This window comes from Prevotella sp. E13-27, assembly GCF_023217965.1.
Lineage (GTDB): Bacteria > Bacteroidota > Bacteroidia > Bacteroidales > Bacteroidaceae > Prevotella.
On record NZ_JALPSC010000001.1, the window covers coordinates 1,787,819 to 1,903,161 of the forward strand.

85 protein-coding genes (2 of these 85 running past the window's edge) are annotated in these 115,343 nt (G+C 47.2%); 45 read left to right on the top strand and 40 right to left on the bottom strand.

Going from position 1 to position 115,343, the window contains the following annotated elements; translation table 11 throughout:
* Together M1L52_RS07070 and thrA are read right to left on the bottom strand one after the other, a co-directional pair.
* Window positions 1-921, bottom strand: the 5' portion of a protein-coding gene (locus tag M1L52_RS07070; protein ID WP_248614229.1) for a cofactor-independent phosphoglycerate mutase. It extends 327 nt beyond the left edge of the window; the window shows 921 of its 1,248 coding nt (coding positions 1-921); its start codon is at window positions 919-921; its stop codon lies beyond the left edge, outside the window.
* A gap of 1 nt (window position 922) precedes the next feature.
* Complete coding sequence (gene thrA / locus M1L52_RS07075) at window positions 923-3,385, bottom strand: bifunctional aspartate kinase/homoserine dehydrogenase I (RefSeq protein ID WP_248614230.1); 2,463 nt, start codon at window positions 3,383-3,385, stop codon at window positions 923-925.
* A gap of 292 nt (window positions 3,386-3,677) precedes the next feature.
* Between thrA and M1L52_RS07080 the strand changes: the two genes are divergently transcribed.
* The 5 genes from M1L52_RS07080 (at window position 3,678) to rpe (ending at window position 8,769) form a co-directional block, all read left to right on the top strand.
* Window positions 3,678-4,250, top strand: coding sequence for an L-threonylcarbamoyladenylate synthase (locus tag M1L52_RS07080; RefSeq protein ID WP_248614231.1), 573 nt, complete (start codon window positions 3,678-3,680; stop codon window positions 4,248-4,250).
* A 28-nt stretch (window positions 4,251-4,278) separates the two neighbouring features.
* Window positions 4,279-5,073 carry a Cof-type HAD-IIB family hydrolase gene (locus M1L52_RS07085; protein ID WP_248614232.1) on the top strand — a complete coding sequence of 265 codons (795 nt, stop codon included), beginning with the start codon at window positions 4,279-4,281 and terminating at the stop codon, window positions 5,071-5,073.
* Between the two features lie 12 nt (window positions 5,074-5,085).
* Window positions 5,086-6,894, top strand: a complete 1,809-nt coding sequence (locus tag M1L52_RS07090) for a chloride channel protein (protein WP_248614233.1) — start codon at window positions 5,086-5,088, stop codon at window positions 6,892-6,894.
* Window positions 6,895-6,921: 27 nt separating this feature from the next.
* Window positions 6,922-7,893: a methionyl-tRNA formyltransferase gene (gene fmt / locus M1L52_RS07095; RefSeq protein ID WP_248614234.1), complete on the top strand. Its 972-nt coding sequence runs from the start codon at window positions 6,922-6,924 to the stop codon at window positions 7,891-7,893.
* 228 nt (window positions 7,894-8,121) lie between these two features.
* On the top strand, window positions 8,122-8,769 hold the full coding sequence (gene rpe, locus M1L52_RS07100; protein WP_262917950.1) for a ribulose-phosphate 3-epimerase: 648 nt from the start codon (window positions 8,122-8,124) through the stop codon (window positions 8,767-8,769).
* On the opposite strand, the gene M1L52_RS07105 is transcribed toward rpe, so the two are convergent.
* The 7 genes from M1L52_RS07105 to nusB all read right to left on the bottom strand — a co-directional run bounded on the left by M1L52_RS07105 (window position 8,766) and on the right by nusB (window position 13,931).
* Window positions 8,766-9,365 carry an RNA polymerase sigma factor gene (locus M1L52_RS07105; RefSeq protein ID WP_248614235.1) on the bottom strand — a complete coding sequence of 200 codons (600 nt, stop codon included), beginning with the start codon at window positions 9,363-9,365 and terminating at the stop codon, window positions 8,766-8,768. The two genes, rpe and M1L52_RS07105, sit on opposite strands and share 4 nt — an antisense overlap.
* Before the next feature lie 199 nt (window positions 9,366-9,564).
* Window positions 9,565-10,611, bottom strand: a complete 1,047-nt coding sequence (locus tag M1L52_RS07110; RefSeq protein ID WP_248614236.1) for a LacI family DNA-binding transcriptional regulator — start codon at window positions 10,609-10,611, stop codon at window positions 9,565-9,567.
* 18 nt (window positions 10,612-10,629) lie between these two features.
* A complete protein-coding gene (locus M1L52_RS07115; protein ID WP_248614237.1) occupies window positions 10,630-11,067 on the bottom strand; it encodes a DUF5606 domain-containing protein in 438 nt (145 codons plus the stop codon).
* Window positions 11,049-11,636: a dephospho-CoA kinase gene (gene coaE / locus M1L52_RS07120; protein ID WP_248614238.1), complete on the bottom strand. Its 588-nt coding sequence runs from the start codon at window positions 11,634-11,636 to the stop codon at window positions 11,049-11,051. Before coaE ends, M1L52_RS07115 begins: the two co-directional genes overlap by 19 nt.
* The gene (locus M1L52_RS07125) at window positions 11,633-12,616 is read right to left on the bottom strand and encodes a CdaR family protein (RefSeq protein ID WP_248614239.1); all 984 of its coding nucleotides are present in this window, start codon (window positions 12,614-12,616) and stop codon (window positions 11,633-11,635) included. Before M1L52_RS07125 ends, coaE begins: the two co-directional genes overlap by 4 nt.
* Before the next feature lie 21 nt (window positions 12,617-12,637).
* Window positions 12,638-12,955 (bottom strand): preprotein translocase subunit YajC, encoded by a 318-nt coding sequence (gene yajC / locus M1L52_RS07130; RefSeq protein WP_248614240.1) that lies wholly within the window; start codon window positions 12,953-12,955, stop codon window positions 12,638-12,640.
* Window positions 12,956-13,004: 49 nt separating this feature from the next.
* Window positions 13,005-13,931, bottom strand: a complete 927-nt coding sequence (gene nusB, locus M1L52_RS07135; protein ID WP_248614241.1) for a transcription antitermination factor NusB — start codon at window positions 13,929-13,931, stop codon at window positions 13,005-13,007.
* A 224-nt stretch (window positions 13,932-14,155) separates the two neighbouring features.
* On the opposite strand from nusB, the gene M1L52_RS07140 reads away from it, so the two are divergent.
* From M1L52_RS07140 to queF, 4 genes are all read left to right on the top strand, one after another.
* Entirely contained in the window at window positions 14,156-14,749 is a 594-nt protein-coding gene (locus M1L52_RS07140) for a 50S ribosomal protein L25 (RefSeq protein WP_248614242.1), read from the top strand.
* Window positions 14,750-14,765: 16 nt separating this feature from the next.
* On the top strand, window positions 14,766-15,338 hold the full coding sequence (pth, locus tag M1L52_RS07145) for an aminoacyl-tRNA hydrolase (protein ID WP_248614243.1): 573 nt from the start codon (window positions 14,766-14,768) through the stop codon (window positions 15,336-15,338).
* Complete coding sequence (locus M1L52_RS07150; protein WP_248614244.1) at window positions 15,335-15,772, top strand: RNA-binding S4 domain-containing protein; 438 nt, start codon at window positions 15,335-15,337, stop codon at window positions 15,770-15,772. Before pth ends, M1L52_RS07150 begins: the two co-directional genes overlap by 4 nt.
* A 68-nt stretch (window positions 15,773-15,840) precedes the next feature.
* Window positions 15,841-16,308 carry a preQ(1) synthase gene (gene queF, locus M1L52_RS07155; RefSeq protein ID WP_248614245.1) on the top strand — a complete coding sequence of 156 codons (468 nt, stop codon included), beginning with the start codon at window positions 15,841-15,843 and terminating at the stop codon, window positions 16,306-16,308.
* A gap of 65 nt (window positions 16,309-16,373) precedes the next feature.
* Here the strand turns inward: queF and M1L52_RS07160 are convergent, their stop codons facing one another.
* Complete coding sequence (locus tag M1L52_RS07160) at window positions 16,374-17,162, bottom strand: hypothetical protein (protein ID WP_248614246.1); 789 nt, start codon at window positions 17,160-17,162, stop codon at window positions 16,374-16,376.
* Window positions 17,163-17,327: 165 nt separating this feature from the next.
* Here M1L52_RS07160 and M1L52_RS07165 point away from each other — a divergent pair, with 165 nt between their 5' ends.
* From M1L52_RS07165 to M1L52_RS07220, 12 genes are all read left to right on the top strand, one after another.
* Window positions 17,328-19,106, top strand: coding sequence for an oxaloacetate decarboxylase (locus tag M1L52_RS07165; protein WP_248614247.1), 1,779 nt, complete (start codon window positions 17,328-17,330; stop codon window positions 19,104-19,106).
* A gap of 5 nt (window positions 19,107-19,111) precedes the next feature.
* Complete coding sequence (locus M1L52_RS07170; RefSeq protein WP_248614248.1) at window positions 19,112-19,651, top strand: phosphohydrolase; 540 nt, start codon at window positions 19,112-19,114, stop codon at window positions 19,649-19,651.
* 94 nt (window positions 19,652-19,745) lie between these two features.
* Window positions 19,746-22,700: a putative LPS assembly protein LptD gene (locus M1L52_RS07175; RefSeq protein WP_410896769.1), complete on the top strand. Its 2,955-nt coding sequence runs from the start codon at window positions 19,746-19,748 to the stop codon at window positions 22,698-22,700.
* A 25-nt stretch (window positions 22,701-22,725) separates the two neighbouring features.
* The gene (hflX, locus tag M1L52_RS07180) at window positions 22,726-24,036 is read left to right on the top strand and encodes a GTPase HflX (protein WP_248614249.1); all 1,311 of its coding nucleotides are present in this window, start codon (window positions 22,726-22,728) and stop codon (window positions 24,034-24,036) included.
* 2 nt (window positions 24,037-24,038) lie between these two features.
* Window positions 24,039-25,889, top strand: a complete 1,851-nt coding sequence (locus M1L52_RS07185; protein ID WP_248614250.1) for a DUF4954 family protein — start codon at window positions 24,039-24,041, stop codon at window positions 25,887-25,889.
* A 50-nt stretch (window positions 25,890-25,939) separates the two neighbouring features.
* Complete coding sequence (locus M1L52_RS07190) at window positions 25,940-26,839, top strand: diaminopimelate dehydrogenase (protein WP_248614251.1); 900 nt, start codon at window positions 25,940-25,942, stop codon at window positions 26,837-26,839.
* A gap of 7 nt (window positions 26,840-26,846) precedes the next feature.
* The gene (locus M1L52_RS07195) at window positions 26,847-27,743 is read left to right on the top strand and encodes a hypothetical protein (RefSeq protein WP_248614252.1); all 897 of its coding nucleotides are present in this window, start codon (window positions 26,847-26,849) and stop codon (window positions 27,741-27,743) included.
* 79 nt (window positions 27,744-27,822) lie between these two features.
* Window positions 27,823-29,223: a glycoside hydrolase family 28 protein gene (locus tag M1L52_RS07200; RefSeq protein ID WP_248614253.1), complete on the top strand. Its 1,401-nt coding sequence runs from the start codon at window positions 27,823-27,825 to the stop codon at window positions 29,221-29,223.
* A gap of 54 nt (window positions 29,224-29,277) precedes the next feature.
* Window positions 29,278-32,607: a hypothetical protein gene (locus M1L52_RS07205; protein ID WP_248614254.1), complete on the top strand. Its 3,330-nt coding sequence runs from the start codon at window positions 29,278-29,280 to the stop codon at window positions 32,605-32,607.
* Window positions 32,608-33,437: 830 nt separating this feature from the next.
* Entirely contained in the window at window positions 33,438-34,169 is a 732-nt protein-coding gene (locus M1L52_RS07210; protein ID WP_248614255.1) for a DUF4417 domain-containing protein, read from the top strand.
* Window positions 34,162-34,572: a hypothetical protein gene (locus tag M1L52_RS07215; protein ID WP_248614256.1), complete on the top strand. Its 411-nt coding sequence runs from the start codon at window positions 34,162-34,164 to the stop codon at window positions 34,570-34,572. The genes M1L52_RS07210 and M1L52_RS07215 overlap by 8 nt, the downstream gene beginning before the upstream one ends.
* Entirely contained in the window at window positions 34,556-34,996 is a 441-nt protein-coding gene (locus M1L52_RS07220) for a hypothetical protein (protein ID WP_248614257.1), read from the top strand. The genes M1L52_RS07215 and M1L52_RS07220 overlap by 17 nt, the downstream gene beginning before the upstream one ends.
* A 36-nt stretch (window positions 34,997-35,032) precedes the next feature.
* On the opposite strand, the gene M1L52_RS07225 is transcribed toward M1L52_RS07220, so the two are convergent.
* From M1L52_RS07225 to M1L52_RS07280, 12 genes are all read right to left on the bottom strand, one after another.
* Window positions 35,033-36,553: a DUF4268 domain-containing protein gene (locus tag M1L52_RS07225; protein WP_248614258.1), complete on the bottom strand. Its 1,521-nt coding sequence runs from the start codon at window positions 36,551-36,553 to the stop codon at window positions 35,033-35,035.
* 13 nt (window positions 36,554-36,566) lie between these two features.
* Window positions 36,567-37,691 (bottom strand): HNH endonuclease family protein, encoded by a 1,125-nt coding sequence (locus tag M1L52_RS07230; RefSeq protein ID WP_248614259.1) that lies wholly within the window; start codon window positions 37,689-37,691, stop codon window positions 36,567-36,569.
* Window positions 37,688-38,767, bottom strand: a complete 1,080-nt coding sequence (locus M1L52_RS07235) for an adenine-specific methyltransferase EcoRI family protein (RefSeq protein WP_248614260.1) — start codon at window positions 38,765-38,767, stop codon at window positions 37,688-37,690. Before M1L52_RS07235 ends, M1L52_RS07230 begins: the two co-directional genes overlap by 4 nt.
* A gap of 404 nt (window positions 38,768-39,171) precedes the next feature.
* Window positions 39,172-39,975: a TatD family hydrolase gene (locus M1L52_RS07240; protein WP_248614590.1), complete on the bottom strand. Its 804-nt coding sequence runs from the start codon at window positions 39,973-39,975 to the stop codon at window positions 39,172-39,174.
* 34 nt (window positions 39,976-40,009) lie between these two features.
* Window positions 40,010-40,579 carry a DUF6621 family protein gene (locus M1L52_RS07245; RefSeq protein ID WP_248614261.1) on the bottom strand — a complete coding sequence of 190 codons (570 nt, stop codon included), beginning with the start codon at window positions 40,577-40,579 and terminating at the stop codon, window positions 40,010-40,012.
* A gap of 6 nt (window positions 40,580-40,585) precedes the next feature.
* Entirely contained in the window at window positions 40,586-41,458 is an 873-nt protein-coding gene (locus tag M1L52_RS07250) for an AraC family transcriptional regulator (RefSeq protein ID WP_248614262.1), read from the bottom strand.
* A 59-nt stretch (window positions 41,459-41,517) separates the two neighbouring features.
* Entirely contained in the window at window positions 41,518-44,316 is a 2,799-nt protein-coding gene (locus M1L52_RS07255) for an ATP-binding protein (protein WP_248614263.1), read from the bottom strand.
* A gap of 2 nt (window positions 44,317-44,318) precedes the next feature.
* A complete protein-coding gene (locus tag M1L52_RS07260) occupies window positions 44,319-47,141 on the bottom strand; it encodes an ATP-binding protein (RefSeq protein WP_248614264.1) in 2,823 nt (940 codons plus the stop codon).
* 114 nt (window positions 47,142-47,255) lie between these two features.
* On the bottom strand, window positions 47,256-48,113 hold the full coding sequence (locus M1L52_RS07265; protein WP_248614265.1) for a 4-hydroxy-3-methylbut-2-enyl diphosphate reductase: 858 nt from the start codon (window positions 48,111-48,113) through the stop codon (window positions 47,256-47,258).
* Between the two features lie 12 nt (window positions 48,114-48,125).
* Window positions 48,126-49,226, bottom strand: a complete 1,101-nt coding sequence (gene meaB, locus M1L52_RS07270) for a methylmalonyl Co-A mutase-associated GTPase MeaB (RefSeq protein ID WP_248614266.1) — start codon at window positions 49,224-49,226, stop codon at window positions 48,126-48,128.
* 26 nt (window positions 49,227-49,252) lie between these two features.
* Window positions 49,253-50,347, bottom strand: coding sequence for a DUF1573 domain-containing protein (locus tag M1L52_RS07275; protein WP_248614267.1), 1,095 nt, complete (start codon window positions 50,345-50,347; stop codon window positions 49,253-49,255).
* A gap of 7 nt (window positions 50,348-50,354) precedes the next feature.
* Window positions 50,355-55,979 carry an alpha-2-macroglobulin family protein gene (locus tag M1L52_RS07280; protein WP_248614268.1) on the bottom strand — a complete coding sequence of 1,875 codons (5,625 nt, stop codon included), beginning with the start codon at window positions 55,977-55,979 and terminating at the stop codon, window positions 50,355-50,357.
* 210 nt (window positions 55,980-56,189) lie between these two features.
* On the opposite strand from M1L52_RS07280, the gene M1L52_RS07285 reads away from it, so the two are divergent.
* The 3 genes from M1L52_RS07285 (at window position 56,190) to M1L52_RS07295 (ending at window position 60,917) form a co-directional block, all read left to right on the top strand.
* Complete coding sequence (locus M1L52_RS07285) at window positions 56,190-57,980, top strand: Ig-like domain-containing protein (protein ID WP_248614269.1); 1,791 nt, start codon at window positions 56,190-56,192, stop codon at window positions 57,978-57,980.
* Window positions 57,981-58,099: 119 nt separating this feature from the next.
* Window positions 58,100-59,620 carry a rhamnulokinase gene (locus M1L52_RS07290; protein WP_248614270.1) on the top strand — a complete coding sequence of 507 codons (1,521 nt, stop codon included), beginning with the start codon at window positions 58,100-58,102 and terminating at the stop codon, window positions 59,618-59,620.
* A 46-nt stretch (window positions 59,621-59,666) separates the two neighbouring features.
* Window positions 59,667-60,917 carry an L-rhamnose isomerase gene (locus M1L52_RS07295; RefSeq protein ID WP_248614271.1) on the top strand — a complete coding sequence of 417 codons (1,251 nt, stop codon included), beginning with the start codon at window positions 59,667-59,669 and terminating at the stop codon, window positions 60,915-60,917.
* Window positions 60,918-61,428: 511 nt separating this feature from the next.
* Here the strand turns inward: M1L52_RS07295 and M1L52_RS07300 are convergent.
* Window positions 61,429-62,781 (bottom strand): aldo/keto reductase, encoded by a 1,353-nt coding sequence (locus M1L52_RS07300; protein WP_248614272.1) that lies wholly within the window; start codon window positions 62,779-62,781, stop codon window positions 61,429-61,431.
* Between the two features lie 189 nt (window positions 62,782-62,970).
* Here M1L52_RS07300 and M1L52_RS07305 point away from each other — a divergent pair, with 189 nt between their 5' ends.
* From M1L52_RS07305 to M1L52_RS07320, 4 genes are all read left to right on the top strand, one after another.
* Complete coding sequence (locus tag M1L52_RS07305) at window positions 62,971-63,984, top strand: glycosyltransferase (RefSeq protein WP_248614273.1); 1,014 nt, start codon at window positions 62,971-62,973, stop codon at window positions 63,982-63,984.
* 170 nt (window positions 63,985-64,154) lie between these two features.
* Complete coding sequence (locus M1L52_RS07310; RefSeq protein WP_248614274.1) at window positions 64,155-64,553, top strand: DUF2147 domain-containing protein; 399 nt, start codon at window positions 64,155-64,157, stop codon at window positions 64,551-64,553.
* Window positions 64,554-64,841: 288 nt separating this feature from the next.
* Window positions 64,842-65,876, top strand: a complete 1,035-nt coding sequence (locus tag M1L52_RS07315; protein ID WP_248614275.1) for an L-rhamnose/proton symporter RhaT — start codon at window positions 64,842-64,844, stop codon at window positions 65,874-65,876.
* A 313-nt stretch (window positions 65,877-66,189) separates the two neighbouring features.
* A complete protein-coding gene (locus M1L52_RS07320) occupies window positions 66,190-69,078 on the top strand; it encodes an AAA family ATPase (protein ID WP_248614276.1) in 2,889 nt (962 codons plus the stop codon).
* A gap of 12 nt (window positions 69,079-69,090) precedes the next feature.
* On the opposite strand, the gene M1L52_RS07325 is transcribed toward M1L52_RS07320, so the two are convergent.
* Entirely contained in the window at window positions 69,091-71,166 is a 2,076-nt protein-coding gene (locus M1L52_RS07325; protein ID WP_248614277.1) for an acetate--CoA ligase family protein, read from the bottom strand.
* Window positions 71,167-71,288: 122 nt separating this feature from the next.
* Here M1L52_RS07325 and M1L52_RS07330 point away from each other — a divergent pair, with 122 nt between their 5' ends.
* From M1L52_RS07330 to M1L52_RS07340, 3 genes are all read left to right on the top strand, one after another.
* The gene (locus M1L52_RS07330) at window positions 71,289-73,193 is read left to right on the top strand and encodes a hypothetical protein (RefSeq protein ID WP_248614278.1); all 1,905 of its coding nucleotides are present in this window, start codon (window positions 71,289-71,291) and stop codon (window positions 73,191-73,193) included.
* Between the two features lie 226 nt (window positions 73,194-73,419).
* Entirely contained in the window at window positions 73,420-75,327 is a 1,908-nt protein-coding gene (dnaK, locus tag M1L52_RS07335; protein WP_248614279.1) for a molecular chaperone DnaK, read from the top strand.
* Between the two features lie 202 nt (window positions 75,328-75,529).
* Entirely contained in the window at window positions 75,530-75,997 is a 468-nt protein-coding gene (locus tag M1L52_RS07340) for a hypothetical protein (protein ID WP_248614280.1), read from the top strand.
* A 40-nt stretch (window positions 75,998-76,037) separates the two neighbouring features.
* Here M1L52_RS07340 and M1L52_RS07345 read toward each other — a convergent pair whose 3' ends face one another.
* Window positions 76,038-76,823 carry a biotin--[acetyl-CoA-carboxylase] ligase gene (locus M1L52_RS07345; RefSeq protein WP_248614281.1) on the bottom strand — a complete coding sequence of 262 codons (786 nt, stop codon included), beginning with the start codon at window positions 76,821-76,823 and terminating at the stop codon, window positions 76,038-76,040.
* A gap of 150 nt (window positions 76,824-76,973) precedes the next feature.
* Here M1L52_RS07345 and M1L52_RS07350 point away from each other — a divergent pair, with 150 nt between their 5' ends.
* Window positions 76,974-77,405 (top strand): nucleoside deaminase, encoded by a 432-nt coding sequence (locus M1L52_RS07350; RefSeq protein ID WP_248614282.1) that lies wholly within the window; start codon window positions 76,974-76,976, stop codon window positions 77,403-77,405.
* A gap of 55 nt (window positions 77,406-77,460) precedes the next feature.
* Here M1L52_RS07350 and M1L52_RS07355 read toward each other — a convergent pair whose 3' ends face one another.
* Both M1L52_RS07355 and M1L52_RS07360 read right to left on the bottom strand, forming a co-directional pair.
* The gene (locus M1L52_RS07355; RefSeq protein WP_248614283.1) at window positions 77,461-78,459 is read right to left on the bottom strand and encodes a class II fructose-bisphosphate aldolase; all 999 of its coding nucleotides are present in this window, start codon (window positions 78,457-78,459) and stop codon (window positions 77,461-77,463) included.
* 189 nt (window positions 78,460-78,648) lie between these two features.
* Entirely contained in the window at window positions 78,649-79,320 is a 672-nt protein-coding gene (locus tag M1L52_RS07360; RefSeq protein ID WP_248614284.1) for an MIP family channel protein, read from the bottom strand.
* 556 nt (window positions 79,321-79,876) lie between these two features.
* Between M1L52_RS07360 and purL the strand changes: the two genes are divergently transcribed.
* Genes purL through M1L52_RS07375 form a run of 3 tightly spaced genes read left to right on the top strand, consistent with a single transcriptional unit; the run spans window position 79,877 to window position 84,782 of the window.
* The gene (gene purL / locus M1L52_RS07365) at window positions 79,877-83,626 is read left to right on the top strand and encodes a phosphoribosylformylglycinamidine synthase (protein ID WP_248614285.1); all 3,750 of its coding nucleotides are present in this window, start codon (window positions 79,877-79,879) and stop codon (window positions 83,624-83,626) included.
* Window positions 83,627-83,667: 41 nt separating this feature from the next.
* Window positions 83,668-84,210, top strand: a complete 543-nt coding sequence (locus M1L52_RS07370) for a chromate transporter (RefSeq protein ID WP_248614286.1) — start codon at window positions 83,668-83,670, stop codon at window positions 84,208-84,210.
* Window positions 84,207-84,782 carry a chromate transporter gene (locus M1L52_RS07375; protein ID WP_248614287.1) on the top strand — a complete coding sequence of 192 codons (576 nt, stop codon included), beginning with the start codon at window positions 84,207-84,209 and terminating at the stop codon, window positions 84,780-84,782. The genes M1L52_RS07370 and M1L52_RS07375 overlap by 4 nt, the downstream gene beginning before the upstream one ends.
* Before the next feature lie 3 nt (window positions 84,783-84,785).
* Here M1L52_RS07375 and M1L52_RS07380 read toward each other — a convergent pair whose 3' ends face one another.
* Entirely contained in the window at window positions 84,786-85,421 is a 636-nt protein-coding gene (locus M1L52_RS07380; RefSeq protein ID WP_248614288.1) for a SprT-like domain-containing protein, read from the bottom strand.
* A gap of 235 nt (window positions 85,422-85,656) precedes the next feature.
* On the opposite strand from M1L52_RS07380, the gene gdhA reads away from it, so the two are divergent.
* On the top strand, window positions 85,657-86,997 hold the full coding sequence (gene gdhA / locus M1L52_RS07385) for an NADP-specific glutamate dehydrogenase (protein ID WP_248614289.1): 1,341 nt from the start codon (window positions 85,657-85,659) through the stop codon (window positions 86,995-86,997).
* 4 nt (window positions 86,998-87,001) lie between these two features.
* Window positions 87,002-87,535: a septal ring lytic transglycosylase RlpA family protein gene (locus tag M1L52_RS07390; protein WP_248614290.1), complete on the top strand. Its 534-nt coding sequence runs from the start codon at window positions 87,002-87,004 to the stop codon at window positions 87,533-87,535.
* A 40-nt stretch (window positions 87,536-87,575) separates the two neighbouring features.
* On the opposite strand, the gene M1L52_RS07395 is transcribed toward M1L52_RS07390, so the two are convergent.
* Window positions 87,576-88,343 carry a hypothetical protein gene (locus M1L52_RS07395; protein ID WP_248614291.1) on the bottom strand — a complete coding sequence of 256 codons (768 nt, stop codon included), beginning with the start codon at window positions 88,341-88,343 and terminating at the stop codon, window positions 87,576-87,578.
* 264 nt (window positions 88,344-88,607) lie between these two features.
* On the opposite strand from M1L52_RS07395, the gene M1L52_RS07400 reads away from it, so the two are divergent.
* The 7 genes from M1L52_RS07400 to M1L52_RS07430 all read left to right on the top strand — a co-directional run bounded on the left by M1L52_RS07400 (window position 88,608) and on the right by M1L52_RS07430 (window position 100,165).
* Window positions 88,608-89,447 carry a helix-turn-helix domain-containing protein gene (locus M1L52_RS07400; RefSeq protein WP_248614292.1) on the top strand — a complete coding sequence of 280 codons (840 nt, stop codon included), beginning with the start codon at window positions 88,608-88,610 and terminating at the stop codon, window positions 89,445-89,447.
* 133 nt (window positions 89,448-89,580) lie between these two features.
* Window positions 89,581-92,589, top strand: coding sequence for a PEP/pyruvate-binding domain-containing protein (locus M1L52_RS07405; protein ID WP_248614293.1), 3,009 nt, complete (start codon window positions 89,581-89,583; stop codon window positions 92,587-92,589).
* A 48-nt stretch (window positions 92,590-92,637) separates the two neighbouring features.
* Window positions 92,638-96,069, top strand: a complete 3,432-nt coding sequence (locus tag M1L52_RS07410) for an autotransporter-associated beta strand repeat-containing protein (protein WP_248614294.1) — start codon at window positions 92,638-92,640, stop codon at window positions 96,067-96,069.
* A 15-nt stretch (window positions 96,070-96,084) separates the two neighbouring features.
* Complete coding sequence (locus M1L52_RS07415; protein WP_248614295.1) at window positions 96,085-97,425, top strand: hypothetical protein; 1,341 nt, start codon at window positions 96,085-96,087, stop codon at window positions 97,423-97,425.
* Window positions 97,426-97,674: 249 nt separating this feature from the next.
* Complete coding sequence (locus tag M1L52_RS07420; RefSeq protein ID WP_248614296.1) at window positions 97,675-98,619, top strand: hypothetical protein; 945 nt, start codon at window positions 97,675-97,677, stop codon at window positions 98,617-98,619.
* Window positions 98,620-98,639: 20 nt separating this feature from the next.
* On the top strand, window positions 98,640-99,464 hold the full coding sequence (locus M1L52_RS07425; RefSeq protein ID WP_248614297.1) for a hypothetical protein: 825 nt from the start codon (window positions 98,640-98,642) through the stop codon (window positions 99,462-99,464).
* A gap of 110 nt (window positions 99,465-99,574) precedes the next feature.
* Complete coding sequence (locus M1L52_RS07430; RefSeq protein WP_248614298.1) at window positions 99,575-100,165, top strand: hypothetical protein; 591 nt, start codon at window positions 99,575-99,577, stop codon at window positions 100,163-100,165.
* Here M1L52_RS07430 and M1L52_RS07435 read toward each other — a convergent pair.
* On the bottom strand, window positions 100,154-101,014 hold the full coding sequence (locus tag M1L52_RS07435) for a DNA/RNA non-specific endonuclease (protein WP_248614299.1): 861 nt from the start codon (window positions 101,012-101,014) through the stop codon (window positions 100,154-100,156). The two genes, M1L52_RS07430 and M1L52_RS07435, sit on opposite strands and share 12 nt — an antisense overlap.
* 697 nt (window positions 101,015-101,711) lie before the next feature.
* On the opposite strand from M1L52_RS07435, the gene M1L52_RS07440 reads away from it, so the two are divergent.
* Window positions 101,712-102,050: a hypothetical protein gene (locus M1L52_RS07440; RefSeq protein WP_248614300.1), complete on the top strand. Its 339-nt coding sequence runs from the start codon at window positions 101,712-101,714 to the stop codon at window positions 102,048-102,050.
* Between the two features lie 417 nt (window positions 102,051-102,467).
* Here M1L52_RS07440 and M1L52_RS07445 read toward each other — a convergent pair whose 3' ends face one another.
* From M1L52_RS07445 to M1L52_RS07490, 10 genes are all read right to left on the bottom strand, one after another.
* Window positions 102,468-104,306 carry a clostripain-related cysteine peptidase gene (locus M1L52_RS07445; RefSeq protein WP_248614301.1) on the bottom strand — a complete coding sequence of 613 codons (1,839 nt, stop codon included), beginning with the start codon at window positions 104,304-104,306 and terminating at the stop codon, window positions 102,468-102,470.
* A gap of 70 nt (window positions 104,307-104,376) precedes the next feature.
* On the bottom strand, window positions 104,377-105,927 hold the full coding sequence (locus M1L52_RS07450) for a clostripain-related cysteine peptidase (RefSeq protein ID WP_248614302.1): 1,551 nt from the start codon (window positions 105,925-105,927) through the stop codon (window positions 104,377-104,379).
* Between the two features lie 31 nt (window positions 105,928-105,958).
* Complete coding sequence (locus M1L52_RS07455; protein WP_317231476.1) at window positions 105,959-107,086, bottom strand: DHH family phosphoesterase; 1,128 nt, start codon at window positions 107,084-107,086, stop codon at window positions 105,959-105,961.
* A gap of 20 nt (window positions 107,087-107,106) precedes the next feature.
* Window positions 107,107-107,319: a hypothetical protein gene (locus tag M1L52_RS07460; RefSeq protein WP_248614304.1), complete on the bottom strand. Its 213-nt coding sequence runs from the start codon at window positions 107,317-107,319 to the stop codon at window positions 107,107-107,109.
* A 226-nt stretch (window positions 107,320-107,545) separates the two neighbouring features.
* Window positions 107,546-109,105: a helix-turn-helix domain-containing protein gene (locus M1L52_RS07465; protein WP_248614305.1), complete on the bottom strand. Its 1,560-nt coding sequence runs from the start codon at window positions 109,103-109,105 to the stop codon at window positions 107,546-107,548.
* Window positions 109,106-109,905: 800 nt separating this feature from the next.
* On the bottom strand, window positions 109,906-110,970 hold the full coding sequence (locus M1L52_RS07470) for an IS110 family transposase (protein ID WP_248613919.1): 1,065 nt from the start codon (window positions 110,968-110,970) through the stop codon (window positions 109,906-109,908).
* A gap of 283 nt (window positions 110,971-111,253) precedes the next feature.
* Complete coding sequence (locus tag M1L52_RS07475) at window positions 111,254-111,538, bottom strand: helix-turn-helix domain-containing protein (RefSeq protein ID WP_248614306.1); 285 nt, start codon at window positions 111,536-111,538, stop codon at window positions 111,254-111,256.
* The gene (locus M1L52_RS07480) at window positions 111,525-112,013 is read right to left on the bottom strand and encodes a hypothetical protein (RefSeq protein WP_248614307.1); all 489 of its coding nucleotides are present in this window, start codon (window positions 112,011-112,013) and stop codon (window positions 111,525-111,527) included. The genes M1L52_RS07475 and M1L52_RS07480 overlap by 14 nt, the downstream gene beginning before the upstream one ends.
* A 519-nt stretch (window positions 112,014-112,532) precedes the next feature.
* Window positions 112,533-113,645 carry an IS110 family transposase gene (locus M1L52_RS07485; protein WP_248614308.1) on the bottom strand — a complete coding sequence of 371 codons (1,113 nt, stop codon included), beginning with the start codon at window positions 113,643-113,645 and terminating at the stop codon, window positions 112,533-112,535.
* Between the two features lie 584 nt (window positions 113,646-114,229).
* A protein-coding gene (locus M1L52_RS07490) for a phosphoethanolamine transferase (RefSeq protein WP_248614309.1) crosses the window boundary here: on the bottom strand, window positions 114,230-115,343 show its 3' portion. The gene runs 602 nt beyond the window's last position; only the last 1,114 of its 1,716 coding nucleotides appear in the window; the start codon falls outside the window, past its right edge — the gene reads right to left on this strand; it ends in the stop codon at window positions 114,230-114,232.

Sequence of the window (115,343 nt, forward strand, 5' to 3'; positions counted from 1 at the left end):
TACAAAGACGAAGTCGTCCTTTTTCAGTGCCTCAATAGCTGCCTGTGCCTTACCTTCATAGTTGGTGTCGGCAAGACCGGTAGCACCGGGAACTTTGATGATGCGCAGACCTGCGTATTTACCTATGCCCTGGATGAGGTCCACGGCAGAGATGACAGCACCTGTCTTTACCTGTGGGTATTGTTCCATCAGTGTTTTCATCGAAGGACGATAGCCGCCAGACCATGGCCAGATGCTGTTTGCCTGGCGTTCACACTGGGCTGCTTTCTCCAGGTTGTAAGCGTGGCGTGGGAGCAGTTCCTGAGAACGCAGAATGAGTTTGTTGATCAGCTCTACGGTTTCTTCAGCTTCGTGCTCATAGCCTTTCTCAGCAGTGACGAGAAGAGGTTTCCATTCTTCGTTTGGATGGTCGTGAGGAGGATTGCAGACAATGTGTTTCGATCCGCCCTTGATGATGAGCAGGTGTCGGTACTGTATGCCGCAGATGAACTTCACACGTTCGAAGCCCGCCTCTTCGTTTATGGGGCGCGCCAGCGTTTCGTTAAGATAGTCGATGAGTTTGCGGGCATCTTCGGTCTGAAGGTTACCACCGTTGTGGGTTATGATTTTTCCATCCTCAAGGGTTATGATGTTACAGCGTATAGCGAAGTCGTCAGGCTGCATGTCATAGCCTATGGATGCTGCCTCCAGCGGACCGCGTCCTTCATATACCTTGTTAAGGTCATAGCCGAGTATGGCTGTGTTTGCCACTTCGCTGCCAGGGGGAAAGCCTTCGGGCACGGTGATGAGGCGACCTGTGCGTCCGTTCTTTGCCAACATGTCCATCACAGGCTTGTCGGCATACTGCAGAAGTGTCTTACCACCCAGTCGCTCCACGGCGTGATCGGCCATTCCGTCACCAAGTATTATAATATGTTTCATATTAAATATTTGCTATTGACATGATGTTTGCAAAAACTCCTGCAGCGGTGACGCCGGCACCGGCACCATAGCCTTGGATGAGCATCGGGTATTCCTTATAGCGCTCGGTGGTGAGTAATACGATGTTGTTTGAACCTTCCAGTCCATAGAACGGATGACGCTGATCCACAGCTTCGAGGGATACGGAGGTCTTGCCACCATCCATCTTCGCTACGAAACGCCAGCGCTTGCCTTCCTCCTCCAGTACCTTGCGACGGGCTTCGAAGTCGGCATCAAGTGATGGAAGAGCCTTCCAGAAGTCATCTTGAGAACCGTTGAAGAAACTGTCGGGGAGGAATAGATGCTTTTCTACATCTTCCTGTTCCACCTGATAGCCAGCCTCGCGAGTGAGGATGACCAGCTTGCGTATAACGTCCTTACCGCAGAGGTCTATACGTGGGTCGGGCTCGCTATAGCCTTTTTCTTTTGCCTGTCTAACGGTCTCGGAGAGCGGAATGTCCTTGGAGATGGTGTTGAAGATGAAGTTCAATGTTCCGCTCAGCACAGCCTCGATGCGAAGAATCTTGTCGCCTGAGTTGCGTAGGTCGTTGATGGTGCCGATGATGGGCAGACCCGCTCCTACGTTAGTCTCAAAGAGAAACTTGACACCACGCTGCAAAGCAGTCTTCTTCAGTCGGTGATAAGCATCGTAAGGACCGCTTGCGGCAATCTTGTTAGCCGTAACCACGGAGATGTTGTGGTCGAGGAAGTCCTGATAGAGTGCTGCTACGTCAGCTGAAGCAGTGCAGTCCACGAATACAGAGTTGAAGATGTTCATGTTGATGATAGCATCTCCCAGCTTCTCTGTAGGAAGCGGTGCCTCATCCATCAGTTCCTTATAATGGCGGAGGTCTATTCCGTCGCGGTTTAAGATGTATTTCTTACTGCTGGCTATGCCCACAACTTTGAGCTTCAGCCTGCGTTCCTCCTTCAGCTGCTTGTACTGTGAGTTTATTTGCTCCAAGAGGTTGCCGCCAACGGTGCCTATACCGCAGACAAACAGGTTCAGTACCTTGTATTCAGAAAGGAAGAATGAGTCGTGGAGTACGTTGAGTGACTTACGCAGAAATTTAGAGTCAACAACGAACGAGATGTTTGTCTCAGATGCGCCCTGTGCGCAGGCGATAACACTGATGCCGCTTCGTCCCAGCGTGCCGAACAGCTTACCTGCGATGCCGGGCGTGTGTTTCATGTTCTCGCCTACGATAGCTATTGTTGCCAGTCCGCTTTCTGCATGCATTGGGAACATGGCACCTGTAACAATCTCTTTCGAGAACTCCATGTTCAGCACCTCTACTGCACGCTGTGCATCCTCATCACGCACACCGATAGATGTAGAGTTCTCTGATGATGCCTGACTGACCATGAATACCGAAATACCGTTCTCTGCCAGTGTGGAGAAGATGCGGCGGTTCACGCCGATGACACCTACCATTGACAGACCTGTTACCGTTATGAGCGTAGTACCATTGATGCTGGAAATACCCTTAATCATGCGGTGGTCATTCTCAATCTTCTGTTTGATGAGAGTGCCTGGATGTTCGGGGTTGAAAGTGTTCTTAACCTTTATGGGGATGTTCTTTACACAGACAGGGTATATGGTTGGCGGATATACTACTTTGGCACCGAAGTTACAAAGTTCCATTGCCTCGACATATGACAACTCGTTGATGGTATAGGCGGTCTTGATGACGCGTGGGTCGGCAGTCATGAATCCGTCAACATCAGTCCATATCTCGAGTACGTCTGCATCAAGGGCGGCAGCAATGATGGCTGCAGTATAGTCAGAACCGCCGCGTCCAAGGTTCGTTGTCTCGCCCGTGTCACGGTCTTTCGAAATAAAACCTGGCACGACAGGCACTGTTCTGCCTCCTTCTTCTTTTGTAGCTGTGGCACAGCTGCATACTGAGCTGAAGGCTTCGCGCACTAAATCTGCTGTCATCTCTGCATCGAGCACATGCTTGCCCTGCTTGCGTACGGTCTTTATGAAGTGGCGACTGTTGAAACGCTCACCACCATTGATGAGGGTCGCTACGATGTGCGAACTGAGACGCTCGCCATAGCTGACGATGGTTGCCTGAGTCTTTGGGCTGAGATCGTGTATGAGATATACACCATAGTATATAGAGCGCAACTGCTCGAAAAGATCGTCGAGCGTGTGTAGCAGTGCTGTTTGTCTCGTTTTATCGGTTATGATGGCATCAACCATGTCATGGTGGCGTTTCTGCATGCTTTCGAACTCCGCTTTCCATGCGTCGTCACCGCGTAATGCCATTTGGGAGGTAGCTATAAGTTTGTCGGTGATACCTCCCAGAGCGCTCACTACGACAATCACTTGTTCCTGTTCGGCCTCTACAATTTTCTTAAGGCTCAGGATACTTTCTACGGAACCTACGGATGTTCCGCCGAATTTCATTACTTTCATTTTTGTGTCTTTTTTGTTGTTATAATAACCCCTTAACGGACGGGGCGATGACTTTACAATCGGCAAAGGTACTATTAAGTGAGCAAAAAGCAAAATTTTTTTTACTTTTTCGAACGCAAGCATGCTTTTCGCTCTACTTTTTGCGCCTTTGTAGGTAAAAGAGTCTTGATGAAAGATAAGAAGATTGTAAAATGATACTACCTAATAAAGCAAATGTGGGAACTTTCGGGACATTTCTTTTGCTGTGTGGGAAAAAAATAGTATTTTTGCGTCGCAAAATGAAAATAGAGTTATGACAAAGGAGCAAGATATAAAGAATGCTATTGATGTGATGCGTAAGGGCGGTGTCATTCTGTATCCTACAGATACCGTCTGGGGAATAGGCTGTGATGCTACAAATGCGGAGGCAGTCAAGCGTGTTTATGAGATAAAGCAGCGAGATGACTCGAAGGCGCTTATTTGTCTGGTGGACTCTGATGCACGCATGCAGCGTTATGTTAGGAATGTACCCGATGTGGCTTGGCAATTGATTGATTGCGCCCCGGAAAAGCCCACTACGCTGATTCTTGACGGAGCTGTGAATCTGGCGCCGAACCTCATTGCTGAGGACGGATCTATCGGAATTCGAATCACTAATGAGGAATTTTCGAAAGAATTGTGCTATCGTTTCCAGAAGGCTATCGTTTCAACATCGGCAAACATAAGTGGAGAACCTGCCGCACAGAACTATCGTGATATTGACCCACGTATCATAGAGGCTGTCGATTATGTATGTTGGACCCGTAGGCAAGAACATCAGCCACATAAGCCGTCAAGCATAATACGTCTGCGTCCGGATGGACAGGTAGAGATTATAAGGAAGTGATAAGCTGATAATGAGCGAATTATAGGGAATGAGGAACGATAAGTACGCATTGTTTTTTGATATCGACGGAACCTTGGTGAGTTTTAAGACTCACAAGATTCCTCCTTCTACTATCTTTGCTCTTACGCAGGCAAAGGCAAACGGACATAAGGTGTTCATTGCCACAGGCCGGCCCATACAGATAATAACGAATCTTGGCGCCATAGAGCATCTCATTGACGGATATATCACAACCAATGGTGCCTATTGTTATGTGGGTGACGAAGTGGTGAGCTGTCATGCCATAGCAAATGAAGATGTTGAGACGATGCTTGAAGATGCCCGCCGATATGATTATTCATGTGTGGTGGCAAGCGAGACGCAGTTTGCTGTTTATAATCCTCATCCGGATTTCGACGAGATATTCATAAAACAGCTGTCTGTTGAAGGACTCGACGCTTCGAATATGAATGTTGACGTGGCATTGTCGGAGCGTATTCTCCAGTTTTCACCGTTCTTCGATGTGGAGCATGAGAAAAAACTTATGCAGCGTCTCACCGGCTGTATCTCAGGTCGTTGGCATCCGGCTTTCACCGATATTACGGCTCGCGGTACTGACAAAGGAAGCGCTCTGCATGAGATGGCGCAATTCTTGGGCTTGCAGATGAATCGTATGGTTGCTTTTGGCGACGGCGGAAACGACCTGACGATGATACGCGAGGCAGGTATAGGCATCGCCATGGGCAATGCAAACGATGTGTTGAAACAGGCGGCAGATTATATAACGACTACCGTCGATGATGACGGTGTGCTTAACGCATTGCGCCATTATGGCGTGGTATAGGAAATAATTAACATGGATATAACAGTAGAAAGCGAACAACATGTTTTCTGGTTTACAAGACTGAACCAGTGGCGAAAGGAGCATATCAGTGAGAAGATGTTCGTGCTGATATTAGCTTTCTTCGTGGGATTGCTTTCAGCGGTGGCTGCGTTCATACTACACTGGATAATTAATGAAATAGTATATCTCCTGACAAGTCAGTTCAATGCCGACTCATCAAACTGGCTTTATCTCGTATATCCTGTGGTCGGTATTTATCTTACGTCGCTTTTTGTGAGATATGTAGTAAAAGACAATATCTCTCATGGTATAACGCGAATACTATATGCAATATCTTCGAACAAGTCGAGACTGAAGTCACATAACACATGGTCGAGCGTAATAGCATCTGCCATAACAATCGGCTTCGGTGGTAGTGTGGGTGCTGAGGCTCCTATAGTTTTGACTGGTTCTGCCATAGGCTCAAATCTTGGACGCCTGTTCAGAATGGATAGCCGCACGCTGATGTTGCTTGTGGGATGTGGAGCGGCAGGTGCCATAGCAGGCATCTTTAAAGCCCCGATAGCAGGACTGGTGTTTACGCTTGAGGTACTCATGATTGACATGACCATGACCTCACTGCTGCCTATACTCGTATCGTGCGTTACGGCGACCTGTTTTACCTATATCTTCAGTGGCGATTCGGCGCTCTTTACGTTTCATCTTGATAACGATTGGACAGTGGAGCGTGTGCCCGCATGTGTGTTGCTTGGTGTGTTCTGCGGATTGGTGAGCCTTTACTTCATACGCACCATGACATTTGCAGAAGGAATTTTCGCACGCTTCAAGGATAAGCCATATGTGAAATTACTTATAGGAGGCTCAGTACTTAGTCTTCTAATCTTTGTGTTCCCATCATTGTATGGTGAGGGATATAACTCTATCAACCTGTTGTTGAACGGAAAGACCGAAGCTGACTGGAACCAGATACTTAATAACTCGCTTTTCTCGGGCAATCCCAATGCGCTCATATTCTATATTGCTATGGTGCTGCTGTTGAAGGTATTTGCCACATCGGCTACCAATGGAGGCGGTGGTTGTGGCGGTACGTTCGCTCCATCGCTGTTCATAGGCTGTTTTGCAGGTTTCCTGTTCTCGCGTCTGTGGAACATGCATGAGATAGGTGTTTATGTGCCGGAGAAGAACTTCGCACTGATGGGTATGGCAGGTGTGATGTCTGGAGTGATGCACGCACCGCTTACCGGCATATTCCTTATTGCTGAGCTGACAGGCGGCTATAGCCTGTTTCTTCCACTGATGATAGTATCTGTAAGTAGCTATCTCACAATAAACATATTTGAGCCTCATAGTATATACAGCTCCCGTCTCGCAAAAGAAGGTAAGCTGATAACCCATCATACTGATAATGCTGTGCTCACGCTGATGCAGCTCGATTCTGTAATAGAACGCGACTACCTTTCAGTGGCACCTGACATGGAACTTGGACAGATAGTGCACAAGATAAGCCGTTCGCGTAACAGCGTGCTACCTGTCCTTGACGCAGCTGGCACTCTGTTAGGTGAGGTGGATATCACTAAGATACGTCATGTGGTGTTTCGTATAGAGCTATACCATCATTTCACGGCTTCGCAGCTGATGCAGGAACCGCCAGCCAAACTCACTGACAGTATGCCTATGGTGAGGGTGATGAAAGCATTCGACCGTACACATGCCGACTGGCTGCCGGTGGTTGACAGAGACGGAAGACTTATAGGATACATATCGCGTCAACGTATCTATATGCAGTATAGAAAGATGGTCGCAGATATGAGTGAGGAGTAGTCGTTTGTAATTATTAGTTGATATTTAATGCAGAAAGAAGATTTGCGTATAGTGTTCATGGGAACACCAGAGTTTGCCGTTGAGACCTTGAAGGCATTAGTGGAAAACGGTTATAATGTAGTGGCAGTGGTCACTCAGCCAGATAAGCCTGTAGGACGTCATGGCTCTGTGTTACAGCCATCTGCTGTAAAGGTATATGCCTTGGAGCATAACCTGCCAGTACTTCAACCAGAGAAGATGAAAGATGCTGCTTTTGTTGAGGAGCTGCACTCTTACAACGCTAATCTGCAGGTCGTTGTTGCATTCAGGATGCTACCCGAGGTCGTGTGGGCAATGCCTGAGTATGGCACCTTCAATGTTCATGCAGCCTTGCTGCCTCAGTATCGTGGAGCTGCGCCTATCAACTGGGCGATAATTAACGGTGAGACGCAGACGGGAGTAACGACTTTCTTCCTTGACCACGACATTGATACGGGTCGAATCATAATGCAGTTGCCTTTCGACATACCGGACACGGCTGACGTGGAGTATGTCTATGACGGACTGATGTACCTTGGTGCAGAGATATGTCTGCAGACCCTTAGCCGTATTATCGAGGCAGACGGACATCCGGAAAGTGTCCCACAGGAAGACGATTCACAAATTTCATTGAAATCTGCTCCTAAGATTTTTAAGGAGACATGTCAGATTGACTGGAATAAGTCATCGAAACAGGTGTATGACTTCATTAGGGGATTAAGCCCTGTGCCCGGAGCATGGACTATACTGCGGTCTGCCGATGGACATGACACAGTGCTGAAGATTTTCAAGGCGACAAAAACGGAAAAACCTTCAGATAATAGGGTGGGGCAGATTATAGCTGACAAGCGCCACTTGTTTATTGCTTGTGCCGACTGCCTCCTACAGATTGATGAGCTACAGCTTGCTGGCAAGAAGCGCATGGACGCCCAGTCGTTCGTTAACGGAATGAAAGATCTTAGCAGTTGTTCAGTCATCTGAAAAATCTAAAAAAAATATTCTTTTTTATATAATAAATTCATAGGCTGTTGCGTTTCAATTATGAAACTCATTCATTAAACAACTAAATGCAATAGCCTATGAAATTTTTTACTCAAGAAGAAACAACACCGAGCAAAAAGACGTTGAACTTCATTCGGCAGTTGGCGTATACCTATCGTGTGGTGAATAATCAAGTTGTGTGTTTAAACTGATTATCAGATAGAAACTATGGTAAAACTCTCACCATCATTACTCGCGGCCGATTTTCTACATCTCGACCGCGATATTGAAATGATTAATCGCAGCGAGGCCGATTGGCTGCACTGCGATGTTATGGATGGCTCCTTCGTACCAAATATATCGTTTGGCTTCCCTGTGCTTGAGGCTGTAGCCTCTATGTGTAAGAAACCACTCGATGTGCATTTTATGATTGTCAATCCGGAGCGTTATATTGCCCAGACTGCTAAACTCGGTGCAATGATGATGAATGTTCATCTTGAGGCTTGTACTCATTTGCATCGTACAGTGCAGGAAATACATAACGCAGGCATGAAGGCTGCCGTCACACTGAATCCCTCTACACCTGTCAGCTTGCTTGAAGACATCATCTGTGATGTTGATATGGTGCTGCTGATGAGCGTCAATCCTGGATTCGGTGGACAGAAGTTCATTGAGAATACACTGAAGAAGGTACGTCAGCTAAAGGCGCTGATTAATGCAAGCGGAAGCCATGCACTGATAGAAGTTGACGGTGGCGTGCAGGGTGAGACGGCTCCACGTCTTGTTGAGGCTGGCGTTGATGTATTAGTATCTGGAAGCTATGTCTTCAAGAGTCAAGATCCCATAAAGACTATCCACGAGCTTCGATCACTTTAATCTTGTAGTGCAAGTTCTATGTTATGCTCCTTAGCCATGCGTCGCATGTTCATAAGGGCATAGCGCATGCGGCCAAGGGAAGTGTTGATGCTTACGCCTGTCATCTCAGCAATCTCCTTGAACGAGAGTTGCTGGAAGAAACGCATATATACAACTTCGCGCTGAGGAGCTGGCAGGGCATTCATTATCTTTTTTACGTCACATAAAACCTGCTCGTTGAAAAGTTCAGTCTCACGGTATGTGTCAAGAACCGACAGGCAACGCAGGTTTGTAAGGTCATTGTCCTCTGTCGGCTCAATGATGTGTTCGCTCTTATGAGAACGATACCAGTCCATAATAACATTGTGGGCAATGCGTGTTACCCAGAACTGAAATTTGCCTGAGTCGGTATATTGTCCGTGCTGAAGCTTTGTAATCACCTTAACGAATGTCTCCTGGAAGATATCGTCTGCCGTTTCATGGTCATGAACCACGAACATGATATACGTAAACAACTTCGTTTGGGTTCTTTCTAATAGCTCGTCAAACGCTTTATTGTCTCCTTTAACGTAGAGTAATGCCAACTGCTCGTCGGTTACTCCTTCGAATTTCTTCATATCTTTTATTCTTATTGTTATGAAGTAAATGTCTCGTCTATAGGCAATAAAGTTTTAAATTTTGAGTTATTAAATTGTTTTATCGTGTGCAAAAGTAGGTAAAATGAACGTAACATCCAAACTTTTTTGCAAGAAATGTGCGTTTCAATCCTAATTATTAGAAGAAAAGTGCATAAAAATGTAGAAAATGATGATCTTTCTATTTTTTGCGACTACTTTCCCTTATCCGTTGGATTGTAGGTATTATGCGGTGTACAGGCTCTTTCTGTCCTCTTATATGGTCAAGAAGCAGCTTGCATGCCGTTTGTCCCATCAGGTGGCTCTGGTCTTCTATGGTGGAGAGCGTGGGAGTAACATCTTCCACATATTCTACATCGCTGAACCCTATCAGCGCAAGATCCTCAGGTATGCGTAATCCATAGAGTTTGGCTGCTTTCATTGCTGCAAACAGTAGGGTGTCGTTGAGAGCAATGATGGCATCAGGACGTTCCGGAAGATCAAGAAGCGTGTTTGTCGCGTCAATGGCTGAGGCTGTGTCAATGTCGCTATATACCACATATTCGTGGCGCACGGGCAGTCCGTTGTCGTGTAATGCTTCTATGTATCCATGCTTGCGTTCTTGTACCATCTTCAGTCGTGAAGGTCCGCAGAGAATGGCTATGCGTCGGCATCCTTGCTCTACAAGATGGTCTGTAGCATGGTGTGCAGCCTCTATGCTGTCGGCGGTCACGCTTGAGAAGGGATGGTTAGGCATACCTTGCGAACTTGGGGACTCAGATCCTTTGTGTGGTATGTCTCGAGCTACGAAAACTACTGGTATGTGGTCTTCTGACAGTGCGGCAAAATGGTCAAACGTTTCTGTCTCCTGCGTGACGCTGGCTATGATGCCTGCTACATGTAACTGGCGAAGACTCTCCAGATTGTGACGCTCGTGTTCAAAGTTCTCATGAGAGTTCATGCTAATCACGGCGTAACCTGCCTTGCTTGCCTCCTGCTCAATGCCGTCGAGCACAGAGGAGTAGAAGAGGGTTACGCCGTGAGGCACTATGACGCCAATGACTGGCAGCTGTCCGCTGCGCAGCGAGTTGGCAATGAAGTTCTTTGAGTAGTGCATCTCACGTGCAGTATCCATAACCATCTTGCGCGTCTGTTTGCTGATGGCAGGATTGTCTTGTAATGCACGCGACACTGTGGCAACGCTCAGTCCGAGCTTTGCGGCAATGTCTTTAAGGGATGCTGGCTTCACGTCAGAGAATGTGTTTATTTATTCTGCTGCCTTCTCTTCAGTAGCAGTTTCAGCTTTTTCTTCATCCTTGAAATCGGTGATTCCGTTTTCAATGAGAATGTTGTACCACTGAATGAGCTTCTTGATGTCACTGTTATGTACGCGGTCGCGGTCGAAGTTAGGGAGAACCTTTGCGAAATAGTCGCGCAGATCGTCACCACTGGCTTTCTTGAAGTCTATGCTTGCCTTTTTGCCCCCTTCGAGTTCTTTTACCTTCTCGAAGACTTCCATCAGTGCTATGTCTTCATCATCAGTGAACATAGCTATGTCGCCGAGTGATGTGATGCGGTCTGTGCCAAAAGCAGGCTGACGGCGATGTGTGCTGTCGAGTGCTTCTACGATAAGGTTGTTGTTTCCACGAGAAACTAATTTGTAGAGTCCGGGCTTTCCGGAAATTGCTAAAATTGTCTGTTGCATTGTCTATATATATAATAATGTGTATTTAATAGCGTGTCTATCTGTTCATCAAGAGATTGAACACCATCATTCGTGATTTCGAAATCTGCACGTTTTACTATTTCGCTCTGTTGCCATTGGCGTCCTATCCATTCGCGTGCCTTGGCCTCACTGATGTTGTCGCGATTCATCACGCGCTCTATCCTTACATCTGTCGGTGCAGTGACAACGATTGTTTTGTCCACCAGTTGGTTGAATCCCGACTCAAACAGTATGGCACATTCCATCCAGTCATAGCCGCTTGACAGGAAATCCTCAGCAACTGCGGGATGAACAATGTTGTCAATGGCCTTGGCGTTTTCATCAGATCTGAGCAGGAACTGTGCTATCACAGCTTTGTTGAGATTGCCATTATCAGTATATGCCTCTTTGCCGATGAGACTTTCCAGTTCTGTCTTCAGCTTCTCTGAAGTGCGCATCAGACGTTTTGCTGCTGCATCGCAGTCATATACGTTTATTCCGCGTTCCTTCAGTAATTTGCAGACATAGCTTTTGCCGCTCCCTATGCCACCAGTTATTCCTACTTTCATTGGTCTATGTCTTCAATGAGGTAGTCCAACTGCTTTTTGCTTAGTGACGCCTTGCTTATACCGGCAGGAACCTTACGCAGATAGATGTTGCACTTCTGTGAAGGGTTGTCCTTTATCTCGTTGTAGTCTGCCACCACCTGAAAATCCTTTGCCGACAGTTTCTTGTATGTCTTTACACCTGCTACAAAGTTAACTGTGACTTTGGCAGGGAATAGGCGTAGCACCTTTCCCTCGGGCATGTTTATTCCTTCCACAGGAACACCTTCGATGCTTTCCTCGGTAAGGATGTCCGTCATGAACCTAATGTTTACAACATCTGGAACAATCTTTACCCCAGGGGCCTTTTGGATATTAGCTTTCACTGAGAGTGTGTCGCGGAAATTCGTGTAGTTCAACTCTTCAGTGCTTATATAAGTTATGCTGTCCAGTTTGCTGTGTGGGGCGTAGATGGTAACAGAGTCAGGGTCGTACGTGACGGCTGATATGTAGTAGAGAGCGTCTGGCTTTACGTGTCCTTTGTAGATAACAGGCACTCGTTTCTTTTCACCAAAGTTATAATAGAATGTAAGTCGCTCTGGCTTTACACTCACCAGTTTCGTTGAGGCGCTAAGCTTCGGTGTTATCAACTTTGAGATCTCTGTTGCTGTTATTTCACCCTTGCCTCCCTGTTTTGCATGTTGGGAGAAGTCTATGCTTATATTCTTAAGCACGTCACCATACAGATACGTCAGCAGGGTAATTCCCTTGTCACTAACTGTAATACGAATGGTATCGGTCTCCGGTGATGTGAGCATTGCGGTCTTTGGAACGTTGGCATAGTGTATTGGCACTCTTACCTCCTGCTCATATGTCTCGTTGAGGGTCATTAGCAGCCAGAAAATGCCAGCCACGGCAAAGAAAAACAAAAAAGTCAGCAACTCCCTGTTCACTTTGCTGAACAGGAAATTACCGACGGTCTTGATGATGCTCTGTAAACTCAAAGCCTGATAGTTTGATATTCGTTATTTCTGAAGTGGGGTGCTGTTCATGTCTTTAAAGACAGAATTCTTGTCAACAGTAACCACTACGTCGTGAGCTATCTTTACGTCAACGGTGTTCTTTGCGAGATCAATGCTCTTCACTGTGCCATAGATGCCGCCGCCAGTTACAACGGGCGTACCTGTGGTCAGTTCGTTCTGGAACTTCTGTATCTCTTTCTGACGCTTCTGCTGTGGGCGAATCATGAAGAAATACATTATTGCGAAGATAGCTACGAACATGAGAATCATGCTCCATCCTCCACCTTGTGCACCCTGTGCTTGAAGAAAAATACTTGTCATTGTTGGTCCTTTTATTTTAGTTTTATAATCTTTTTGTTTCTTGCGTATTTTACAATTGTTTCATCAGCTTGCCTGTGTTTATGAGATGATGGGCAATTGCGTCAAGCATACCGTTTATATAGCCTGCACTGCGTGGGGTGGAGTAGAACTTTGCCAGTTCCACATATTCGTTTATGGTCACGCTCAGTGGTATGCTTGGGAAGTTCATCATCTCCGCAATGGCAATCTGCATGATGATAACATCCATATATGCCAGTCGGCTGAAGTCCCAGTTCTGCGATGCTTCGCTCATCATGTGCTGATAGTCGTTGGCATTAAGTATGGTTGCACGGAACAACTTGCGTGCATAGTCCTTCTCTTCCTCGCTGTCATATTCTGGGAGAAGTTCCTGGTTCGCACCATTCTTCTCCTCAAAACGCTTGATGGTCTTCAGAACGAAGGTGTCAACCACGTCCTTGTCGTCGTTCCAGTAGAGACTCTGCTCTTCAAGCAGTGAGTCCAAGTCTTCATTTTCCTGGATGAGCGCACGATAAAGTTTCCGCCAAAGCTCACGGTCGGCAGCGTAATTGTCCTCGCTGTCATCCATATATTCTTTGTATATCTGACTTTGCTCTATCTGCTCGAACAGTCTGCCGATAAACTCTGGAGAGTCGTTCCATGTGCGTTTCTGAGTCTCCATGAATTCTGCCAGCTGGGTGTTCTCTTCCAGCTGAAGAGCAAAACGGTTGTATGCAAACTTCTGTGATGGCGCTTTGCTGCCCTCGCGAGCAGCTTTAGCCTGTGCTATCTCTAATCTGCGGCGTGACTCTTTTGTAATCGCTACAATAAGTGCGAGCAGATGGTTGTACAGGTCGTATGCTTTCGACATGCTGAAAAACAACTCCTTCTCTGCCGTGTCAATATTCTTGTTGCCGTTCTGATAGTACGCGTAGGTTAACTGAACAATTTTAATTCGTATGATTTCTCGATTAATCATCTCTTATATATTTATGTTGTCGGTTGCAAAATTAGCTATTTTTCCGCTATTTAGCAAGAAAAAGAATCTTTTTTAAGCATTTTCATGCGAAAACGTGTTGTATTTCAATTATAATTACTAACTTTGCACCCGCTTTTCGCGAAAGCACTACGAAAAATCGTGTCGTGTGATGGTGAATTAAGCAGATTTTTATTTACAAACTTAATTTAGAGTAACACAAAGTTATGAGAGAAATTACAATCAATGGTCAGAAGCGTGAGGCTATCGGCAAGAAGGCTTCTAAGCAGCAGCGCAAAGAGGGACTTGTTCCCTGCAATCTGTATGGTGAGGTAAAGGGTGCAAACGGTCAGCCTGAGGCACTCGCTTTCACAGCTCCAATGTCTGAGCTGCGTAAGGCAGTTTACAGCCCACATGTTTTCATTGTTAACCTTGTTATCGATGGTAAGGAGCGTAAGGCTATCATCAAGGAGCTCCAGTTCCACCCAACAACAGACGCTCTTCTGCACGCTGACTTCTATGAGGTAAATGATACAAAGGCAATCACTGTAGGTATTCCTGTTAAGCTCAACGGCTTGGCACAGGGCGTACGCGAGGGTGGTAAGCTGAACCTCTCTATCCGCAAGATTGATGTTACTGCTCCATACAAGCAGATTCCTGAGATTCTTAATATCGACGTTACAAACCTCGGTCTGGGCAAGGCTATCAAGGTTGGTCAGCTGAGCTTCGAAGGCTTGCAGCTTGCTACACCTGCTCAGGTTGTTGTATGCTCGGTTAAGGAGACACGTGCTTCTAAGGCCGCTGCTGCAGTTGCAGAGTAATAGGGTTCTGTAGGACATGGACAAGTACTTGATTGTCGGCTTGGGCAATGTCGGTGATGAATATGACATGACCCGCCACAATACAGGATTTATGGTATTGGATGCTTTTGCGAAGGCATCCAATATCGTTTTTCAAGATAAGCGTTACGGTTTCATTGCCGAGACTTCACTGAAGGGGCGTAAGGTGTTTCTTCTGAAGCCTTCCACATACATGAACCTTAGTGGTAATGCTGTTCGTTACTGGCTTAATCAGGAGAACATTGACCAAGAGCGTCTTCTCGTTATTTCTGATGACGTGGCTTTGCCACTTGGCGCTTTCCGTCTTAAGGCAAGTGGTTCAAATGGCGGGCATAACGGCTTGGGACATATCCAGCAGCTTATTGGCCAGAACTATGCCCGACTGCGAATGGGTATCGGCAATGACTTTGCACGTGGTCAGCAGGTTGACTGGGTGCTTGGACGCTATGATGAAGACGACTTGAAAACGCTGCAACCCAGTATTGATACTGCTGTGGAAATAATAAAAAGCTTCGTACTGGCAGGCATTGACATTACGATGAATCAGTTTAACAAACTTGGAAAGAAATGAGTGAGGCTCGTATTGACAAGTGGCTATGGGCTGCACGTATTTTTAAGACTCGTTCTATTGCTGCCGATGCGTGTAAGAATGGTAGGGTAATGGTGGGAGGCACCACGGTTAAACCATCACGTATGGTTAAGGAGGGTGAGACTGTCAGTGTAAGAAAGCCGCCTGTCACCTATTCGTTCAAGATACTCAAAACCATTGAGCAGCGTGTTGGTGCAAAACTGTTGCCGGAGATATACGAGAATGTTACCACAGCAGATCAGTATGAACTGCTCGAGATGAACCGCATCAGTGGATTTGTTAACCGCGCCCGCGGCACAGGACGTCCCACGAAAAAAGACCGGAGGGCAATGGACGCCTTCGTGCAGCCGTCGCTTGAAGGCTTTGGTGATTTCGACGATTTTGACTTCGGCGAAGACTGGGATGATGAAGCCTGATAATGATTATCTCATTTTTAAATTTCTTCAGGGGTACTTGCTAAACCCCCTTAAACAAAACAAGAATAATGGACACAAACAGAAGACAAGAAGGACTGCAGCTCCTTGGTAAGGAGACCGACTATGCTGCAACTTATGCTCCTGAGGTTTTGGAAACCTTTCAGAACCGTCATCCGGAGAATGATTACTGGGTTCAGTTCAACTGCCCTGAGTTTACAAGCCTTTGCCCTATTACAGGCCAGCCAGATTTCGCAGAGATAAAAATTTTGTATATGCCAGGTGAGCGAATGGTTGAGTCGAAGAGCTTAAAACTGTATCTCTTTTCATTCCGCAATCATGGTGATTTCCATGAAGACTGCGTTAATATCATTATGAAAGACCTCGTCAAGCTGATGCAGCCTAAGTATATTGAGGTGGTCGGACTTTTCATGCCTCGCGGCGGCATCAGTATATATCCCTATGCCAACTATGGGCGTCCGGGAACAAAATATGAGAAGATGGCTGAGCAGCGTATGCTACAGCATCATGCATTATAAAAAAACAGGACATGGATGCTTAGATTTCATGTCCTGTTTTTTTATAGAATAAAATATTTCGTGTTCTATTCTTCAGTCTTTTTCGTGTAGTAGCTGTGGATACTGCTTTCCTTCGTACCGTTGGATTCATCTGTAGTGAAGAATTTCAGGACGAGTGAGTCTTTCTCCAGCAGGACAAGCTCGCAGGTATCAGTGTTGGCAACGCGCATGTTGCCCAATGTGTCCATTGCCACTTCTGTCAGTAGCAACTTTCCATTATATATGTGCCATTGGCCATAGTGCTTTACCTTCGGATAGTCCACGGCTTCGTGGTCTTTAAATGATTCCCTGTTTATGGGGCGTAACCTTACGACATTGTCTTCTTTTATCTGCATGGAGTATTCGCGTGGGGTGTTGAGCATCTCCTTAATCGAATCTGGCAGGTTCTCTATCTTCTGCTTCTCTGTCCTGCCCTCCATGTCGGCTCTCATGTGCAGTGATGGCATGATATTATAGCACCATGTGTTACGCAGGACTTTCATGTTGATGACATAGTCTGCCACCGTAGAGTCCTTACTGTTGCGCACAACGGCAATGTTGTCTCCAATCTCCGGACGGCCGAAGACGTGTCTGTTGCGTGTCGCATTGAGGATGTTGAACGTGTCTGGGTCGGCCGCCACGTCGTTTAGTGGCAGGAATACGAGTATGGTATCCGTGCATCCGTCGCATGCCAACCCGTAAACGGTAGAGTCTCCTTCCAGGATTAGTGATAGTGAGTCACTGGTTGTTTCAGTCTCGTTCGTGGCTTCACTGTTTCCGCTGCATGATATGGTCAGCAGTGCTACCATAAATGATAAAAATGAAGTATGTCTCATTGAATTCTCGTTTATTTATGCCGCAAAATTACAAAAAAAATGTTTTACAACCACATTGCATAAGATTAATTAAGTTATATTTCGAAAAAGTCTTGCATAACCAATTATTTTGTGTATCTTTGCAGCATATTTCTTGTATTCTTATTTAATTGCAAACTATAAACTATGGCAAAGAAGAAGATTAAGTTTAGTCTTGTCTACCGCGATATGTGGCAGTCGAGTGGTAAGTTTCAGCCACGTAAAGACCAGTTGGAGCGCATAGCACCTGTGATTATTGATATGGGCTGCTTCGCCCGTGTTGAGACCAATGGTGGCGCTTTTGAGCAGGTAAACCTCATGGCAGGCGAGAATCCTAACGATGCAGTTCGTGCTTTCTGTAAACCGTTTAACGAGGTGGGCATCCAGACCCACATGCTCGATCGTGGCTTGAATGCATTGCGCATGTATCCTGTACCTGATGATGTTCGTGAGCTGATGTATAAGGTTAAGCATGCTCAAGGTGTGGACATTCCACGTATCTTCTGCGGTTTGAATGACACACGTAACATTATTCCTTCAATCAAATGGGCCAAGGCTGCCGGCATGATTCCACAGGCAACACTGTGTATTACCACATCTCCAGTACACACTGTAGACTACTATTCTAACATTGCTGATGAGGTTATTGCTGCTGGTGCCGAAGAAATCTGTCTTAAGGATATGGCAGGTATAGGTCAGCCAGCTATGCTCGGTGCTCTTACCAAGGCCATAAAGACAAAACATCCTGATATCCTTATCCAGTATCATGGTCATTCAGGTCCAGGTCTGAGCATGGCATCTATCCTTGAGGTGTGTAACAATGGTGCCGACATCATTGATACAGCCATTGAACCACTTTCTTGGGGTAAGGTTCATCCAGACATCATCTCTGTACAGTCAATGCTGAAGAACGAGGGCTTTGAGGTGGAGGATATCAACATGAATGCCTATATGCAGGCTCGTACCCTCACCCAGGAATTCATTGATGACTGGCTAGGCTACTTCATCAATCCTGCTAACAAGCACATGTCTTCACTGCTACTCGGCTGTGGTCTCCCTGGTGGTATGATGGGTTCAATGATGGCAGACCTTGGCGGCATTCAGACCATGATTAACAAGCTGCGTGAAAAGAAAGGCGAGCCAGTGCTCACCATGGACGACATGCTCGTTAAACTGTTCAATGAGGTAGAGTATGTATGGCCACGTGTGGGTTATCCCCCACTGGTGACACCATTCTCGCAATATACGAAGAACATCGCTCTTATGAACCTCCTCACCATGGAACAGGGTAAGGGACGCTATGCTATGATGGACGATGCCATCTGGGGTATGATTCTTGGCAAGAGCGGAAAGATTCCAGGCACTATTGCTCCAGAGCTTGTTGAGCTTGCTCAGCAGCAGAAGCGTGAGTTCACTGATGTTGATCCTCACACCCTCATTCCTAACGCTCTCGACGGTTTCAAGAAAGAGATGGACGAGAACGGATGGGACTATGGTAAGGACAATGAGGAGCTCTTTGAGCTCGCTATGCACCCAGAGCAGTACCGTCCGTTCAAAAGCGGTCAGGCTAAGAAGCAGTTCCTTGCTGACCTTCAGAAGGCCAAGGATGCTAAGCTCGGTGGTGGTAAGGTGTCTGCCGAAGAGATCGCGGCTCTGAAGCATGCTAAGGCTGATGCACTTGTATGTCCGTCTGCCGGTCAGATTTTCTATGAGTTCAATGGTGATGGCGAGTGCGCTCCGTGTGTAGAGCCGTTCATCGGACAGACTTATAAGGAAGGTCAGACATTCTGCTACCTCGTAGAGAAGTGGGGCGAGATTGTTCCCATCCCAGCAGCTCTCGGCGGTAAGCTCGTTGACGTGCAGGCTAAGCAGGGCGCAAAGGTGCGCAAAGGTGACACTCTCGCATGGATAGAGCGTGAAAAGTAATCCCAATGGATTTTCAGAAAATCATAGATAAGTATTATACAGGCGACGATTCACTTCGTCGCCTGTTAATGCTTCATTCCCGACAGGTGACAGACCGTTGTCTGTCAGTGTGTGACCGCCATCCTGAGCTGAAACTTGACCGTCAGTTTTTGGAGGAGGCAGCCATGCTACACGACATAGGCATTCGTTGGTGTCATGCGCCTAGCATCTTCTGTGAGGGAAGCGAACCGTATATCTGTCATGGTGTTATTGGTGGAAAACTGCTTCGCGACGAAGGCTTTGTGCGTCATGCACAGGTGTGTGAGCGTCACACAGGTACGGGGCTTACAAGAGAACAGATAGAACGTCAGCAATTGCCGCTGCCTGTTGATGGCTGTTATGAGCCGCAGGAACTCGAGGAAAAACTAATCTGCTATGCCGATAAGTTCTATTCCAAGTCGCGTCCAGACCGAGTGTTCACAGTCCTTGAGGCAGCGCAGAGCTTAGAGAAATTCGGTTCCGAAGGAGTAAAGAAATTCCTTGCATGGGCTGAAATGTTTGAATGACATTTCAGCCTTTTCTGTTAATTAATGTAGAGCAAAAGAAAAATATCCATTTCTGTTTATCCGTTCTTCATTAAAAAATCGTAATTTTGCAGTCGTGAAACGAAAATCGGTCATATTTTTGATGCTCTCTGCGTTCATCCTGTTGATGGCTCAGGGTTATCAGAATTCGCTATATATGAGTTCCAATGTTGGGATGCAGAAAGAATGGCATGGGGATAGTATCGATAATGACACTATTCTCGAGTCAAGTGATTCTGCTTCTCTTCGTACATATATGACGGATTCTGTTGCTGCCGATTCTCTTATATCTGATTCTCTTATTTCCGACACCCTCTTTGGTGATTCCCTTTCTACGGACTCATCTCGTATTTCGATGATACCTACGGACTCACTTGAGCGTGCCATCTGGGAACATAACAAAGCTGTTGATGACTCACTACGTGCCGACAGCCTTAACCGTCAGCGCAAGAACGGAATAGATTCTCCTGTGACATTCTCTGCCAATGACTCGCTTATCTATGAGGCAGGCTCTGGCATGGCTTTCCTCTATGGTTCTTCGAACGTGAAATATCAGAACATGGACCTCCAGAGTGACCGCATATATATGCAGCTTGACTCGTCGCTTGTCCATGCTACTGGCTCGCGCGATACGGCTACTAACGAGATGATAGGCATGCCGGTGTTCAAGATGGGTAGCGATACCTACGAGAGCGATACCATGGCGTTCAACTTCAAGACGAAGCGCGGACTTATCCAGCAAGTATATACCGAACAGCAAGATGGCTTCCTCACGAGTGAGTTGTCTAAGCGTGGTGCTAACGGTGAACTGTTCCTACGTCATGGACGCTATACCACTTGCGATGAACCTCATCCCGATTTCTATCTGGCGCTCTCGAGAGCGAAGGTGCGTCCTGGCAAGGACGTAATCTTCGGTCCTGCATATATGGTTGTTTGCGACGTGCCAGTGCCATTGGCGGTGCCTTATGGCTTCTTCCCTTTCACAAAGAGCTATAGCAGTGGCTTTATCATGCCAACCTATGGTGACGAGACTGAGCGTGGCTTCTATCTGCGCGATGGCGGCTATTATTTTGCTATCAGTGACCTTATGGATTTGAAGCTTCTTGGTGAGATCTATACAAAGGGCTCGTGGGGCGTGTCTGCTGCTACAAACTACAGGAAACGCTATAAGTATAGCGGATCGTTCTTTGGCAGTTTCCAGAACACCATCAACGGCGAGAAGAACATGCCTGACTATTCTAAGCAGACTAGCTTTAAGATTCAGTGGAGCCATCGTCAGGATGCTAAAGCCAATCCGTACTCGAACCTCTCGGCAAGCGTGAACTTCGCTACGACAAGCTATGAGCGTAATAACTTGAACTCGATGTATAACCCACAGGCGTTGACGCAGAGCACGCGAACTTCTTCCGTGTCCTACAGCACTGGCTTTTCGAGCATCGGACTGAACCTCTCTACAACGATGAACCTTTCGCAGAATATGCGTGACTCAACTATTTCTGTGACATTTCCTGATTTGAATATCAGTATCTCGCGTTTCTATCCGTTCAAACGCAAGAAACTTGTCGGAAAACAGAAGTGGTATGAGAAACTGTCGATGAGTTATACAGGACATTTCAGCAACTCCATATCAACAAAGGAAGATAAGCTTATGCACAGCAGTCTGGCGCGTGACTGGCAGAACGGCATGCAGCACAGCATTCCTATCAGTGGAAACTTCTCGCTGTTCAACTATATCAATATCAACCCATCGTTTAACTTCACCGACCGTACTTATTCACGCAAGGTGATGCGCAGTTGGGATACCTCTTCCCAGAAGGAGTTATGCGATACTGTTAGTGGCTTTTACAATGTTTATAACTGGAACTTGTCGCTCTCTGCATCGACAAAGCTCTACGGCTTTTATATTCCGTCGCGTAAACTCTTCGGTGATAAGATTCAGGCTATACGCCACGTGCTTACACCACAGATTAGCTTCAGCTATGCTCCAGACTTCAGCGCTTCACGTTATGGTTACTATGAGAGTTATCAGAAGACCGATTCGAAAGGTAATGTGAGCCTTGTTGAGTATTCACCTTACCAAGGACAGCTCTATGGAGTGCCAGGCAAAGGTAAGACGGGAAGCATCTCGTTTGATTTGTCAAACAATGTAGAGATGAAGATTAAGAGCGACAATGATTCTACAGGCTTCAAGAAAATAAGCATCCTTGATGAGCTTGGAGCTTCTATGTCCTATAATATGGCTGCTAAGGTCCGTCCGTGGAGTGATCTAAGCCTCCGTCTGCGACTGAAGCTGACTAAGAGCTACACATTCAACCTTAATGCCATCTTCGCGAGCTATGTATATGAAGCTGACTCAGTGGGTGCTACTCCTCGCATAAGTGAGCATACCACATATTGGGAACAGGGCAAGATAGGTCGTTTCCAGGGCATGTCGCAAAATCTGTCCTACACTATCAATAACGAGAAGGTGGCAAAACTCTTCAAGTGGCTGAAGGGCGACAGACCGAAGAAAAACGATGATGACGAGACGAAGATTGATGACCCGCTGGAGAACGAGACTGAGACAAACATCGACAAGGATCTCGATGCAGGTCGTCATGGCGCGAAGAAACGCGACGCAGGTATGGCTGAGACCGATGACGACGGATATATGAAGTTCTCGCTGCCTTGGTCTCTCAGCTTCGGTTATGGTATCACTATGCGTGAGAATACCGATGTGAAGAAGTTCAACTATTCAACTATGCGCTACCCATATAAGTTCACCCAGAACCTGAACGTTAGCGGTAATGTTAGAATCAGTGACGGATGGAATATATCGTTCTCGTCAGGCTACGACTTCGAGAACAAGAAGGTGTCTATGACCACAGCATCGCTGTCACGTGACCTCCATTGCTTCAATATGTCATGCTCGGTGGTGCTCACTCCATATACTAGCTATAACTTCTCGTTCCGATGCAACGCTGCTACACTGACAGATGCTCTGAAGTACGACAAACGCAGTAGCTATTCTAACTCTGTGCAGTGGTATTAAGTAATTGAGAATTGAAAAATAAGAGATGAAAGAATTTGTAATATCAGAGGCTAAGGCTGAAACGGCTGTTCTCGTGGCTCTTGTCACTAAGGAGCAGGACGAAGTGAAGACCAAGGAATATCTGGACGAACTGGAGTTCCTTGCCGATACAGCCGGTGCCCGTACTATAAAGCGTTTCACACAGAAGGTGGCAGGACCCAGTCAGGTCACTTATGTGGGCAGTGGTAAGCTACAGGAGATAAAAGAATTTATTAAGCAGTGCGATGATGCTTATGATGCTTGGCTCGATGAGCAAGATGCTTTCATAGCCGATGATGAGCGCGTGGGTGCGCCTGACCGTGTGGGTATGGTCATCTTTGATGATGAACTGTCGGCCAAGCAGATCCGTAACATTGAGAAGGAACTGCAGGTGAAGATTCTCGACCGCACCTCGCTCATTCTTGATATCTTCGCTATGCGCGCTCAGACGGCGGAGGCAAAGGCACAGGTAGAACTGGCTCAGCACCGTTATATGCTGCCTCGTCTGCAACGCCTGTGGACACACCTTGAACGACAGGGCGGTGGCTCTGGCTCAGGTGGCGGAAAGGGAAGTGTAGGTCTGCGCGGACCTGGTGAGACCCAGCTTGAGATGGACCGCCGTATCATCCTGCAGCGCATAACCCTGTTGAAACAGCGTCTTGCAGAGATTGACAAGCAGAAGACCACTCAGCGTAAGAACCGCGGCAGACTCATCCGCGTGGCACTCGTTGGCTATACCAACGTGGGTAAGTCAACAATGATGAACCTTCTTTCCAAGAGTGACGTGTTTGCAGAGAATAAGCTCTTCGCTACGCTCGACACTACAGTTCGTAAGATGACCATAGACAATTTGCCGTTCCTTTTGGCTGATACCGTTGGCTTCATCCGTAAGTTGCCCAGCGACCTTGTTGAGTCGTTCAAGTCAACACTTGATGAGGTGCGCGAGGCAGACATGCTTGTCCATGTCGTTGATATCTCTCATCCCGACTTCGAGGAACAGGTGCGTGTCGTTGACCAGACCCTTAGCGAGTTGGGTTGTGCAGAGACACCGCGCCTTATGGTCTTCAATAAGATTGATGCTTATCACTGGACACCGCAGGACGAGGACGACCTCACCCCGCCTAAGCGTGAGAATATCTCTCTTGCCGACCTTGAGAAGACATGGATGGCAAAGATGCAGGGCGATTGTCTGTTCATCTCGGCGCGTGAGAAACAGAATATCGACGTGCTTCGCACTGTACTATATAATAAGGTGCGTGAGCTCCATGTGCAGAAATATCCGTATAACGATTTTTTATATAACATTGAGGAGGCTTGATTATGAATTACAGACAGCTCACAGAAAATGAAATCAGCGTGCTTGAACAGAATGGATGTTGGGCAGAAGACTGGTCACGAGTAGAGGTTGCGGAGAACTTCCGTCCTTACAATTTCCACCGTGTAGTGCTATATGGGGACATACGCCTTGGCTATTTCGATAAAAGTATCGAAGTGAGCAAGGACTTCTTCAAACATTCTGGCATTAATGATGCCACGTTGCGTAACGTCACGGTTGGCAACAACTGTTTGATAGAGAAGGTCGGTAACTTCATCAATAACTATACCATCGGTGATGACTGCTATATATCCAACATCTCTACCATTGAGACTACCGAAGGTGCTACCTATGGCTCAGGCTCTTCCATATCAGTACTGAACGAGATGGGTGATGGTAATGTGACGCTCTTCCGTGAACTGAACTCTCAGCTGGCCGCCTTCATGGTGAAGCATACTACTGATAAGGAACTGACGCGTCGCCTCAATGAACTTATCGATGATGAGGTACGTGTGTCAACCCCCGACCGCGGCATCATCGGCAATAATGTTAAGATTATAAATACTAAGGAGATTACCAACACCGTCATCAAGGGCGACTGCGAGATCAGTGGTGCAGCCCGCCTGTCTGAGTGTACTATTCTTAGTAGCGAGGATGCCAGCGTTTATATCGGCACTGGCGTCATCTGTGAGAACAGCATCATCTGTGACGGCTGCTCTATCAATAACTCCGTTAAGATGCAGGACTGCTTCGTGGGCGAGGCATGTCAGATCACCAACGGATTCACTGCAGAGGCAAGTCTTTTCTTTGCAAACTCGTTCATGGCAAACGGTGAGGCATGTGCTGCATTCTGCGGACCGTTCTCTGCTTCTCACCACAAGTCAAGCCTGCTCATCGGTGGACAGTTCTCATTCTACAATGCTGGTTCAAACACCAATTTCTCTAACCATGCCTACAAGATGGGACCTATGCACTACGGCACTCTGGAGCGTGGCACAAAGACAGCCTCTGGTTCCTATGTGCTCATGCCTGCCACCATCGGAGCATTCTCCGTGTGCTTCGGCAAGCTGATGCACCATCCTGACACTCGTTGTCTGCCGTTCTCATACCTCATTGCCTACGGCGAGACCATGTATCTTGTACCTGGTCGTAACATCACTACCGTTGGACTCTACCGTGATATTAAGAAATGGCCTAAGCGTGACAAGCGCTCTAAGCAGTCGAAGAAGTCAATCATCAACTTCGACTGGCTGTCACCGTTTACCGTTGGCGAGATCCTTCAGGGAATAAAGATTCTGGAGAATCTGCGCAATGCATCAGGTGATAATGTTACCACCTATAATTTCCATGAATATGTTATCAACGCTTCTTCACTTAAGAAAGGACTGAAATACTATGACATAGCACTTCGCATCTATATGGGCGCTGTCTTGAAGCGTGCCCAGAAAGAAGGCTTCATCGGTGTTCCTCAGTCTGATGATGGTCAGGGACCATGGTGCGACCTCTCTGGCCTGCTGTTGCCAGAGAGCGAGGAACAGCGTCTTGTCAACGATATCAAGAATGGTAATATTGACAACATCGGTGAAGTACTCGACCGCTTCGAAGAAATCGACAGACGTTATAGTGACTTCCGATGGGCATGGAGCTATCAGCTCATCATGGACTACTATCATCTTAACTATCTCGATGAGGCTGCTTGCGAACGCATCCGCGAAGACTATGTACGTGCACGTCGTGCATGGATAGCCGAGATTCGCAAAGATGCAGAGAAGGAGTTCGCCATGGGCGATGTTGAGCAGGAGGTGTTCGACGACTTCATCTCGAAGCTCGATCATGAGATAGACTACGAGAATTGATGATTTGATTGTTTTCAAATAATTATTTTCAACACAAAAAACATTAGATTATGAAAAAGATTAGAGTAGCCGTAGTTGGTTACGGCAACATTGGACGCTATGCTCTCGAGGCTCTCGAGACAGCCCCCGACATGGAAGTGGCAGGCGTCGTGCGCCGTCAAGGTGCAGAGAACAAACCTCAGGAGCTGACAGACTATGAGGTAGTGAAGGACATCCGCGAACTGAAAGATGTTGATGTAGCGATTCTTGCCACACCGACACGCTCTTGCGAGGAGTACGCTAAGCAGATTCTGCCACTCGGCATTAACACCGTTGACTCTTTCGACATACATACCCTTATCCGCGACTATCGTCGTAACCTCACCGAACTGAACAAGAAGACTGGTACAGTAAGTGTAATCGCTGCTGGTTGGGACCCAGGCTCTGACTCAGTGGTACGTACACTCATGCAGAGTCTAGCACCTAAGGGACTTAGCTACACCAACTTCGGTCCAGGCATGTCAATGGGACACAGCGTTTGCGTGCGCTCCAAGGCAGGCGTTAAGAATGCTTTGTCAATGACCATACCTCTCGGCGAGGGCATCCATCGTCGCATGGTATATGTTGAGCTTGAGGATGGAGCAAGCCTCGATGAGGTTACGAAGGCTATCAAGGCAGACCCTTACTTTGCCAGCGACGAGACTCATGTGTTCCAGGTGGAGAGCGTTGACGATGTACGCGACATGGGCCATGGCGTAAACCTTGTTCGCAAGGGCGTTAGTGGTAAGACACAGAACCAACGTCTGGAGTTCAACATGTCTATCAACAACCCAGCTCTTACTGGTCAGGTGCTTGTCAACGTAGCACGCGCCTCTATGCGTCAGCAGCCAGGCTGCTACACCATGATCGAGATACCTGTCATAGATCTCCTTCCTGGTGACCGCGAAGAACTTATCTCTCATTTAGTATAATCTCGTTATGAAGAAAATCCTGTTTACCTCTGTGCTGCTTCTCTTCACTTTAGTGATGGGCGCACAGACCATTAAGGTCTCTCCAAAGCTGGAGAAAGGCACAAAGAAAACCTATGTGGCAGAGGTCGTCACAAACCTTCTCGGAATGTCAGAGATAAAGGCGAACACTGAAACGGACTATATCGTTACTGATGTCAAGCCTGACGGTTTTGTTATGGAGTGCGTTATGACCAAATTTGACAGTGATGCCAAGAAGGACGATGTAATGTCACGCGTTTTCTCTATCACTCAGGAGATGATAAAAGGAATCACTGTTCGTTTCGAGACCGATAAGGATGGAAAGCCCCTGCGTATTCTGAACTTCGATGAGTTGAAGAAAGGAATGGAGGCTGTGGTCGATAAATTGCTCACTGAGGTTCTGTCGCAGGCTCCTGAAGCAGCAGCTTTATCGAAGGATGACCTGAAGCAACAGGTTTTGAGCAGCATGACTGAGGATGTGCTTCTCCAGTCAATGTCTGTGAACACCAGTCCCATTGCTCTTAACGGAAAAACCATTTCTCTTGGTTTGCAGGATGAGTATCTGAATAGCAATGGCTTGAAGATGAAGCGCACATATATCCCGTCGGCTAACGGCACCATAACAACCACAGGTGTGTTGAGCATGACAAAGGACGATATGAAGCAGCTCGTCATGAAGACCGCAAAGGAAAGAGGTGGCGACATGGTTGATGACACCATGATTGAGAACATCCTGAACAGTGGTATGGTGAAGTTCGAGGCAAACGAGAAAGCCGTTTATACTCTCGATACCGACGGATGGGTGAAGTCTATCAAGGCTGATGTCAGCAGTGAGACAATGGGTATGAAAACCACTGCTAACTCTACTATCATTCTGAAAAAATAATTTCTTTTACCACGGGTTTCACAGATACGTCTGTGAAATTCGTGGCTTCTTTTATAAACCATAACTAATCCAACTAACAATGAAACGTTTTTCTTTTTCACTCTTCCTGTTCTTTAGCGCTCTCTGCGTTTGTGCGGGCGACTTTTCAAAGTTTTACGAGAATCTTCCGTGTAAGGTGAAGGCAGTAGAGCCATTCTCCATACCCGACAACGAAGTGTCTATTGCCGACTGTGGTGCTGTTGGTGACGGCGTTACCCTGTGTACCGATGCTTTCACAAAAGCCATATCTAAGCTGACAAAGCTCGGCGGAGGTCGTGTCATCGTGCCCGAAGGTGTGTGGCTCACAGGCCCCATCATGCTCAAGGACAACATTGAACTGCGTCTCGACAAGAATGCCATCATCACCTTCTCACCCGACAAACGTCTCTATCTCGACAAGAATGAAAGTGCCAGCCGTGTTTATCCATGCATACGCGCATCCAAACGTAAGAACATAGCTATCACTGGTTCTGGCATTATCGACGGTGGTGGACAGCAGTGGCGTCCTGTGAAGCGCTCAAAAATGAGTGATGTGGAATGGAAAAACTATCAGGAGATGGGAGGACAGGTTACTGAGAAGGGTGACCTGTGGTATCCCTGGCAGATGAAGAGTGGCTATCCCGACATTGCCGACACCCCTCAGTCACAGGAGTCCATGCGCAATGACCTTATTCGTGTCACCGACTGCGAGAATGTTCTTGTTCAAGGTGTCACCATTCAGAACTCGCCTCGCTTCCATCTGCATCCATGTTACTGTACAAACGTTATCATAGACGGTGTCACCGTGCGTTCAGAGTGGAACGTTCAGAACGGCGACGGCATCGACCTTAGCGACTGCCATCAGGCTATTATCGTCAACTCCACTGTTTCTGTTGGTGACGATGGTATCTGTATGAAGAGTGGCAAGCCGTCGAATAGCCATCCTATAAGCGGCTGTGAAGACATTGTTGTTGAGAACAACACCGTCTTCCATGCTCATGGTGGCTTTGTTTTTGGCAGCGAGACGGCAAGCGGCATGCGTCGCATGGTCGTTCGCCACAATCGTTTCTCTGGCACCGACGTAGGTCTGCGTTTCAAGAGCTCTATGGACCGCGGTGGCCGCTCGGAGCAGATCTTCATCAGCGATATCATGATGAACGACATAAGCGGTGAGGCTATCTCGTTCCAGTGTGACTATGTAAACAAACATGCAGGCAAGGCAGGTGAGACCTTCACTGAGGCACAGAAGAAATGGGCCCCTCAGTTCCAGGATATTCACATCAGCCGTGTCGTCTGCCGTGGTTGTAAGACTGGCATCAAGGCTGCTGGCGTGACAGGTCTTGAATGTGTGAAGAACATCACCATCAGCGATTGTTCCATTGTCTATAACAAGACCGACAAAGACATTGACGATGCAACGGCTCGTCTCACGTTGACAAACGTTAAGTTTGCAAAACCGTGATAAACAGCTAACTATTCAACTTTTTATACCGTAACTAATAAGCTAACTAATAATATGATGATTAAAAGCTATGTGAAATGCTGTGCGCTGTCACTTGCGTTGGCCATGCCGCTGACAGTAGAGGCACAGTCGGGTAGGGCACTGAGCAGTCCTACCGAAGGTGTGCTCACTCAGGCCTTCGTCAGTGAACCTGACATGCAGACCGATCTGCTGCAGATGCTGGCCAACTTTGCACAATATATTAAGTATGACTTCCAGGACTGCCAGTATCCCAATAGCGTTGATGAGGCGTGTGGATGCTTCAAGGGCGAGGCCACGATGAAGAGTAATGAGCAGGGCGTGCGTCCGAATGCAGACCTGTCCATGATTTGCGCCTTCCTCGTAAAATATGGTCAGCCAGCGGGGGTAACACTGCCTGCAGGAGTGACCTGGGACGATTTGAAGACCATGGCCATGAAGTCGCTCGTCTTTGCCTACAGCACCCATAAGGCCAACAAGCTTAAGATCTGTAATGGTGGCGACTACTGGGGCTCAACGGGTTCCAGCGACCATGTGTGGGAGTCGAGCCTCTGGGCTATGTCCGTGGCCTACAGCGCCTTCTTCCAGTGGGATGTTCTCTCTTCTGCACAGCGGGGCTACATCTATAACCTGCTGAAGGCAGAGTGTAACTATGAGCTTAATCGTGACATTCCAACAGGCTATGCCGGTGATACTAAAGCCGAAGAGAACGGTTGGGAGGTCGATGTGCTGGCTGTAGCACTGGGACTCTTCCCTGACGATGAGCTCGCTCCGAGATGGTTTGAGCGCATGCGTGAGTTTGCCATCAACAGCTACTCCCATCAGAACGACCAGTATAACACTACAGTCATTGATCCTGATTATGATAACAAGACAGTAGCCGACCTTTATCGCGGAGCCAATCTCTATAGCGATTACACTCTGCAGAACCACAACATGTTCCACACGTCCTATCAGAACGTTGTGATGCAGGAGTTGGGTGAGGCAGCACTGGCATTGAAGCTCTTCCAGCAGGGTGTGAAGGGAGAAGAAAAATGGAAGTCCAATGCCCTGATGCATAACAATCAGGAGGTTATGGACTCGGTGATGAACTACCTTGCTACAAGTGATGGTGAGCTCGCCATGCCTAACGGCAATGACTGGAGTCTCTTCCTCTTCGATCAGATAACGAGTTACACTACACAGGCCTGCTTCCAGCGTGATGCTAATGCTCTGCTATTGGAGAACCTGGCTTACAAGAATATCAAGGCTCGCCAGACCACCACGACTGACGGCTCGTGGCTGTTGCGTCCCGATGTGGGTGCACGCCGCATGGGTGTTGAAGCTCACCGCGTGATGATGACGTGGCTCATGCACCACGTGATGTCCACTGCTGATATGACAGCTCCCTCGTGGGAAGAGTTCCAGAAGGCTTTTGCCAAGACGAAGTATTTCAGCACTCAGAACATTGTGCGCAGCCTTACAAAAGACCGTTTCACCTGCTTCTCCTGGAACGACGGCATCAAGGACTACAGCGGAGTAATAGTGCCCAACGACATCTCGGCTGCTAAGATTATGGTGCCTTTCCGCACTCATAACACTGGTAATATCCTCGGCACCTATAGCCGTAGCGATAACACCGCCATCATAAAGGGACGCTACACGTTCTTCGATGACGGCTATGCCATGAATGGTAAGATTGGTGCGAACAACGGTCAGATTCCGCAGGCCTTCGCGCTCTATAGCACCAGTGGCAATGCCGTGATACTCATCGACGCTCTGAAAGCCAACGCTGCCACGACCGTAAGTGCTGAACAGGGAGGCATGATGGGCATCTCCATGGATGAGTTTACTAATCTCACACGTACCATCTATTACGAAGGAGGACAGCGCACTGTCGATGGTGCGACTATGGAAACATGGAACAGTCAGTGGGCAAACATTGACAATACCATAGGCTTCGTCTGCAAGAAAGCCAATAACCAGATGGGCTTTGGCGACCGTTCTAACAACAATTCCATCATGACGGCGAAGATCTATCCGTCGTTCTCAAACAGCAGCAGTAGCGTGGGTACTAATATGAACCACATCCGTAACTTCGTCTATTACTGCAACGTCAATGCCGAACAGACAAAGGCCCTTTGTGAAGGCGTTCAAGACCTGACACTTCTCGCCTCATGGCCTGAGGGATGGCATGGCGTGGTGGTGCCCGATCCTGATGGCACACACTACCTGCTGCTCTCCAATATGTTCGCCTCTGACAAAACCCCATGGAAGGACCTTGAGATAAGCTGTCCGAAGGGTGCTCCAGTGTTCGCACAGAACACACTTCTTATTGGTGACAAGGCTATGGCTACGTTTGCTTGCAAGCAAAACCAGCATATTGCCAACGAACTGAAGGTCTTCGTAAAGGATGCTGTGAGTTTGACTGCCGTGCAGGACCCTGCCGACAGCCGCAGCATCTATCTGCGTAATGATTCTACCATTTCACAGACCATCAGCGTCAGCATCATCGATCGTGACGGAAAGACCGTTGAGGGCATAGTGACACTGCCTGCAAAAACCTCTTGGAAGGTTGCCCTCAGTGAGGGTGCTGTCACAGCCGAGGAAGCCACTTTCCCAGAAGGTGACATTGAGGATGAGGGAACCGATGTCACCGCTGACTACCTGCTTAATCCCTCGTTCGAGGCCGACAATCTTAGTTCGCTTACTCCTGTCAACAACAGTTCCGATGGACTGCGCGGCTACTCGCTGACGGCACCTACGAACTGGTCACGCACTGGCTCCGATGTAGTGTCGCTCATCGTCACTGCCAACTGTTTTACTGATAATAATTTCGGTAAGGTTACCACGCTCGCCGATGGCAGTCAGGGCTACTATATGCGAATGGGGTGGAGCACAGGCACAACTACACTCACCAACACTACCGCTACGATGCCTGCCGGTAAGTATCGTCTGTCTATAGACTATCGCTCTGCCTATGCCAACAGTGCCGCCTCGTCGTTCACGATGCAAGTCAAGGGCGAGAAGATGGCAGCTGTGACAACCGACTCACAGACCTTCGCCACTGGTGCAACCTCGTTCTTTGAGTCAGATGAATGGAACACGTTAGACATAGACTTTACGCTTGCTGAGTCCCAGAAAGTTACTACTACTCTTAACTTAAACTGGCTCTCTGGTGGCAGCTGCATCATGTTTGACAACATGCGTCTGCTATTCTTCCCTGAGAAGACGCCTGTTGCTGTAGAGAACCTTCATAATAGTCCGTCAGACAGTGCTGTCAAGGCATGGTACACGCTCGATGGTCGTCGCGTCGCAAAACCTGTTAAGGGAGTTTATGTCGTCCGTACCGCTGATAATCATTCTAAAAAAGTGGTGTTGAAATAAAACTTTATGAGATATGAAAAAAGTCACCCTCAAAAGGTGACTTTTTTGAATAGATGTTTAGACAGAATTGTAATGTATGACTGTCCAAACAGTGATGTAGTTCTGACAATACCATTTTACAAACTCGTCGAGTTTGGTGACCAAAGTCGACGAGTTTGGTCACCAAAATCGACGACTTTGGTTTTCAAGGTAGTAAGAACTAGAATTCAAGGATGCCAAAACTATATTGTAGAACTGTCAGAATAAGAACACAAAAGGGTCGGTTCCGCTGTGCACTTCAAAGATACAACTTTATGTTGATAACAACAAGAATTGCAACATGTTTTCATGTTAAATCCACAGATCTTTCTATAAAAAACATTTATATAAGTCAGGATGTTTGCGAAATTACTAAAATAGTTTGAATTGATAAACTATTATTGAAAAACATTTGTTTCCCTCATAATATTTTTGTACTTTTGTAGGTGATAAGGGTAGACTCAATTTGATTGAGCTACTAATGTTTTACTTATGATGTTTTATATTATGATTACAAAAATATAACAGAGTAAGGCAACGAAAAAGTCCCGTACTATTCGCAGTAGTACGAGACCTTAGGATAGCTTTCCCGAAAGGCGTCTTAGTTGCCCACAATTTTGGGAATCTTCATAGTTCCTTAGTGCAAAATTAGGAAATAATTCTGAAAGTTGCACGAGATGATTCTCATATCGGGCGTTTTTTTAAAACATTTAACTAACGGCATAGGTGACATTATTATCAATGACCCACTATGTCAAGGTTTAACATAATTGGATTTGAAAAGGAAACCCAATACAAATAAAACAGCGGATATGACAACACCAACAACCCTTTTCGACAGAAAAGAGCTCTATAAAATGGAGCACACCTCAAAAGGTATGTCTATAAAGACTGCTTTGATTCCCAAGCACCAAAGGCGCAAGGTAATCTATGACAACATGCACCTCATGGAGGGTATGACTTTCACGGCGACACACTCTTTCCCTCAGATGCTTCCTTATAATGACAGCACTGACTTTGAACTCGTTTCGTTTACTGACAGGAAGAAACATACGGGCAAAGACGAGGCTCTATACTTCTTTCTTGACGACTACCGATTTAGGAATCAGTTATGGTGTGATTTGGAGCGCACAACCTTCAGCATCTCGCATTTCGACTACTTCTTCACTCCAGATTTCAGTCTGTGGCGAGACCTTCCCACGGAGTACTATAATCAACAAAATACTTTTCGTACAAGATTCGTAGGACTCTTCTGGCAACTCAGGGGCTTTAAAACTATTCCAACTTATAGCTTTGGAGGCCTTCAGTCCTTTTCTTATTGTCTCGAAGGCCTGCCTTCTCACAGCGTGATAGCAGTCTGCGGACTGAGCAATCGAAAGGATGAACAAGCCTACAAAATCTGGTGTTATGCCTTAAGGCGACTCGAAGCCGAGAAACGCCCTACTCTTATATTGGTCTATGGTCCGGAAATCGAAATTCCAGACCTTCATACACCTGTCAAATTCTTAGAAGATTTCATTTCAAAACGATTCAAACATGGATAATAGTAAAAATCAACTATGGGATGTGGACGCAAAGTTGTTTGCATCCATGAAGGAAGGAAGCCTCACGCCTAATGAAGCTAACTTCTTCAGCAACATGCAATTCAAGGAGGAGTACGAGTGTACTGCACTTAACGATGTGCTTATATCTGCATACGAGAATACGGATCAGATATACATGGTCAGAATGTATTATGAAGAATATGTCATCGGTCACGGAATAGGAACTGATGGTGCCGAAGAAGTTCATGTAATGAACCTATCAGAAGCGCTGAATGTTAACTTCAAGACAGAAGGCTTTCTTGACCGTGACATTACCCTCTGGCAATGGCTTCGTGAGAAGGACTATGCAATTGTAAATTATGGACGAAATTATGATATAATAGAAAATGGGAAACGGAGCTGATTTCTTTTCACGCGACTATAAGGGGCGGCGTTCTGAATATGTCTCTTTGGCACCTGCTGTCACAATCAACGGAGTAAAAGGGCATTTGATAAAACGAAAAGGAAACAAGGACACATATAGTAACTTGCCTTTATATGCCAACACTTCGGATGTCTATTTTAGGCAGAATGCGAAAGGTGTATGTCAAGCACGTGTATATATTGGTCAGAAGACTTATCTTGATTTCGATTGGAGTCACACTCACACAAACAAAGGTAATGGTCGTCATTTCCCTGTCGGAACAGTTCATGTCCAAATTTGGCAGGAGCAAAAAGATGGTACTTTTAAAAGATTATCCAACGAAGCTCGTTCCATGAGCAACCATGAGATGAAGAAGTACGGTCCAATCCTGAAATACTTCTGTCCCAGCGTAAAGTTCAGATAATCAAGGAAGCAGGGCTGTTCAAGTCCTGCTTCTTTTTTATTTGATGGCCTTTACCTCTTTCGAGAAAACAATATAGAAGATGACGGTCTGCTCTACTAGCCATTCCAAGGCTCCCTCCACTTTCTGCGGGTCTGACAGATCCGTTTTGTGGAACAGGGCGATTGTTTTATCCTTTGCTGAAGGGTTGGCATCCCATTTCGGCTCACATCCTAATGCTTGGTTTATCTCATTACGCCTAGCTTCCAAAGATGGATAATACTTGTCAACAACGGACTTTCTAATATACAACTTCACGCCCACGAAGTTCTTCTGCGTGTTGCAGACATTGTTTAGCAAGATGTTCGAGCGTCCTATCCTCACATCATACCAATTATGGGGCTGCGGTGTCTGTAAGGTAGGAATCTTACCTGTTGCCTCCAGCTTTGCTTTAAATATCGTCCAGAAATCCAATTGGAACCGACGTGGGTCTGTTACTCTTTTTGTATCGAAACTGCCTCCTGCCTTATGCGTACCATCGTTTACGCGATATACATTCAGCTCACGACCTTCTTCATCTTTCCATTCTTTCCATCCGTTTGCAGAACCACCTACACAGAAACAGGCAGCACCACTTGGAGTATCGAAGCACACATCCTCCTTAACGATTCTCTTGCCATCTTTCAGCTCTGTGTATTCTGTCAGCTGTTTATCACGTTTCTTTCTGTTCGAATCACTAATTTTAGGAACATGAATAGGATTAACAGTACTACCCTTTAGTACTATCAGCGACTGGTTTGTAGGATTAAAGAGACCTTGGGCAGCAGCATTTCTAGTTAGACAACACTTAATAAGATTACTCTTGGGTTTAGGCTGAGGCATGGGAACAACTTCCTTCGGTTCAGTTCGACTTCCACCTACAGAAGCTGTAAAACGCATAGTTGCCAACATTCCCTTGATTTCTTCTTCAGAGAAGCTACTGCCATATTTTTCCATCAGATAGGGGCACAGACTTTCTGCTATCTGTGTCTGGGCATCGGCAATCAGACTTTCCTTGATTTCATTCAAGCTGTTCTGACGTTGTATCTCTTGAATGCGTTCTTCGCAGAAGTCCACAATAGACTCATGGCTGAAGTTCTCTTTGTCGAACCTTTCAACAAACTTTGCACCCAACTTGTTATTGATTTCCATAGGAACCTTCAATACAGAAACAGCTTCTTTACTAGACGGCATATCGTAAAACATCTCGATATGCTCACCAATATAGATGCCTACACTAAGTTTCAATATACGCATATATGACAAGAGTTGATCCACGTCCTTTTTACTCTGCTTATGAGATGGACGTTTCACCTCTATCACGAATTCGTCTTCATTATCTCTCTTTACCAAGATGTCTGGCTCAATTCTATTGCTGTTACCAAGATGAATACTTTGCTTATGACATATTTCGCCCTTATATTTCGCCCATCCTAAAAGCTGTAGTTGGGTTTCAATGAGGGCGTGATAGTTATCTTCGTCAACATCTTTTTTCTTGGCCTCACAGAGGTCGAAAACGAAATAATTCCATTTTTCTTGCATATCGTTATTGGTTTTATTTGGCTCCCTTTCTTCTATTACATTCCCTACACAGCATCTGACAATTTTCTACGACGGTCCTGCCTCCTTCGCGCCAAGGAGTGATGTGGTCGCCCTCCATAAATTCGAAGTCGAATTCTTTGCCACAGATGGGACAGATGTGGCGTTGATTTTCCCATACTGCGAGTTTGATGTCGTCTGGGAAAGCACGAAGGTCAAGGTAATGCTCGTCACCTGTTAAAACGTATGGGATGATTCCTGCCTGTTTCTGTATCTCACTATCGCGCATTAATGTAGAGATTCGTTGTCCAAGAGCAGCCGTATCAAGTGTTTCAGAACCATACTTATCATACAACTCGGCCCAGTCAAGTCCCTTCATTATTTTCTTGAACTTCTTCATGTCGAAGTTCGTTATGGCCCAGTTGAGCACCGTTTGGAAGTATGACCACAGGTTATTTGCATTTGGGTCGTGCTGATGTTGAGCCATATATCCGACTACTGTTTGCCTATGCCCCTGGCGCGTCTCGTGGTCTGCCATCCATTCCAAGGCATTATGCAGGAAGTCCTGACGGATAGGTGTGCCATTCACCAAATCCTTGCCTAAACGATATGCGCCGCAGTTTGACTTAGAGAAATGTCGCTTTGCATCGCTCACAAAAGGACCTGCATAGATAGCGTTATTGATTTCCTGTTCATTCAGAGGTTTGCCAGCTATATTGATAGTCTTAAACCACTCCAATTTCTCTGATGGCTCACCCTCACAGACGTAAACAGTCAGTTTGTAGTCTAGGATGCGACGTCGTATATCTTCAGGCTGATTGAAGAAGTTCTTAAAGTCATACGAGAACTTACCATCTACGTACTCGCATAGCGACAGCGTGCGTTGCTGACCATCCATCACCTCGTAAGGACAATCAGCATCATCACTCCGCTTTACCCAATACATCACGTTTAGTGGATATCCATGAAGAACAGTCGTTATCACAGCCTGCTGTTCCTTTTCATTATAGATGAACTCACGCTGATAAGGAGGACGGATGTCCAACTTACCATCATACCCACGAACGCCTTGTTCGTCGTTGTTTACATAACCTTTGACAATGTCGCCAACTGTTACTTCTATCTGTTTAATTGTCATCATATCGTTTTAGGATTTTTGTTGCGGATTAAGATTCTTGCGTATTTCCTTATCCCATTAATATATGGCCTATCATATTTTGTATAGCCAGGAATTCGCAACTGACTAACGACATCTGCATTTAGATTATACTCTTCACTACGCTCAGTTAATCCTAATATTTCAAATTGCTCAGGATTGTATTTGTCTAGAAAAGTAACAGGAACGCCCATCACACCACTATAATCATATGGTATATCCTGAACATGACTTACTTCTATTGCATTGTAATTGTCATAATTAGGGTATTCTCCCTGTGAAAAACGACATACTAAGTCCAATTCTTCATGACGTTTATTATGATCTAAGTTGGTGAACCAACAAATATTCCCAAGACTTCTCCATTTTTGTCCAGTTTCATCTTGCCAGTATCTCGTTTCACGAGCCTCGTAATCTTCTGGAACTCTGAAAGCCATATCTCCTGATTTATACCCCAGCCAAACTTGGTTGTTCATCAGTAATGGGAAAACCTCTTTATAAGTAATATTGTTTTGATTACCGATGATTAGAAACTTCTTGCCGTACTCAATCAATTGCCCGATATATTCCCTAAACAACGAGAATGGCGGATTGGTAACGACAATATCAGCTTGTTTAAGCAACTCAATGCACTCTGGATCGCGGAAGTCACCAGTCTTCAGCGTACTGATAACATTTTTGTCGTTTTTCAATAGATATTGAACATCTGAAAGGTCTACAGCACCATCACCATTCAAATCCTTGACTTCAGTTATCTCAACCTTATAGGCAATCTTCTTTGGCTCATCAGTAAAGTTACCAAAGTCAATCATCAGTTCATTGCCTTGAACAGGCGAGCCATTATAGCACGTGCAAATCAACTTCTTCAAACCCAGTTGATTGAATCTTAAAGCAAAATACTTGAAGAAATTACTCTCATAAGGGTCATCGCAGTTGCACAGCACAACCTTATCACGAAAGTGCTGCCAGTAGTGCTGCAACTCTCGTTCTATGTCAGTCAACTGCGTGTAAAACTCATCTTTCTTAGCTGTTTTAGCTGCATTTAGGTTTTTATTGGCCATACGCTATGCATTATGCGTATTGCTTATCTTCGGAGGTAGGCAAAAGGGCATAAAAATGCATGGACGATCATCATCCATGCTTCAAAGGCCCTGAGAATTGCCTACCAAACCAGATAAGTCACGCCCATGCATAACACACGGACGTTTGCGACTTATTCTTCGGTTTGGACTTTTTGAATTTCTCAGGTTCTTGAAGCAATTCCGAATAACAGCAAACGCTTGTTAATAATTTCCTCAAAAATCATACCGGCACCTCCGCTGAGGCGATTTGCCGATACTTGTTGCAAAGATAGCATTTATTTCTATAACAACAAAACGATTCCTAGTTTTTCTACCAAAAGTAGGAAACTAGGAAACGACAAAAGACCAAATGGTAATAGCTGTAACCGTAACCAAATTTTTGTTTAGACCCCAAAGATTCGTTTTACTGTTTCGTTGGTGTGACGAGCCATTTCGTCTTTTGAGACACCGTAGGATTCTGCCATTTTATCGAGAACAAGGCTGACGTAGGCACTCTCGTTGCGCTCACCGCGATGAGGCGTGGGGGCCATGTAGGGCGAATCGGTCTCGATGACTATGCGGTCTAGGGGTACGGCAGAAGGCAGTACCTCGGGCAGATGGGACTTCTTGAACGTGAGGACACCGCCAACGCCGAGGACGAAACGCTCGAACTGTAGCAGTTCGGCTGCCTCCTTCTCGTTGCCAGTGAAACAATGGAACACGCCGCCTGGCAGCTCTTTCTCATAACGGCGGAGCAGATGAACCATCTCGTTCTGTGCCTTGCGGCAGTGGATCATCAATGGCAGACGTGTCTCAATGGACCATTCTACCTGTCGTTCGAAGGCTGCAAGCTGCTCTTTCTCAAACTCACGGCTCCAGTAATAGTCGAGACCTATCTCACCGATGGCTATCCAATGGTAGCTGTCAGCAGCGCCCTGGGCAGCGGGAATATCTTCTTTTAGCATGGCATAGAGCTCTGTAAGCTGCTGCTCATAGTCGGCGCGCACCTCCTCGGGGTGCAGTCCAACCATGGGGTAGGCATAGCCCGGGTACTGACGGCAGACGGATAGAATCTTGCGCGATGAAGCTACATCAATGGCAGGCAGGAACACAGCCTTTACGCCAGCATCCTTGGCACGCTGGACAACGGCGTCGCGGTCGGCATCGAACTCTGTGCCGTCAAGATGGGTATGAGTGTCAATGAACATGGAGAGGTGAGAGGTAAGAGGTAAGAGGTGAGAACTATTCGTGAATTTCATCAGAGCGTATGCCGAGGGCTGCCATGAGCGAGAATCCGAGAATCTCCTGACGGAAATTGCCTCCTTGGCGTGGCTCCATGGTGAAGACGGTGATATGCTTGTCGTTAGAGGCATCGAGCTTGCGCAGCGTGGATGCCACCTGCTGGTAGTGCTCGTCAGAGGGTATCACCATGACACGCTTTACCTCCTGCTGCTGGCATACCACCTGCAGCGTCTCAATGAGGAAGTCGGCTTTGGTGGTGAGCTCCTCAACAGGCAGGGCGCTGATGGTGAACTCGCCTAAATGGTCTTTGAATGCCTTGTCGTTAAGCTCTTCAGCGTAGTCGGATGGTGTGAAGTTCTTCAGTCCCTTCTTTCCTTTGTCGTGGATGAGCACCACCTGTGTCTGGTGCTCGCCTTCGCGCAGTCCGCCGTCGAGAGCTATGCAGTCTATCCATCGCGGCATGTCTGCCTGAGGGATGCGACGGCCAATCATACGTTCGAAGTTTACTATGAGGTCGAATGCCACCTTGTCTATGTGGTCGGCATCGGCAATAATTATGTTTTCTGACATTATGGTTTACTGGTTCCTTAGTTCGCTGGGACGGCGTCCGGTCTTTATCTTGAACTTCGCAGAGAAATAGTCGGGCGACTCGAAGTTGAGCTGATAGGCTATCTCCTTGATGCTCATGTCGGTTGTGGAGAGCAGCTCTTTGGCGCGCTGCAGGCGCAGGTCCTGCTGATAGACGGCAGGGGAGAAACCGGTGTATTCCTTGAAGAGCTTGCGGAAGTTGCTATAGCTGACTCCCAGCTCTTCTGCCACCTGCTGTATGGTGAGTGAGCTTTCCAGCGATTCACGTATGCGCAGACATGCTTTGTTTATCATGTTGACATGAGCCTGACTGCGGGATAGCAGCTCGTTGTTGCGCTCAAGCGAGTACATCATGCCTATGAGATGGTTCACAATGCCTGCCATGAGCTGCTGTGAATAGGCTGCCTCTTCCTGTGCTGCCTGATAAGCCTGCTTGTAGAGGCGCACTATGCTGTCAGAGAAGCCAATGTGATAGATAGGCTTCTGTGGCGACAGGAACCCTGCTTTTACACGCTCGTCCATGTTATGACCTTTGAAACCTATCCAATAGCTCTTCCAGCCGCGGTTGTTTAACGGATGGTAAGAATGCCACTCGCCAGGGAACAGCAGGAACATGTCTCCCTCGCGCAGGCGTGCCTCCCTGATGCTGGCGCTATGGAAGATGCCTTCACCCTCAGGATTATAGAGCAACTGGTATTCATTGAGTGTGCGTCCCTTGCTCAAATCAAAGTAATATCCGTCAGCATGGCCCTTAGTGGGGTAGGGGTCACCAGGTGCTATCTCTTCGTAGCCTATTGTCGTGACTGAAAGACCCCATTTAAGGTCGCGCTCATTGGCTAGCATGTATTTACTTGTCTGCATATCTTTTGGCTTTAGTTTATGTAGTTATATTATTTTTTTCTTTGTAAGCTTTGTAAAGATCAGGCAATCAGGTTAATATCGCATGGAATCCATATCCAGAATGTGCTTCCTTTTCCTTCACCTTCGCTATCGACACCAACCTTTCCGCCACAGCGCTCTGCTATGCTCTTACAGATGCTAAGGCCGAGTCCTGTGCCCTGAACAAAGTCGTTGAGCTTGACGAAGCGGTCGAACACCGTTGACTGCTTGTCTATTGGAATGCCTGAGCCTGTGTCCTCGCAGTACATGTAGATGCCAGACGACTTCTCTCCATTGTCGGTGCGTACATTTTCCTCCTTGCGGTAGCCCACCTTGATATGTCCTTGATGGGTGTATTTTACGGCATTGGTAGTGAAGTTGGTGATGACCTGCTGTAGTCGGCCCTTGTCAATACGGGTGACAAATGAGGCATATGGATTGTCTATGATGAATTCTACTCCAGGTTCCTCGATGCGCTGTGCCAGTATCTGACAAATGTCATTGAAGACTATGGCAAAGTCCACTTCCTCAGTTTCTATTGCGAGCGGACCCTGGTTCATGTTAGAGGCTTCGATGATGTCGTTGATAAGGCGCATGAGCATGTCGCAGTTGTTACGTATGATACGTATGAACTCCTTACGCTCATTGGGATCGTCAATAACCTGGAGCAAGTCGCTGAAGCCTACAATGGCATTCAGCGGAGTGCGAATCTCATGGGTCATGTTAGCGAGGAAGATGCTCTTGAGCTTGCCTGAGTCTTCAGAGTGCATGGTCTCGTTCTTCAGGCGATCCTGTGTCTCCATGAGTTTCGTGATATCTCGAACGATGCCAAAGTGTCCAGTCACTTTACCCTGTCCATCATGCATGGGTATGCCACTTATGGCTACCCACTGTGGCTCGGCGTTGACAGGAGACTTGCGGAAGTGAAGCGACACGTTGAAATTGATATCCTCGCCTGCCAATCCTCCTAAAGCTTTCATTGCTGTCTCTTTCTGGTCCTCATAGAGGTTAGAGACATATTCGCTGAATGATAGTGTGAACTCTTTCTTCTGGAGAGAGCGTGAGAAGCTGATGGTCTGGCTCGCAACGTCAGAGCTCCATACCCACATCTGGCTGTTCTCCAACAGGTAGTTAAGCTCGCTCTCGTATAGTTTAATCTGTTCGTTGGTGTTATGAAGTTCGGCTCTTTGCTGTTTTAGCTTGAAATACAGTTCACGTGCATAGGTGACATCACGGGCGGTGATGAGGTAATGGATGAGTTCACCTTTCTCATAGGCAGGAGTGATACTAAACTCAATATATTTATCTACTCCTCCTGGTTCAAGCACCAAGTGCTGGCATATGAAGAATCGCTCGTGGCTATCGGGGTCGAAGTCACCTTTAATCAGTGGCATGTCTTTGAGAAGGGTGCTGCGGAAGGCTTCTTCGACAACATCATTGATGTTACACAACTTACGCATGTTTGTGTTGAAGTCTATAAGATGACCATCCTTGTCATATAACGACATGGCTACGAGGGTGGAGTCAAACATCTTGACGAAACGATTGGCAAGCTCGTTGTCACGTCGTTCCTGCTCTACTTCATTGGTTATGTTCTTAACGGCCCCCACGATGTAGCGAATCTTGCCGTCCTCTCCTTTTTCTGATACAGCATTGCCTTGTATTGAAACATACTGATTGCTTACGTATGACTTCCATTGGGCATTGATGTCCCATTTGTCTGTATCACCACTCTTTATAGCAGTGAACTGTGACATTAGCCTGTTGCGGTCATCGGGATGGAAGTGCGAGAATAGTTCGTCTAAGCCAACACCTTTTTTAGGGAGCATGGTTCCGTACTTGTCGATAGTGATACCTGTGGTTAGATCATGCTCAATGATGGTGTACTCGTTCATGTCGAGCGCAGTTCGCATCATGTGCTCTATATCCTCTGCACGGTTATTTAGTTTCCTTTCGTTCACATGGATGCGCTTAATGGCAATCATGATGATGACGACTATGACAAGTGCAATGGCGATGTATGTGATAACGATGGTGGGCGTGTTACGGTTCAAACGCTCAGGGTTGAACCATTTGTCGCGTATCTGCTGAAGCTCTCCAGCCTGTTCCATGCGTGCAAAGGTGTCATCGAACTGATTGACAAGAGTTTCGTTTGTGCTAACCACACGGAATTCACCAACAGGTATGACAAGTTCGCTAACCTTGAGCACTTCTTCCATTCCGAGCTCTTTTATCTTCCATATCAGTGGCTGGCCGCCCCATAACATGTATTTTTCCTGCCCGTTTGCAATCCTTGACAATGCATATTTCACAGAGCTGTACCTTATTTGGGTTTCAGGCAGAAGCTCCTTTAATATTTTTACTGTTATGGAATCGTTGAAACGCACCTGTATGCCGTCGGCTGATTTCAGTTGACTGATGTCGGTGATGGTGGGGCTGTCCTTGTGTTGGGCAATGCGGAGGTTGTAGTCTGTCAGTACTATGCTGGAATAGTGGAAAATGCTGTCGTTAAATGTGTTGTAAGGATCAATGACCATATCAGCCTCACCTTTTCTGAACATCTCTTTTGCTTTAGTCCAGTCGCATGTTTCAATTGTATATTCTACAGACATGCGCTTGAGTACGGCTTCCAAGATATCTACGTCAAAGCCGGTAATCTCTCCATAGGTGTCATTGTACTCGTATGGAGGAAAGTCCCAGTCGATGACAATGGTCAGCGGCGACTCCTTGGTGTATATCTCTGAGAGGCTTTTCTGTGCTGTTGCTGTCTGTGGAAGACTAAGCAGTGACAGCATGAAGAAAAGCAGTCGTGTTCCGTATGTAATAAAACTCTTGTGCATAGTTAGAATATTTTTTTGCGCTCAATTGTTATTGCTTCGCAAGGAATGATGATGCATACAGTCGTTCCTTTTCCTTCCTTAGTGAAAATATAAATCTTTCCGTTCATTTGCTCGATAATCTCTTTGCAGATGGGAAGTCCCAGTCCTGTTCCGTTGTTGTTGCCTGATGCAAAACGTTCGTAGATGTGCTTCAGTACGTCGGGAGCTATTCCTGAACCAGTGTCTTCGATGACAATCATGAGCCTGTCGCCCACATAGTCATAGCGTGCCCTTACAAATCCGGAATCGGTATGTTTGGTCGCGTTTGCTATAACCTGCTCAATGACTCTTCCGATGTTTGTGTCGTCAATATTGACAATAATCTTGTCAAAGCGATTCTCTACAATATACTCAACGCCTTCTTTTTGCTGGTTTGCCCATCCTACGTAGCAGTGCCCCTCAAATGACAGAGCGAAGTCTGTTGGCTGCACGTTGTATTCAATCATGTGGGCATCAAGACGTGACAGGAACAGTATGTCGTTGATGAGGTCTAACAGGTAGGTAGAGCTTGACTTTATCTCGTTTATGAACAGAACCTCGTCTTCTGGAGAGTGGGGCTGCTCGAACAGTTCCGAGAAACCTACAACGGAGCTCAGTGGAGTACGTATCTCGTAGCTCATGTTCCTGAGGAACGAGTTCTTCAGCGTCTCTATCTCGTGTGCCTTGACAGTTTCTTTCTCAAGCATTGCCTCGGTGGCTTTTATGGTACTGATGTCGCGGCACATTCCGAAATAGGAGATGACGTTTCCTTCGCTGTCGAGTGTCGGTACGAAGCGCAGTAGTAGGTACAGTGGTTTGCCGCCTGCCCTAAGTGTGGTACATACCTCTGCTTCAATAGTTGTCTTCGAGCGGTTGTCCATGTTGTTCAATGCGCGCATGACAGCTTTTTGAGATATGTCTGCTGTGAGAGACATAACTCTGGTCTGTGTCAGTTCGTGCTGAACAATGTTATGAGACTTGTTTATGGACAGTATATGCGTATCAGGTGAGTAAGTCGCTATGCGCACACCGCCTACCTCCATCACATAGTTGATGTTGTCTATATAGTCGATAAGCTCTTTGTTCGCTTCCTTTTCTTTTCTGATGCCGCGTTGTATGTTACGATAAGTGTCAACAGTTTCTGTTATCTCCATACCTGTCTCATAGGCACACAAGAGATTACCATCTTTGTCTCGAACAGGTACAATCTGCAGATTATACACAATGGGTTTCGTCAGCTTGCGTGATATGATGCTGTTTTTAACTCCATTGTAGTTGATGAAGCGTGTAACATTATAGTAGTCAAAGGTGTCGTAGTTGAAATCTGGTATGTCAATAATCTGACGCAGGCTTACGCGGTTGCGTATTGTCTCGTCAAGTGACATCTGAAGTGTCTCCTGAGCACGCTCGTTCATGTTCACTATGTAGCCGTCGCGGTCGAAATAAATCATGTCAACAATGGCTGTGTTGAAGATTGAACGGTAGAGGATGAGACGTTCCTTCGTTTCGCGCAGGTTCTTGTTCTTTTCGGTTATGTCGTTGCATACAGCCATAATCACTATTGGCTTCCCCTCTTTTTCTCGTACTACGGACAATGTTATGGCATAGGTGTGTACACCTCCGGTAGGGTCGCTTTCAGCAAAGGTGTTTATGTCCAATGAGATGTTTTCGCTCTTTTTGCTTACGATGTCGTTAATGGAAGAGATGACTAAGTCGTGACTTTCCTTATCCAAACGACTGGTGAATTGTTCGAGCGTGTAATTGTGAGTGGGTATGCCCTCGTTATTTATCCAGATGAAGCATTGCTTGACTACATCGTAGAGCCATATGCTTGTGCCGCTTGCCCGCATGATAAGGGCGAGACGACTATTTCGCTGCTTGCTGCGGGCATTAGCTTTGTTCTCACGATAGCGAACGTAAAATATTATTGTGGTGAGGAAGATTGCCAAAACAACTAAGATGTTAAGAATATGCCATACCCATGTAGGTATTCCGCTATTCTGTTTTTCGGGATAGAACCATTTGTTCCTAATCGTGACGACACGTCCATCGTTGCGCAGCTTGGAGTATAGGCTGTCGAGCTTATGCAGCAGCAGCTGGTCGTTGGACATGAACTTGTATTCACCATCAGGCATGGTGACGGGCGCTATCTGTAGCTTGTTAAGGTGGTTGGCGCGTATTAGCCACTTCAGGGCAGCGGTGTTCCACAGTACTTGTCCTTTACCCTCACTGCCAACCTTCTTGACTGCAGACTCCATGTCTTCAAACGTGCGTATGCTGTTGCCCCATCCTTGCTTTTCTATGAGGTAATGGCTGAAACTACCGTAGTGTACGAATACCTGATGGTTCTCTATGTCTTCGAAGGTGGTAATGGGCTGCTGTTCTCCTTTCGGCCATACCACGCTGTGAGTGAACAATGAAACAACTTGTTTGCCAAAGATAGTGTATTCTTCATTAAATGGAGCTTGCATGCCAAGAGTCAGGTCAGCGCGCTTGTCTTTAATGTCTTTTAGCACGTCTGCCCTCACTTTCAGCTTAGTGACATGTGGTATACCGAGCTGGTTGAGCAGTATGTCAACAAGTTCAACATTGAATCCCATTGCTATGCCTTTGTCATCATTGAAGGCATAGGGCCAGATGTCAAAGGCATCTTCATAGACAAGTGGGTGCTCTTCAGTGTACTCCCTGGCGTATTCTTGAGGGATGGAGTCTGTTTCCACACTGTCAGTATCTGCTGCATACAGATGTGGTGACGCTAAAAGCGCGAGAAGTGTGAAAAATGATATGATGGTGAGATGTTTTCTCATGTTTTTGTGGATTAGTAGTGGCAAAAGTAAGCAAAAAACTATAATTATCAAAACTTTTCCTTTGTTTTTTGATTTTTCTCCGTTAAAATTGTCATTTTTGCTTCGTCTTGCCCACTAATCTCTCTCCAATATCCAGTCTCTGCATTGTTCCATTAACCATTTCGGGGTGGATGTTGCTCCACAGATGCCTATGGTCTTTACGTCTTTGAGCCATTCTGGTTTTATCTCGTCAGGCCCCTCGATTAGGTAGCTGTTTGGATTTACTCTCACACACTCATTGTAGAGCACCTTGCCGTTGGAACTCTTGCGTCCGCTTACGAAGAGTATGAGGTCGTGGCGTGTGGCAAACTGGGATATGTTAGGCATCCTGTTGGCCACTTGTCGGCAGATGGTGTCGAAGCTCTGGAAGCTGGCTTCAGGTGAGATATGCTCCTGAATATATTCAATGATGCGATGGAACTCGTCGAGTGATTTCGTGGTTTGTGAATAGAGGTAGATGTCACGTGTGAAGTCGAGGGATTTCACATCGTCGAACTTCTCTATGACAATGGCCTTCCCGTTGGTCTGTCCTACAAGTCCGAGCACCTCGGCATGTCCGTTCTTTCCAAAGATTACAACCTGGGCTTTGCTGTCGTTGGTCCATTTGTCCTTTATGCGCTTCTGTAGCTGTAGCACCACAGGACATGTGGCATCGATAATCTCAATGTTGTTGCGTCGGGCGGTCTCGTATGTTGCAGGTGGCTCGCCATGGGCCCTGAGCAGCACTTTCGCATTTTGTAGGTTTGCCAGCTCCTCGTGGTTGATGGTGATGAGACCCATCTGTCGCAGACGGTCACATTCCATACCGTTATGTACTATGTCTCCAAGACAGTAGAGGGTGTTGCCTTTCTGTAGTTCTTCCTCGGCTTTCTTTATCGCTGTGGTAACTCCGAAGCAGAAGCCGCTGCCATTATCTATTTCTATTTGAAACATAGATTAGTGATGTCACTTTTTAAGATGTTGATAATAATCGTCGAGCAGCTGTTGGGCGGCGACGAAAGATGTCTTCTGGCCTGCAAGGACTACTTTCTCTGCTTGCTCCAGCTGTTGTTGTATGAGAGGATTGTTATAGAAGTTCATGCGAAGATGCTCGTTGATGCTCTCATACATCCAGTATTTTGCCTGTTCGTTGCGACGATAGTCGAAATATCCGTTGTCCTTGACGAAGTCTATGTAACTGTATATCATGTCCCATATCTCCTTGATGCCTGTGCCGTAGAAGCCGCTGTAGCAGAGCACCTGTGGCAGCCAGCCGCTGTCAGGCTTAGGGAAGAAATGAAGGGCGTTGCGGAAGTTGGTGGCAGCCATGTGGCAACGGTCAACATTGTCGCCGTCGCACTTATTGATGACTATGCCGTCGCTTATCTCCATGATGCCGCGTTTGATGCCCTGTAATTCGTCGCCTGTTCCCGCAACCTGTATGAGCAGGAAGAAATCGACCATGGAGTGACAGGCTGTCTCACTCTGTCCTACACCCACGGTCTCTACGAAGATTTTGTCGTAGCCGGCAGCTTCGCAGAGGATTATTGTCTCACGCGTCTTGCGTGCCACGCCTCCGAGTGAGCCTGCTGATGGGCTGGGACGTATGAAGGAGTCGGGATGGAGGGCAAGCTTCTCCATGCGCGTCTTATCGCCGAGTATGCTTCCCTTGGTGCGTTCCGATGAGGGGTCGATGGCGAGAACGGCGAGCTTGCCTCCTTTCTCTTTGAGAACGTGCATTCCGAACTCATCGATGGATGTTGACTTGCCTGCTCCTGGCACGCCACTTATGCCTATGCGTATGCTGTTGCCGCTATAGGGGAGAAGTCGCTCAATGACTTCCTGGGCCTGCTTCTGATGGTCGGGGTTGACGCTTTCAACCAGTGTCACAGCCTGTGAGAGTATGGTGACATCGCCTTTGAGGATTCCTTCAACGATGTCGCCTACTGATAGCTGACGACGCTTGTATCTGTTTCTTTGCAGATAGGGGTTGACTATCGATTGTTGCTCTACGCCGCTGTTTACTTGTAATCCTGCATATTCGGCACTGTTCTCTGGATGTTCCATGTAGAATTATTGGTTTAGGTGGAAAATCATTTTACGTTTATTGGTATGATGACCTTTGACTTGTCTGGGTCGTTGGTAATCATTAGGATACGTGGTTTTGAGCGCGACTTCAACAACTGTTCGCGGTCGCCTTTTATCTTCAGTGTGGTGCGCTCGCCAGGGTTGAGCTGTCGCTTGCCAAGTGTTACTTCTAGTCCACGTGTAAACATCTGCATTGATGAAATGTTCAGCGCTGTGCGACCTGTATTTGTTATGGTGATGACGCCTTTCTTTACTTTCTTGCCGTTGACGATTCCGATGGTGACGCTCTCACTTGAGAACTTCATGTGAGGGGCATACTGTTTGTTGCTGCCTTCGAAACTCTTCAGGTCGGGGAGAAGAACCACGGAGATGGGAAGCTCGTTGTCAGGCGTAATCTTGTCGCCAAGATGGCTTGCGAGATATACTGATGTCTGAGTAAGTCCGAAGTCGTGTATATGCTCTGAGTTCAGCGTCACGAACACCTTACCAGCCTGTCCGGGACGAAGCTCCTCTGGCACGCTTACAGCTGTAAGGTAGGGTGGCAGGTGCTGAATGTTTGGCACCATGGGTTTCAAGCTGTTGTTGAGCACGTTGATGACATCCTCAGGATGGTCGCCACGGTTCACGTCGTCGAACTCAAGCACGTTCTTGTCTGCCAGCAGGTTGCCCATAGCGAAAGGATAAGTGCCGCTGTAGTCTTTCACCTCTGTCAGTACCACGCCTGTCATGGTGAGATAGAGGCGGTTGGTGGTTTGTCGTGAGTTGTGTGAGCCTGAATGGCGCTGGTGATAGGTCACGGCAGCCTGCTTCTGGTAATGGCCGAGCATGCGACCGTCATAGACAAGCTTTATCTCGCATTTCTCGCCAGCATTGAGGTCTTTCTTTGCCAGTGTTACCTTCGTACATCCGCAGTCAGCCTTCACGTCGTCGATGACTATTCGCCTTGAGCCATTGTTTTTCAGTTCAAATACGGCTGTTGCCGGCATCCTGTAGCCTGTGCTTCCGCAGTCTATGGCGTCTTTTGTCGCCACGAGTGACTGTCCTTTCGCTGCTCCTAATGGAAGCAGCAGCATTGTTAGTCCTATTATCAGTCTGTTCATGTCTTCTTTATTTCTCAACATTAAGTTTTACCGACCCCGTCATTCCACGATATTCAGGAGCGTAGGCACAGCCAACGGTGCATGTGCCTGTCTCGTAGATGCCTGGACGGTCTATGTAGTATTCTGTCTCTATGACATGCTTTCCTTTTCGCATCATGTCAAAGAAGTAGTGAGTGGCGTTGTCGCGTGGCGAACAGTAGGCACCGTTTTGATAGCCGCTGAGCTGTTTCACTGGCTCCATGCAGGCTGCACGCTTGTCCACAATCTGCACGAAGTCATAGTCGCGGTCGGCTGTGATAGTTAGGCGCACCTTTATGCGATCGCCGACTTTTAGAGGTGAGAGGTTAGAGGTTAGAGGTGAGAGGTGAGAGGTGAGAGGTGAGAGGTCGGATTTGAGTATCTCGCGCTTCACACTGATGCCGCTCTTCTGGTCGCTGATGTCGGCTGTGGGCTGCATGAACTGGGCATAGACAGCGCCCCAGCTGGTACCTTCAGAGGTCTTCTCGGCTGTGAGCTTCTTTTCATTGTTATATGTCTGGGAAGTCTTAACATAACCAATACCGGCTGTTGCCTTGCTCGTCTCAAGGGGTTTGCCATCAATGCGGAGAGCTGTGCTTGGTTGAGGCTTTAGCTTCTTACTGTTTCCGTTGAGGAAGGCATAGATGGCGTTCACGCTGTTTATTGGCGTGTCCCAAGCCTGTGTGCGCTTCTCCTGAAGCAGCCAACGGCGCATCTCGTCAATGGTCTTTGTGTCGTTAGGCGTGAGTTCCTGTATGGCTTCTATTGCAGCGACCTGTGTGGGTATGCGGTAGTCGTACCATGAGTAGCTGGCACGCTGTGTGTTATAGAAGCGTCCCATTTCCTCTTTATATACGGTGTATTCTTTCAGACTCTTAATGTACTGAGGCGAGTTAAGTATGATAGCTGACATGGCCTTCTCGTAGATGGTCTGATTCTTGATGTCCTTCTTAAGCAGTTTCTTCAGGTAGTCCTGTGCCTCTTCCGTCTTTGCGTCAGAATAATTATTGTTGAGACGAGTGATATAGAGATATTGTAGAGCTTTGAAGGTGGGGAAGTGCTGCTTAACACCCTTCTTCTCCTGCTTCTTCATTTCGGCAACCATCTCTATTATCTCTTTGTCCATGTACTCTATGGCTCTATTGAGCATTTGTCTAAATTGTTCCTGCTTGCCCGTAAGCTTCTTTAGGCGCACAAGCATCTCGCTTACCTCAACAGTCATGTAGAATGAGCTTGGCATGCCTTCCCACCAGCTCCAAGAACCATCGGCATTTTGTAGCTTCCTCAGTTGGCTAAGTGCAGCTTCGATGCGATGCTCCATCTTGTTGCCATCAAAGAAGTCGCTGAGGCGCTGCTTCTGTTCGGCTTCGCGCTCAGCATCGAGCACCCAAGGAGTCTCGTTAAGAAGGATGTCTTTCAGCTCCTGGTTGTTCTGAAGCGAAGAGTTAAGCGATGAGTACGTGCCTTTAGCATCGGCTGCAGCATCCTTCTCTTCCATCTTCCACATGTCAAATGTCTGTTTGGCCTGTGGATTCTGACTTATTATGTGCTTGCCGAGGCAGTTGGCATAGAGCGATACAGCCTGACTGATGGCATTCTTCTCGTTGGGAGTGCCAAGGGTAGGAAGCGACTGAATCATCAGCCATGCAGGACTGTTGGTATATTCGACTGTGAGTCGCGTCTGATTTGCGTTCTGTGGATAGAGCTTCGCAAGGTCTATGGTCTTAGTGCCTGGCTCATTCTGCGTGAATGGTACTGTAACAGTTACGCGTTCGCGGTTTGACAGTATAGGAAGATAGTTCTGCTCTCCGTCGCTGAAGGTCTTTCCGCTGATGCTCATCTTGCAGATGAGAAGCGAGTAGTTGACAAAGGCAGATCCATCAAGTTGGAAGGCAATAGCGTTTGACTTATTCGCTTGGAGCGTTTGGTAAGAACGCTCGTCGTAAACTACCTGATCGCTTTCGGGGTCGATTAGCTGAAGGCGTACGGTTCCGCTAAGCTCATTGTCAGTCATGTTTGATACGCGTGCAGAGATAGTGGCTTTGTCGCCAACACGCAGGAATCGCGGCATGTTGGGCTGTATCATTACGTCCTTCTGGGCAATGGCCTCTCCTTCTATATAGCCGTGCATCATGTCCTTCGTGTGGGCAATGCCCATGAAGCGCCATGTGGTGAGGCTCTCAGGCAGAGTGAACTTGATGCTGACTGTGCCTGTGGTGTCTGCTGTCAGCTGTGGATAGAAGAATGCCGTCTCCTGCAGGTTCGTTCTAACTGGTACGTCGGCATTTGGTTCTTCGCTGACACCAGACTCTTCTGCATCGGATTTGAGGTCGGCTTCTTCGCTCTCAACGTTGGCTGCTGAAGAATCAAAAGACTTCCGCTTTTGTAAAGCGACCTCGTTTAAAACCATACTACTTTCATCTGCTGTAGCTCCTATGGCAAAAGACTTTCTTGTGCTTGCTGCTTTGTACACCATAGGATATGAGATGAATGAATAGGGTAGGCACTCTGTATCGAAATGGCTGAAGTCAAGAGATTTAACATCCAGATAGCCTTCGTGCTTTGAACCATTACAACTTATGTGCCCCCACTCGCTGAAGTTCCAGCTTAGTGATGGCATTGACAGCCAAGTATAGGGCTCGAGTCGCCATACTTGCTTGCCTGTAATCTGGTCGAGGCTCTTGTCGTAGAGAGTGGCAAGAAGATTGACTCTTAGAGGTGAGAGGTTCTTTGCAAGCAAAGCGTCGCTTCGCGCCGAGCGAGAGGTGAGAGGTGAGAAATTGGAGGATGGAGTCTCAATCTTTAGTGTCCACTCTTCCTGCTGGCCAGGGGTGAGACGGTCGCGGAAGGTCTCCCATCTCATCTTCAGTTTTTTGTCAGGTAGCGGACGCTTTATCTGAATGCTATTGGTATAGGTCTTGCCATCGCGCATCCAGGCATAGCAGAACGTCAGTCCGTTACCGTATTCGGACTTGTATGTTAGCTTGCGGTTGAAGAGCTCGTTATCACAGTCAACAGCACCTTTCTCAATAATCTCGTTGCCAGCAGCAAACGTATAGATGATATGTACGTCGCGCGAAGAGCCTACCTGAAGTGTAACTGTTTTACCATCGTCAGGGAACTGCGTGTCCGACACGTAGAACCATTCGTCGGTATCGGTGGCAGGACGCTTGTCATCAAGCGAGAAGATGGTGAACTCATGGCGTAGAGTGTCTTTGTCGTAATAGGCTGTCAGCTCGTGCTTTCCGCTCTTCAGCTTAGGAAGGACGATAGTTGCACCAGCTTTTACGGAAAGCTTCTTTCCGTTGTCAATGCTGTAGCTCACCATTGCATCAACCTCGTTGCCAGCAGCGTTAAGTACATGAAGCTTGTACTGTGCATCGCTCTCTGCCAGAATCTTTTCTGGAATGTCTGTGGTGACAATGGTCTTACGATTTGACAAAGGCAATGTGAGCTTGCCGTTTCGCGTCTCTCCGCTCATGTCGGTAACGTCGGCGCTGACCACGAAGTTACAGAAAAGAGGAGACCTGCTTTCTGGCATGACAAAAGGCACCTTCACTTCAAACGTTCCGTCGTCGCCAGTAGTTGCTTCACCGTTTAGGATGCTTCCGTAAAGATTGCTTTCGCCAGCGAAGCCTTGTTGCCAGTAGCGTGAATAGGACACCCACCAGAAAGCCATGTTGCGGTCAATAGTGTATTTTACCTTGGCTCCCTGTATGGGCACACCGCTATAGGTGCGGGCCGTGGCGCGAACGGTGAGGGTATCGCCATCCTTGTAGTCTTTGTCAACTTTTTCGAATTCAACATAGAATGTAGGACGCTTGTATTCCTCTACGCGGAACGACTTTGAGCCTCGTCCTTCGATGACAATGCTGTATTGTCCTGTAAGTCCTGATGAGGGCAGAGTAAAATCTGTGTTTACCACGCCCATCTCGTTTGTCGTGAGGTCTCGCTCGGCAATAGTCCTGTAGTTGGCATCGTGAAGATTAACCTTAACTGCTTTGTTTGCCACAACCTCATGTTCGAAACCTTTTTTCGTGTCATAGCATACCACTGCTACCTGTACGGTCTGTCCTGGACGATAGATGGCGCGATCAGTATAGATGGCTGCGTTTTCCCTTGTTCGGTCGTTTTCATAATAGCTGAAACGTCCGTAGGTGTCCTGTTCAGGACATGAGCTGTCATCCTTAGTTGTGGCATACAAATAGTCTGGCTGTGAGTCGGACTTGTAATGGTAGATGCATTCACCGTTCTTGTCTGTTGTCAGCGTGGCAATAGTCTTATGCGGCTTCCTGTATCCGTTGTTTTTCCTCAGTTGCAGCTTTGCTCCAGCTATTGGCTTTCCTGTTATAGCGTCAACAGCTACATATCGTGTCTTGTTGCCAGGCAGGGACTGAGTCAGCCCCCTTACTCTGCTGATAAAGAATAGCGCACGCGACACCTCTGTCTGTGGCTCCGTCTTCACCTCCATCATGTAGACTCCTACTGGCAGTCCGTCAAGTGTTAGCGTGTCGTTATACAACTCGTAATCCTTCTTACCGCTATATTTACGCGTTATCGTTAGTTCTGGCTTTTTGGCAAGAAGTGACTTCAGCTGTTTGTAGTCTTCCTTATCGTTAGGATTGAGTTTTGTGTCTCCATTTGCATTAACCTTGAAGATGTTGATGGAAATATCGTTGATGCCGCGCAGGCTACTTAAAAACAATTTCTGCTGTCTGTTCGGAAAATAGACCTGATGTTCCAGCGTGGCACGGAATTGAAGTGATGTCAAGGCACGGCGATAGTTGCGCAGCTCGTTCATTCGCTGCCATGAGCCCCATCGGCTTAGTGCTTCGTCAATATATTCTATCTTCTGCTGTGTGCTTGCATTGGTGTGACCTTTCATGAACTCATAGCGTACGATAGCCACCTCACCACATTCTTGCAGGTCGGCATACTGATTGGCAAGTGAGTCGAGACTGCGGATGTAAGCCGATTCTGAATAAGGCTTCCTTCCACTGGGCGCACCATCCTTTATCATATAGAGCGCACTGAACAATTGTGCACGACGATTATCCGTTGTCATGTAATAATCGTGCATGGCCTTAAATTGTTTAGTCTCATGTCCTATGAGGCTAAGCAGGTCGTCACCATAAACATTACTGCTACTGCCTTTTATCACGAAAGGCTCGTAAATATCGGCCTTTACTGCAGCCAGAGCAGCAGGATTCTCAATGGCTTTGCTGAAATAGTCCTTGTAAATCTTTCGCCAGTCAGTACTGAGCGTCGTGTTTTCTTCATAGATCTTTCCTAATACAGCATAATAGACAGCCTTCAGCGGCGTGTCCTTCACATTCTCTGCCTTTTTCTGAAGTCTGATAACTTCAACTTCCAATGAGTCAGGATCGATGGCGCATTGCAGACGTGCTATAAGCACACCAGCCTTTAGCAGATGACCGTATGCCTTTTCACGTTCGGCTTTCTTCTCTATCTGTTTGAGAATACTTATCTGAGTCTGTGGCAGATCCTTTTTTGCAGCATCGTCAGACTGCTTCCACAACTGTGTGAAGCTTTGTCCGCTTACTGTTGTAGCGAATAAAACAAGTGTGAGAATATGTATAATCAGTCTCTTCATGTATGCGCGTACTTTTATTTATAGTATGGAATTCTGCTACAAAGTTAGTAATTTCATTTGTTATTGAACACAAAACGCCAAATATTTAATTTTTTATTACAATGTATATATTTCGAAAACATAGTGAGACATAATGCGAAACGTCTTTCACGAAGTTCTGCTACTTTTGCAGACAAATTGCTAACAACTAAAAAAGTAAACCTTTAAATCATGAAACGTTCACTACTTTTCCTGCTGTTGTCAGTCTTTGCGCTGATGGTTAAGGCCGACAATATCACCGTCGATGGAACATCGCGAAACTACATCGTCTATGCACCAAGCAATCTGGGAGCAAAGCGCCCACTGCTCATCTCCTGTCACGGAATGAACCAGGATGCCAACTATCAGAAGAATATGCTGAAGATTGAGTCGGTGGCTGACACAGCTAAATTCGTAACGGTGTTCCCTAACGGCATTGATAAGGGATGGGATATATCAGGCGACCGTGACATCAAATTCGTTACTGCTATCATCGACAAGATGATTAATCAGTATGACATCGATCCCAACTGCGTGTATCTCTCAGGCTTTTCAATGGGTGGCATGTTCACATATCATGCCATGAACAAGATAGCTGACAAGATAGCTGCCTTTGCTCCTATAAGCGGCTATCCACTTGGAGGCGGCAACTTTACCAGTTCGCGCCCTGTGCCCATCATCCATACTCATGGTACTGGCGACGATGTGGTGACCTTTAGTGGTGTGCAGAGCATCCTTAACGGATGGATTAACCGTAACCACTGTTCTACGACTCCTGTCGTCACACAGCGCTATCGCGGTGCTGGTCATATCACACGCCGTGTATGGGGCAATGGCGATGACGGCGTTGAGGTTGTATTGATGGAGTTGGCCGACAAAGGTCACTGGATTTCTAATGATAATGGCGTCCTTACAGGCGATGAGATATGGAAGTTCTGTAAGCGCTACTCTCTTCAGTTGAAGAACCCACAGGTACGCATTACCTCTCCGAAGAGCCCCATGACGTATGTCACAATGGGTGGAAAAACACAGCTTGACGACCTGACGATTACTGCAACAGCGAAAGATCCTGATGGCGGAACCATTGAAAAGGTGGAGTTCTATGATGGCAAAACACTCCTTGCAACAGTTGATGCCGAACCTTACACAGCTACCGTCTCCAACCTGAAGGCAGGAGCGCACAACATTCGTGTGGTTGCTACAGACAACGAAGGAAATGTGGGTGAGTCAACGACTGTTATTACTATTGTAGAGCCGGCAGGCGCAACAGCCTACGTAATAAGTAATGTGTTCACTACCGACGGAAGCGTGCCCGAAGGGTGGGTGACTTATGACGGTAAGGAGAAGCGCGTGGGCTATAGCGATGGCTACTCACAGGGCAGTCGCATTATGCATCTTACTGCTGACCAGAAAGATTTTGAATGGGGACTATATACTCGAAATGTGGAGGGAAATGCTCGTGCTGGATATGCACGCTTCGGATCCAAGGAGACAACGATGGTACTCACGCTCAACCCTGGTAACTATGAACTGACACATCGCGTTGCCAACTGGAACATACCCTCGTTCTCACCTATACGCGTTGCCGTAGAGGATATAAACGGTAAGACCATTCAGGAGGAAGCCTTCACACCAACAGCAAATGTAGGCAACAGCAAGACAAGCTCGTTTAGTGGCACTACCACAGGTCGTTTCCGTTTCAATATTCTTGAGACGACACGCTGTCAGGTGACCTTCTATACTTCCGACGGCGCGTGGAGCGACCTCATCATAGGTAGGGCGACTGTAGCACGAAAAGGCGTTGTGCCATCGGCTATTGAGGAGGTGAACAACGAGAATGATAAGCTGTCACTCGACAAGTGTGACCTCTATGACCTCCAGGGACGTCTCGTTACAGGAAAAGCCTCTAAAGGCGTGTATGTTGCATGTCCTGAAGGAGAGAAACTGCATGACGGCAACGCTAGGAAAATCCTCGTGAAATGACGAGATAATACATCTAAATCAAAAAAACGAGAGGAAAAATCAAATAACAATATTTTCGTATTGTTTGTTTTAGTACTTTTGCAATCACTAACTGATTTGCTATTACTAAAACAAACAATATGGAAACAAAGAAATGTTTTTTTGCCGTAGATCTTGGAGCTACAAGTGGCAGAACCATCATTGGCTCTATCAACGATGGACATGTTGAACTGGAAGAAATAACACGCTTTCCAAACAACCTGATAGAGCAGGGTGGTCACTACTATTGGGACATCTACGCTCTTTACTTCGAGATAATTCGCGGCTTGCGCGAAGTGGCAAACCGCAACATAGAGATAACATCGATAGGCATTGATACATGGGGCGTTGACTTCGTGTTTATTGGCGATGATGGCGCTATCCTGCGTAATCCGCGTGCCTATCGTGACCCCATCACTTTCGACGCAATGGATGACTATCTGAAGCATGTCATCTCGAAGCGTGAGGTCTATGACATAACAGGCATACAGTTCCTTAATTTCAACTCCATCTTCCAGCTTTACGCCATGCAGCGTGAGGGCAACACAGCATTGAAGAACGCTTCGAAGATACTCTTCGTGCCCGATGCACTGTCGTGGATGCTCACTGGCAACGAGGTGTGCGAATATACCATCGCTTCTACGTCGCAGCTCCTTGATCCCCGCACAAAGCAGCTCGACGAGCGTCTGCTCGCTTCCATCGGACTTACACGTTCGAAGTTCGGACGTGTGGTGAAGCCAGGAACTGTCGTTGGCGTGCTCACTGAAGAGGTGCAGCGTCTCACAGGCTTAGGACAGGTGCCCGTCATCGCCGTTGCAGGTCATGACACAGGCTCAGCAGTCGCTGCTGTACCTGCGAAGGACGAGAATTTCGCTTATCTGTCGAGTGGAACTTGGAGCCTCATGGGTATTGAGACAAAGGATGCCATCATCAGCGATCTCTCCTATGAGCGTAACTTCACCAACGAGGGAGGCATAGAGGGTACTACACGTTTCCTTAAGAATATATGTGGCATGTGGCTCTATGAACGCTGTCGTCTGGAGTGGCCAGAGGAAGTACGCAAGCTCTCTCATCCAGAGTTGCAGGGACAGGCTATGGGCGTTGAGCCCTTCCGTTCGCTCATCAACCCCGATGACCCGATGTTTGCTGCGCCCACGTCAATGATTGGTGCCATACAGACCTATTGCCGTGAGAGCCATCAGCCCGTGCCGGAGACACCGGCAGAGATATGCCGTTGCATCTTTGACTCGCTTGCCCTTCGCTATCGTCAGGTGTTCCAGTGGATGCAGGAGTTCGCTCCTTTCAAGCTCGATGTGCTCCATATCATCGGCGGCGGTTCGCTGAACAAGTATCTGAACCAGTTTACTGCCAACTCTACAGGTGCCACCGTCCTTGCAGGACCTCAGGAGTGTACTGCTCTTGGCAACATCATGCTTCAGGCAAAGACAGCCGGCATGGTGAGCGATATATGGGAAATGCGTAAGATTATTGCCGATTCCATCGAACTTGTGAAGTATGAACCACATGATCGTGCAACATGGGACATGGCGTTCGACCGCTACCTCAGCATCGTCAATGGTGTCATAAACGGCAAGGAAGAAACCGAGAAGTTGTTTAAGTGAGAGGTAAGAGAAAGAGATTATTTTTAATATAAAAACAATATTATTTATGAAAGCTAATTTAATAGAACAGGCTTATGCCGTAGCGAAAGAGCGCTATGCAGCCATTGGTGTTGACACCGACGCAGTACTTGACCAGCTCCAGAAGCAGCAGATTTCTCTGCACTGCTGGCAGACCGACGACGTCGTTGGTTTCGAGCGCAACGATGCCCTCTCTGGCGGTATCCAGACTACAGGTAACTATCCTGGTCGTGCACGTAACATCGACGAGGTGCGCAAGGACATCGAGTTTGTGAAGACGCTCATCGCAGGTAACCATCGTCTGAATCTCCACGAGATCTACGGTGACTTCGGAGGACAGTTCGTTGACCGCGACCAGGTGGAAGTAAAGCACTTCCAGAGCTGGATTGACTGGGCCAAGGAGAACAACATGAAGCTCGACTTCAACTCCACCTCGTTCTCACACCCCAAGAGCGGTGACCTCACCCTTTCTAACCCCGACAAGAGCATCCGCGACTTCTGGATTGAGCACACCAAGCGCTGCCGCCGCATCGCCGACGCCATGGGTAAGGCACAGAACGACCCATGTATCATGAATATCTGGGTGCACGACGGTTCAAAGGATATGCCTGTTCAGCGCAAGAAGTATCGTGAGATACTCGCTGCTTCTCTCGATGAGATTATGGAGGAGAAGCTCGATGGCGTGAAGAACTGCTTCGAGGCTAAGCTGTTCGGCATCGGTCTGGAGAGCTATACCGTTGGTTCACACGACTTCTACACAGCTTACTGCGCTACACGTAAGCAGATGTACACCCTCGACACCGGCCACTACGAGCAGACAGAGAACGTCAGCGACTTCGTTTCTACACTGCTGATGTATGTCCCTGAGCTTATGCTCCATGTCTCTCGTCCTGTTCGTTGGGACTCTGACCACGTAACCATCATGAATGACCAGACCCTCGATCTCTTCAAGGAGCTTGTTCGTTGCGATGCCCTTGACCGTGCTCACGTAGGTCTCGACTACTTCGATGCTTCTATCAACCGCATCGGTGCATACCTCGTTGGTACACGTGCCACACAGAAGTGCATCCTTCAGGCACTCCTCGAGCCAAAGGCAAAGCTTCGTGAGTATGAGAACAATGGTCAGTACTTCGAGCGTCTCGCTCTCATGGAAGAGGCTAAGTCTATGCCATTCGGCGCTGTGTTCGACTACTTCAACCTGAAGAACAACGTACCTGTTGGTGAGGAGTACATCCAGTGCATTCAGCAGTACGAGAAGGACGTAACATCAAAGCGCTAATCTCACGTCCTTTGATAAATCATTTTGCGGCTGTTAGGCATCATGCTTAACAGCCGCAAGTCCTTTTTTATTATAATATCATAAAACCAATCGTTAGTGGCAAAGCGTCAGCCTCTCAGGCTGTCATTTTATCACTAACGATTATTTTTCTGCGTTTTTTCTTGCATTTGCCTCTTTCGTTTAGTATCTTTGCCAACTAAAAATGATTGTACAGATGAATCTACAAAAAAAATAAGAGATGGATGCTAAAAAAACAGTGACGGTGACAGCGTGACAGCACGTTTCCTGAAACTATACGCGTACCGCGCGCGTATACGCAGTACGCATAATACTTTTTAAAATTCTGCTGTCACGCTGTCACTGTCACTGGTTAGAGGTTAGAGTTAAGAGGTAAGAAGTCCTTTGCAAGTAAAGTTTAACATCTCTCTGAGTAAAGTTAAACTTCTCTTTGAGCAAAGTTAAACTTCTCTTCGAGTAAAGTTAAACTTTTGTGTAGAAGAATATTTCCTCATTATTTCTTTCTTAGTGTTTCCACTATGCGTGCCATCTGGTCTGGAATGCGTATCTGCTGTGGGCATTTAGACAGGCATACCTCACAGTCTTGACAGCGCGAAGCCCATGTCTTCTCGTCGGGTAGGGCGGCACGATAGCCTTCGGTGAACTGCTGCTTGCGTGAGGAATAGTCGCTGCTGCCGGCATCAGGTAATGGGAGAACGTGCTCGTTGACAGCCTGATTGTAGTAGGCGAAGTTACCAGGAATGTCAACACCATAGGGACAAGGCATGCAGTAGGCGCAGGTGGTGCACGGAATGGTGGGGAAGCCTGCCATCTGGTCGGCAATCTCGGCAAGCAGTTTGTTCTCGCTCTCTGAGCATGGGACAAGTGGCGAGAATGTCTTTACGTTATCTTCGAGATGTTCCATCAGGTTCATGCCGCTTAGGGTGGTGAGCACGTTGTCGTAGCTGCCTACCCAACGGAAAGCCCAGCGTGCAGTGCTGTCGTCAGGATGTACGGCTTTCAGTTTCTCTGTCAGCTCGGGTGCCATGCGCCCGAAGGCTCCACCACGCAGAGGTTCCATGATGACGCATTGCACTCCAGCCTTCTCACATTTGTTGTATAGATATTCCGCGTCGGCATCATGACGGCGTCCCTGTCGCAGTGAGGCATGGCGCCAGTCGAGGAAGTTCATCTGAATCTGTACGAAGTCCCAGTGGTATTCGTCCTGGCGGTCGAGGAGGTAGTCGAAGTCACCCACATTGCCATGATAAGAGAATCCGAGGTGCTTGATGCGTCCTGCCTCGCGTTCTTTCAGAAGGAAGTCAAGCACTCCGTTGTCGAGGAAACGTCCTTTGAGCGTCTCCATGCCTCCGCCGATGCTGTGAAGCAGATAGTAGTCGATATAGTCAACCTTCAGTCGCTCAAACGAACGTTCATACATGCGCTTTGAGGCGTCAAAGCTCCATGAGCGGTTGTTCTGGTTCGACATCTTTGTCGCTACATAGAACTTCTCTCTGGGATGTCGCGCGAGAGCATTACCAGTAAGCACTTCCGATTGGCCACCCATGTACATGGGGGCTGTGTCGAAATAGTTTACTCCGTGCTCTATGGCATAGTCCACCAAGGTGTTCACTTGCTCCTGATCGTTTGGCAGTCGCATCATGCCGAAGCCTAAAAGCGAGATGAGCTCGCCAGAGCCGTTCTGCACACGATAGGTCATGGCTTTCTCGTCAGTATCCTTGTCCTTCTGCTTCTTGTCTATAGCCAGAGCGTAGAGTGGGTTCATTGCAAGCATTGCTATTGCTGAGCCGGCACCAATGCCAAGTTGTCTGAGAAATTCGCGGCGGCTAATGTCTTTTTCCTCCATAGTCAGTTTAGTATTTGTTCGTTGTTTGATGAGGTTAGGTGTTGCAAAAATACATAAAATTTTAATAAACCGTACAATCGTAGAGCGAAATTTTGCGCTTTCGAAAATTATTTTGTACGATTACTAAAAGTTTTTTTGCCATATTATTTGGTCTTATTCTGAAAAAGCGTACCTTTGGAGGCAAAACTTATGATACAACTAAGCATTATTGTTCCCGTCTACAACGTAGAGCCTTACATCCGGGCCTGCATGGAGAGCATCTTCATGCAAGGCTTAGACGAGACATGCTTTGAAGTCATCATAGTCAACGACGGAAGTACGGATTGTAGTATGGAGGTCATTCAGGACATCATCAGTCAGCACGCCAATATTACGGTGATCAATCAAGAAAACCTTAGCCTCTCAGTAGCCCGCAATAAAGGTATTGCCATTGCCAAAGGGGAGTACATTCTGATGCCGGACTCCGATGACTTACTCATTGAGAACAGCCTCAAGCCATTGCTGGAGAAGGCGCTGGAAACCAAAGTAGACCTTGTTGTTGCCGACTTTCTTGAAATTGAAGACAAAGATATGTCTAAGTTCACCGGAGTCGTTCAAAAAGAGTTTTCCGTACAAGAGAAAACAGGCCAACTACTCTTTTTAGAAGACCTGAATCCATGGCAATGCTATATATGGCGAACACTTTTCAGAAGAGAATTTCTCCATGATAATCACATTAGGTTTATCAGTGGTATCAACCTTCAAGATGTTCCTTTTACGCACAAATGTTATTTAAATGCTCAGAGATGCCTAAGAACAACATGGTTGCTTAATATCTATAGGAAGAACCGTCCAGGAGCGGCGACAACATTTTTCAATGTTGAAAAATCGAGAAGCTATTCTATAGCAATGGATGCCACATGGAATTTAAGGATGATTATGGGGCTTTCTCCCGATGTACTATATAAATTAGAAGAAGACGTATATATGACTTTTACTGCGATGGTATATCATACTATATATATGCTGAAAAAAAGAGGAGACAGACACAAAGTTTTTGACATTTTGAAGTTTGAGGCTCCCCAACTGGATTTCACCCATGGAACCAAACAAAAGGTGACATCCTTCATGATTCGGCATCTGCCATATCTCTATATTGATCTCTTTTATTTATACGTTCAACTCGTATATAGAAAAGTATGGAAAATATGGGCTCGCCAGTAAATCCCCCTCAAAATTTCTCAGATTTGCATAAACCTCATTTATCGGATTTCCCCGTTTTTCCTCTGATTGCCTTTATTTATGGGCTTTCTTGCGTTAATCTTCCGAAAATGCTTTTCTATTTCAGCATTATATAGTATATTTGCAACGATTTTTATTAGAAATAGGTAAAAATGAAAAGACTTTTTCTTATCATGGTGCTCGCCCTCATGACTGGGCTGGCACAGGCACAAAACATTTTGGGTAAGTGGATTACTGAGGCCGGTGATGCACAAGTCGAGATCTATCGTCAGGGCGATAAGTTCAACGGTAAGATTGTGTGGCTGGCTCAAGGACCTGAGACAACTGACAAGCATAATCCCGACGCAAAGCTTAAGAGTCGTAAGCTGATGGGTGTCAACATCCTGTCGAACCTCGCAAAGAAAGGTGACAAATGGGAGGATGGTAGCATATACAATCCCAAGAATGGCAAGAGCTACAAGTGTAAGATGTGGATGGAGAAGGATAAGCTGAAGGTGAGAGGCTATCTGGGTCCGTTCTATGAGACACAGACGTGGACGAGAAAACAATAAAATATAATACAACTTTCGCATGTATATAACGACCACGAATTTCACGAATTTCACGAATATTTCTATGCAGAACGACTTGAAAACTATGCACCGTAGATGCAACGAATTAAACGAATTGGCTGGCTCAGCAAGGAATCGCTGGCGATTCCTATTCGTGTGATTTGTTATAAATTCGGTTATTGTGTGCAGCAATAAATTCGTTCAATTCGTGTAATTCGTGGTTAAAAAACAATTTGAGAAACTTGAATAAATATAAAACATTAAACAACTAATTGTAATACTAAAACAATGGAAATCGTTATCGGACTATTGATTATCGCTGTTGGCGCGTTCTGCCAAAGTTCATGTTATGTACCTATTAATAAGATCAAAGACTGGTCGTGGGAAAGCTACTGGATCGTTCAGGGCGTGTTCGCATGGTTGGTGCTGCCGTTCCTAGGCGCACTTTTGGCTGTGCCGGAAGGACAGTCGCTGCTCGGACTCTTTGCTTCAGCACCATCATTCAACGTATGGATGACCATTCTCTTTGGTGTGCTTTGGGGCGTTGGCGGACTGACGTTTGGTCTGTCTATGCGCTACCTGGGTGTAGCTCTTGGACAGAGCATCGCCCTTGGCACATGTGCCGGACTGGGTACCATCATGGGACCAGTGCTGCTTAACATTTTCTTCCCTGAGCTGAATGCACTTGACTCTCTGACCTTCTCAGTGATTCTGGGCGTGGTGGTGACACTGCTTGGCATCGCCATCATCGGTGTGGCTGGCTCTATGAAGTCAGCTGCGCTGTCAGAAGAAGAAAAAAAGGCTGCAGTGAAAGACTTCAATTTCCCCAAGGGCCTGGCCATCGCATTGCTGGCTGGCTTTATGAGCGGTTGCTTCAATGTAGGTCTGGAGTTTGGCAAGGACATTAACTTTGGCGAACTGACCGACCCGATGTTCCGCACTCTGCCAGCCACTCTGCTCGTCACCTTCGGCGGTTTTATAACCAACATGATTTACTGCTTCTATCAGAACCAGGTGAACAAAACTTGGGGTGACTATAAAAAGACTGGCGTATGGGCAAACAACCTGCTGTTCTGTCTGCTAGCAGGCGCACTGTGGTACTCACAGTTCTTTGGACTGTCTTTGGGCAAAGGCTTCCTAACAGAATCTCCCACAATGCTGACGCTCTCGTTCTGCATCCTCATGGCACTCAACGTGACTTTCTCAAACGTGTGGGGCATCATACTCAAAGAGTGGAAGGGCTGTTCGCAGAAAACCATTGCTGTACTCGTCTGTGGCATCGTGGTTCTGGTCATCTCATGCTTCCTACCGCAGCTGATTTAGAGGTGATTTCTCACTTCTCACCTCTCACCTCTAACAACTAACCTCTATTATTAAATAATACAACTTTCGCATGTATATAACGACCACGAATTTCACGAATATTTCTATGCAGAACGACTTGAAAACTATGCATCGTAGATGCAACGAATTAAACGAATTGGCTGGCTCAGCAAGGAATCGCCAGCGATTCCTATTCGTGTGATTTGTTATAAATTCGGTTATTGTGTGCAGCAATAAATTCGTTCAATTCGTGTAATTCGTGGTTAAAAAACAATTTGAGAAACTTGAATTAAATAATTAAAAACCGGAAACTATGGACTGGAACAGCGTACCTACGAGTGAGATCCTTGAAAGAATAGCGGACTATTCTGATGACAAGAAAGAGAATATCCTCTGTGATTATATCACCAACAAATATCAACTGCTGCAGGATGAGCCGCTGACAGCCCTACCGTTGGTGGAAGCCTATGCCAGCATCAAGGAAGCCTGCTTAGATGATGGCGGCTATGATGAACAGAGCACAGAGTACATGTATAACGATCTGGTGTTTCTCTCGCTCTGGTTAGCTGACATCTATTTCTACTATATGGACGATCTGGATAAGGTAGCAGAACTTCTCCAAAAGGTTCATAGTTTGCTGGGCCATTACGACGGCACGTACGTCAAGGGATTCCGTGATGACAATATAAAAAAACTACACGAGATGGAAGAAAAACTGAAGAAGGCCAACGAGGTGATTGACATCGACCGTACTATTCCCATACCGCAGAAGTTGGAGGATTATCTGGCGCTGCTGGAGAAGAAACGCGTGTATAAAGAGAAATGCATGAATCATGTGGGACATGTCAACCACTATGGCTATCTCTTCACAGGTAACAGCGGCACTGGTAAACGTACGGCTGCCCAGCGACTCTTTGCTGCGCTGAAAGCCATAGCCCCGAATACCAGGAAGATGGTGGAGATTCCTGCCATACAGATGTTTGACCCGAGCACAGGTTTTTCCCTTATCAATGATAAGATTGGTGAGAATACCAACAGCCTTATATATATAAGCGGTGCGGAGGACTTGAGCATGAAAGGATTGTTGGCACAGACTGGCATTGAGATACTGGCCAACAAACTGAAGACTGAGCCATCGGTGACTTGTGTGCTGGCAGGTCCGAAAGATGAGCTCATCCAACTCGTGAACTCCTGTCAGCCGGCAAAGGATATCTTCATCCACCGTTTCCACTTCGATGACTTTGCGCCTGACCGCCTGACAGATATGGCACGTGCCTATGCCGATGACAACGGCTATCAGTTCACACCAGATGCTGTCGAGGGACTGCGTGCCTATTTCGGCCATGAGTATAAGCTGCGTGGTAATGACTTCGGCAATATCCATCTGGCTCATAACACCATTGATGACAAGATACTGCCATCACTTATAAGCCGCATGGTGAAGGCCGACGGTGAGATGAACGGTGACGCAGAGGAAAGCACACTTATCACCATTGATGATATACCAAAGATTCGTCATCGTGACCCTCAGAAAGCTATTGAGCGCCTGGAGTCGCTTGTTGGACTGGACAATATCAAGAAGAGCATCATGGCACATGCCAGTCTGGTGAACCTCAACCGCCTCCGCATGGAGCTGGGACTCTTCAACCACATGCCGCCTATGCACATGGTATTCACAGGAAACCCTGGTACGGGTAAGACAACTGTTGCAGAGCTGATAGGTGAGATTTATCACGGCATGGGAGTGCTGTCGTCAGGACATCTTGTCGAGGTGGACCGCTCTAAGCTTGTAGGACAGTTTCTCGGAGATACTGAGAAGAACACACTCAATGCAATAAAGAGTGCTGCCGGTGGCGTGCTTTTCATTGATGAGGCCTATAACCTCTTCACCAACGACCCTGACCGCCGCGATTTCGGCCATCGCGTCATAGAGACGCTGCTCACCTATCTGAGCATGGAGCAGACCAACATGATTGTCATATTAGCTGGCTATACCGTGGAGATGGAACATCTGCTGCAGTCGAACCCAGGATTGAAGTCACGCTTCTCCTATGTGTTCCACTTCAATGATTACACGCCCGAGCAACTTCTGAAGATTGGCGGCTTCGTCATGAAGAAGGAACAGTATGAGATAACGCCTGAGGCAGAGAAGAAACTGGCACAGTATGTCATCAATGCCTATAGCCACAAGGACGAACACTTCGGCAACGGCCGTTTCATAACACGACTGCTTACCACAAAGATTATTCCTGCTGTCAGCGACCGTCTTTATTCGAGATCTGCTGATAGCATCACGCGTAAGGACCTCGTGACGATAACCGAGGCTGACGTGCCCGAGATAGAAGAGAATAAGAAACTGTTGTCGTGGGACGGCGCCATCATCGATGATGCTATGGATCAACTCAATGAACTGGCTGGTCTTGACAATGTGAAGAAGGCACTCAACGAGTATGTCGTCATGCTGAAGGCAAACTACAATAGCAAGACTCCGATGACAGGTAACCATATGATGTGGAACTTCCTTGGAAACACAGGCACCGGCAAGAGCACCGTGGCAGAGATTCTCTGTCGTATCATGCAGGGCGCAGGACTGCTTCCTACGAACCACTTCTGTACGCTGAACATTGAGGAGTTTGCTACAGCCAACAATCAGATGGCGATAATAGAGAAGTCTATGCTGAAGGCTACAGACGGAATGCTGTTCCTCGACCTTGACTCTCCTAACTACAAGAACTATAATATGGACTTCCTGCAGTTCTGGATAGAGAACAAGCGCAAGGAGCTGAACATGAACATTGCTGTGGTGATAGCCCGCACCAATGATGACGGCGACGCTGTTGCACGTAACCTCGTGCAGCATGGTGTTGTGCCGTCGAACCACATACTCGTGTTCGATGACTTCAAGCCAGTCGAGCTGAAGGAGATATTCTGCTACTTGCTGAAGAAACAGTATGGTCTCGGCATCATGGCTGATGCAGAGACGGTGATAGACAACTGTATAGAGCAGATCTATCGTAACCGCCAGCACTTTGCTGTCAATGCACGAACCATACAGCTGCTGGCAGGCACCGTGGCACAGATAGCACAGCTGCGCATCTTCCATGATCCGGAGAATAACCAGCAGGCAATGGTCATAAAGGAAGATACCGACCGTCTGGAGTGGAGCGAGAGTTCATTGCTATATCGCAGAATAGGGTTCTGAGGAGGTGAGAGGTTAGTCCTTCTCAATTCTTATACGTGCATCTACTGCCACGACATTGTTCTCGTCGGCAAGTAGTGGGTTAATGTCCATCTCCTTTATCTCTCGCGCAAAACGGAGTAGGGTAGAGAGACGTACTATTATCTCGGCGTATTTCTGCTCATTGATACCTTTCTGTCCGCGCGTACCTTTTAATATCTTATATCCGCGCAGTGAGTGAATCATAGAGTAGGCTTCGTTGTAGCTCAGAGGAGCCAGTCCGCTTGACACGTCTTTCAATACCTCTACGAAGATTCCGCCTAGTCCGCAGAGCACCACATGACCGAAGCGCTCCTCATACTTGGCGCCAATGAAAACCTCAGTACCGCTGATCATCTTCTGAACCATTACGGCTGTGGCATCCTTTATCTTCATCATGCGGTCGAACTCAAGGGCAAGATGTTCGGCTGTGCGTATGTTCAGTGCCACACCTCCAACATCGCTCTTATGTACTGGTCCTACCACCTTTGCCACGACAGGATAGCCCACCTTCTCGGCAAAGGCTATGAGCTCGTCTTTGTTCGTTGAAACCATCTCGGGCACCATTGGTATGCCGGCACATTCGAACAGTTGGCGCACAATGGTGGGGCTGACGTAACCGTTGTCTTTTATGCCACCGATGATGTCGCGGATGCGTGGCACATCAACGCCGAACAGCTCTATCTCTGGTGGAGCAGGAGCCGGCGTCTTCGTTACCTGTGTGAGGGCTGTGGCGAGTGTCACCTCGTCGCTGAAGTTCACGTGACCTTTCTTCAGGAACTCCTCAACCTCAGGACCTGCCGTATGAAGACTTGGCAGGATGGGGAAGATGGGTTTCTTGCATTCCAGAATCTTCTTGTGAAGCATGTCATAGGTTTCGTAGAGCGTTACAAGTCCTGGCGTGCCGAAGATTACCATTATCGCATCAATATTGTCAAAACGGTTCTCACAATAGTCTATGGCGATGCCTAAATGCTCTGGCGTTCCTGTGGCAAGAATGTCAATGGGGTTGGCTACTGAAGAGCCTGGGAATAACTGCGCTTTCAGCTCGTTGGCAGCATCTCCTTCCAACTTCGGAACCTCCAGTCCGCCTTTGGAAAGGGCATCGGTGAGCATCACGCCTGGGCCTCCGGCATGGGTCACAATGGCAAATCTCTTCAGTGAGCCTTGTGTCCTGTCTCCTAAACTGTTGAAGATACAGCCCACGGTGGTGAGTTCTTCGCGTGAGAAACATCTGACTATTCCCGCTTTGCGGAACAATGCCTCCACTGCAGAGTCGCTGCTTGCTATGGCACCTGTATGGCTCGATGCTGCGCGGCTGCCGCTCTCCGACGAACCGGCTTTGATGGCTGCTATGCGACAGCTTTTGCGAATGAGTGAGCTGGCGTGGAAGAGTAGCTTGTCAGGATTGGAGATGTTCTCTATGTAAAGTAACTTCACATGCGAGTCGCGCTCAGCATCAAAGTTCTCGTCCATGTACTGTAGCACATCCTCAATACCTATCTGCTTGCCATTGCCAATGCTCCACACACTGTTGAACTGTAGGCCTTTTATGACGGCACTCTCAAGAATGAACACTGCTGTTGCGCCAGAGCCGCTGACAAAGTCAACGCCCTTAGGACTGAGGTCGGGGATAGGCTTGGTGAACACCGAGTGATGGTGACGTGTCAGCAGACCTATACAGTTAGGGCCGATGAGTGAGGCACCATAGCGCTCGCAGGTGTCGAGGATGCGTTGCTCCAGCTTTGCGCCTTCCTTCGTCTCCTCACCGAATCCGGCAGAGATGATGATGAAAGCACGCGTCCCTTTCGAGGCAGCAAGCGCTTCCACTGTGTCGGGGCACATCTTCGCAGGGATGACAAGGATGGCCATCTCTGTGGGCGGAAGTTCGGTGATGTCGTGGAATACCTTGATACCCTGCACTTCGTCTTCTTTGGGGTTTACGATGCGCAGGGTGCCATCGAAACCACCATTGATAAGGTTGCGCACAATGGCGCCACCAGGTTTGTGAGTGTTGTTAGAGCCGCCAATGACGACAATGCTCTTCGGTTGTAGTAGTTCTCGGTTAATCATGTCGCAAAGTTATGAAAAATATTAATATTTTATCACATTCTTGTTGATTTTCTGCTTTTTTATGTTCGTTTTTTAAAAAAAGCTGTAACTTTGCACCCGATTATAATATATTAATTGCTTATATGAAAAAGGTTCTTTTTTATTTCCTTTTGACTGTTACAGCTTTTACTGCTTGTACGAAAGACAAGGATTTGTATGATCCTGCAGCAGTGGAAAAGAGAAACGCAGAAAAAGAGTTGGCAAATGCAGAGGCAAAGCTCGGCGTGAAGATTGATCCTGAACAGGATTGGCTTATGACAGCTACCCGTAGCGTGCTTGTGACTGATTTACCATCTGACATCAAGGCATCGCAACTGCTTATCATGGATGCGAACCCGTTTGTTGACAACAACGCTCAGGTATATGCCGCTTTTGAGGTAAATGGTGAGTCTTTCACCATTTCGTTCGAGGCTCCAAAAGGGGCAACGGTCTATGCCGTATGTGTGAGCAAGGATGGTAACGTGCGCATGACAACACTTGAAGCAGGCAAAGAGACACTTAGCTTCAAGAAGAAAGACAATTATAAATATGTGGATGTATCATCTGCATCAAGACTCTTTGCTCCCAAGAAGGCAGCTTTGAAGGGTTTTAATGAGCTTATCTGGCAGAATACCGTTCACTCAGAAATGTTCGCAAACGACGGTTGGGCAGATCAGTGGGCTTACGTGTCACGTGGTAATACTAACGTGCACTTCGATGATATGAACGAACTGCTGGATAACGTTTTCGGATTCCTTCCCGAAGGAGGACTGAACTTCCGCGACACTCTTAACAAGGCTGAGATGGTGCGCAATAACTACTATGCTGTAGTAGGCGAAGGTGGCGGTGAGGTCACTGTTACAGCTATCTACCGTAACACCAGCAACCAAGACACTCGTTTCGGATACTATTATTTCGTACCAGGTGAAGAACGTAATATCAAGACTGTACGTAAGTTCATTTTTGAAGAAGCTCTTCCAATGAACTATCACAACGTGAAACGTAATGATATACCTTCAGAGCAGGATGTGCCAGCATATAAGCTCGTTTACTATGATGCAAACGGTAATGCGTCATATACATTCCCTGAAGGAACAGAGATAGGATTCTTCAATACCGTATCTCCAAGATATATATCTGGTATAGATAAGCCATTCAACTGGTATAACGAAGGCACTTCAAATCTTGCACTGTCTGAGTATTTCAAGGATAGGAATGTATTGCCAGACTGGGCAAAGAGCTATAACGTAGGTTGGGAGACTTTCTCTCATACTGTGATGTTCCAGCGTGGTGGCGTAAGCTTCGTCTGCTTCGAAGACTGGGTACAGGACTTCGATATGAACGATATAGTCCTTATGATAGATGGTAACATCGAGAATGCTCCTTTGGCACCAACAAAATCTTGCAAGGAGAACATTAAGTTCTATCGTTATTCATATGGATTTGAGGATACGTTCATGGGCGACTACGACATGAATGATGCTGTCCTTCGCGTATGGCGCCAGAACCTGCAGACTAAGGATCTTACAGTTGAACTCGCAGCAACGGGTGCTGCTGACAAGATTTATATCTATTATCAGCGTGACAATGGCGAGCGCGTAGAGCTGTTCGATGGAAAAGAGGCTCATGAGGCGTTCCAGCTCTGTGGTAACCCTGCAGCTGAGTTCTATAATACGGAGACTATCAATGGACCGATACTGCCCGTATGCAAGCTTACACTTTCAAACAAGGAGTGGGAAGACTTCAACTATAACAAGGCCGACTTCTTCATCATCAACAAAACTAAGGATTTTGAAGTGCATAATCCTGCAGCCTTGGGAGAGAAGGGTGGTGCTCCTTATGCTATCTGTGCTCCACAGAAGTCATGGAAATGGCCGAAAGAGCATATCTGCATTACCAATGCCTACAATCCAATGTTTGCTCCGTTTGCTGCAGACAGAAACGTAAACGTAGATTGGTATAAGTTCCCTGTAGAGGAAAGTGTCATGGAATATGACACAGCAAAATAAGAAAGAATCTTAAATATAATAATCGAAGCGTCACATTATGTCAGTTTAATGTGACGCTTCGTTTTTTTATGCCTTTGCTCTGCCATAAGTTATATTATTTGTGACAAAATGTCATACATACTGACATGTTCGTGTCGCATTTTTCATTTTTGGCATACGCTTTGCTGTGATGTTTGTGGCTAAGTGCCGCATAAACGGAATAATAACAATTAAAAATAATACAATTATGGGAAAGATTATTGGAATTGACTTAGGTACAACAAACTCGTGTGTATCTGTATTCGAAGGTAATGAGCCTGTCGTTATCGCTAACAGCGAGGGCAAGCGCACAACACCTTCAGTAGTAGGCTTCGTAGATGGCGGTGAGCGCAAGATTGGTGATCCAGCAAAGCGTCAGGCTATCACAAACCCTCAGAAGACTGTTTACTCTATCAAGCGTTTCATGGGTGAGACATGGCAGCAGACTGAGAAAGAAATCTCACGCGTACCATTTAAAGTGGTTAACGAAGGTGGCTACCCACGTGTGGAGATTGATGGACGTAAATATACTCCACAGGAAATCTCAGCTATGGTGCTCCAGAAGATGAAGAAGACCGCTGAGGACTATCTCGGACAGGAGGTTACAGAGGCTGTCATCACCGTGCCTGCATACTTCTCTGACTCACAGCGTCAGGCAACAAAGGAGGCTGGTCAGATTGCAGGTCTTAACGTACGTCGTATCGTTAACGAGCCTACGGCTGCTGCTCTGGCTTATGGTATCGACAAGACCAACAAGGATATGAAGATTGCTGTGTTCGACCTCGGTGGCGGTACATTTGATATCTCTATCCTCGACTTCGGTGGTGGTGTGTTTGAAGTGCTTTCTACCAATGGTGATACCCACCTCGGTGGTGATGACTTCGACCAGGTAATCATTGATTGGCTCGTTGACGAGTTCAAGCACGATGAAGGTGCTGACTTGAAGAGCGATCCAATGGCAATGCAGCGTCTGAAGGAGGCTGCTGAAAAGGCAAAGATTGAGCTGTCAAGTTCTACTTCAACAGAAATCAACCTGCCTTATATCACAGCAACTGTTAGCGGTCCTAAGCACCTTGTGAAGACTCTGACACGTGCAAAGTTCGAACAGCTGGCTCACAACCTGATTCAGGCTTGTCTCGTTCCTTGTCAGAACGCCGTACGCGATGCAGGCATCTCTGTAAGCGATATCGATGAGGTAATCCTCGTGGGTGGCTCAAGCCGTATCCCCGCTGTGCAGACACTCGTTAAGAACTACTTCGGTAAGGAGCCTTCAAAGGGCGTTAACCCTGACGAGGTTGTTGCTGTAGGTGCTGCTATTCAGGGTGCTATCCTCAACCAGGAGACAGGTCAGGACATCGTGCTGCTCGACGTTACTCCTCTGACACTGGGTATCGAGACTCTCGGTGGCGTGATGACAAAGCTCATCGAGGCCAACACCACTATCCCTTGCAAGAAGAGCGAGACCTTCTCTACCGCAGCCGACAACCAGACAGAGGTAACCATCCACGTGCTGCAGGGTGAGCGTCCTATGGCTTCACAGAACAAATCTATCGGTCAGTTCAACCTTACTGGCATAGCACCAGCGCGTCGCGGCGTTCCTCAGATTGAGGTTACCTTTGACATCGATGCTAACGGTATCTTGAAGGTAAGTGCTAAGGATAAGGCTACAGGTAAGGAGCAAGCTATCCGCATTGAGGCTTCTTCTGGCCTGTCACAGGAAGAGATTGACCGCATGAAGGCAGAGGCTGAGCAGAATGCTGAGAACGATAAGAAGGAGCGTGAGCGTATCGATAAGATGAATCAGGCTGACTCTATGATATTCCAGACAGAGACCTTCCTCAACGAGAATGGCGACAAGCTTGGTGCTGACAAGGCAAACGTTGAGGCTGCCGTACAGCAGTTGAAGGACGCTCACAAGTCGGGTGACATCGCAGCTATCGACTCTGCTATCAACAACCTGAACACTGTAATGCAGGCTGCTTCTCAGAAGATGTACCAGCAGGGCCAGGCTGGTCCTCAGCAAGGTGCCGACCAGCAGCAGTATCAGGGTGGTCAGCAGTCTCAGTCGAATCCTAACGACAACATCCAGGATGCCGACTTCGAAGAAGTGAAGTAAATACCTTAATATATAATAAGAATGGCGTGTAGCTCTGATGAGTTACGTGCCATTCTTTTTATTTGTCTTCGCATTTCCCTATGAAGTAATAGAAAAATACCCTTTCACTTTAGGAATAATCCTTTTGATAGCTCGTGAAAAGTTCTGACCTTTGCGATGTGATTAATAAACGACAAAGTTCAACTTTTAAAATTTATAAGTTATGAAAAAGATGATGTTTATGGTAATGATGATGGTCATGACTATCTCTGCCAACGCAATGAGTTATAACACCGCAAAGAAGGAGGCATCGTTCCTTAGTGACAAAATGGCACAAGAGTTGAAGCTCTCTTCATCACAGAGTGAAGATGTTTATAAGATAAACCTTGACTACCTGTTGGGTGTTAACGATCGCAATGATATGTACGGAAGGAAGTGGGATAGACGTAATAAAGACCTGCGCTATGTGCTTAACACTAAGCAGTATGACAAGTACAAGCATCTGGATTATTTCTATCGCCCGGTGTCATGGCAGTCAGGCAAGTTTGCCTTCAGCCTCCACTCTTCTCAAAGCAGCAATAAGGGCTGGCGCACTACCAATCCTTCAGACAAAGGTCATCAGTTAGCTCAGAACGAGAAACACAATACTCATAACCACAGTATTAACGGACGCTCTGGCGGACGTAGGTAAGTAACAGACTGGGGATGTGTCTATTGGCACATCCTCGTTTTTATATGATATACTGCACTTCTTTAAAGGCGTAGCGGCGTAGATGGTTCGAGGTATCGCGTAGAACTATCATGCCGCTATCTTCTATTGTTTCAAACTCAGCCTGGAAAGAGCCATTGGCGTCGCTATATGGAAAGAAGCCGTCTTGACGATAGAGTAGGGCAACATAGTCATAGCGCAAGTCGTTGAAAGCGTCTTGCTGAGCTTCGCCTGTAGTGCTGTCTACAGGGGCAATCCTGCGACTGAATGACTGAAGGATGTCGTCCAGCAAAGCTGATCGAGAGAGCTCTTGTCCTGTTATCTGATAAAGTGATACTGGATTTGGCGCATCGCTGAGGAATGCCTGCTGGTTTACGTTTAGCCCTACGCCGATTATGCTTTCTTTTACCATTGTTCCGCTGAGCTTATTCTCTATCAGTATGCCGCATAGCTTGCGGTCTTGCCAATAGATGTCGTTTGGCCATTTTATCTGTAGCGGTTTTCGCGCGTCAGCCCCATTATTAGTGTCTGGAACGGCTGGTATGTGAGACTTTACAGCATCGTGTATGGCAAGAGCCATAGCCATTGATATGGCGTATTGGTATTTCGCAGTAATATTTTTAGAATGAAACAGTACTGAGAAAAGGAGGTTCTTGCCTCGCTCGCTTTCCCATCTGTTGGTGCCGCATCCACGTCCGGCCGTCTGGTAGTCTGTCCATACGGCAGTATCAGTGTGTGGCACGTTCTCAGCGAGCCATCGGTTTGTGGAGTCGGTCTCTTCTATGTGGATTACCTCGAATGTGTGCATGTGTAATGGTGCTTCTTTTGTTTCGCCTTGCAAAATTACATCTTTTTATATAGTGGACAATGGATATGAAGTAAAAAAGAAGGAAAATATTCGCCTTTTCCCTCGTTTCTTTGTACCTTTGACTCCTGATTATTAAAGAAGTTGTTGAATATGACTGACGAACAGTATATGCAGCGAGCCCTTGATGAGGCTCGTAAAGCGGAGGCAAAGGGAGAGATACCTATTGGTGCGGTGGTGGTGTGCAAGGATCGTATCATTGCTCGTGCACACAATCTTACTGAGACCCTTTGTGATGTCACTGCTCATGCGGAGATGCAGGCTATAACGATGGCTGCTAATGAGCTTGGCGGTAAGTATCTCACTGATTGCACGCTTTATGTCACCGTAGAACCGTGTCCTATGTGTGCTGGCGCTATTGGCTGGGCTCAGGTGCCACGCATCGTTTATGGTGCTCCTGATGAGAAGCGTGGCTTCCGTCGTTTTGCTCCGGATGTGCTTCATCCAAAGGCAACTGTCGTCGGCGGGGTGCTTGAAGATGAGTGTCGCGAGATTATGCAACAGTTCTTCAAGAACAAACGATAAACAAAAAAGAGTTCCCCAATGCGAGGAACTCTTAAAGTATTGTTGAATTAGTCAATTACTGAGCGAGCTTACCGTCAGAACCGAGTACGTTCACAATCTTGTGGATGTACATCTTCTTCATGTTCTCACGAGCAGGCTTCAGATACTGACGAGGATCGAAGTCTCCAGGATGCTCAGCCAGATGCTTGCGGATAGCAGCAGTCATAGCGAGACGAGAGTCAGAGTCGATGTTGATCTTGCAAACAGCGCTCTTTGAAGCCTCACGCAGTTGCTCCTCGGGGATACCGATAGCAGCCTCGAGGTGACCACCGTACTTGTTGATGGTGTTGACCTCTTCCATAGGAACTGAAGAAGAACCGTGGAGCACGATGGGGAATCCAGGAAGCTTCTTCTCGATCTCATGCAGGATGTCGAATGCCAATGGTGGTGGAACGAGCACGCCGTTAACGAGTGTGCACTGCTCTGGGGTGAACTTGTGAGCACCGTGAGAGGTACCGATAGAGATAGCCAGAGAGTCGCAACCTGTGCGGGTAGAGAAGTCGATAACCTCCTCAGGCTTGGTGTAGTGAGACTCTGCAGCAGCAACCTCATCCTCAACACCAGCGAGCACGCCGAGCTCAGCCTCAACTGTTACGTCGAACTGATGAGCATAGTCAACAACCTTCTTTGCCAAAGCGATATTCTCCTCATAAGGCAGAGAAGAACCGTCGATCATCACTGAAGAGAAGCCCATGTCGATACAATCCTTACAGAGCTCGAAGGTGTCACCGTGGTCAAGGTGCAGAACAATCTCAGGATGCTCACAGCCGAGCTCCTTAGCATAAGCTACAGCACCCTCAGCCATGTAGCGCAGGATAGTAGCGTTAGCATAGTTGCGAGCGCCCTTAGAAACCTGCATGATAACTGGAGACTTTGTCTCAACGGCAGCCTGTACGATAGCCTGCATCTGCTCCATAGTGTTGAAGTTGAAAGCGGGGATAGCATAGCCACCAGCCACTGCTCTCTTGAACATCTCGCGGGTATTAACGAGACCCAAATCCTTGTAATTTACCATAATTGTTTTATAATTTAAAAAGATGGATTATAAAATTTGAGCGCAAAATTAGTGAAATCTTTCGAAAATGCGCAAAAAGCGCTGCGGATTTATTGGAATTTTCGGATTTTTTAATCAATCCGTTTCTTCCAATAAGTCCGCAGCTGTTAAATGTAAGATTCAGTTTGCAAAATCAGTTTTCAGCAGCTATTACTCAGCAGGAGCAATGAACTTCCATATGCATGCAGCGAGGACACCGCCTACCAATGGGCCAACGATGAAGACCCAAAGTTCTGCCAGTGCCTGGCCTTGCTCGAACAATGCCGGACCTATTGAGCGGGCTGGGTTTACAGATGTTCCTGTGAAATGAATGCCCACGAGGTGGATGAGTATGAGGCTGAGACCGATGGCAAGGCCTGCGAAGTTGTTTGTCGCTCCGTTAGTCTTCGATGTAGCGCCCAATACTACGAGTACGAAAAGCATGGTGAGCACAATCTCAACGATGAGTCCGTTGGTCGTGCCATAGGCACATGCGTTTGCACCTGTTGCTGTGGTAATGACGGCTGAAGGATCTGTAGCCACGATACCTGCCAGGCAAGCGGCTGCCAGTACGGCACCGATAATTTGGAATACCATGTACATGGCGCAATCCTTAGCACTGATGCCTCCGTTGATGAACACGCCAAGTGTAATGGCTGGATTGATGTGGCAACCTGAGATGCCGCCAATGGTGTAAGCCATAGCAACCACGGCAAGACCGAATGCGATGGCTGTTCCTACTACTGATGCAGTGTCAGATCCGCAACCCAGAGCTACAGCAGCTCCGCAACCCAAGAACGTCAGTACGAATGTACCAACAAGTTCAGCAAAATACTTTTTCATGATAATTTTTTTGTTAATAAAATGATTGGTTAGGTTTTTATAAATTATTGTTCGTTATTGTTTTGCAAGGCAAAAGTACAAAACAATTATAATTTGCCAAAAAAATATTCAAGAAAAAATGTGTTTAGACATAAAAAAAGGGTCACCGCTGTGACCCAACCTTTGTTAACCTTAAATCTAATACTATGAAAAACACGATGCAAAATTAATAGTGTTTTGGGTGTTTTGCAAACAAATTGAAACTTTTTAGTGTACTTTTTATAATTAATTGATATAAATCAATCAAATTTTGTGATAATCGCATTTGTCTTGTCGTTTCGATTCAGCGTTAGTTTTTTCGCTCACTTATTCGTACTTTGAGTTAGCGCTCGAAGGTACTCTCGTTCGGGAATGAAAAGAAAAACAAGTTTTCCTTTTGCATTTCGCTCACTTATTCGTACCTTTGAACTTCGTTCGAAAGTACTTCCGTTCGGAAAAATCAAAAAATATTTTGCTTTTTCGCTCACTTATTCGTACCTTTGCAGCCAGAATTAGAACTAAATTTTTTAAGGTAACTATGATTCTTTTCTTCAAGACTCCACAACAGAGCGTGATAGCCACCGAGGTGGACCATCAGCTCAATCAACAGGAAATCGATGAACTTTGTTGGCTATATGGCGGCGCTACGCTTGAGAAGGCAGACAAACTGACAGGTGTCTTCGTCGGTCCGCGTCGCGAAATGGTGACCCCTTGGTCAACGAATGCTGTTGAGATAACTCAGAATATGGGACTCAGCGGCATTTCTCGTATAGAAGAGTATTTTGCTGTTGCTTCGAAAGATGCCGAGCACGACGAGATGCTTCAGCGCATGTACGAAGGACTGAATCAGGATATATTTACGATTAACATCAAGCCAGAGCCCATCAAATACGTGGATAATCTGGAGGAGTACAACGAGAAAGAGGGCTTGGCTCTCTCTCCTGAGGAGATTGAATACCTCCACGGACTGGAGAAGCAAAACGGTCGTCCTTTGACAGATTCTGAGATTTTCGGTTTTGCCCAGATCAACTCTGAGCACTGCCGCCATAAGATCTTTGGTGGTACGTTCATCATTGATGGTAAGGAGATGGAGAGTTCGCTCTTCGCCATGATTAAGAAGACGACGCAGGAGAACCCCAACAAAATTCTCTCTGCTTATAAGGATAATGTGGCCTTTGCACAGGGACCTGTTGTTGAGCAGTTTGCTCCTGCCGACCAGTCAACCAGCGATTGGTTCCGCATCAAGGATATCGAGAGTGTTATTTCGCTGAAGGCTGAGACACACAACTTCCCCACAACTGTAGAGCCCTTCAACGGAGCTGCTACAGGTACTGGTGGTGAAATCCGCGACCGTATGGGTGGTGGTGTTGGTTCGTGGCCTATCGCTGGTACAGCTGTTTATATGACTGCTTATCCTCGTTTGACCGACGATGACAAGCTGACTCGTGACTGGGAGAGTATTCTGCCTGTTCGCCAGTGGCTGTATCAGACACCTGAGCAGATTCTGATTAAGGCTTCGAATGGCGCTTCTGACTTCGGAAACAAGTTCGGTCAGCCACTGATTTGTGGTTCTGTATTAACTTTCGAGCATCAGGAACCAAACGATACCAAGTATGCTTACGATAAGGTTATTATGCTGGCTGGTGGTGTAGGTTATGGCACTAAGCGCGACTGTCTGAAGAAGGAACCTCAGCCCGGCAACAAGGTTGTAGTGGTTGGTGGTGATAACTATCGCATTGGTCTTGGTGGTGGTTCTGTATCATCAGTAGATACAGGTCGCTACAGCAATGGTATCGAGCTGAATGCCGTTCAGCGTGCTAACCCTGAGATGCAGAAGCGTGCTTACAACCTGGTTCGTGCTCTCTGCGAGGAGGATGTGAACCCCGTTGTTTCTATTCACGACCACGGTTCAGCCGGTCACCTCAACTGTCTGTCTGAGCTCGTTGAGGAGTGTGGTGGTGAGATTGATATGACCAAGTTGCCTATCGGTGACAAGACTCTTTCTAGTAAGGAAATCATTGCTAACGAGAGTCAGGAGCGTATGGGACTGCTCATTGATGAGAAGCATATTGACCATGTTCGTAAGATTGCTGAGCGCGAGCGTGCTCCACTGTATGTAGTAGGTGAGACTACAGGCGATGCCCACTTCTCATTCAAGCAGGGCGATGGTGTGAAACCATTCGATTTGGATGTGGCTCAGATGTTTGGTCACTCACCTAAGACTATTATGAAGGATAATACTGTAGAGCGTCACTATGCTGACGTAACCTACAGTCAGGATAAGATTAACGAATATCTTGACCGTGTGCTTCAGCTGGAGGCTGTGGCTTGTAAGGACTGGTTGACAAATAAGGTTGACCGTTCTGTAACTGGAAAAATTGCACGCCAGCAGTGTCAGGGTGAAATCCAGTTGCCATTGAGCGACTGCGGTGTTGTTGCCCTCGACTATCGTGGCGAGAAGGGTATTGCTACAGCCCTTGGACACGCACCTCAAGCAGGTCTGGCTGATCCCGCTGCAGGTTCAGTGCTCTCTGTAGCTGAGGCTCTCACAAATATCGTTTGGGCTCCATTGGCTGAGGGTATGGATTCGCTCTCACTTTCTGCCAACTGGATGTGGCCTTGTCGCTCTCAGGAGGGTGAGGATGCCCGCTTGTATGCTGGTGTTAAGGCGCTGAGCGATTTCTGCTGCGACCTGCACATCAACGTACCAACAGGTAAGGACTCGCTGTCTTTGAGCCAGCAGTATCCTAACGGTGAGAAGATTATCTCTCCAGGTACAGTGATTGTATCTGCTGGTGGTGAGGTTTCTGACATAAAGAAGGTGGTAAGCCCTGTATTGGTTAACGATAAGAATGCATCACTCTATCATATCGACTTCTCGTTCGACGAGCAACGCCTTGGTGGTTCTGCCTTTGCTCAGAGCTTAGGTAAGGTAGGCGACGATGTTCCTACTGTAAAGAACGCCGAGTACTTTGCCGATGCGTTCATGGCCGTTCAGGAGATGATTAACCGTGGCTGGATTATGGCTGGTCACGATATCTCTGCCGGTGGTTTGATTACCACTCTGCTCGAGATGTGCTTTGCCAACACTAAGGGCGGTATGCATATCAACCTGCACGACATCTGTGCCGATGGCGATGTTGTTAAGACTCTCTTCGCTGAGAACCCAGGTGTAGTTATCGAGGTAAGTGATAAGTACAAGCAGGAGTTCAAGGAGTTCATGGAGGAGCAGGGCATTGGCTATGCTAAGATTGGTTATCCTGTAGAGGACAGCCGCGAGATCGTAGTTGTTTATCCTAGTAAGACTAGTGAGACTAGTTCAACTAGTTTTGACATCGACGCCCTGCGCGATGTTTGGTATAAGACTTCTTATCTGCTCGATCGCAAGCAGAGCTTCAACGGCAAGGCAAAGGAGCGTTTCGAGAACTATAAGAAGCAGCCTATCGAGATGAAGTTTAACAAGGACTTCACAGGTACTCTCGAACAGTATGGTCTGAATCCTGATCGTTGGAAAAACTCTCAACTCTCAACTCTCAACTCTCAACTTCCAAAGGCTGCCATCATCCGTGAGAAGGGTACCAACGGTGAACGTGAGATGGCTTACTGCTTGTATCTGGCTGGTTTTGATGTAAAGGATGTGATGATGACCGACCTGATTTCTGGGCGCGAGACACTTGAGGACATCAACATGATTGTATTCTGCGGTGGATTCTCTAATTCCGATGTACTTGGTTCGGCTAAGGGGTGGGCTGGTGCCTTCCTCTTCAATCCTAAGGCAAAGGAGGCTCTTGACAAGTTCTATGCCCGCAAGGATACCCTTTCATTAGGTATCTGTAACGGTTGCCAGCTGATGGTTGAACTCGGTCTCACTGGCGCAGCAGGAGCAAAAATGCTGCACAACGACTCTCATAAGTTCGAGAGTGAGTTCATCTCGTTGAGCATTCCTCAGAACAACAGCGTGATGTTTGGCTCACTGAGTGGTAACAAACTCGGTCTGTGGGTAGCTCACGGAGAGGGTAAGTTCTCATTGCCTGAGGCAGAGAGCGCTTACAATGTGATTGCAAAGTACAACTACGCAGGCTATCCCGCTAATCCTAACGGTTCTGATTACAACGTAGCAGGTATCTGCTCTGCCGACGGCCGTCATCTCTGCATGATGCCTCATCTGGAGCGTGCCGTATTCCCCTGGCAGAATGCCTGGTATCCTGCTGATCGTCGTAACGACGAGGTGACTCCATGGATTGAGGCCTTCGTCAATGCACGTAAATGGGTAGAGGAAAGAATCTAGGAAATCCTAGGAACCCCTAGGCAATCCTATAATATGAAAATATGAATATCTATTTGGAATCATTTAAAACATTCTTTAAGATTGGCATGTTCACCCTTGGGGGTGGATATGCCATGATTCCCATTATCGAGTCGGAAGTTGTGGAAAAGCACAAATGGGTGTCGAAAGAGGAGTTCCTTGACCTCATCGCCATTGCCCAGAGCTGTCCGGGTGTCTTTGCCATCAACATCAGCACTTTCATTGGATATAAGCTGAGAAAGGTAAGGGGCGCCATCAGCTGCACTCTTGGCACAGCCTTGCCTTCTTTTCTCATTATCCTGCTGATAGCTATGTTCTTTCATCAGTTTCAGGACAATGCCATCGTGGCGTCTATCTTCCGTGGTATCCGTCCTGCTGTTGTGGCGCTTATTGCCGTTCCAACGTTTAATCTTGCAAAGAGTGCACAGCTGACGTGGACCACTGCATGGATACCCGTCGTTGGCGCACTTGCCATCTGGGCACTTGGCGTTTCACCTATTATAATAATACTTGCCGCAGGACTCTTTGGCTGGATGTACGGCACACTGATAAAACCAACAGAATGATTTACCTATATCTTTTCATAACATTCTTTGAAATAGGCGTTTTCGGCTTTGGTGGCGGCTATGGCATGCTCTCGCTCATTCAGAACGAGACCGTAGAACATTGGCACTGGCTCACATCATCGCAGTTTACTGACATCGTTGCTGTCAGTCAGATGACCCCAGGTCCTATTGGCATCAACTCAGCAACCTATTGCGGATATACCGCTGTTATAAATGCTGGTGGATCTGTGCCAATGGCTATGCTTGGCTCTGCTGTGGCTACTTTTGCTCTTGTTCTGCCTTCGCTTGTGTTGATGGTACTCATCAGCAAGATGTTTCTAAAGTATATGCATACCGTTGGCGTTCAGTCGGTCTTTGCAGGCTTGCGCCCAGCAGTCGTTGGCTTGTTGGCAGCTGCCACGTTGCTGCTCTGTACAAAGGACAATTTCTCTGCTCCGTCTGAGAATATGTGGCAGTTCTGTATTAGCATCATGCTCTTCGTTGCCACCTTCGTAGGTACATTGTTCTTTAAGATTAACCCCATCAAGATGATACTGATGAGTGGTTTTGCCGGTCTGCTGTTGCTTTATTAAGCGCTATTGCTTTTTATCTACAACCTTGTCATATACCTCTTTGGTAATTTTTCGCGCGCGTAAAGAACGCACCTGCGAGAAACTGTCAAAGAAACTGTCATTGCTTACAAACCAATAATGAGCCGCTATTTGTGGAGCCAGTGGTAATTGTCGTTCTACATACTTCCTGTAGGAAGGATGAACCACCGACAGATAGCGACTGCCGTCCCTTCCCTCCAATGCCAGCACCAAGTGCTGTTTGCGTTGGTTCTTTGGTGTTGTCACATACTGGGTGGTACGTGCGCTGATGGTGATGTGGCGCCCCATACGGTTCAGGCGATTCATCTCCTTACGGAACAATTGTCCGTGTGCTGATGTGTCGCGCAGTTGTCGGAAGGCAATGAGGAAGTGAATCATCTCATGGAGTAGGGTGTCGTCAATCTCTTCAGCAGTCTGCTCGTAATACTCGCTCACCTTTATCTTATAGCTCGTATTGGCATATTTGCCGAAGAAACCTTTTCTTACTCGCTTACAAGAGAACTGTCCCATCTGTGTCCGTGCATTAGTGACGGCAAACTGCGGCTCTGGCAGTTCGTTGTCAAAGTAGTCATTGTTGAGCACCCGGAAGCGCTCGCGCAGATATTGTGCAGTCAGTTCCATTGTCTTTGCAAAAGTACACAAAAAAGCAGTAATTGCAAAATCGGCTATTCTTTTATTTCTTTAGAAACACAGGCTATTATTGATGATTAAAGTTTAATAAATTACAAATAGTAAGCTTGATAGTCACTTTTTCCCGATTTTTCTTGCACTATATTTGTTTTTTCTCTATATTTGCACGGTTCTAGTAACAAATTGGCTAATAAACACAAATAAAAACCTTTTAAATCCTAAAACTATGGAAGTTGAGAAAATCATGCAGGCTTTGGAGCGTAAGCATCCGGGCGAGTTGGAGTATCTACAGGCAGTGCGCGAAGTGCTTGAGTCAATAAAGGATGTCTATAATCAGCATCCTGAGTTCGAGAAAGCAAAGATTGTTGAGCGCATTGTTGAGCCAGAGCGCATCACCACATTCCGCGTGCCCTGGGTTGATGACAAGGGCGAGGTTCAGGTGAACATCGGCTACCGTGTACAGTTCAACTCAGCCATTGGCCCTTACAAAGGCGGTCTGCGTTTCCACCCATCAGTAAACCTTTCCATTCTGAAGTTCCTCGGTTTCGAACAGACATTCAAGAACGCTCTGACCACACTGCCTATGGGCGGTGGCAAGGGCGGCAGTGACTTTGCTCCTCGTGGTAAGAGCGACGCTGAGATTATGCGTTTCTGCCAGGCATTCATGATGGAGTTGTATAAAGTAATTGGTCCTGATATGGACGTGCCTGCAGGCGATATCGGTGTTGGCGGTCGTGAGATTGGCTACCTCTTCGGTATGTACAAGAAACTCACATCACAGTTCCACGGTGCTACTCTCACTGGTAAGGGACTGGAGTGGGGTGGCTCAATCCTTCGTCCTGAGGCAACAGGCTTTGGCGCACTCTATTTCGTTAACCACATGATGAAGACCCATGGTTTGGACATCAAGGGTAAGACAGTTGCATTGTCTGGCTTCGGCAATGTTGCATGGGGTGCTGCAAAGAAAGCCACTGAGCTTGGCGCAAAGGTTATCACCATCAGCGGTCCTGACGGCTATATCTACGATCCAGCTGGACTTGATGCAGAGAAGATAGAATACATGCTTGAGCTCCGTGCCAGCGGCAACGATATCTGTGCTCCTTACGCTGAGGAGTTCGACGGCGCTACATTCTTCCCAGGCAAGAAGCCATGGGAGCAGAAGGCCGACATCTATCTGCCATGTGCTACTCAGAACGAGCTCAATGGTGCTGATGCCGATGCTATCCTGGCAAATAAGCCGTTGTGCGTAGCTGAGGTTTCCAACATGGGCTGCACGGCTGATGCTGTCAACAAGTTCATTGCTGCCGGTCAGCTGTTTGCTCCTGGCAAGGCTGTCAATGCAGGCGGCGTGGCTACCAGTGGTCTTGAGATGACACAGAACTCTATGCGTATGTCATGGACAGCTGAGGAGGTTGATCAGAAGCTCCACCAAATTATGTCTGGCATCCATGAGCAATGCGTCAAGTACGGCAAGGAGGCTAACGGCTATATAAACTATGTTAAGGGTGCTAACGTCGCAGGCTTCATGAAGGTTGCCCACGCAATGATGGCACAAGGAATCGTGTGATTATTTGAGAATTTATAGAATCATAATAAAACTGAGCTTGGTACTGGGCTTCATCTTTTGGAGCTCAGCGCCAAGTCTTTGTCAGACACAGTTGGGCTATGCGTCACATTATGCCAAGTCTGCTTCAGGTGCTCGTACGGCAAATGGTGAGCGCCTGCACCATGACTCCATGACGTGTGCTCACCGTACGTTTCCATTTGGCACTGTGCTACAGGTGACCCATCTGAAAAATGGGCGTACTATCCTTGTGCGTGTCAACGACCGCGGTCCCTATGCCAGTGGACGTATCATTGACCTTTCGTGGGAGGCGGCTAAACAGTTGGGCATGCTTGGTGAAGGCATCGCCAAGGTATCTGTCCATCAGGCTGATAATATAGTTATACCATTGCTGGCACCGAAGGAACGTATAGTGTTCCCGAAGCTTGAGGTCGAGTCTATAGAGATGGCCGACACAATCAAGCCTATCTGGCAGGAAGACCTGCTTATTGAACATAAGGTGGTACAGAAAAAGAAGCGCAGCAAAAAGGCTTTGAAGTAGAGTTTACTCCAAAGCCTTTTTCTTTAAGTGCTCTTTGACTTTACTTTAAAGCCTTTTTTCTTGTCTCTATCTTGTACTGTTGTGTCTGCGACGTAATCTCCTTCTGTCCATGTACAACTCCAAGTCTTACTACGATTACACCGTCTTTTAGCTGTTTGTCGGCAAGTATCGTGGCAGTGTAGCGAATGCCCTGATGTGGTGCAATGCTCTCTACACGCAGGTTAGGCGACACTTTTATGTGCTTGTTGCCAGTGGCATCTTCCACGATAGGGCATATGTCGTAGATGGGGTTCGGCGTGTTGTTCATAATCTCAAACACCACCGTGCACTGCTCGCCACGAGAGAGTACGCCGTCGTCATTGGTGTCGTAGATGCGCGCGTTGCGCACCTCTATCGCAGGACGCCTTGTCAAGTCGTTGACAGAGATGGAACGCTTCCCAGCCTCGTTAGGGTAGGCTGATGGCCCTTCGTCGAAAACTATGCGGTCGTCAACTGGCTCCTTGCCAGTGCGCTGGTTTATTCCTTGGTCGCGTCTGGCTTCCTCGGCTCTTCTCTCACGCATGTCTTCCATCTTCTTCATTTGTGACTTTTCTACGGCTGCCCCGATGGCCGCTCCAGCAAGAACTCCTCCTACAGTGCCTAATGCGCCTCCAGCACGCTCTCCGCGCCAGCCACCAGTGATTCCTCCTATGGCGGAACCTACGACATGTCCAAACTCACCGCCCACGCTTGCTCCTGTGGCAGTGTAGCTACTACAGCTTGATAATACCAATGCTGCGCTGAGAAGTGATATTGCAACTTTCTTCATAGTAGTAATTATTCGATTTGTTAGCGGCAAAGATAAGCAATTGTTTTCATAGTTCAAAGAATATGCTTGAAAAAAAACTAATACCTGTTCCAATTTTATGTTCAAAATTACATAATGTGTAACTAATAATAGAAAAACTGTGAATTTGAACATTTTTTTTGCGATTTTGTTCGTTGATGTTTCAAAAAATATTCTGAAATTTGTATCAGAAATATTTCTTTTATGGAAAAATCAACACAAACTAACGGCAAAAGTTTTCTCGAAATGAATAATCTTGTTGTAGATTATTCTGATGGAGATGTGTCAATCTATGACAACGTAAAGAATCTCAAGGAGATATCACCTCTGAAACCATTGGTAAACCTAGTGGTTATGTGTACTTCTGGTAGCATGAAAATGGTAATAGGTGGCAGGACATCAGTAGTGAAAACTGACGATGTGATGTTTTGTCCGTCGTGTGTCTGTATCGATGATTATACTCTGACTTCTGATTTTGAATGTAAGATGCTTTGCATGTCTGACCGCATCATCCAGACCTTGCTTCATGATAAGTATCTCGTTTGGAACGATGCTGTCTATATGAGTCAGCTCAATGTGGTAAGCATGTCCGAAGTGTGCAAGGAAGAGTTCAGTTTCTATTATGCACTGATTCAATCAAAGATTAAGAACCATCGTAAGAATTCAAACGAGATAATGCATGCTCTGATACGTTCGTTGCTCCTCGAGCTTTGCAACATCATTGAGAGCACCCAGCAAAATTATGACGACGAGAGGAAGCAGTCGCAGGGACGCATGCTTTTCAATCGTTTCATTCGTATTGTAGCTGCTAGTGAGGTAAAACGCCAGCCCATCACTCATTATGCCGGCATGCTTGCCATCACCCCAAAATACCTCACCATGCTCTGTCTAAAGTATAGTAACAAGACCGCTTCTGACTGGATTGTGCAATATACTAAGGAAGACATACGCTTCTATCTCAGGAACTCTAACCTGAGCATCAAGGAGGTGTCAGCCCGTCTTGGCTTTGCTAATATGAGCCATTTCGGCAGCTATGTTAGAAAGCATCTCGGCGCTTCTCCAAGCGATTTCCGTCGCGGACGGTAAGAGTAATTAAGCGCTCTCGTCTGTTGTTTATCAGCATAAAAACAAGAAAGAACACGGCTCTAAGGCATGTTTTTTCTTGTTTTATTTTGTTCTGCTGTCTATTTTGACTACTTTTGCAGAAAAATCTGAAGCTATGGCTAATATTCCTCAGGAATTCAATAACTTTTTCTTGAAAGATGTGTCGTTCATGAACCTCATGACTCGTCGCATCTTCAGTGTGCTTATTGTTGCAAACCCCTACGATGCGTTCATGCTTGAAGACGATGGCCGCGTAGATGAGAAAATCTTCGACGAATACACTGAGCTGGGCATGCGCTATCCGCCATCGTTCACTCAGGTGTCAACGACTGATGAAGCCAATCAGGTGCTGGGCGAGACAAACATCGACCTTGTCATCTGTATGCCAGGCAATGCCGACAACGATGCTTTTGCCGTGGCGCGCCAGATAAAAGAGAAGCACCCCGACATACCATGTGTTGTGCTTACTCCCTTCTCCCATGGCATCACTCAGCGAATGCAGGATGAGGACATGTCAATCTTCGACTATGTGTTCTGCTGGCTTGGCAACACCAACCTTATTCTCTCTATAATAAAACTTATTGAGGACCGCATGAACATTGAGCATGACATGCGTGAGGCAGGTGTGCAGATGATATTGTTGGTTGAAGACAACATACGCTTCTATTCCTCCATCCTTCCCAACCTCTATAACTATATCCTTGCACAGAGCAAGCGTTTCTCAACAGAGGCATTGAACCCTCATGCAGCAGCCCAGCGTAAGCGCGGTCGTCCAAAGGTCATGCTGGCAACCAACTATGAGGAGGCAATGTCTATCTATGAGAAGTATAAGGACAACGTGTTGGGAGTCATTTCTGATACGCGCTTCCCCATCCATACCGCTGTAGGACGCCTCTCTCATGTGGAGGAAGGCGATGCTGAGGCAGGCCTGAAACTGCTGAAGGAGATACGTCTGCACGACGAGTATGTGCCCCTGATTCTTCAGAGCTCTGAAGTTGTGAACAAAGAGAAGGCATGGGAGGCCGGCTTTGACTTCCTTGACAAGAACTCCAAGAAGTTCAATGTCGATCTGCGTCATCTGCTTGAGGAGCACATGGGCTTTGGCGACTTCATCTTCCGTGATCCTGAGACCCACGAGGAGGTGGCTCGCGTGTCGTCGTTGAAAGAGCTTCAGGACAATATCTTTAAGATTCCCCATGACTCGCTCATGCATCATGTGCGTCGCAACCACATGAGCCGTTGGCTCTGTGCCCGCGCCATCTTCCCTGTGTCCAACTTCCTAAAGCATGTCACATGGCATAAGCTCCAGGATGTCGATGCCCACCGCCAGATTATTTTCGACGCCATAGTCCAGTATCGCCGCATGAAGAACATCGGCATCGTGGCAGTCTTCGACCGCTTGAAGTTCGACCGCTATGCCCATTTTGCACGTATTGGCGAGGGCTCGCTTGGTGGCAAAGGCCGTGGCCTCGCGTTCCTCGACAATGTGATAAAGACTCATCCTGAGCTCAACAAGTTCGGCAATGCCACAGTCCAGATACCAAAGACCGTGGTGCTGTGTACTGACTTCTTCGATGAGTTTATGGACAAGAATAACCTGTGGACCATTGCCCTTAGCGATGCTCCCGATGAAGATATATTGCAGCACTTTCTGCGCGCACAGCTGCCCGATGCGCTGATAGCCGACTTCTTCACTTTCTTTGATGCTGTGAAGTCGCCTATTGCCGTGCGCTCCAGCTCTTTGCTCGAAGACTCCCACTACCAGCCCTTTGCAGGAATCTATAGCACATACATGATTCCTTATCTCGAAGATAAGTATGAGATGCTGCGCATGATGGCCTGTGCTATCAAGAGTGTCTATGCCTCAGTCTATTATCGTGACTCAAAGGCATATATGACAGCCACTCAGAACGTCATAGACCAGGAGAAGATGGCAGTAATCCTTCAGGAGGTAGTGGGCAAACAGTATGGCGACCTCTACTATCCCACGTTCTCAGGCGTTCTGCGCTCGCTTAACTATTACCCCATTGGTGATGAGAAGGCAGAGGAGGGCATAGCCTCGCTGGCACTTGGTCTTGGCAAGTATATCGTTGATGGCGGACAGACCCTTCGCGTGTCGCCTCACCATCCTCATCAGGTACTGCAGATGAGCGAGATGGATATTGCGCTGCGCGACACCCAGACTCGCTTCTATGCCCTTGACATGAGCCATGTTGGCGATGACTTCAAGGTCGATGATGGCTTTAATATTAAGAAGCTTCGCGTAAAGCAGGCCGATCAGGACGGCTCGCTCAACTATATCGCCTCCACATTCGATCCTGCCGACCAGATTATTCGTCCTGGCATCTATGAAGGTGGTCGCAAGGTCATCTCCTTTGACGGTGTGCTCCAGCAGGGAGTGTTCCCATTGCCAGAGCTTCTGCAGATGTCGCAGGAGTATGGCGCCGATGCCATGCACCGTCCTGTGGAGATAGAGTTCGCTTGTAACCTGGAGCCTTCGACAGACCCCACTGAAGGTGCTGCTCGTGGCGATCTCTACCTGTTGCAGATACGTCCTATCGTTGACTCTAAGCAGGTGCTCGATGAAGACCTTCAGCAGATACCCGATGAGCAGTGCCTGCTGCGTTCTTACAACTCGCTTGGCCATGGCATCTCCGAAGATGTGGTCGATGTGGTCTATGTCAAGACCGACGAGAACTTCACAGCATCAAACAATCCGCAGATAGCATGCGAGATTGAACAGATAAACCGTCAGTTCCTTGAGCAAGCACATACCAATTATGTGCTCATAGGTCCAGGACGCTGGGGCTCCAGCGATCCATGGCTTGGCATACCTGTAAAGTGGCCTCACATCTCTGCAGCCCGTGTCATCGTTGAGGCAGGCCTGAAGAACTATCATGTCGATCCCTCGCAGGGTACTCATTTCTTCCAGAACCTCACATCCTTCGGCGTGGGTTACTTCACCATTAACACCTATACTGGCGATGGCATTCTTCAACAGTCTGTGCTCGATGCTATGCCCGCTGTCTATGAGACCGAGCATGTGCGTCATGTGCGCTTCGAGCGTCCGCTGAAAATTATGATGGACGGCAAGAAGCAGACAGGTGTCGTGCTGCTGCCATGAGTACTTCACATATATAATTGAATAGAAACATCAACTATTAAAAAAACTATGAGAAAACTATTCTTACTATTCTTTGCTGCCCTGGCTTTGACAGCCAGTGCTCAGCAACTCGCTTTCCCTGGCGCACAAGGGTGGGGACGCTTCGCCACTGGCGGACGTACCGGATCCGTATATCATGTCACCAACCTTAATGACAGTGGTAGCGGCTCGCTCCGCGATGCTGTTAGTCAGCCCAACCGCATCGTTGTGTTCGATGTGTCTGGCGTCATCAGAATCAATTCGCGCATATCGTTTGCTAAGAACCTCTATGTGGCAGGTCAGACAGCTCCTGGTGAGGGTATCACCGTCTATGGCGATGGTGTCAGCTTCTCAGGCTCTGACAATATCATCGTGCGCTACATGCGTTTCCGTATGGGTGCCGTGGGTACCAAGGACAAGGATGCCGCAGGCATTGCCAATGGTCAGAACATGATATTCGACCACTGCTCTTTCTCTTGGGGACAGGATGAGAACTTCTCCATCAACTGGGACAACAAGGGCACTGCTCCACAGAACATCACCCTCATGAACTCCATTGTAGGACAGGGACTGATGACCCACTCTGCAGGCGGACTCATGCAGGCTTCGAACATTACCCTTTACCGCATACTGCTTGTAGATAACTCTACGCGTAACTTCAAGGTTAAGGGCATTAACCAGTATGTTAACAATATCGTTTACAACTGGAAGAACTATGCTTACAACATGGGTGGCGACTCTGAAGGAACAAGCTATGTGAATATTGAGAATAACATGTTCATCAACGGTCCTGCCGTTGGTGGCGATGCCCTCTCAGGTGGTAACTCTGACTTCCATTTCTATGGTGCAGACAACTGGCAGGACAAGAACCGCGATGGCATCTATAACCCAACAGAGTTCACTGGCAATGGCGGTGGCGACCGTCAGTCTCAGCCCTATGACTATCCAGCTCTTGAAAAGTGGGCTGCCAACGACCTCATTGAAAAACTGTTGCCCGAGGTGGGTGCTTCTCTGCCTTATCGCGACATTGCTGACTGCTACATGGTTGACGAGGTCCTGTCGTTTGGTAAGGAGGGTAAGCTGATAACCAACGAGAACGAGCTGCCCATCGGTTTGCCTACGTCATGGAGCTGGTTTGCAGGCACAAAATATACCGATACCGATGGCGACGGCATGCCCGATGCATGGGAGAGTGCCAATGGCACTAACCCCAGTGCCAACGATGCTATGACCATTGCTTCCAATGGCTATGCCAACATTGAGAACTATATCAACTCCATAACAAAGGATGACCGTCAGTTCTTCCTTCGTGCTCCTATGCTTCTCTCGCTGGCAGAATCGACCACCAACAGCCTCACTCTGAAGTGGGCCGACTATACTGACAACGAGGAAGGCTTCATCGTTGAGTTGAAGAAAGACGGTGCCTTTGTCGAGGTAGGCCGCACAGCAGCCAATGCCACAAGTTTTGAAATAAGCAACTCTCAACTCTCAGCTCTCCGCTCGGCTTTGCCGCTTGGCTCGTCCAAGAACTTCCAGCTCTCTCCCGCCACCGCCTATCAGGTGCGTCTCTGCGCATTCAGCGGCGACAATAAGTCGGCCTATACCTCTGAGCTTACCGTCAAGACACGTCCTGAGCAGGTGGGCATCATCGATGTGGAAACTTTCACTGGTACAGGTGAAGGCGAATGGCTCATCAATCCTGCTTCCGATCAGATTATAACCATCACTGAGGCTACGCCTAAGACAGCTGTCGTTGTCAAGAGCGATGCCAATGTTACCATCAACGGTGCTGGCTACATAAGCGGGGCGGCATCAATGAACAAGGCCGGTCAGGGCACCCTCGTCATTGCCTCTGACCAGCAGTATGAAGGTGCTACCGTGCTGCATGAAGGCATCTACGAGTTCTCTACACTTAAGAACGGTGGCGTTGCCAGCGGACTGGGCAAGAGTCAGGAGTTTGCGCAGAACTGGATTATGGATGGCGGTATCTACAAGTACACTGGTGCTTCAACCTCTACCGACCGCTCTGCAACGCTCTATAACGATACAGAGCTGAACATCGCTGAGAAAGCCTCTGTTGTTACTATGAATGGCAGCATTGAAGGCTCGGGCAACCTTGAGGTTGGCGGCTCAGGCACTATAGGCGTTAACACTCAGAACTTCTTCAAGTTCGATGGCGACGTTGTGCTTAAAGGCGGTACGCTGAAACTCAATAGCAAGAACATCTCCGATGCCGGCATAGGCACTGCCTCAAAGCTCGTCATGGCAGGCGGCTCGTTCACCACCGTTGGAAAGAACGAGGCAAATGTAACCTATAACTTCCCCATCGTGGCAGAGGAGGGAACCACTTCGACACTCTATTTCGACCGTTGGAACACCAACAAGTGTAACGTCAGTGGCACAGGCACCCTGCAATGGGGCGTGAACTACCTGCGCGAATATATCGAGGGCAACTGGGACAACTTCACTGGTAAGTTAATCATTACCAAGACTGGCAACTACGGCGACAACCGTCAGTTCGCCATTCGCAACAATGGTGGTATTAAGAATGCTACCATACAGCTGAAGAGCGGCACAGCCATCAATGGTGGTAAGAACGCTGCAACCTACTATCTTGGCGGACTCTCTGGTGAGGCAGGCTCTTATCTCGCAGGCTTCAATGTTAAGGCTAAAGGCACAGGCACATGGATCGTAGGCGGTGCCAATACCGATGAGGTCTTTGCTGGTGTCATCAACAACAACGACCAGGCAGGCTCTCACCCAGGAACAACCACTATAATTAAAGAGGGTAGTGGTGACTGGCGTCTTACTGGTACCAATGTATATAGTGGAACGACGACAGTCAATAAGGGTCGCCTCGTTGTCAACGGCACCCACACCACAGGCGGTGCCTATACCATCAACAATGGCGGTACGCTCATGGGTAAAGGTACTGTTGGCTCTCGTGTCAATGTAAACAGCGGTGGTTCTGTCTCTGCTGGCGATACACTCATCGCCCTTAATGAGCTGAAGCTTAGTGGCGGTCTCACCGTGTCGAGCGGTGGCGAGGTGCACTTCCCCGTCAGATGGACAGGCAGCAGTGTTTTCACTAACCGCATAAAGGTTACAGGCGCTTTGACCATTAATGGAGGTACTCTTGTTATTGATATCAAGGACGATGCCGAGCTCCCTGCAGGCACAGTTCTAACTTTGTTCTCGTCACTGGGCACAGTCAGCGGTACTGGCTTCTCTGCCGTCGTTCCTGAGCGTCCTTCTGCTACTACAAAGTGGGATTTGAGCACTGTTCTTACCGATGGTAAGGTTCGCGTGGCGAACGATGAAACTGCTGTAGGACAGCTGAAGGCCGACGCAAACGCAAAGTCTTCTACCGTATATGACCTGAAAGGTCGTAACCTCGGTACGGGTGATGCTCACCATAAAGGCATCGTCGTAAAAGACGGACGTAAGTATATCTCTAAATAAAGTCTGTGTAGGAATATGGTCGTCGATTTCGTAAAATATGCTTTCGTTATAAGTAACTATCTTCGTGGCTATATAGCCTTGGTTATAGTGGCGTTTCTCGTTTGCTCCTTTCCCTGGGGTTCATACGGGTGGATGAGCTATTTCGACTTCCGTCGCATATCATACGAAGAAGGCATTAGCATGGCTATCGATACTATATCTCCTGAAGACTATTCTATTCCACGGGCTACCTATGGCGAGCCAGACTTCAAGATACCTGCCGGTACTCCAATCCGTGTCTATGGCTTTTATCGCGATCTGCCTGAAAACTTCCAGTCGCGCCACTTGTTGGTAGAGACTCCCGACAGTTTCCGCACGGTGGTGTTTCGTCCAGGTGCTTATCCAGAAGTCATAATTAATGGTCATGATCGCGTTGACGATGTGTTGCTATTCCGTCAGATAGTCTATTCCGACGATGCTGAGAAGATGAAAGGCATGACGCTTGGCGAATTTGAGAAGCACATGGATGCCATGGCACGAAGTGTCTATCGTTTTACTTCCAATGGTGAAGAGTTTCTTGCTGCCGCATTCCCCGGCTTCGATTTTATGGGCGATAGCTGCTATTACAAGGGACTCACCGCCGTGTTCAAAGACGGCAAACTTTTTGGGTGCACAGGTATGAGGAACGAGTCGCCAGCCTACTATCGTTGGGTGGCTAAGTTAGGCAACTATTGGATGTCACACTCTGTGGCCCATTATGCTCCAGGCTTCTATAAACCAACGAAAGGCTATGGCCCCTTCCGCAGTTGGAACTACATGTTCCGTTGGATGGCACGTGGAGTGATGGGCATCTTCGATGTGCTTGCACCTCTTGTCATATTCCTCACCTTGTTCTTAGTGTTTTATTTCACGCTTTATCGTATTCAGGCTGTTCCCATCATTGCTGCAGAACTATTGCTGATTGTCGTAACTGGCGTATGCGATTACCTTTATTTGCTCTATACCATGGAGTTCAGTCCGAACCTGTTCTTCTTCCTGATATCAGGCATGATGGCATGGAACCTGTGTATGTCGCTGATGAGTTATACGCGTTGCCCGTCGTGTGGAGCTCTTGGAACACTTGAGGAAATAGGAGTCCGCGAGGGTTCTAAAACTAGCGTGTCCTTGGATACTCATCACAGTACTGACGAGGAAATAAGTACTGAGCGTGTGCATAATGTGTTAGTTCATAATATATTGCGTAGGCACTACACCACCACACATCGTGCCGAAGGTCAAGACTATTATGTCATTATGCGTTGCACGAACTGTGGCCATACCTTCGAGAAAAAAGAGCATGTCACCACAAAGGTGCAGAGCACAACCAAAGAGGATTAGCGATATGTGAAGTGAACCTCAGAAGTTAACCAAAATACTTCTGAGGTTCATTTTTTTGATATACAAAATGGGAAATCTGACATTATCAACTCAGAATAATAAATTTTTCTTGAAATGGCTTGTGGTTTGCTGAAAAATTATTACATTTGCACCGTTATCATTCCAGTACTAACATTATTTTAAATCTGCGGCAATCACCTACTTGACCTGTTTGAATTCTAAAACTATAACATCAAAAAACGAATAATTATGAAAAGACTACTTATCCTAACAGCAGTACTTGTGTCAATGGTTTCAGCACAAGCTACAGTATTACGAGTAAACAATATCGAAGGTATTGATGCACCTTACAAAACAATTGATGCAGCATTGCTTGATGCAGTAAGCGGTGATACAATCATGGTGGAAGGCTCACCTACTTCTTATGGAACAATTACCATCGAGAAATCTATAACGATGATTGGCTCTGGTTATTGGCAGGTGAAAAATGGTATTATGGCTGAGGGAGCCAACGCAACCTTCACAAATAACGTTATTGTAAAAGTACCCAATGTGACCATTCATGGGATTGATATGGGGTATCTTTATTTATATGATGACAATTGTGTGGTGACAAGATGTAAATTAAGCGGTATATATTATAATGTTGAAAAGGATGGTTCAACTATTGTAAAGTCATCTGATAATAGTGTGATTAGTCAATGCGTCATTCGTGGGAAAATTACTGTTTACGGAGGTACTTCAAATAGAACATCTGGTCATCAGATAACAAATAATATATTCAATGGGGATACGCAGGTAGAAAACCCGACCGCAGAAATTATACAGCTGGATAACAGTTATATTGCCTACAACACATTTCGCGGTAAACTTGCTTTTGGTTCTTGCAGTGCAACTAGTGTAGAATATAATTTATGGAGCGAAGAACCTTCGTCATCATCATCAAATAGCGTAGGAACCAATCAAATCCATAATTTCGGCAAACTACTCACCAAAGACTCTACCGACAAGGACTTCTATGAGCATGAGGGCACTTTGGATTTAAGAGATACGTTTGGTGCTTTTGCTGGCGACAATCCCTATGTGATATCGGGCATTCCTACTGGTCCGGTGATTACGGACATTGAGATGCCGACCACAGTTGAGAAAGGTAGCAAACTGAATGTAACCCTTAAAGTAGCCGTTTCAAAATGAGAAAATCTGTATTAATATTTATGTTGCTCTTTGCGAGTATAGCCACATGGGCTCAGGGAGACGTGGTGCGAGCTGAATATTTCCTCGATACCGACCCTGGTCATGGCAAGGCGCAAAGCGTGGAATGCCGTCAGGTGGGCGAAAACCAGTTGGTCTTTGACTTGGGTCAGGCTGCTGCGGGTGCCCATATATTGTTCATCAGAACACAAGACTCTCAGGGACGATGGTCAACAACGATATCGCGCCCCTTATATGTGATTTCTCTCAAGGGAAGGAATGTGGCGCGTGCAGAGTATTTTCTCGATACAGACCCAGGTTATGGCAAGGCGCGGAGCGTGGAATGCAATCAGGTGGGCGAGAACCAGTTGGTATTTGATCTGAGCCAGGCTGCTGTGGGTGCCCATATATTGTTCATCAGAACACAAGATACGCTGGGCCGATGGTCAACAGCGATGTCGCGACCGCTTTATGTGTGTCCTCTTGAGGGTATTGCTCAAGTGGAGTATTTCATCGACGATGCAGATCCGGGTGTAGGCAAGGCTACTCAGGTGGTAGTATCCGATCCGAAAGCAGAAACCATTCCTTTTGTAATTGATATTGATGCTTTGTCAGAAGGCGACCATCAGTTGTCTGTACGCGTAAAGTCGCATAGCGGCACTTGGTCGATGTTAACCACTCAATCCTTTAATATAACCATATGTACAGGTATTCGTACTATAGTTTTCAACGATTCTGCACCTGCCAAACGATATAACTTGAGAGGACAGAGTGCCAATAATGGTACACCTCATAGCGAAATATACATCCAAAATGGGAAAAAATATTTTGATAAAAATAAAAAATAAAATATTAGTGTCCTATCATCTCCGCTAGGTTTTTATTTGTTGGCTTATGTAAGTTATGACTTTGGATTATTATGAAGTAAGTATTGTTTAACCTTTTCCCCCAAAAAACAATGAAAAGATTTTCGAAATGGACATTTCTATTAATGATAACTATCGTGAGCCTTGGCTTAATTTCATGTAGTAACGACGATGATGGAAACAAAGAATCGTATAGCTATGTGAACTATGGTTACACAGGTACAGTAAAATTGACTTTCCACATAATCCCAGGTACTGAAACAGCTACTGATACCAATAGCGGGGTTATTGTTGATAGTATTGTAGTAAATGAAAAATCAAGTAATAATACCCGAATTGCATTATTCAATCCTGTCTTGCTAAAAAGCAAGTCGTTAAATGATACGATTAGTTTACAACAATATGTGATAATGCCACCAGCGGAGTCTTATTCTTGCCTGATGTACATGTCTAGTTCCCTTAGGATTTCGTATGGTAGCGAAGAACTAAAAACAATTAATTCAAAAATAGAAGTTTTGTTGAGACCATTCAATAATGGATTTGTTGCAGGAATGAGCTACGATGTATATATTAAGATATACGGCATAGAAGAAGTTGTGTGTAATGTGACTCCAGAAGTTTGGACAGATTCAAAAAATGAGCCTAAAGGGGGGCCGCTGACTCAGGGTGTGTCAGTTCCATAGGTTCATGTTCACCTCTGCTTCCACTTTTTCTTCTATATCATCAGGCAATGCGGTGAAGAAGTCTATGCCAGTGATTCGCTCCACCTGATTGACAGAGTTGTAATACAGGTCTTTCTTTTTGTTGCCTTCGGTGTTCCTTACAATGACGCCAAAGGCCTTGGGCTTACCATTCATGCAAAGCACCACTTTGAAGAATGCCTCAGGCACCACAACCTTGTTCTTTCCAATTGTCTCGTGCTCTTTGTTTGTGAACACCGGTCCGCAGACTATGTATATGTCTCCATACTCCTTAGCCCATTGTCGGCAGTCCATCTCAAGGCTGTTCCATAGCCCGCTGTTCAGCTTTGAGTTCTGTGGACAGATGTTCGTCAGCAGAAACGTCTCTTTCATTGCCTGTTCGTCCCACTTGTTGTCGCCAGCAGGACACATGTGTCCTCTTGACCATCCACTCTTCTTATAATCTTCCAGCGTGGCCCTGGGCTCTGGCACCTCTTTGTCCTCTTTGAACCCATTGCTTCTCTCTATCTGGCCGTCAGCATGAGCAGCAGTCAGATGCCATGCCACCCAGTTCGGCTGCAGCGTCTCCTTGTTGTATGACACCACATAGCTCTTCCTCCTCAGTATCATCTCAGGTTTGTCATTCAGCGCAGCCGGCATCATGATACTCTCGTCCTGTGCCTCGCTGCCATTAAGAGCTGCGGTGGTGTTTTGTGTGGCGTCGTCATAGACCTCCTCTGTGTTTCCGTTCCAGTTCTTTGCCAGCGTTAGTAGCGTCAGTCCGAACACCAGCACCGCTGTCACTATGAGCGAGTAGCCACTTCTCTTATTTTTCTTTTTCCTTTTCATCATCGTTTCCGTTTTCGGCTGTAAAAGTACAAAAAAATGTTCATCTGCAAAACTGAAAATTTAGATTGTTTTAAAAAATAGAAAAAACCTCACTCCTTAAACAATATTTTTTGCCCCTGTTATTCTGTCTAAACTATGCTGAAGTATAGTCAGGGCTATGGCTTAGTATAGTCAGAACTATGCTGCACCAGCGTCTAAGCTGTACCACAGTTTAGTCTAAACAACGCCATAGCGTAGTCAGTACTACACCATAGCTCAATCAGAGTCGTAACATGTTTGACGAGAATCTTCAAAAATCAGGCTAACTTTTTGCAGATTTGCAGGTTTTGCAAAAAAAAACCTCATCCCTCCCATAATCGTTGGAAACGCCTTTGTATAAAGGGTTTGAGCACGGGAGGGAATTTTTTTCATCCCTCCCATAACCCTCCCATATCTCCATGATACCTTCAAAGATGATGTTCCTCCTGTTTTTTAGATTGTGATAACAATCGATGTTTTTGCTCACTTCAGTATGTGATGTCTCTGAAGAGACAAAGATGCGATGCGGATATTTTTATCTGGGTGCTTGCACACAAGGAATAATATTCACCTCGTATCTTGTAAGGATTGAAAGTCCGACACATACTTAAGTGAGGGTATTTAAGGTTTTTGTCCTTTTGGGAGGGATGGGGTGGAGATGAAGGGAGGGATGAAGGGAGAGATGAAAATCGAAGAATCCCTTTGTTTAAAGGGCTCAGCACCATCCGACGGGAGGGATGGGGCACTTTTCGTTTATAGTCAACAAAATCAGAACACGAAACAAAACTGTTCGATGTTCATCAATAAGAAGCGCTTATTTTTCAACACGCTTTACTTTCAAGAACGTTCCCTTACTGGGAACTCAGCGCTCCCTATTTGGGAACCTACAGAAGATAGCACTACAATATCCGAAGCAGACTGTAATGCTTGTTCAAACTCTATGAAAAATGACGATTATGAAATAGTTGAACAATTTCTTGGAAAAGACAAAAAAGACTTTTGTAAATTTGCAGCATCATAACTCAAAAAGATTCAATGAATGAAAATCATACTGAACGATTACCACAAGAAGGTGAATGCGGAAATGAGGAAGAGTATGGCATTTTGGAAAGAGCATCCGCTTTCGCGCACCGAGTCCTTGAGGAGGTTGAAGCTCTTACGGGAACAACGGCTTGCCGCTCGACTTTAGTCGCTTGCTACCAAAGGGACGCAAGAAGTCTGTCCAACCTAAATTCCACAGCACTTTAGTTTATTTATTTTTCTAAGTTCCTGAGCAACAAAAAGTTCATGCTGTGTCAAGCGGCAGAGCCGAGCGGCCCAGAATTTTGCCATGTCATATTTTACACTTACCTTAGTGCTGCACATCAAGTCAAGCAAAATCATCAATGGCATGGCAAAGGTAAGCATAAAATATGAGAATTTAATACTTGTTCTTTATTCACTTGAGCGGACCACCGCCGTTGCTTGTGGGATTGTCCCAAAGCAGTTGCTGGTTGGTGCGTAGCCAGTTGCCCCATCCCGTCAGTTTGTGGAATGTGGTCTGCTCGTAGCCTTGGTCGAATTTGCACAGGGCATTAGGGACAAAAGCCTTAATCAGTTCCGGGTCTTTGTTATTTCCCTCGTAGTTCTCTTCGTTGACCAGACAGACGCTCAGCGTGTAGTGGTCCAGATGCTGTTCGTTCGTACTGACGTCGGCATAGTGGACGAAGGCCTCGCTGAAGGCTTTGTCCAAATCGCTGGAGATGGCAGCCATTTCCGCGTCGCCAGTCTCCTTTGCCAACAAATGGGCATAGTCTGCCAAATCGACGAAGGGATTCACGAATGTTAACACGGGAGCGTTATAGCGTAGGAAGAACCGATACACCCCTGTGGTGGCCTTGTCGATGGCATCCTTCTGCGTGGGGTAGAGTGCAAGGAGCCTGTCTGCGAGGCGCTTGGTGGCACTGATGATGGCATCGAGTTTGGCAGTGCGGATGAGCTTGTAGTCGCCGTTGTTCCAGTACTCTGTCTTCCCATCGTCTTCAAAACCGTGATAGGACTGTTCCCATTTCGGATGCACGCGCTCAAACATCTGTGCGATGGCATCCTCGGTATTCCCCTTCTCCAGCAGTCCGCGGACGTATTCCGTGAGCAGTTCGCCCTCGCTCTCAAGCAGGTGTGCCGAGGCCACGATGTAGTCGGACAGGCCGCGCAGTTCGGTCAGCGTCTCCATGTTGCCCATCAGGCAGTTGTGGAAGAAGATGGTGTTCAGCCGGCTCAAGCCTGCGGAACGGATGGCGGTACTCAGTTCATACATATCCAGCTCTTCATGTTCATTCCACTCATCGGCAATGACCCCTCGGGTAGCAGGTGCAGCGGCGGGGTCTTCATATTTGCCGGGGACATCTGCCAAGGGGTTCAGTCCATTGCCATGCCCCCAGATGCTGAACACATACTGCTCGGCAGGACACACCAGACTGCTGATCTGGATGAACGCGCTGACGGTCTTGGGGTCGCACAGTTTCAGTTCCTGGGCCTCCTTTTCATACCCATATGCCTTAAGTCCTCCGTTACGAATATTCTCCAGTTTGGTCGTGTCGTTCAGATCGAACCATACGATGTCGCCCGGGTCGGCATACTTACCGGTAAAGGGCATTTTTGGGGGCAGGTCCTTACCATATTTGTAGAAGCAGACTACGCGGACGTTGTTGTGGTCCGTGAGCAGCGGCTGTATCTTCTCCCAGAAGCCATACTCAATAATCTTATCCATGGTGCCTCCCGCATTGCCATAGACAAAGACGGTGTAGCGGGCAGGTTGCGGTACATTGACCAGGTTGTCCTTGCGGCTCCACGCATCAAAGTCCTTAGCCTTCGCGTCATCCATCTTCTGCATGGCCAGTTGGTGGTCACCCTCCGTCAACGTCAGCTTGCCTTCGCTCACGGTATATCTGGCAGTGGTCTTGGCGTTCCTCTCCGCGATGTCCATCGTCAGCAGTCCGTCTGTGGCGCTATAGGTGAACGAATAGTGCTCACGGGCCACGGCGACATCGCCGTCGAGGTAATAAATGTTGGTGACGCCTGTGCCGTCGGCCTTCAGTTCCGTCTGCTGCCATGCCTTGCCGTAAGTCCAGGCGGCATAAGTAGCCCCCGACACGTCGGAATACCATTGACCTACAAGTTCGCTGTTCGCTCCTGATTTAGGAGAAGGATTGTCGTCGTTGTCCGAAGTACACGATGTGAATACACTTGCGCCACTGATGAGGATGGCGGCGAGCACCCATTGCATGATTCTTCTCATAATGCTTTATTTGATATAAATTCCTAAATGGTTCTACGTCACTTGCTGCTGACGTCGGCGCAGCCGTTCATTAATATTCGTAATATTCGGTGTAACATTTTGTGTTGGGTTCCTGTCTATTCAGTTTGAGCCAGCGGCTCCAGCCGGTGAGCCGGTCGAAGCGCAGCTGGCCGTAGGTGGCATCGAGGGTGGAGCCCCATGGCAGACCGTCGCTGGTCGGCTGGCCGTCGGCAAACAGATAGACTAATCCGTCGGCATCATAACGGAAGTGCAGGCCATTCTCCACGGTGGTGAAGTGGCCTTGGCAGCCGAGCATCACGCTGAGCGAGACGGTGTGGCCGTTCTCTTCGAGCCACTTGCTCGACTGCTGGAGGGCGAAGTAGTGGTTGTAGGCCTGGTCGGCCAGACCCTCAATCACAGGACCAAAGTCGTCGGGCAGTGCGGCAGTGAGGCCGATGATGTAGTTCATGAGGTCGTAGGTGGGCTGCTCGTCGTCGACGCGATAGGCGTTGGCGGTGATCGAGTCGATGCGGGTCCGGGCGTAGTCGGTGCCGTTCTGATAGACGTCGACCAGACGGTCGACGAACTTCTTGAGCTCAGCGCCGAAGGCGTCGGCCTCGGCCGAGCGATAGACGCTCATGTCGTGATAGTGTGGCACGTCCTCGCCTTTGTCTTCCTTTTCGGCATCCTTGTCCCAAGCATCGACGCAGAATCGTGCGAAGCGCGTCAGGGCCTGCTCGGGATCGTCGGGGTTGTCCGAGAGGGCGTCGACCAGCTCTGTGTAGTTGCCGCCTGCGCTAGGCACGAGGAAGGTGGAGAGCACGAGGTAGTCGGTCACCGGGGCCAGTTCGAACTGATATTCGGCCGCGTTCATCAGGCAGGCGTCGCAATAGACGGCGCTGACGTGCACCGAGGCCTGCCGGATGGCCTCGGTGAGGCTCTTTGCGGTGAAGTGGGCCCGGTTGTGGCCGTCGTCCTTGATGACGCTGCGGGTCTGACGGGCGGCGGCAGCAGCGACAGGGATTTCCTCGGTGGGCAGATAGCCATCGCCGTGGTCGGACAGTACGAGGATATACCTGCGGGCGGGGCGCACCCGCGCTGCCCAGTCGATGAAGCGGGTGAGCGAGTCGGTTCGCGAGATGTCGGCATTGTCGGGGCCAATGAAATGGGCGGTGATGGTGGCCATCATGTCGGTCTCGGCGACTGTGGGGTCGACGGTGAAGCGGCTGGTCTTCCCGCCATAGGGGTAGAAGTCCTTAATCCTTTCGACTAAGGCCACCTGGGCCGGGTCGTTGGGGTCGATTTCGGTTTTCAAGTCCCTGTAGCTGTTCTGCAAGTTCTCGAGGGTCGAGAACTTGTATTGTGCGCAGATGCTCACGTTGCGCCGGTGGTCGGCGTCGGCTTTGAAGAACTGGGCGATATTATCCATCAGGAAAGCGTCGAGGTTGCTGCCGCCGTGACCGTAGAAGATGATGGTGTAGTCGGCCAGCGGCTGTTGCTGCGGCTCGTCGGGGTTAATTACTGGGTTGTCGTCGCTGTCCGACGAACACGATATGAATACGCTTGCGCCGCAAACGAGGGTGGCGGCGAGCATCCATGTCAATTCATGTAACTTTCTCATCGTCGTTGTGTCTTATGAAACATTACTAATCTTAATTACCAGTCAGCACTTCAGTGATGCGCGGCACTATCTGCTTGCGTGAGAGTTTCTCGGATGTATAGCAGACACCCTCACGCAATGACGGACCGAAGACGCCCTCGGCCACCTGCTTGGCACCTTCACCATAATATATAAAATAGGTGCCATTCTCCACGTAAGGCCGTTCGGCACGGTCGTCGCCCGTGTTCTCCACCATGTTGTCAATCTTGGCAACGAGCATCTGCCGCCCACGCTGCCCCATCACTTCGGGCATGACTGCCAGCATGCGGTCGATGAAGGCTTCCATCTGGCTCTGCTTGCAGACGAGGCTGCCGAAGCCAAGCAGATGGCCGTCAATCTCGTATTCCTTGTAGTCGGAGAGGAAAATCTCGGCATCGGTCATGCCGGTATAGTCGGTGGCTGCATCCTCCATGCCACGGTTCAGACGAGCCACGGAGTCGGGGCTGATGGCCAACTGTGCGGTCAGAGCCTGCAATGCCGTGGAGTCGATGGCCTGCGTGGTGGTTTTCGACAGGTTGCGCGTGTCGCTGATGATGCCTGCCAGCATGATGCGGGCGGTCTCGTCGTCGATGGTGATGCCCTGTTCCTTATACATCTCGTAGATGATGGTGTTGGTGGAGCCAACCATCTCGCGGCGCACAAAGGGGATGCCGCTGTCTGCAATGTCGCCCTCCACATGGTGGTCTATCTTCTGCAGGACAACGGCTTCGCGGGCACCCTCCACGCACTGCGCATAGTCGGTGTGGTCGGTCAGGATGAGCCGTGTCTGCGGCACCACGCTCGACTTCAGTTCGGGCAGCGCGAAGCCGAACACGCGGGCGATATAGGCCGTCTCGCGGTTCATCCCGCTCGACACTTTGGCCTTGCAGTTGTAGCCCATCAGCCGCATCAGCCTGGCATACGACAAGGCCGAGGTGACGGCATCCACGTCGGGTGTCTTGTGACCATAGACGAAGCATGTGTCCGTGCCCCAGTCCAGCGTTTTCAGCAGTGCGCCGAACTCCGTTTCATGGCCGGGCTGCGGAATCACCGCATTGTCATCGTTCGAACAGGATGTCCATACAAAGAGGCTGCTTGTCAGGGTGGCAGCCACCATCCATTGCATGATTTTTCTCATCATCTTTCTGACTTTTAAATTATTTACTTCTTGAATAACTGCTCACTTGCTCCTTCTAAGGAGTATGTCTTTCTCTCTCCTTCGACATTGAATGTCAGGACAGACTTCTCGGGGCTGACCTCAAACACACAGGGAGCACCGACCATCATAGGAATGCAACTGTTGCCCCCCACGGGGAAGCCGCAGCATACGGGAATGTCATATTCTGTCAGATGGGCTGTCAGCATTTTCTCCATATCGCATGTATTTTTATAGGTGCAAAGTTACTGTAAATCCCCTGCGCACACAATAGCAGAAACGAATGAGCAAGTCTGTTGAAATAAATAAGCAAAAATAAAATTGGCTTTACCTCCCCCATAGCAAATCAGCAATCGCATAAGCAAAACAAAAGCCTCGCCGAAAGGCAGGGCAAGAGGAGGTATCAGGGCTATCAGAAATGAGGTTCTGCCGCCGTACGGAAAGTTATCTCCGGCGATACTCGGAAGGGGTAAGGTTGTAACGAGCCTTGAAGTCGTGGTTGAAAGTGGTGGCGCGGCTGAAACCGGAGGCACTGGCCGCGTCGGCCACCTTCATGTCTGTAGTTGTGAGAAGGTGACAGGCATACTCCAAGCGGCAGTCGCGCACGAAATCAGCTACAGAATCATAGTCGCTGCCCTGTGCAAAGGCGTTGCCCACCTGTACGGCAGTAAGACCATAGCGGCTGCAGACCGCTTGCCGGTCGAACTTCGGGTCGAGGTAAAGCCGCTTCTCCCGGATGTCATCATAGAGGTACTGGAATAGAGCATCCGCAGAAAAGCTTTTCAAATCAACAGGATGCGGCACCGTCTCTCCTTCACTTTCCACGAAGTGTGCCAGCATGGACTGGTGCATCTGCTCGTAGCGTTCCTTATATCTGATGGTTTCGTCAATCAATTTAACCAAGCCACGGTTCTTCATGTTGATAATCCTGTTCTTGGCGAATACATACGCGGCAAACAGCAATGCAAAGAGCAGTGAGCAGACAGCAGCAATGGCGACTATCGTCATCTGACGGCTGTGTACCTCGGACTCTTGTCGTTTTAACTGCTGCTCAAGGGCATCGTAGCGGGCGCGGTGCTCGCGCGTCTCGGCATCGCGCACGATGTTCTCCAACCGCTCGAAAGTGACGTACATGTCGTCAGACTGTCCCAATGCGGCGTAGGCAGTAGCAATGAAGTTCTCGCCCTGTGAGCGGTAGAAACGGATATATTCCTCGCGCCTCGATGCTGGTGGTTCGCGGTAGGTGCCGTCATGGTACTTGTCGGGGTGATGCTCGTAATCGTTGAGCAAGGTGACGATGCGCCGGGCCAGTGGCAACACCTCTGCCGCCTGCCCCTTGGAAATCATTACCCCGGCTTTGCGCTTCAGGGCAATGACGAGGGCATCGAGTTCGTTGAACTTCAGCTCCCCATCGGAGAGTGCAACGATTGTCCTATCCATCATCGCCATGCCCTCGCTCTCCTGTCCCATATAGCACAGCGCGGCTCCAATCTCCGCTTCGCCTCGAAGGGCCTCGGTCTCGGCCCCCTGCCTGCGGCATACTTCCACCAGCTGGCGTGAACGCCGAAGCCAGAGTGTAGTGTCCTTCTGACAACGCGCCACGTAAGCCAATATCTCCAGTACATCTTGTCCTTCGAGACTATTCTTTATGGAGTCGTGCCTGATGAGCTGTTCGCCAATAATACGGGCGGTGTCGAGCCGTGCGCCGGCTGTCCAATGCATCAGTGAGTCGAGCCTTTCGCCCGCTTGTGTCTGGCTGTAGATACGCGCACGGTTCTTGTCGGCTCGCCAAGAGCTCATGTTTCCGACTATAACCGCCGAATCGACAATCTGTAATGCCCGCACGGGATCGTAGCCGTAAACCGCCATCGCTTTCTGCTCGGTATAGAGTGTATCATGAGGCAGCCGTGACTGTACCATGCCCTGTTTCCCATCTGTACATCCTGTTATGGATAGCACAATGGCCGCTACTATTATTATATATGTATAGAGTCTCTTTGCCATAATTCGTGTGCAAAGGTACTCAATTTCCGCCGAAAAACCTAACACTTTGCGCTTTTTGGTTCTTGCTGTGTCAAGCGGCAGAGCCGAGCGGCCCAGAATTTTGCTATGTTAGTTATGTCATGGGACTGATACCTGACATCTTCTAGCAAACCACAACAAGTTCTGCATTTATATTTGCGTCATTTCGCTTGTAAACGAAAAAGTCTGTACCTTTGCCTTTGAAAACAGTTCCTTATCTATGCCAGATTGTATTTCTGGCCGTGATTCGGGGCTATTTTCTGTTTATACGGATTAAATTGATTATTGGAACTCTGAAGTTAACTTAGAAAGTTTAACACAACTTAAAGGTTCACTTCAGTACATTGATACTGTAGAAAATGGTGGTAAAGAGGGAAAAACGAAGAAAAAGTCGGTTTTGTGCTCTTATTCTGGCAGTTTTATATTATAGTTATAGCATCCTTGTATTATAGTCCTTACTATCTTGAAAACCAAAGTCGTCGACTTTGGTGACCAAACTCGACGAGTTTGTAAATTGGTATAGACAGAACTACATTGCTGTTCAGACTGCCACACATTGCAATTCTGTCTAAACAAAAATGATGCAGGTACATCGGCATGCTCTACCTGTAGTTTTTGGGTATGGTTGCCAGCTTCTTTGTCGTAAATTACTAATTAACAATTATTATCTTTTATCGAATAAGACAGCGGGGACAGGTGCGCGTTTCGCGTAGGCAAATCATAAATTGTGGATCAGCGGAACCGCATTCTATGCTAAATTCCAAACATTGATTGATATTTAACTATATATTTAACACTTGAGGAGCTAGGCTTACCTCGTTACTCGTTCTATACACGTTATCGGGATTGTATTTTACCCGATCTCTGACCATTGCCACGAGGATGTGCAGCATCTTGTTCTTGATGTTATTATGTATCAGCAACGGATGCTTGCCTCGTTCTATGAGCCGCTGATAATAGCTGTGTACGTTTATGTCAAACTTAATTGCCGCCAGTGCCGCTTGCGAGAGTAAGGACTTAATCCTCCTGTTGGCAAAAGGACTGACCTGAGGCCTGCTGTTGACGCTAGTGCCCGATTGTCGTCCGAATGGAGCAATACCATAATAGCAGGCTATCTTCCTTGAGTCTAGGTCAAATTTCTGGAAGTTGTCCGTATAGACCATCAGGCACGTCGCATTCTGCACTCCAATGCCTGGCATGGAGGTGATGATGCCAAAGATCTCCCTGAGTTCGTCATCAGAGGCAATGATTTCCTTAATCTTCTGGTCACATTTCGCGATGGCTTTGTTTACCTCTGTAATAAGGTGTTTGCTGGTAAAAGACATAAAAGCTCTGGCATCCGACTTCTCCTGTGTGAGACGTTTCTCGTCTCTTCTGACCGTCAGTGCTACCTTCTGCCTGACAAGGCTGTGACGATAAAGGAATATCTCTCTCAAACAAGTTAGCGAGGCACTCTGAGGCTTGTGCAGTATCATCTTGTCGTAGTTACGCATAGCATACTCTGCGATGGCCCGTGAGTCAGCCTTGTCGTTCTTTACACGTTGGATACCTGCAGAGTGCTTGATCTTGTAGGCACACTCCAGCCACATGTCATAGCCCGAGGCATAAAGATAGTTGCTAAGCCCGATACTATACCCACCGGTATTCTCCCCACAGAAGAGCCAGGAATCTGCCGCAAAGCCCTCTGCATGAGCCTTCACCCACTTCGCCAGACGACGATAGCCTGATGTTTTGTTGTCAAACACTTCGTGCACGCTAGGGGCACATTCCTTCAGTCCCTCTGCCTGAATGAGGGTCGCATCAAACTTTTCTTTCGAGAAATCGATGCCAATAAAGATTTTTTTCATACCTTTGTACCGTTAAAATGAAGGAATTGGCCAATAGTTGTCTGGTCTTGGACTCTAAATAGGCTATTATGCCGCTGGCATTCTATCTGGACTTCGCAACTAAGCAGGAAGGACTAAGACGGTTCATAGACTCTAAAGGACTGTTGTCCCACGGATAGTTTCCCTTTCCTGTCGGCCTCTTCCTCCTTCTGACAACAAAGGTAAGGATTTGGCCGTGATAAAGCAAATTCTTCACTGATATATTCTATCAGAGCGCAAAATTAGAGTCCCGCTGATCCTGATGTCATGCCATCACCTCCTCCTGATGTACAACCTGCAAAATTGGAGCGCGAAGGACATTCTCGATAGAGACCAGCGTATCTATGGTAAAGTTGTGGGTACCACGCATCCACTTGCTAATCTCTGCTTCTTTTTTGCCTAAAAGCATAGCAAGGTCTTTCTGCTTCATGCCTTTCTCAGTAAGAATTTCATGAATGCGATCCACAATTTGAAACGACATGTCGACAGACTCGCGAATCTCAGGATTCACTGACCTGCGACGATTCTCCAAAATACTACTCCTTTTCATAACGAGTAAAATTTAAATTACCTACAATTTCTTTGTCCACCAATACCACTGAGCCGTCGCTTATGCGTGATGTGATAAAGCGGCTCGTGTCAATCAAGAGTTTTACATAGGGAGCCAGTTCTAAGCTTTCCTCCCATGATGCAGCATCCTTTACGCCTCCGTTTCCGAATACGAGAATCTTATCAGACAATCTCAAGCAGTAAAGACGTACTTTGTTGCCAACGTCGATGGGGATGACACCCACGCCATCGCCGTAGCGACCTTCTGGTCTGAAATAGCGCTCAAGTGCTCCTTTCTCGGCTATCTTGTCTAACCAAGAGATAATTACGTCAATCTCATCGTCGTATTCACATCCCTCAGGGAATTTCTCAAAGAAAGCCTCCATTTCTGTCAGCTCCTTCCCATTAAGGTGGATGCTATAGAAGTTTACGTTATCGTATTCTTCAACGAGTTCTATAGTATATTCTTGTTTCATTTATATCTCTTGTACTTAACTTTTAAGTTATCTAGGTGCAAATATACGAAAGTTCTCCTAAATAAGCAAGAAATTAACTTAAAAATTAAGTAATGTCTGAGAAATTATAGATTAAAGGCGAATTTCATTGTTATGTCAGTGGGCTGTCTGACACACAAAGCATATCCTTTTTAAGACAGCGGGGACAGATACTGTTTTAAAAACCAAACTTTTTGGATTAAAAGTGAGGCATTTTAACAATTCTTGTCTATTGATTGCATTTACACGCAGCATTCATGCCCTGTTTTCAATGTAAATTGCGACAGGGCTCTGCTGTGATGTGAGATTCAATGCTTAGTGAGTTCCATAACAACAATCAGTGTATAGCGTTTATCGTCTGCGGCGATTTTTTTTCTGATGTTTACGGGTGCTGCCGCACTGTTTCTCCTCAGCAGTGTGCTATGTTTTATGATTATTTCTTTGTTATTTAAAAGAATTTGATTAACTTTGCAGCCATCAAGGGAAGACAGCGTTCTGCGGCTATTCTTCAGCCAATGTCCCAACATCTATCCCGTGAGGCTGGCCTTCAGTGGTTTCAGCCTCTTTCTTTTGCTTATCACATGCAGTTTTGTTACGTGTCGGGTCATACTTCTCTCCACTTTTCCAAAGGCTGTATATGAGCAGTAGTAGCTTGCGCATGGTGGCTGTCACTCCAATCATTTTCGACTGTGTATTCCTGTCACATAGGCGCCCATAGAAATCTTTCATCTGAGGATTACACTGAGTGCTGACAATGGCAGGAAAATAGAGTGCCGTTCTGATGTGTACGTTTCCCTGCTTTGAGATGTGACGCTTAGGGTCTACAGGTCCCGACTGATGTGCAGGAACATCAAGCCCTGCATATCTTGTCAGTTGCTTGCGGTTAGTTATCAGCGCAAAGCCATTTGTCTCTGCAACCACTGTAGCTACAGTCATAAACCCTATGCCGTTGATGGTTGTGATACGGTCAATACGCTCTGACAGTCCGGGCTCCTGCTTGATCTTCTCGCGGATGGCCTTCTGATTACTGTCCAGCTGTTTGTCTATCTCGTTGATAAGTTTGTTATAGTGCTTGACGATGCTCTTCTCCGCTATCTCGCTGTGTGCGAGTGCCTCCAGATGGTTCCTCAACTGTGTCTTGACCTTGTTGATGTCGGCCACGAAACGCGTCATCTGTCGCAGTTCCCTATAGATAGGAGATGGCGGTGCCCAAGGTTTGAGGCGCTTGTCCAAACACCCAAGCATCCCAAGAGTATAGGCATCCATGTTATCGGTCTTTGTGAGGATACCCTCGTACTTTGCAAACTCACGGGCCTTGTTAGGCAACACAACGCAGACGTTCAGACTGAGTTTGTTCAGATGGGATGCCAGCTGCTCGTAATAGACACCAGTGGGTTCCATCACATAGCGCAGAGGGTAGCCCTTCAGAGCCTCTTTACGGCTCCATTTGACGAACTGGTTGAAACCAGTCTTGTCGTTGTTAAACACTACAGGGGCGGTAGAGCATCCCTGATCGAACTCATACATACACAGGCAGGCCGTGAACGTACCCTTTGCAATGTCGATTCCCACGCACTGCATAAACCACTTGCCAGGTTTGAAATTCGGTTTCATACGGTTTGAATTTTGAGTTAATAATGTTGATGATTATAGCCTCAAATCCTCACCGCCTTTCCTCTTGTATATACTCTGAATCATCCTCTGCCATACATAAAGGATGTCCTCTGATACTTTGTCCTGGCTCCAAAGATCTGAAAACGAGGGTGGAAGCTTATCCTGTCCCACGATATAGTCTCTACTTATCTAGGTGAGTGTCTTCTCACCCTCAACGGCATAAATCTCTAGCAAAGCTACAAAACTTAAACCGTATTGCATCCATCTGCAAGAAATATTTCATGAAAATGGAACAATCTCTATAATCGGATGCAAAGGTAAGAGATGAGCGTAGGCAAATCATAAATTGTGGATCAGCGGAACCGTCTCGCTGATCCTCCCAATGGCCAACACGACATCTTTGATGCTGTTGAAGGTAATGTGCTAGTGGGTGATGATGGGTACATTTATTTTATTGACACAATCATTTACCCGTCCGATACGGATGGCTACGAGACCTATTGCAGCCTATCGCCCAGAGCAAGCTCGAAAAACAAAAATAATAAAACAAAAGCGCTTAATAACTAATTCCTATGATTATAGGCTTATTTCGTTAAACGCTTAATCAGTTGGTCATAGTCAATACTGCCACATATAATTCTCTTCTTACAATGGTAATTAGGTGAAAGCAGATTCTTGTCTTCCTGATTCCATTTACTTGAAATGCCAGCAAGATAGAGTAGTAACTGAGGTAGGCCGTCAGTCATGAAAGGTTTGTCATGAGATTGCTCTATTTGCTGTATAATTTCTGGATGACTACATCTGTAAGATTTAGAACACCATATCCACATTGGAACCTCATGCTCATTTTTTGCTTGTGCCGCTGTCGGTTCTTGAAATAGTCTTCCATTAACTTTCAAGTCATCGTATACTTCTTCTCCATGATCTGAGACGAACAGAATAATAGCGTCATCATCTCTATATATGTTAATGATGTTGTCAAGAACAAGGTCATTATAGTGCGTGGCATTGTCATAGTGCATTACTATATTCTTTTCGTCTTTGCTGATGTCTCTGTCCGAATAATCATCTATGGAGAATGTCGCTTCGATTTTTGGATAGCGTATAGAATAATCAAAATGCTGGCCAATTAAGTGAATGATGTCTAATGTGCATTCTGTTTGATTTCTACTATTTTTGAAATCTGAGATTTGTTCGACCAATCCAATGTCATATTTGCTCCTTTTCCTGTTGCGGAATGTGAATAGTGAGTCGCTCATCTCTCTATCTGCAAGGAAGAAATGTCCAGCCTGATTAGTGACCCCCTTACGGAATCCTTTCAAAAGATATTGGTTGGAAAAGAAATTAACTGAATAGCCTGCACGTCGGAACAGCATAGGGAACAGTGGCTTGGTTACTATAGGCTCTGGCATTCCGAATTCCCACATAGAAAAAAGATCGAGAAACACATTGCTCGTAATGTTCCAAGGGGTTACAACATCATGGAATACAAACAGCTTTCCGTCTTCAAATAGTTCCTGTTGTCTTGGGGTCGTTTGCAAGTGGTAACCATAGAGCGTGGAATGATGTTTGTTGTAGCTTTCACCGATGACAAAGACTATATGAGGTGACATATATATGCAACTGTCAATCTGCGCGGTGAACGTTACACGTTTAATTTCTTCAAGTTGTTGTGACGATTGCTGCAATGAGTAGCAT

Bases quoted from the DNA above. Each gene is read 5' to 3' on its own strand.
- M1L52_RS07310 (WP_248614274.1), top strand. From the start codon at position 64,155: ATGAAAAGACTTTTTCTTATCATGGTGCTCGCCCTCATGACTGGGCTG.
- M1L52_RS07480 (WP_248614307.1), bottom strand. From the start codon at position 112,013: ATGAAACAAGAATATACTATAGAACTCGTTGAAGAATACGATAACGTA.
- M1L52_RS07345 (WP_248614281.1), bottom strand. From the start codon at position 76,823: ATGCACACATTCGAGGTAATCCACATAGAAGAGACCGACTCCACAAAC.
- M1L52_RS07380 (WP_248614288.1), bottom strand. From the start codon at position 85,421: ATGGAACTGACTGCACAATATCTGCGCGAGCGCTTCCGGGTGCTCAAC.
- M1L52_RS07410 (WP_248614294.1), top strand. From the start codon at position 92,638: ATGAGAAAACTATTCTTACTATTCTTTGCTGCCCTGGCTTTGACAGCC.
- M1L52_RS07400 (WP_248614292.1), top strand. From the start codon at position 88,608: ATGAATAATCTTGTTGTAGATTATTCTGATGGAGATGTGTCAATCTAT.
- M1L52_RS07165 (WP_248614247.1), top strand. From the start codon at position 17,328: ATGGCAAAGAAGAAGATTAAGTTTAGTCTTGTCTACCGCGATATGTGG.
- nusB (WP_248614241.1), bottom strand. From the start codon at position 13,931: ATGATTAATCGAGAAATCATACGAATTAAAATTGTTCAGTTAACCTAC.
- M1L52_RS07140 (WP_248614242.1), top strand. From the start codon at position 14,156: ATGAGAGAAATTACAATCAATGGTCAGAAGCGTGAGGCTATCGGCAAG.
- M1L52_RS07215 (WP_248614256.1), top strand. From the start codon at position 34,162: ATGGATAATAGTAAAAATCAACTATGGGATGTGGACGCAAAGTTGTTT.
- M1L52_RS07415 (WP_248614295.1), top strand. From the start codon at position 96,085: ATGGTCGTCGATTTCGTAAAATATGCTTTCGTTATAAGTAACTATCTT.
- queF (WP_248614245.1), top strand. From the start codon at position 15,841: ATGGACACAAACAGAAGACAAGAAGGACTGCAGCTCCTTGGTAAGGAG.
- M1L52_RS07285 (WP_248614269.1), top strand. From the start codon at position 56,190: ATGAAACGTTCACTACTTTTCCTGCTGTTGTCAGTCTTTGCGCTGATG.
- M1L52_RS07425 (WP_248614297.1), top strand. From the start codon at position 98,640: ATGTTGCTCTTTGCGAGTATAGCCACATGGGCTCAGGGAGACGTGGTG.
- M1L52_RS07450 (WP_248614302.1), bottom strand. From the start codon at position 105,927: ATGAGAAAGTTACATGAATTGACATGGATGCTCGCCGCCACCCTCGTT.
- M1L52_RS07190 (WP_248614251.1), top strand. From the start codon at position 25,940: ATGAAAAAGATTAGAGTAGCCGTAGTTGGTTACGGCAACATTGGACGC.
- M1L52_RS07320 (WP_248614276.1), top strand. From the start codon at position 66,190: ATGGACTGGAACAGCGTACCTACGAGTGAGATCCTTGAAAGAATAGCG.
- M1L52_RS07475 (WP_248614306.1), bottom strand. From the start codon at position 111,538: ATGAAAAGGAGTAGTATTTTGGAGAATCGTCGCAGGTCAGTGAATCCT.
- pth (WP_248614243.1), top strand. From the start codon at position 14,766: ATGGACAAGTACTTGATTGTCGGCTTGGGCAATGTCGGTGATGAATAT.
- M1L52_RS07240 (WP_248614590.1), bottom strand. From the start codon at position 39,975: ATGTTCATTGACACTCATACCCATCTTGACGGCACAGAGTTCGATGCC.
- M1L52_RS07185 (WP_248614250.1), top strand. From the start codon at position 24,039: ATGAATTACAGACAGCTCACAGAAAATGAAATCAGCGTGCTTGAACAG.
- M1L52_RS07405 (WP_248614293.1), top strand. From the start codon at position 89,581: ATGGCTAATATTCCTCAGGAATTCAATAACTTTTTCTTGAAAGATGTG.
- M1L52_RS07360 (WP_248614284.1), bottom strand. From the start codon at position 79,320: ATGAAAAAGTATTTTGCTGAACTTGTTGGTACATTCGTACTGACGTTC.
- meaB (WP_248614266.1), bottom strand. From the start codon at position 49,226: ATGGAACATCCAGAGAACAGTGCCGAATATGCAGGATTACAAGTAAAC.
- M1L52_RS07440 (WP_248614300.1), top strand. From the start codon at position 101,712: ATGAAAATCGAAGAATCCCTTTGTTTAAAGGGCTCAGCACCATCCGAC.
- M1L52_RS07355 (WP_248614283.1), bottom strand. From the start codon at position 78,459: ATGGTAAATTACAAGGATTTGGGTCTCGTTAATACCCGCGAGATGTTC.
- M1L52_RS07220 (WP_248614257.1), top strand. From the start codon at position 34,556: ATGGGAAACGGAGCTGATTTCTTTTCACGCGACTATAAGGGGCGGCGT.
- M1L52_RS07300 (WP_248614272.1), bottom strand. From the start codon at position 62,781: ATGGAGGAAAAAGACATTAGCCGCCGCGAATTTCTCAGACAACTTGGC.
- M1L52_RS07160 (WP_248614246.1), bottom strand. From the start codon at position 17,162: ATGAGACATACTTCATTTTTATCATTTATGGTAGCACTGCTGACCATA.
- M1L52_RS07455 (WP_317231476.1), bottom strand. From the start codon at position 107,086: ATGATGAGAAAAATCATGCAATGGATGGTGGCTGCCACCCTGACAAGC.
- M1L52_RS07105 (WP_248614235.1), bottom strand. From the start codon at position 9,365: ATGAAGAAATTCGAAGGAGTAACCGACGAGCAGTTGGCATTACTCTAC.
- M1L52_RS07445 (WP_248614301.1), bottom strand. From the start codon at position 104,306: ATGAGAAGAATCATGCAATGGGTGCTCGCCGCCATCCTCATCAGTGGC.
- M1L52_RS07205 (WP_248614254.1), top strand. From the start codon at position 29,278: ATGATGATTAAAAGCTATGTGAAATGCTGTGCGCTGTCACTTGCGTTG.
- M1L52_RS07170 (WP_248614248.1), top strand. From the start codon at position 19,112: ATGGATTTTCAGAAAATCATAGATAAGTATTATACAGGCGACGATTCA.
- M1L52_RS07295 (WP_248614271.1), top strand. From the start codon at position 59,667: ATGAAAGCTAATTTAATAGAACAGGCTTATGCCGTAGCGAAAGAGCGC.
- M1L52_RS07265 (WP_248614265.1), bottom strand. From the start codon at position 48,113: ATGTTTCAAATAGAAATAGATAATGGCAGCGGCTTCTGCTTCGGAGTT.
- thrA (WP_248614230.1), bottom strand. From the start codon at position 3,385: ATGAAAGTAATGAAATTCGGCGGAACATCCGTAGGTTCCGTAGAAAGT.
- dnaK (WP_248614279.1), top strand. From the start codon at position 73,420: ATGGGAAAGATTATTGGAATTGACTTAGGTACAACAAACTCGTGTGTA.
- coaE (WP_248614238.1), bottom strand. From the start codon at position 11,636: ATGAAAGTAGGAATAACTGGTGGCATAGGGAGCGGCAAAAGCTATGTC.
- M1L52_RS07150 (WP_248614244.1), top strand. From the start codon at position 15,335: ATGAGTGAGGCTCGTATTGACAAGTGGCTATGGGCTGCACGTATTTTT.
- M1L52_RS07235 (WP_248614260.1), bottom strand. From the start codon at position 38,767: ATGGCCAATAAAAACCTAAATGCAGCTAAAACAGCTAAGAAAGATGAG.
- M1L52_RS07485 (WP_248614308.1), bottom strand. From the start codon at position 113,645: ATGAAACCGAATTTCAAACCTGGCAAGTGGTTTATGCAGTGCGTGGGA.
- M1L52_RS07210 (WP_248614255.1), top strand. From the start codon at position 33,438: ATGACAACACCAACAACCCTTTTCGACAGAAAAGAGCTCTATAAAATG.
- M1L52_RS07325 (WP_248614277.1), bottom strand. From the start codon at position 71,166: ATGATTAACCGAGAACTACTACAACCGAAGAGCATTGTCGTCATTGGC.
- M1L52_RS07350 (WP_248614282.1), top strand. From the start codon at position 76,974: ATGACTGACGAACAGTATATGCAGCGAGCCCTTGATGAGGCTCGTAAA.
- fmt (WP_248614234.1), top strand. From the start codon at position 6,922: ATGCAGAAAGAAGATTTGCGTATAGTGTTCATGGGAACACCAGAGTTT.
- M1L52_RS07275 (WP_248614267.1), bottom strand. From the start codon at position 50,347: ATGAACAGACTGATAATAGGACTAACAATGCTGCTGCTTCCATTAGGA.
- M1L52_RS07250 (WP_248614262.1), bottom strand. From the start codon at position 41,458: ATGCAGACAAGTAAATACATGCTAGCCAATGAGCGCGACCTTAAATGG.
- M1L52_RS07340 (WP_248614280.1), top strand. From the start codon at position 75,530: ATGAAAAAGATGATGTTTATGGTAATGATGATGGTCATGACTATCTCT.
- rpe (WP_262917950.1), top strand. From the start codon at position 8,122: ATGGTAAAACTCTCACCATCATTACTCGCGGCCGATTTTCTACATCTC.
- M1L52_RS07245 (WP_248614261.1), bottom strand. From the start codon at position 40,579: ATGTCAGAAAACATAATTATTGCCGATGCCGACCACATAGACAAGGTG.
- M1L52_RS07370 (WP_248614286.1), top strand. From the start codon at position 83,668: ATGAATATCTATTTGGAATCATTTAAAACATTCTTTAAGATTGGCATG.
- M1L52_RS07085 (WP_248614232.1), top strand. From the start codon at position 4,279: ATGAGGAACGATAAGTACGCATTGTTTTTTGATATCGACGGAACCTTG.
- M1L52_RS07200 (WP_248614253.1), top strand. From the start codon at position 27,823: ATGAAACGTTTTTCTTTTTCACTCTTCCTGTTCTTTAGCGCTCTCTGC.
- M1L52_RS07435 (WP_248614299.1), bottom strand. From the start codon at position 101,014: ATGATGAAAAGGAAAAAGAAAAATAAGAGAAGTGGCTACTCGCTCATA.
- M1L52_RS07115 (WP_248614237.1), bottom strand. From the start codon at position 11,067: ATGCAACAGACAATTTTAGCAATTTCCGGAAAGCCCGGACTCTACAAA.
- M1L52_RS07260 (WP_248614264.1), bottom strand. From the start codon at position 47,141: ATGAGAAAACATCTCACCATCATATCATTTTTCACACTTCTCGCGCTT.
- M1L52_RS07280 (WP_248614268.1), bottom strand. From the start codon at position 55,979: ATGAAGAGACTGATTATACATATTCTCACACTTGTTTTATTCGCTACA.
- M1L52_RS07225 (WP_248614258.1), bottom strand. From the start codon at position 36,553: ATGCAAGAAAAATGGAATTATTTCGTTTTCGACCTCTGTGAGGCCAAG.
- purL (WP_248614285.1), top strand. From the start codon at position 79,877: ATGATTCTTTTCTTCAAGACTCCACAACAGAGCGTGATAGCCACCGAG.
- M1L52_RS07375 (WP_248614287.1), top strand. From the start codon at position 84,207: ATGATTTACCTATATCTTTTCATAACATTCTTTGAAATAGGCGTTTTC.
- M1L52_RS07460 (WP_248614304.1), bottom strand. From the start codon at position 107,319: ATGGAGAAAATGCTGACAGCCCATCTGACAGAATATGACATTCCCGTA.
- M1L52_RS07430 (WP_248614298.1), top strand. From the start codon at position 99,575: ATGAAAAGATTTTCGAAATGGACATTTCTATTAATGATAACTATCGTG.
- yajC (WP_248614240.1), bottom strand. From the start codon at position 12,955: ATGACAAGTATTTTTCTTCAAGCACAGGGTGCACAAGGTGGAGGATGG.
- gdhA (WP_248614289.1), top strand. From the start codon at position 85,657: ATGGAAGTTGAGAAAATCATGCAGGCTTTGGAGCGTAAGCATCCGGGC.
- M1L52_RS07230 (WP_248614259.1), bottom strand. From the start codon at position 37,691: ATGATGACAATTAAACAGATAGAAGTAACAGTTGGCGACATTGTCAAA.
- hflX (WP_248614249.1), top strand. From the start codon at position 22,726: ATGAAAGAATTTGTAATATCAGAGGCTAAGGCTGAAACGGCTGTTCTC.
- M1L52_RS07330 (WP_248614278.1), top strand. From the start codon at position 71,289: ATGAAAAAGGTTCTTTTTTATTTCCTTTTGACTGTTACAGCTTTTACT.
- M1L52_RS07395 (WP_248614291.1), bottom strand. From the start codon at position 88,343: ATGAAGAAAGTTGCAATATCACTTCTCAGCGCAGCATTGGTATTATCA.
- M1L52_RS07080 (WP_248614231.1), top strand. From the start codon at position 3,678: ATGACAAAGGAGCAAGATATAAAGAATGCTATTGATGTGATGCGTAAG.
- M1L52_RS07255 (WP_248614263.1), bottom strand. From the start codon at position 44,316: ATGCACAAGAGTTTTATTACATACGGAACACGACTGCTTTTCTTCATG.
- M1L52_RS07315 (WP_248614275.1), top strand. From the start codon at position 64,842: ATGGAAATCGTTATCGGACTATTGATTATCGCTGTTGGCGCGTTCTGC.
- M1L52_RS07290 (WP_248614270.1), top strand. From the start codon at position 58,100: ATGGAAACAAAGAAATGTTTTTTTGCCGTAGATCTTGGAGCTACAAGT.
- M1L52_RS07465 (WP_248614305.1), bottom strand. From the start codon at position 109,105: ATGGCAAAGAGACTCTATACATATATAATAATAGTAGCGGCCATTGTG.
- M1L52_RS07090 (WP_248614233.1), top strand. From the start codon at position 5,086: ATGGATATAACAGTAGAAAGCGAACAACATGTTTTCTGGTTTACAAGA.
- M1L52_RS07195 (WP_248614252.1), top strand. From the start codon at position 26,847: ATGAAGAAAATCCTGTTTACCTCTGTGCTGCTTCTCTTCACTTTAGTG.
- M1L52_RS07420 (WP_248614296.1), top strand. From the start codon at position 97,675: ATGAAAAGACTACTTATCCTAACAGCAGTACTTGTGTCAATGGTTTCA.
- M1L52_RS07470 (WP_248613919.1), bottom strand. From the start codon at position 110,970: ATGAAAAAAATCTTTATTGGCATCGATTTCTCGAAAGAAAAGTTTGAT.
- M1L52_RS07305 (WP_248614273.1), top strand. From the start codon at position 62,971: ATGATACAACTAAGCATTATTGTTCCCGTCTACAACGTAGAGCCTTAC.